This is a genomic window from Ornithinimicrobium sp. F0845 (genome assembly GCF_023015765.1).
GTDB lineage: Bacteria > Actinomycetota > Actinomycetes > Actinomycetales > Dermatophilaceae > Ornithinicoccus.
This window is the reverse complement of the sequence record NZ_JALKAL010000004.1, coordinates 56386-170092: the sequence shown is the minus strand read 5'-3', so window position 1 is coordinate 170092 and position 113707 is coordinate 56386. Positions and strand designations below refer to the sequence as shown.

At 70.8% G+C, this 113707-nt stretch carries 109 protein-coding genes (2 of these 109 running past the window's edge); 74 read left to right on the top strand and 35 right to left on the bottom strand.

The window, feature by feature from the left end; all coding sequences use genetic code 11:
- From fdhA to MWU75_RS08205, 3 genes are all read left to right on the top strand, one after another.
- Window positions 1–448, top strand: partial view of a formaldehyde dehydrogenase, glutathione-independent gene (gene fdhA / locus MWU75_RS08215; RefSeq protein ID WP_247089552.1) — the final stretch only. It extends 767 nt beyond the left edge of the window; 448 of the gene's 1215 nt are visible here — the last part of the coding sequence; its start codon lies beyond the left edge, outside the window; the stop codon is at window positions 446–448.
- Window positions 449–681: 233 nt separating this feature from the next.
- On the top strand, window positions 682–1479 hold the full coding sequence (locus MWU75_RS20250; RefSeq protein ID WP_247089551.1) for an NUDIX hydrolase: 798 nt from the start codon (window positions 682–684) through the stop codon (window positions 1477–1479).
- Between the two features lie 11 nt (window positions 1480–1490).
- Window positions 1491–3161, top strand: a complete 1671-nt coding sequence (locus MWU75_RS08205) for a substrate-binding domain-containing protein (RefSeq protein ID WP_247089550.1) — start codon at window positions 1491–1493, stop codon at window positions 3159–3161.
- 240 nt (window positions 3162–3401) lie between these two features.
- Here the strand turns inward: MWU75_RS08205 and MWU75_RS08200 are convergent, their stop codons facing one another.
- The 4 genes from MWU75_RS08200 to MWU75_RS08185 all read right to left on the bottom strand — a co-directional run bounded on the left by MWU75_RS08200 (window position 3402) and on the right by MWU75_RS08185 (window position 5163).
- Complete coding sequence (locus MWU75_RS08200) at window positions 3402–3647, bottom strand: DUF6458 family protein (protein ID WP_247089548.1); 246 nt, start codon at window positions 3645–3647, stop codon at window positions 3402–3404.
- A 138-nt stretch (window positions 3648–3785) separates the two neighbouring features.
- Entirely contained in the window at window positions 3786–4058 is a 273-nt protein-coding gene (locus tag MWU75_RS08195) for a hypothetical protein (protein ID WP_247089546.1), read from the bottom strand.
- Window positions 4055–4774, bottom strand: a complete 720-nt coding sequence (locus tag MWU75_RS08190) for a dienelactone hydrolase family protein (RefSeq protein WP_247089544.1) — start codon at window positions 4772–4774, stop codon at window positions 4055–4057. Before MWU75_RS08190 ends, MWU75_RS08195 begins: the two co-directional genes overlap by 4 nt.
- Before the next feature lie 5 nt (window positions 4775–4779).
- The gene (locus tag MWU75_RS08185; protein ID WP_247089542.1) at window positions 4780–5163 is read right to left on the bottom strand and encodes a phage holin family protein; all 384 of its coding nucleotides are present in this window, start codon (window positions 5161–5163) and stop codon (window positions 4780–4782) included.
- Window positions 5164–5251: 88 nt separating this feature from the next.
- On the opposite strand from MWU75_RS08185, the gene hisC reads away from it, so the two are divergent.
- Entirely contained in the window at window positions 5252–6328 is a 1077-nt protein-coding gene (gene hisC, locus MWU75_RS08180) for a histidinol-phosphate transaminase (RefSeq protein WP_247089540.1), read from the top strand.
- 126 nt (window positions 6329–6454) lie between these two features.
- Here hisC and MWU75_RS08175 read toward each other — a convergent pair whose 3' ends face one another.
- The gene (locus tag MWU75_RS08175) at window positions 6455–8053 is read right to left on the bottom strand and encodes a gluconokinase (protein WP_247089538.1); all 1599 of its coding nucleotides are present in this window, start codon (window positions 8051–8053) and stop codon (window positions 6455–6457) included.
- 158 nt (window positions 8054–8211) lie between these two features.
- On the opposite strand from MWU75_RS08175, the gene MWU75_RS08170 reads away from it, so the two are divergent.
- The 6 genes from MWU75_RS08170 to MWU75_RS08145 all read left to right on the top strand — a co-directional run bounded on the left by MWU75_RS08170 (window position 8212) and on the right by MWU75_RS08145 (window position 14280).
- Window positions 8212–9114, top strand: a complete 903-nt coding sequence (locus MWU75_RS08170) for a carboxypeptidase-like regulatory domain-containing protein (RefSeq protein ID WP_247089536.1) — start codon at window positions 8212–8214, stop codon at window positions 9112–9114.
- 245 nt (window positions 9115–9359) lie between these two features.
- Window positions 9360–10547: a pyruvate dehydrogenase (acetyl-transferring) E1 component subunit alpha gene (gene pdhA, locus MWU75_RS08165; protein ID WP_247089534.1), complete on the top strand. Its 1188-nt coding sequence runs from the start codon at window positions 9360–9362 to the stop codon at window positions 10545–10547.
- Between the two features lie 76 nt (window positions 10548–10623).
- A complete protein-coding gene (locus MWU75_RS08160; RefSeq protein WP_247089532.1) occupies window positions 10624–11613 on the top strand; it encodes an alpha-ketoacid dehydrogenase subunit beta in 990 nt (329 codons plus the stop codon).
- Between the two features lie 16 nt (window positions 11614–11629).
- A complete protein-coding gene (locus tag MWU75_RS08155) occupies window positions 11630–13168 on the top strand; it encodes a dihydrolipoamide acetyltransferase family protein (RefSeq protein ID WP_247089530.1) in 1539 nt (512 codons plus the stop codon).
- Between the two features lie 3 nt (window positions 13169–13171).
- Entirely contained in the window at window positions 13172–13642 is a 471-nt protein-coding gene (locus MWU75_RS08150) for a hypothetical protein (RefSeq protein ID WP_247089529.1), read from the top strand.
- Between the two features lie 119 nt (window positions 13643–13761).
- Window positions 13762–14280, top strand: a complete 519-nt coding sequence (locus MWU75_RS08145; protein ID WP_247089527.1) for a VOC family protein — start codon at window positions 13762–13764, stop codon at window positions 14278–14280.
- 217 nt (window positions 14281–14497) lie between these two features.
- Here MWU75_RS08145 and MWU75_RS08140 read toward each other — a convergent pair whose 3' ends face one another.
- Window positions 14498–16051 (bottom strand): HNH endonuclease signature motif containing protein, encoded by a 1554-nt coding sequence (locus tag MWU75_RS08140; RefSeq protein WP_247089525.1) that lies wholly within the window; start codon window positions 16049–16051, stop codon window positions 14498–14500.
- Between the two features lie 301 nt (window positions 16052–16352).
- Between MWU75_RS08140 and MWU75_RS08135 the strand changes: the two genes are divergently transcribed.
- From MWU75_RS08135 to MWU75_RS08110, 6 genes are all read left to right on the top strand, one after another.
- Entirely contained in the window at window positions 16353–16886 is a 534-nt protein-coding gene (locus MWU75_RS08135; protein ID WP_247089523.1) for an SgcJ/EcaC family oxidoreductase, read from the top strand.
- Between the two features lie 147 nt (window positions 16887–17033).
- A complete protein-coding gene (locus MWU75_RS08130) occupies window positions 17034–18656 on the top strand; it encodes a phenylacetate--CoA ligase family protein (protein WP_247089521.1) in 1623 nt (540 codons plus the stop codon).
- Window positions 18653–19099: a hypothetical protein gene (locus MWU75_RS08125; RefSeq protein ID WP_247089519.1), complete on the top strand. Its 447-nt coding sequence runs from the start codon at window positions 18653–18655 to the stop codon at window positions 19097–19099. The genes MWU75_RS08130 and MWU75_RS08125 overlap by 4 nt, the downstream gene beginning before the upstream one ends.
- The gene (locus MWU75_RS08120) at window positions 19096–19593 is read left to right on the top strand and encodes a DUF4188 domain-containing protein (RefSeq protein ID WP_247089517.1); all 498 of its coding nucleotides are present in this window, start codon (window positions 19096–19098) and stop codon (window positions 19591–19593) included. Before MWU75_RS08125 ends, MWU75_RS08120 begins: the two co-directional genes overlap by 4 nt.
- Window positions 19590–20738 (top strand): hypothetical protein, encoded by a 1149-nt coding sequence (locus tag MWU75_RS08115; protein WP_247089515.1) that lies wholly within the window; start codon window positions 19590–19592, stop codon window positions 20736–20738. The genes MWU75_RS08120 and MWU75_RS08115 overlap by 4 nt, the downstream gene beginning before the upstream one ends.
- Window positions 20735–21904 carry a hypothetical protein gene (locus tag MWU75_RS08110; RefSeq protein WP_247089513.1) on the top strand — a complete coding sequence of 390 codons (1170 nt, stop codon included), beginning with the start codon at window positions 20735–20737 and terminating at the stop codon, window positions 21902–21904. The genes MWU75_RS08115 and MWU75_RS08110 overlap by 4 nt, the downstream gene beginning before the upstream one ends.
- 92 nt (window positions 21905–21996) lie before the next feature.
- Here the strand turns inward: MWU75_RS08110 and MWU75_RS08105 are convergent, their stop codons facing one another.
- Window positions 21997–22368 (bottom strand): DUF5655 domain-containing protein, encoded by a 372-nt coding sequence (locus MWU75_RS08105; protein WP_247089511.1) that lies wholly within the window; start codon window positions 22366–22368, stop codon window positions 21997–21999.
- Window positions 22369–22469: 101 nt separating this feature from the next.
- On the opposite strand from MWU75_RS08105, the gene MWU75_RS08100 reads away from it, so the two are divergent.
- On the top strand, window positions 22470–23825 hold the full coding sequence (locus MWU75_RS08100) for a hypothetical protein (protein WP_247089509.1): 1356 nt from the start codon (window positions 22470–22472) through the stop codon (window positions 23823–23825).
- Here MWU75_RS08100 and MWU75_RS08095 read toward each other — a convergent pair.
- From MWU75_RS08095 to MWU75_RS08075, 5 genes are all read right to left on the bottom strand, one after another.
- Window positions 23782–24336: a hypothetical protein gene (locus MWU75_RS08095; RefSeq protein WP_247089507.1), complete on the bottom strand. Its 555-nt coding sequence runs from the start codon at window positions 24334–24336 to the stop codon at window positions 23782–23784. The genes MWU75_RS08100 and MWU75_RS08095 overlap by 44 nt on opposite strands.
- Entirely contained in the window at window positions 24333–25043 is a 711-nt protein-coding gene (locus MWU75_RS08090) for a hypothetical protein (RefSeq protein WP_247089505.1), read from the bottom strand. The genes MWU75_RS08095 and MWU75_RS08090 overlap by 4 nt, the downstream gene beginning before the upstream one ends.
- A complete protein-coding gene (locus tag MWU75_RS08085) occupies window positions 25040–25675 on the bottom strand; it encodes a hypothetical protein (RefSeq protein ID WP_247089503.1) in 636 nt (211 codons plus the stop codon). Before MWU75_RS08085 ends, MWU75_RS08090 begins: the two co-directional genes overlap by 4 nt.
- Before the next feature lie 169 nt (window positions 25676–25844).
- A complete protein-coding gene (locus MWU75_RS08080; protein WP_247089501.1) occupies window positions 25845–26405 on the bottom strand; it encodes a hypothetical protein in 561 nt (186 codons plus the stop codon).
- 230 nt (window positions 26406–26635) lie between these two features.
- A complete protein-coding gene (locus MWU75_RS08075) occupies window positions 26636–27508 on the bottom strand; it encodes a maleylpyruvate isomerase family mycothiol-dependent enzyme (protein ID WP_247089499.1) in 873 nt (290 codons plus the stop codon).
- 26 nt (window positions 27509–27534) lie between these two features.
- On the opposite strand from MWU75_RS08075, the gene MWU75_RS08070 reads away from it, so the two are divergent.
- Window positions 27535–29544 (top strand): cytochrome c oxidase assembly protein, encoded by a 2010-nt coding sequence (locus MWU75_RS08070; RefSeq protein WP_247089498.1) that lies wholly within the window; start codon window positions 27535–27537, stop codon window positions 29542–29544.
- A gap of 40 nt (window positions 29545–29584) precedes the next feature.
- Window positions 29585–30388, top strand: coding sequence for a carbon-nitrogen family hydrolase (locus MWU75_RS08065; protein ID WP_247089497.1), 804 nt, complete (start codon window positions 29585–29587; stop codon window positions 30386–30388).
- 107 nt (window positions 30389–30495) lie between these two features.
- Here MWU75_RS08065 and MWU75_RS08060 read toward each other — a convergent pair whose 3' ends face one another.
- Window positions 30496–31341, bottom strand: a complete 846-nt coding sequence (locus MWU75_RS08060; RefSeq protein WP_247089496.1) for a helical backbone metal receptor — start codon at window positions 31339–31341, stop codon at window positions 30496–30498.
- A 170-nt stretch (window positions 31342–31511) separates the two neighbouring features.
- On the opposite strand from MWU75_RS08060, the gene MWU75_RS08055 reads away from it, so the two are divergent.
- From MWU75_RS08055 to MWU75_RS08045, 4 genes are all read left to right on the top strand, one after another.
- Entirely contained in the window at window positions 31512–32291 is a 780-nt protein-coding gene (locus MWU75_RS08055; RefSeq protein WP_247089495.1) for an NAD-dependent deacylase, read from the top strand.
- A 467-nt stretch (window positions 32292–32758) separates the two neighbouring features.
- Window positions 32759–32887: a hypothetical protein gene (locus tag MWU75_RS19895; RefSeq protein ID WP_281496989.1), complete on the top strand. Its 129-nt coding sequence runs from the start codon at window positions 32759–32761 to the stop codon at window positions 32885–32887.
- A 101-nt stretch (window positions 32888–32988) separates the two neighbouring features.
- Window positions 32989–33549 carry a winged helix-turn-helix domain-containing protein gene (locus MWU75_RS08050; RefSeq protein WP_247089494.1) on the top strand — a complete coding sequence of 187 codons (561 nt, stop codon included), beginning with the start codon at window positions 32989–32991 and terminating at the stop codon, window positions 33547–33549.
- Window positions 33550–33684: 135 nt separating this feature from the next.
- A complete protein-coding gene (locus MWU75_RS08045; protein ID WP_247089493.1) occupies window positions 33685–34530 on the top strand; it encodes an alpha/beta hydrolase in 846 nt (281 codons plus the stop codon).
- Between the two features lie 43 nt (window positions 34531–34573).
- On the opposite strand, the gene MWU75_RS08040 is transcribed toward MWU75_RS08045, so the two are convergent.
- From MWU75_RS08040 to MWU75_RS08030, 3 genes are all read right to left on the bottom strand, one after another.
- The gene (locus MWU75_RS08040) at window positions 34574–36424 is read right to left on the bottom strand and encodes an acyl-CoA dehydrogenase (RefSeq protein WP_247089492.1); all 1851 of its coding nucleotides are present in this window, start codon (window positions 36422–36424) and stop codon (window positions 34574–34576) included.
- Between the two features lie 188 nt (window positions 36425–36612).
- Complete coding sequence (locus MWU75_RS08035; RefSeq protein WP_247089491.1) at window positions 36613–37323, bottom strand: response regulator transcription factor; 711 nt, start codon at window positions 37321–37323, stop codon at window positions 36613–36615.
- A gap of 428 nt (window positions 37324–37751) precedes the next feature.
- Entirely contained in the window at window positions 37752–38945 is a 1194-nt protein-coding gene (locus MWU75_RS08030) for a histidine kinase (protein WP_247089490.1), read from the bottom strand.
- A gap of 143 nt (window positions 38946–39088) precedes the next feature.
- Between MWU75_RS08030 and MWU75_RS08025 the strand changes: the two genes are divergently transcribed.
- The 11 genes from MWU75_RS08025 (at window position 39089) to MWU75_RS07975 (ending at window position 52510) form a co-directional block, all read left to right on the top strand.
- The gene (locus tag MWU75_RS08025; RefSeq protein ID WP_247089488.1) at window positions 39089–39988 is read left to right on the top strand and encodes an ATP-binding cassette domain-containing protein; all 900 of its coding nucleotides are present in this window, start codon (window positions 39089–39091) and stop codon (window positions 39986–39988) included.
- Complete coding sequence (locus MWU75_RS08020) at window positions 39985–40806, top strand: ABC transporter permease (RefSeq protein WP_247089486.1); 822 nt, start codon at window positions 39985–39987, stop codon at window positions 40804–40806. Before MWU75_RS08025 ends, MWU75_RS08020 begins: the two co-directional genes overlap by 4 nt.
- 304 nt (window positions 40807–41110) lie before the next feature.
- Complete coding sequence (locus MWU75_RS08015; protein ID WP_247089484.1) at window positions 41111–42655, top strand: ABC transporter substrate-binding protein; 1545 nt, start codon at window positions 41111–41113, stop codon at window positions 42653–42655.
- 16 nt (window positions 42656–42671) lie between these two features.
- Window positions 42672–43622, top strand: a complete 951-nt coding sequence (locus tag MWU75_RS08010; protein WP_247089483.1) for an ABC transporter permease — start codon at window positions 42672–42674, stop codon at window positions 43620–43622.
- Between the two features lie 70 nt (window positions 43623–43692).
- Complete coding sequence (locus MWU75_RS08005; RefSeq protein WP_247089482.1) at window positions 43693–44511, top strand: ABC transporter permease; 819 nt, start codon at window positions 43693–43695, stop codon at window positions 44509–44511.
- A complete protein-coding gene (locus tag MWU75_RS08000; protein ID WP_247089481.1) occupies window positions 44508–45566 on the top strand; it encodes an ABC transporter ATP-binding protein in 1059 nt (352 codons plus the stop codon). The genes MWU75_RS08005 and MWU75_RS08000 overlap by 4 nt, the downstream gene beginning before the upstream one ends.
- Window positions 45559–46623 carry an ATP-binding cassette domain-containing protein gene (locus MWU75_RS07995; protein ID WP_247089480.1) on the top strand — a complete coding sequence of 355 codons (1065 nt, stop codon included), beginning with the start codon at window positions 45559–45561 and terminating at the stop codon, window positions 46621–46623. The genes MWU75_RS08000 and MWU75_RS07995 overlap by 8 nt, the downstream gene beginning before the upstream one ends.
- Window positions 46604–47794: a M20 family metallopeptidase gene (locus MWU75_RS07990; protein WP_247089479.1), complete on the top strand. Its 1191-nt coding sequence runs from the start codon at window positions 46604–46606 to the stop codon at window positions 47792–47794. Before MWU75_RS07995 ends, MWU75_RS07990 begins: the two co-directional genes overlap by 20 nt.
- 166 nt (window positions 47795–47960) lie before the next feature.
- Window positions 47961–48941 carry a thioredoxin domain-containing protein gene (locus MWU75_RS07985; RefSeq protein ID WP_247089478.1) on the top strand — a complete coding sequence of 327 codons (981 nt, stop codon included), beginning with the start codon at window positions 47961–47963 and terminating at the stop codon, window positions 48939–48941.
- A 5-nt stretch (window positions 48942–48946) separates the two neighbouring features.
- Entirely contained in the window at window positions 48947–50074 is a 1128-nt protein-coding gene (locus MWU75_RS07980; protein ID WP_247089477.1) for a P1 family peptidase, read from the top strand.
- 234 nt (window positions 50075–50308) lie between these two features.
- Window positions 50309–52510 (top strand): YcaO-like family protein, encoded by a 2202-nt coding sequence (locus MWU75_RS07975; protein ID WP_247089476.1) that lies wholly within the window; start codon window positions 50309–50311, stop codon window positions 52508–52510.
- A 15-nt stretch (window positions 52511–52525) separates the two neighbouring features.
- Here the strand turns inward: MWU75_RS07975 and MWU75_RS07970 are convergent, their stop codons facing one another.
- Complete coding sequence (locus tag MWU75_RS07970; RefSeq protein WP_247089475.1) at window positions 52526–52669, bottom strand: hypothetical protein; 144 nt, start codon at window positions 52667–52669, stop codon at window positions 52526–52528.
- 180 nt (window positions 52670–52849) lie between these two features.
- Here MWU75_RS07970 and MWU75_RS19890 point away from each other — a divergent pair, with 180 nt between their 5' ends.
- From MWU75_RS19890 to MWU75_RS07920, 11 genes are all read left to right on the top strand, one after another.
- Entirely contained in the window at window positions 52850–52975 is a 126-nt protein-coding gene (locus tag MWU75_RS19890) for a hypothetical protein (protein ID WP_281496988.1), read from the top strand.
- A 46-nt stretch (window positions 52976–53021) separates the two neighbouring features.
- Window positions 53022–53231, top strand: coding sequence for a thiazolylpeptide-type bacteriocin (locus MWU75_RS07965; protein WP_143781999.1), 210 nt, complete (start codon window positions 53022–53024; stop codon window positions 53229–53231).
- Between the two features lie 409 nt (window positions 53232–53640).
- On the top strand, window positions 53641–55557 hold the full coding sequence (locus MWU75_RS07960) for a TOMM precursor leader peptide-binding protein (protein WP_247089474.1): 1917 nt from the start codon (window positions 53641–53643) through the stop codon (window positions 55555–55557).
- A gap of 50 nt (window positions 55558–55607) precedes the next feature.
- Window positions 55608–57224, top strand: a complete 1617-nt coding sequence (locus tag MWU75_RS07955) for a SagB family peptide dehydrogenase (protein WP_247089472.1) — start codon at window positions 55608–55610, stop codon at window positions 57222–57224.
- Window positions 57221–60052, top strand: coding sequence for a lantibiotic dehydratase (locus MWU75_RS07950; RefSeq protein WP_247089470.1), 2832 nt, complete (start codon window positions 57221–57223; stop codon window positions 60050–60052). Before MWU75_RS07955 ends, MWU75_RS07950 begins: the two co-directional genes overlap by 4 nt.
- Complete coding sequence (locus MWU75_RS07945) at window positions 60049–61128, top strand: thiopeptide-type bacteriocin biosynthesis protein (RefSeq protein WP_247089469.1); 1080 nt, start codon at window positions 60049–60051, stop codon at window positions 61126–61128. The genes MWU75_RS07950 and MWU75_RS07945 overlap by 4 nt, the downstream gene beginning before the upstream one ends.
- Window positions 61128–62276 (top strand): hypothetical protein, encoded by a 1149-nt coding sequence (locus MWU75_RS07940; protein ID WP_247089467.1) that lies wholly within the window; start codon window positions 61128–61130, stop codon window positions 62274–62276. Before MWU75_RS07945 ends, MWU75_RS07940 begins: the two co-directional genes overlap by 1 nt.
- Window positions 62273–63649, top strand: coding sequence for an acyl-CoA thioester hydrolase/BAAT C-terminal domain-containing protein (locus MWU75_RS07935; protein ID WP_247089465.1), 1377 nt, complete (start codon window positions 62273–62275; stop codon window positions 63647–63649). The genes MWU75_RS07940 and MWU75_RS07935 overlap by 4 nt, the downstream gene beginning before the upstream one ends.
- Window positions 63646–64587, top strand: coding sequence for an ABC transporter ATP-binding protein (locus tag MWU75_RS07930; protein ID WP_247089463.1), 942 nt, complete (start codon window positions 63646–63648; stop codon window positions 64585–64587). The genes MWU75_RS07935 and MWU75_RS07930 overlap by 4 nt, the downstream gene beginning before the upstream one ends.
- Window positions 64584–65471 carry an ABC transporter permease subunit gene (locus MWU75_RS07925; RefSeq protein WP_247089462.1) on the top strand — a complete coding sequence of 296 codons (888 nt, stop codon included), beginning with the start codon at window positions 64584–64586 and terminating at the stop codon, window positions 65469–65471. Before MWU75_RS07930 ends, MWU75_RS07925 begins: the two co-directional genes overlap by 4 nt.
- Window positions 65472–65497: 26 nt before the next feature.
- A complete protein-coding gene (locus tag MWU75_RS07920) occupies window positions 65498–65686 on the top strand; it encodes a DUF1707 domain-containing protein (protein ID WP_247089460.1) in 189 nt (62 codons plus the stop codon).
- Between the two features lie 41 nt (window positions 65687–65727).
- Here the strand turns inward: MWU75_RS07920 and MWU75_RS07915 are convergent, their stop codons facing one another.
- Window positions 65728–66786: a LuxR C-terminal-related transcriptional regulator gene (locus MWU75_RS07915; RefSeq protein ID WP_247089459.1), complete on the bottom strand. Its 1059-nt coding sequence runs from the start codon at window positions 66784–66786 to the stop codon at window positions 65728–65730.
- 148 nt (window positions 66787–66934) lie between these two features.
- Between MWU75_RS07915 and MWU75_RS19885 the strand changes: the two genes are divergently transcribed.
- Window positions 66935–67057, top strand: coding sequence for a hypothetical protein (locus MWU75_RS19885; protein WP_281496986.1), 123 nt, complete (start codon window positions 66935–66937; stop codon window positions 67055–67057).
- A 37-nt stretch (window positions 67058–67094) separates the two neighbouring features.
- Window positions 67095–67979, top strand: coding sequence for a formyltetrahydrofolate deformylase (gene purU, locus MWU75_RS07910; protein WP_247089458.1), 885 nt, complete (start codon window positions 67095–67097; stop codon window positions 67977–67979).
- A 152-nt stretch (window positions 67980–68131) separates the two neighbouring features.
- On the opposite strand, the gene MWU75_RS07905 is transcribed toward purU, so the two are convergent.
- A complete protein-coding gene (locus tag MWU75_RS07905; RefSeq protein ID WP_247089457.1) occupies window positions 68132–69175 on the bottom strand; it encodes an alcohol dehydrogenase catalytic domain-containing protein in 1044 nt (347 codons plus the stop codon).
- A 133-nt stretch (window positions 69176–69308) separates the two neighbouring features.
- Between MWU75_RS07905 and MWU75_RS07900 the strand changes: the two genes are divergently transcribed.
- Window positions 69309–70082, top strand: coding sequence for an SDR family oxidoreductase (locus tag MWU75_RS07900; RefSeq protein ID WP_247089456.1), 774 nt, complete (start codon window positions 69309–69311; stop codon window positions 70080–70082).
- A gap of 230 nt (window positions 70083–70312) precedes the next feature.
- A complete protein-coding gene (locus MWU75_RS07895; RefSeq protein ID WP_247089455.1) occupies window positions 70313–71284 on the top strand; it encodes a ThuA domain-containing protein in 972 nt (323 codons plus the stop codon).
- 445 nt (window positions 71285–71729) lie between these two features.
- Here MWU75_RS07895 and MWU75_RS07890 read toward each other — a convergent pair whose 3' ends face one another.
- The 4 genes from MWU75_RS07890 to MWU75_RS07875 all read right to left on the bottom strand — a co-directional run bounded on the left by MWU75_RS07890 (window position 71730) and on the right by MWU75_RS07875 (window position 77638).
- Window positions 71730–74261, bottom strand: coding sequence for a PQQ-binding-like beta-propeller repeat protein (locus MWU75_RS07890; RefSeq protein WP_247089454.1), 2532 nt, complete (start codon window positions 74259–74261; stop codon window positions 71730–71732).
- A 430-nt stretch (window positions 74262–74691) separates the two neighbouring features.
- Window positions 74692–75504, bottom strand: coding sequence for a citryl-CoA lyase (locus tag MWU75_RS07885; protein ID WP_247089453.1), 813 nt, complete (start codon window positions 75502–75504; stop codon window positions 74692–74694).
- A complete protein-coding gene (locus tag MWU75_RS07880; RefSeq protein ID WP_247089451.1) occupies window positions 75501–76724 on the bottom strand; it encodes a CoA transferase in 1224 nt (407 codons plus the stop codon). The genes MWU75_RS07885 and MWU75_RS07880 overlap by 4 nt, the downstream gene beginning before the upstream one ends.
- Window positions 76725–76804: 80 nt before the next feature.
- On the bottom strand, window positions 76805–77638 hold the full coding sequence (locus MWU75_RS07875; RefSeq protein WP_247089449.1) for an IclR family transcriptional regulator: 834 nt from the start codon (window positions 77636–77638) through the stop codon (window positions 76805–76807).
- 129 nt (window positions 77639–77767) lie between these two features.
- Here MWU75_RS07875 and MWU75_RS07870 point away from each other — a divergent pair, with 129 nt between their 5' ends.
- From MWU75_RS07870 to MWU75_RS07850, 5 genes are all read left to right on the top strand, one after another.
- A complete protein-coding gene (locus tag MWU75_RS07870) occupies window positions 77768–79264 on the top strand; it encodes an aldehyde dehydrogenase family protein (protein ID WP_247089447.1) in 1497 nt (498 codons plus the stop codon).
- Window positions 79261–81051, top strand: a complete 1791-nt coding sequence (locus MWU75_RS07865) for a thiamine pyrophosphate-binding protein (protein ID WP_247089445.1) — start codon at window positions 79261–79263, stop codon at window positions 81049–81051. Before MWU75_RS07870 ends, MWU75_RS07865 begins: the two co-directional genes overlap by 4 nt.
- A 65-nt stretch (window positions 81052–81116) precedes the next feature.
- Entirely contained in the window at window positions 81117–82145 is a 1029-nt protein-coding gene (locus MWU75_RS07860) for a DctP family TRAP transporter solute-binding subunit (protein WP_247089443.1), read from the top strand.
- Between the two features lie 85 nt (window positions 82146–82230).
- Entirely contained in the window at window positions 82231–82782 is a 552-nt protein-coding gene (locus tag MWU75_RS07855) for a TRAP transporter small permease (protein ID WP_247089441.1), read from the top strand.
- Between the two features lies 1 nt (window position 82783).
- Window positions 82784–84046, top strand: coding sequence for a TRAP transporter large permease (locus MWU75_RS07850; protein ID WP_247089439.1), 1263 nt, complete (start codon window positions 82784–82786; stop codon window positions 84044–84046).
- An 18-nt stretch (window positions 84047–84064) separates the two neighbouring features.
- Here MWU75_RS07850 and MWU75_RS07845 read toward each other — a convergent pair whose 3' ends face one another.
- Window positions 84065–84709, bottom strand: a complete 645-nt coding sequence (locus MWU75_RS07845; RefSeq protein WP_247089437.1) for a GPP34 family phosphoprotein — start codon at window positions 84707–84709, stop codon at window positions 84065–84067.
- A gap of 89 nt (window positions 84710–84798) precedes the next feature.
- On the opposite strand from MWU75_RS07845, the gene MWU75_RS07840 reads away from it, so the two are divergent.
- Genes MWU75_RS07840 through MWU75_RS07830 form a run of 3 tightly spaced genes read left to right on the top strand, consistent with a single transcriptional unit; the run spans window position 84799 to window position 87446 of the window.
- Window positions 84799–85821 (top strand): S66 peptidase family protein, encoded by a 1023-nt coding sequence (locus tag MWU75_RS07840; RefSeq protein ID WP_247089435.1) that lies wholly within the window; start codon window positions 84799–84801, stop codon window positions 85819–85821.
- 36 nt (window positions 85822–85857) lie between these two features.
- Window positions 85858–86334, top strand: a complete 477-nt coding sequence (locus MWU75_RS07835) for a thioesterase family protein (protein WP_247089433.1) — start codon at window positions 85858–85860, stop codon at window positions 86332–86334.
- Window positions 86331–87446, top strand: coding sequence for an alcohol dehydrogenase catalytic domain-containing protein (locus MWU75_RS07830; RefSeq protein ID WP_247089431.1), 1116 nt, complete (start codon window positions 86331–86333; stop codon window positions 87444–87446). Before MWU75_RS07835 ends, MWU75_RS07830 begins: the two co-directional genes overlap by 4 nt.
- On the opposite strand, the gene fabG (MWU75_RS07825) is transcribed toward MWU75_RS07830, so the two are convergent.
- From fabG (MWU75_RS07825) to MWU75_RS07815, 3 genes are read right to left on the bottom strand one after another with little or no spacing between them, the layout of a single operon-like run.
- Window positions 87447–88205 carry a 3-oxoacyl-ACP reductase FabG gene (gene fabG, locus MWU75_RS07825; protein ID WP_247089429.1) on the bottom strand — a complete coding sequence of 253 codons (759 nt, stop codon included), beginning with the start codon at window positions 88203–88205 and terminating at the stop codon, window positions 87447–87449.
- A 39-nt stretch (window positions 88206–88244) separates the two neighbouring features.
- Window positions 88245–89012: an SDR family oxidoreductase gene (locus tag MWU75_RS07820; RefSeq protein WP_247089427.1), complete on the bottom strand. Its 768-nt coding sequence runs from the start codon at window positions 89010–89012 to the stop codon at window positions 88245–88247.
- Between the two features lie 39 nt (window positions 89013–89051).
- Complete coding sequence (locus tag MWU75_RS07815; protein ID WP_247089425.1) at window positions 89052–89915, bottom strand: acyl-CoA thioesterase domain-containing protein; 864 nt, start codon at window positions 89913–89915, stop codon at window positions 89052–89054.
- Between the two features lie 87 nt (window positions 89916–90002).
- Between MWU75_RS07815 and MWU75_RS07810 the strand changes: the two genes are divergently transcribed.
- Window positions 90003–90455, top strand: coding sequence for a MaoC family dehydratase (locus MWU75_RS07810; protein WP_247089423.1), 453 nt, complete (start codon window positions 90003–90005; stop codon window positions 90453–90455).
- On the top strand, window positions 90455–91720 hold the full coding sequence (locus tag MWU75_RS07805) for an MFS transporter (RefSeq protein WP_247089422.1): 1266 nt from the start codon (window positions 90455–90457) through the stop codon (window positions 91718–91720). Before MWU75_RS07810 ends, MWU75_RS07805 begins: the two co-directional genes overlap by 1 nt.
- Here the strand turns inward: MWU75_RS07805 and MWU75_RS07800 are convergent.
- Window positions 91706–92377, bottom strand: coding sequence for a GntR family transcriptional regulator (locus MWU75_RS07800; RefSeq protein ID WP_247089421.1), 672 nt, complete (start codon window positions 92375–92377; stop codon window positions 91706–91708). The two genes, MWU75_RS07805 and MWU75_RS07800, sit on opposite strands and share 15 nt — an antisense overlap.
- A 139-nt stretch (window positions 92378–92516) precedes the next feature.
- On the opposite strand from MWU75_RS07800, the gene MWU75_RS07795 reads away from it, so the two are divergent.
- The 9 genes from MWU75_RS07795 (at window position 92517) to MWU75_RS07755 (ending at window position 102752) form a co-directional block, all read left to right on the top strand.
- A complete protein-coding gene (locus tag MWU75_RS07795) occupies window positions 92517–94739 on the top strand; it encodes an acetate--CoA ligase family protein (RefSeq protein WP_247089420.1) in 2223 nt (740 codons plus the stop codon).
- A gap of 15 nt (window positions 94740–94754) precedes the next feature.
- Entirely contained in the window at window positions 94755–95741 is a 987-nt protein-coding gene (locus MWU75_RS07790; RefSeq protein WP_247089419.1) for a tripartite tricarboxylate transporter substrate binding protein, read from the top strand.
- A 63-nt stretch (window positions 95742–95804) separates the two neighbouring features.
- Window positions 95805–96302, top strand: coding sequence for a tripartite tricarboxylate transporter TctB family protein (locus MWU75_RS07785; protein WP_247089418.1), 498 nt, complete (start codon window positions 95805–95807; stop codon window positions 96300–96302).
- A 2-nt stretch (window positions 96303–96304) separates the two neighbouring features.
- Window positions 96305–97831, top strand: coding sequence for a tripartite tricarboxylate transporter permease (locus MWU75_RS07780; protein WP_247089417.1), 1527 nt, complete (start codon window positions 96305–96307; stop codon window positions 97829–97831).
- The gene (locus MWU75_RS07775) at window positions 97831–98991 is read left to right on the top strand and encodes an acyl-CoA dehydrogenase family protein (protein WP_247089415.1); all 1161 of its coding nucleotides are present in this window, start codon (window positions 97831–97833) and stop codon (window positions 98989–98991) included. Before MWU75_RS07780 ends, MWU75_RS07775 begins: the two co-directional genes overlap by 1 nt.
- Window positions 98988–100028 carry an acyl-CoA dehydrogenase family protein gene (locus MWU75_RS07770; RefSeq protein ID WP_247089413.1) on the top strand — a complete coding sequence of 347 codons (1041 nt, stop codon included), beginning with the start codon at window positions 98988–98990 and terminating at the stop codon, window positions 100026–100028. Before MWU75_RS07775 ends, MWU75_RS07770 begins: the two co-directional genes overlap by 4 nt.
- Window positions 100029–100832, top strand: coding sequence for an enoyl-CoA hydratase-related protein (locus tag MWU75_RS07765; RefSeq protein WP_247089411.1), 804 nt, complete (start codon window positions 100029–100031; stop codon window positions 100830–100832).
- On the top strand, window positions 100829–101740 hold the full coding sequence (locus tag MWU75_RS07760) for an enoyl-CoA hydratase-related protein (protein WP_247089410.1): 912 nt from the start codon (window positions 100829–100831) through the stop codon (window positions 101738–101740). Before MWU75_RS07765 ends, MWU75_RS07760 begins: the two co-directional genes overlap by 4 nt.
- A gap of 19 nt (window positions 101741–101759) precedes the next feature.
- Window positions 101760–102752 carry a nitronate monooxygenase family protein gene (locus MWU75_RS07755; protein WP_247089408.1) on the top strand — a complete coding sequence of 331 codons (993 nt, stop codon included), beginning with the start codon at window positions 101760–101762 and terminating at the stop codon, window positions 102750–102752.
- A 28-nt stretch (window positions 102753–102780) separates the two neighbouring features.
- Here the strand turns inward: MWU75_RS07755 and MWU75_RS07750 are convergent, their stop codons facing one another.
- Genes MWU75_RS07750 through MWU75_RS07735 form a run of 4 tightly spaced genes read right to left on the bottom strand, consistent with a single transcriptional unit; the run spans window position 102781 to window position 106935 of the window.
- The gene (locus tag MWU75_RS07750; RefSeq protein WP_247089406.1) at window positions 102781–103545 is read right to left on the bottom strand and encodes an enoyl-CoA hydratase/isomerase family protein; all 765 of its coding nucleotides are present in this window, start codon (window positions 103543–103545) and stop codon (window positions 102781–102783) included.
- A complete protein-coding gene (locus MWU75_RS07745) occupies window positions 103542–104597 on the bottom strand; it encodes an acyl-CoA dehydrogenase family protein (protein ID WP_247089404.1) in 1056 nt (351 codons plus the stop codon). Before MWU75_RS07745 ends, MWU75_RS07750 begins: the two co-directional genes overlap by 4 nt.
- Window positions 104594–105724 carry an acyl-CoA dehydrogenase family protein gene (locus MWU75_RS07740; protein WP_247089402.1) on the bottom strand — a complete coding sequence of 377 codons (1131 nt, stop codon included), beginning with the start codon at window positions 105722–105724 and terminating at the stop codon, window positions 104594–104596. The genes MWU75_RS07745 and MWU75_RS07740 overlap by 4 nt, the downstream gene beginning before the upstream one ends.
- Window positions 105725–105726: 2 nt before the next feature.
- Window positions 105727–106935 (bottom strand): CoA transferase, encoded by a 1209-nt coding sequence (locus MWU75_RS07735; protein ID WP_247089400.1) that lies wholly within the window; start codon window positions 106933–106935, stop codon window positions 105727–105729.
- A gap of 112 nt (window positions 106936–107047) precedes the next feature.
- Here MWU75_RS07735 and MWU75_RS07730 point away from each other — a divergent pair, with 112 nt between their 5' ends.
- From MWU75_RS07730 to MWU75_RS07715, 4 genes are read left to right on the top strand one after another with little or no spacing between them, the layout of a single operon-like run.
- Complete coding sequence (locus MWU75_RS07730) at window positions 107048–107458, top strand: OB-fold domain-containing protein (protein ID WP_247089399.1); 411 nt, start codon at window positions 107048–107050, stop codon at window positions 107456–107458.
- On the top strand, window positions 107455–108624 hold the full coding sequence (locus MWU75_RS07725) for a thiolase (protein ID WP_247089397.1): 1170 nt from the start codon (window positions 107455–107457) through the stop codon (window positions 108622–108624). The genes MWU75_RS07730 and MWU75_RS07725 overlap by 4 nt, the downstream gene beginning before the upstream one ends.
- Window positions 108625–108662: 38 nt before the next feature.
- Window positions 108663–109421, top strand: coding sequence for a 3-oxoacyl-ACP reductase FabG (fabG, locus tag MWU75_RS07720; protein ID WP_247089395.1), 759 nt, complete (start codon window positions 108663–108665; stop codon window positions 109419–109421).
- The gene (locus MWU75_RS07715) at window positions 109418–111514 is read left to right on the top strand and encodes an acetate--CoA ligase family protein (protein WP_247089393.1); all 2097 of its coding nucleotides are present in this window, start codon (window positions 109418–109420) and stop codon (window positions 111512–111514) included. Before fabG (MWU75_RS07720) ends, MWU75_RS07715 begins: the two co-directional genes overlap by 4 nt.
- A gap of 21 nt (window positions 111515–111535) precedes the next feature.
- On the opposite strand, the gene MWU75_RS07710 is transcribed toward MWU75_RS07715, so the two are convergent.
- Window positions 111536–111934, bottom strand: coding sequence for a nitroreductase family deazaflavin-dependent oxidoreductase (locus MWU75_RS07710; RefSeq protein ID WP_247089391.1), 399 nt, complete (start codon window positions 111932–111934; stop codon window positions 111536–111538).
- A 91-nt stretch (window positions 111935–112025) separates the two neighbouring features.
- Between MWU75_RS07710 and MWU75_RS07705 the strand changes: the two genes are divergently transcribed.
- The gene (locus MWU75_RS07705) at window positions 112026–112292 is read left to right on the top strand and encodes a type II toxin-antitoxin system VapB family antitoxin (protein WP_247089389.1); all 267 of its coding nucleotides are present in this window, start codon (window positions 112026–112028) and stop codon (window positions 112290–112292) included.
- A gap of 153 nt (window positions 112293–112445) precedes the next feature.
- Window positions 112446–112676, top strand: coding sequence for a type II toxin-antitoxin system VapC family toxin (locus MWU75_RS07700; protein ID WP_281496984.1), 231 nt, complete (start codon window positions 112446–112448; stop codon window positions 112674–112676).
- Between the two features lie 5 nt (window positions 112677–112681).
- Here MWU75_RS07700 and MWU75_RS07695 read toward each other — a convergent pair whose 3' ends face one another.
- Entirely contained in the window at window positions 112682–113530 is an 849-nt protein-coding gene (locus MWU75_RS07695; RefSeq protein WP_247089387.1) for a biotin-dependent carboxyltransferase family protein, read from the bottom strand.
- Window positions 113527–113707, bottom strand: partial view of an allophanate hydrolase subunit 1 gene (locus MWU75_RS07690; RefSeq protein WP_247089386.1) — the final stretch only. Its footprint extends 428 nt past the window's final position; only the last 181 of its 609 coding nucleotides appear in the window; the start codon falls outside the window, past its right edge; its stop codon occupies window positions 113527–113529. The genes MWU75_RS07695 and MWU75_RS07690 overlap by 4 nt, the downstream gene beginning before the upstream one ends.

Here is a 113707-nt window from a genome sequence, read left to right as displayed (position 1 = left end):
GCAGATCCTCGGGGTGCCGGAGGTCGACTGCGGCGTGGACGCCGTGGGCTTCGAGGCCCGGGGCCACGGGGAGCACGCCGACACCGAGCAGCCCGCGGCGGTCCTGAACTCCCTCATGGACATCACCCGCGCCGGTGGCGGCCTGGGCATCCCGGGCCTCTATGTCACCGGCGATCCCGGCGGCGTGGACGAGGCCGCCCAGGAGGGGTCGCTGTCCGTGCGGCTGGGGCTCGGGTGGGCCAAGTCCCACTACTTCGTGACCGGACAGTGCCCGGTGATGAAGTACCACCGCGGCCTGATGATGGCGATCCTGCACGACCGGGTCGACATCGCCAAGGCCGTCAACGCGACGAAGGTGTCCCTGGACGAGGCCCCGCAGGCCTACCAGGACTTCGACTCCGGCGTCGCCAAGAAGTACGTCATCGACCCGCACGGCATGGTCGGCTGACGTCATCACCGGTCGACCCGGCCGGTTCGTGGGGAGGTCGGCTCAACCTGTCTGGCCGACCTCCCCGCCCGGGGTCGCCCCGCGCCGCCTCCCGGCCGCGCTCCGTGCGCCCGCCCGCGCGGCTCTTTGTGCATGCCCGGCGTCGCCCCGCCCGCTCGCCCCCGCGCGCTCGCCCGGCGTCCTCCCGCGCGCCCGCCCAGCCTCGCCTCGCGCGTCGTGCATAGGGTGAGGGGGTGAGCACGGACGGGTCGGGCCTGGGGCTGCGGGAGGTCGGCCCGGGCGTCCTGGAGCTCACCTGGCCCGAGGGGGCCGTCCTGTCCACCGCGGAGGTCGTCCCGGTCCTGGATCGCGCCTTTGCCGACGGGGCGCGCCGCGTGGAGGCGGAGGTGCCGGTCGGTGACCGGGAGACCCGGGTGGCGCTCCAGCGCGCCGGTCTCCGTCCGGAGGGCCGCGCGAGAGGACGCAGTATGTCGTCCGCCGGGCTGCCCGTCGACGTCACCCGGCTGGCCCGGCTGGCGCAGGACCCGGAGCCGGGCACGCGGGAGTCCTTCCTGGCCATGCTGAACGCGACGCTGCCCCGCACGCGGGTGATCGCGCAGGGTCTGATCCGGGACGACCGGGACCGGGTGCTGCTGTGCGAGCTCACCTACAAGTCCGACTGGGACCTGCCCGGCGGGGTCGTCGACCCGCACGAGGCCCCCTGGGTCGCGCTGCGGCGGGAGGTCCGCGAGGAGCTCGGCGTAGACCTGCCCCCGGGGCCGCTCCTGGCGGTCAACTGGATGCCGCCCTACCGTCAGTGGGACGACGCCGTGCACTTCGTCTTCGACCTCGGCACGGTGCCTGACCTGGCCGAACGAGCGGTGCTGGACCCCCGGGAACTGGCCGCGGTGCACTGGGTCGAGCCCGCGGAGTTCGCCGAGCGGATGGCACCCTACGCGGTGCGCCATCTCACCGCGATCCTCGCTGCGGACCGCGCGTGCGGGCCGCTGGTGCTGGAGGACGGCACTGTTCCGGAGGCCGATGTCACCTAGCATGACATCTTGTGCCCCGCCACCGCAGTGAAGAACAGACATCCCTCAAGCGCCCGCTAGCCATCCTGCTCGCGCTCGCCGTCGCCGTGCTCGCCGTCTTCGGGGTCGTCCAGGCCCTCGGGGGGGACGACACCGGCACGGAGGAGCCGGGCGTCGCGGGCGAAGACAGTGCCACGGACGGTGAGCCGGACTCCGACACCCCACCCGACACCGACGCGGCGACCGCCACCGCGCCACCAGCTGCCGTCGAGTGCGAGGACACCCAGGAGATCACCGTCCTGGCCGCGCCGGACATCGCGCCCGTGGTGACCGAGGTCGCGGAGACCGCCGACCCGTGCACGACATACTCCGTCGTCGCGCAGGCCCCGCTGGAGGTCGTGACGGCCTTCGCGGGCGGCCAGGCACCCGAGGCGCAGGTGTGGATCCCCAGCTCGCCGGCGTTCGCCGCCGCGCTCTCCGAGGCCGGGGCCAGTGTGGAGACGGGGCCGGTCGTGGCCACGTCACCGGTCGTGCTGGCCGCCGAGCACGGCTTCTTCGCCGAGACCACCGAGGGCATGGCCGAGGAGCCCACCTGGGCAGACCTGGTCACCGTCGGTGTGCCGCTGGTCGTGGGCAACCCCGAGACGGACCCGGCGACGACGGCGACCCTGCTGGCGGCGCAGTCCGGGCTGGGCGACTCCGACGCGGCCCGCGCGCTGACCGAGAGCCTGATGGTGACCCTTGCGCAGAACGCCACCGCCGACCCGCTCGGCGCGGTGGCCTCGGGCCTGCCGGTCTTCGTTCCGACCACTGCGGGGCAGGTCGCCGCCTCCGTCGGCACCGACACCGAGCTGTCCGGCCTGACTCCCCGCGGCGGTGCCGGGTCGCTCTCCTTCCCGTATGTCGTGCTGCCGGGTGCCGCGGACACCCCCGGTGTCGCGGAGCTCCAGGAGGCACTGCTGGCCCCGGAGGCCGCGGCCGCGTTCGAGGCGGGCGGCTTCTCGGTCGGAGACGCTGACGCGACCCCGGTCGACCAGGAGGCTGTGGCCGCGCTCAACGAACAGTGGGGCGCGCTGAACCCGCCCTCGCGCCTGCTGGCCGTCATCGACGTCTCCGGCTCGATGGACGAGGTCGCGGGGGAGCTGTCCCGCATCCAGATCACCAGTCAGGCCGCCGAGCGCGGGCTGGGCCTGTTCCCGGACGAGAGCGCCGTGGGCCTGTGGGCGTTCTCCACCAACCGCGGCCCCGACGGCGAGGACTGGGAGCAGCTGATCCCCGTGCGGGTGCTCTCCCAGGACGTCGAGGGCCAGACCCAGCGCGCGGTGCTGGAGGAGGCTGTCGCCGGGCTGGACGAGGACTTCACCACGGGTGACACCGGGCTGCACGACACGATCCTCGCGGCCTACCTGCACATGCAGGAGGAGTGGGAGGAGGGCTTCGTCAGCTCCATCGTGCTGCTCACCGACGGCGTGAACGACGACTCGACCGGTGGGCTCAGCGAGGAGCAGCTGATCGCCGAGCTCGAGGAGGTGGCCGACCCCGAGCGGGAGGTGCGCCTGATCCTGATCGGTATGGGCCCGGACGTCGACTCCGCCGCACTGGACCGCGTCGCACGGGCGGCCGGTGGCCAGTCGTTCGTCGCGGAGGACCCGCGCGACATCGGGCAGGTGTTTATCCAGGCGATCGCCGCGCGCCACGGCTGAGCGGGCCCGCCTCAGCCCGCGGGTCGGCACGGCTGAGCAGACCCGCCTCGGCTCGCGGGCCGGCACGGCTGAGGGTCCGCCTCAGCCCGCGGGCCGGCTGAGCCCTGCGGCCTCCCCTCCTAGCACGAAGCCCGACCAGCACCCGCTGGTCGGGCTCCGTCCTTGCTGGTGGAGACCCCGGACAGGTCTCGGTGTCGTGCAGTTCGTGCTCCGGGACGTGGTGGGGTCGGTGCCGCCCGGTCAGACCCCGCGGTCGTCGCGACGCTCGATCACGTCCGGTCCGCCACGGCGCTCCTCGATCACGGTGTGGCTGCTGTTGGAGCGCTGTGCGTTCTGGATCAGACCCATGATGAGCGCCAGCGCGCCGCCGGCCATCAGGATCCAGCCCACCACCTGCAGGTCGGTGTTGACAAGGCTCTCGTCGAGGTCGGTGAACGAGATGATGGCTCCGACGACCAGCAGCGTGATGCCGATTCCGATGCCCATGGAGTCTCCTTTGCTCGTGCACGCCCTGCGGCGCGCTCCCTCCAGCATGACCCGAGGGCGGGACCGTCGCCGGTCGAATCGGTAACCCCTCCCGGCGATCACAGCCGCGTCACGGAGGCCGCTCACCCGCAGAGCCTGTCACGTGCGGGGATTCTGCCCGCTCGTGCGGTCGACCGCGTCACGATAACGGCGCTCCGTGACATCCGGTCCGCGTCGCTCCACCACCGGACCGGGGTGGTCCCGGTAGTCCAGGCCGCCGCGCACGACGGGCGGCGCGCTGTCTCCGTCGACGGACGGACCGGACGTGGGCCGTTGACGCAGCCGGTCGACGACGAGCCAGAGCGTGCCGAGGGCACCGGCCAGGACCAGGGCCACCGTCCCCGCGAGGAACAGCTCGAGCCACAGGCTCACGCCACGGGCAGCTGCTCGCCGAGGAAATCCACCGTGACGTCCCAGGCGGCCAGGGATGCCTGCGGGTGGGAGAACATAGGGTGCGGGTTGTCGAAGGCGTGCCCCGCGCCGTCGTAGAGCTCGAACCGCACCAGGTTGTCGCCGCGTGTCACCCACGTGCGGATGTCCTCGACCGCATCACGTGGGATGTAGGCATCGGCGGTGCCGAAGTGGTGCAGGCTCGCCACCTCCACCTCGACCTCGGCATCGACCAATTGGGGCAGGGCGGAGCCGTAGTAGGAGACCAGCGCCTCCGGAGGGTTCGACGCCTGGGCGGCGACGGCATACGCGAGTCCGCCGCCGAAGCAGAAACCGACGAAGCCCACGCTGCTCACGTGCGGCAGCGAGGCAACGTGCGCTGCGGCAGAGACACCGTCGCGCACGGCGGTCTCCCAGTCCAGCTGCCCCGCAAGGGCCAGGCCCTGCTCCAGCACGTCCTCCGCCCCCTCGTCGACCGTCCGCTGGGGCAGTCGCCAGTAGAACTCCGGTGCCAGCACGGCATACCCCAGCTCGGCGAGGTCATCGCAGCGGCTGCGGACATAGCTGCTCACGCCGAAGATCTCCTGGAAGACCAGGATGGCTGGCCGGTCGCGGCCGTCCACGGAGTCCGGGAACCACAGGTGGGCGGGCATCGCCCCGTCAGCGGTCGGGATCGAGACCTCGCTCGACTCGGCCAATGCGATCAGTCCCTGCCGTCAGGCAGCACGGCGTTGAGGATCATCGAGACGACGGTGATCACGAGAGCGCCCCACACGGCGTCCCACCAGAAGTCCGTCACGTCGAAGCCCAGGTTGACCCAGCCGGAGACCACCCCGGTCAACCACAGCATGAACGCGTTCAGGATGAACGTGAACAGACCCAGGGTGAGCAGGAGGACCGGCAGGGACAGGACGAACAGGATCGGCTTGATGATGGCGTTGAGCACGCCGAAGATCAGGCCGACCGCCAGGATCGTGATGACCTTCGTGGTCGTGCTGCTGGTCTCTTCGAACACGATTCCGTCGAAGAGCAGCGAGGCGATCCAGACGGCGAGACCGTTGACGATTACCTTGATGAGGAAACTCATGGGCCCATCGTTGCACTAGGTGGCCGCCGGCGGGCACCTTTGCGGCGTCGAGTCTGGTGACATGGGCGACAGCGTTACCCTCGGTCGCATGAACGATGGTGTCCGCCTCCGCAAGACCCTCGAGGGTGTCCCCGCCTACAAGCCGGGCAAGCCGGCCGCGCCGGTCGAGGGTCTGACGGCATACAAGATCTCCTCGAACGAGAACCCGTACCCGCCGCTGCCCTCCGTCCTCGACGTGGTGACCGAGGCCGCGGGCCGCATGAACCGCTACCCGGACATGGCCGTCGCCGCGCTCACCGAGTCGCTGGCCGAGCGCTGGGCGGTGCCGGCGACGCACATCGCGACCGGGACCGGCAGCGTGGGGGTGCTCACCCAGTTGGTCAACATCACCTGCGAGCCGGGTGACGAGGTCGTCTACGCCTGGCGGTCGTTCGAGGCCTACCCGATCGTGGTCGCCCTCGCGGGGGCCGAGTCGGTGCAGGTGCCGGTGACCGAAACCGCCGAGCACGACCTGCCCGCGATGGCCGCAGCCGTCACCGACCGCACCCGACTGGTGCTGGTCTGCACGCCGAACAACCCGACCGGGCCGCACGTCACCGACGCGGCGCTGCGGGAGTTCCTCGCCGCGGTGCCCCGGGACGTGCTGGTCGTCATCGATGAGGCCTACCTGGAGTTCAACACGGCCGACGACGCCCCGGACGCGCTCGCGCTCTACCGTGAGTTCCCCAACGTCGCGGTGCTGCGCACCTTCTCGAAGGCCTACGGCCTGGCCGGGCTGCGCGTGGGGTATGCCATCGCCCAGGAGGACGTCGCGACGGCACTGCGCAAGGCGGCGACGCCGTTCGGTGTCTCCGACCTGGCCGAGCGGGCTGCGATCGCCAGCCTGGCGGCCTATGACGAGCTTGAGGTGCGGGTCAAGGCGCTGGTCGGAGAGCGGGAGCGGGTGCTCGAGGGGCTACGGGAGCAGGGCTGGCCGGTGCCGGACACGGAGGCCAACTTCGTGTGGATGCCGCTCGGCGAGGACACCCTCGACTTCGCGGCCGCGTGCCAGAAGCGGGGCCTCACGGTCCGGCCGTTCCCCGGCGAGGGCGCGCGCTGCACGATCGGTGAGACCGAGGCCAACGACCGGCTGCTCGAGGTGGCCGCCGCGTTCCGCAACCGCTGACCTGCGCCGGCCTCCTGACTGATGCGGTCCGACTCCTGCCCGATGGGGGAGGCCGACCCCCTGACTGATGGGGGAGTATGCCGTGGGCTGGGGGCCGCACGCGCGGCCCGGCATCCCGTTGCCCCGTCAGCCGAACAGCGCGTCGTAGAGGCGCTCGTAACCCTGCGACCGGCCGGCGTAGTAGGCCACCCGGGTCTGAGTGGGGCTCAACGTCGGCCCGCGGTCCGGGTCCGCGCGCTGCACGCCGGGCGCCAGCGTCTCCAGCGCGAGCAGCGCGGTGCCGTGCAGTGTGGAGCGCTTGATGGTGACCGGGGTGACGGGGGTGCCCATGGCGTCGGCCATGACCTGGAGCAGCTCTGGGCGGTCTGTGGTGACCCGGCCGCCGCAGTAGAGCTTATTGGGCTCGGGCGCCACCTCCCGCAGTTGGGCCGCGATCCGGGCGTAGGACAACGCGATGCCCTCGACGACGCCGCGATACAGCTCGAGCGGCGACGAGCCGGCCCCCACGCCGGTGAAGGCTGCGCGGGCGTCCGCGGCCCACCCGGTGCTGCGCTCGCCGGTGAAGAACGGCAGCACGAGTGGGGTCGCGTCGTGCGGCTCCGCCGTCAGGGCACGGGAGAGCGCGTCGCCGGTGTCGGCCGCGTCGCCCGTGTCGGCAGCCCCGCCCGTGCCGGCAGTGTCGCCCGTGTCGCCCGTGTCGGCAGCGTCGCCCGTGTCGCCCGTGTCGGCAGCGTCGCCGGCGGACCGTAGGGTCGCGTCCGCCCAGGTGAGGGCGCGGCCGACGTCGTTGAGCGCGCCACCGAGCAGCGCCCGGTCGTGCGAGACCCGGTAGCACCACAGGCCCGGCGGCAGCGCATCAGGCATCTGCCGGATCACCACGCGCAGGGCTCCCGAGGTCGCGCACGAGGCACCGATCGTCGTCTCGTCGTGGGCACCGAGGCCGACGTTGGCGGCGAAGCCGTCGGCGACCGTGGCGAACCACCTGGCGTCCGCGAGCGCCGGCCACCGTCGTGCCAGCGCGGCGGCGCGGTCCGGCCCGATCTCCAGGGGCTGGTCCAGGTGGTGGATCGGCGGGAGCTGGTCCAACCGGATGCCGGCCACCGCGACGTCCTGCGGTGACCAGTCGGCGGTGCGCCGGTCGACGAGTCCGGTCCACGAAGCCGTCGAGGTGCCGGTGGCCAGCACTCCGGTCAGGGCGCGCAGGACGTAGTCGCCCAGCGACAGGTAGTGCGCGGTGCGGGCCACGACACCGGGCTGGTCCTCGGCGAGCCAGCGCAGCCGCGCGGGCCAGTAGCTGGAGTGGATCCGCGCCCCGGTGCGCTGCTGGATCTCTGCCTCGGAGAGCTCCGCCCGGAGGCTCTCGACCTGGCGACTGCACCGCCCGTCCGCGTAGGTGAAGCACGGCGTGAGCGGGTGGCCCTCGACGTCGACGGCGACCAGTGAGGAGGCGAAGGTGTCCAGACCGACGCCAGCGATCTGCTCGCCCGCAAGGCGCTCGGTGAGCACGTCGATGATGGAAGTGAGCTCCGCGACGACCTGATCAGGGTCGATCACGGAGGTGCCGTCCGGCGCCACCGTGAGGCCGTGCGCGACCTTCGCGCGCTTGCCGACGGGTCGGCCGTGGGCGTCGTAGACCATGCCCCGACACGCGGTGGACCCGACGTCCAGGGCCAGCACCAGCGGCGGGACCGCGTCCTGCCAGTCGATCTCGAATTCGGAGGCCATGCCCCACCATAGGGCGGATCACGCACGGTGCCGGGAGACCTGGCGCACGGCATACGTCCCGGGAAGGACGATCCCGTGGGACGGGTCCTCCCCGCGGTCCCCGGGCTTCATCCTTCGGGAGGTATCCACGGGCGGGGCCAGAAGTTAACGTCACCGCCATGATCCCGAGAACCTGGCGATCCGGCGCTGCACTCCTGCTCGCAGCGACCTTGCTCACGGCCTGCACGGGCGAGGTCCCGGCCGTCACCGATCCGACGGCCCCGCCCGCACCGGTGGACGGCGCCGCGAGCGCGCCCGCCGCCGGTGAGGGCGCTGCAGGTGAGGGCGCTGCCGGTCAGGGCGCCGACGGCGAGGCGGGAGGGCCGCTCGGCGACCCGGTCGCGGCCGAGGGATCCGACGGCGAGGTCGAGCCGTACATCGTCAAGGGCCGGGTCCTCGACAGCCAGGGCAGACCGGTGCCGGGGGTCTCGGTGCTGGCGAACAACACAATGCTCTACGGCAGCACCGCGGAGGCGGTGACCGACGCCGACGGCAGCTACCGCATCGACCTGTCGCTGCTGGAGACGACCTGGCGGATGTGGGGCACCCACGAGGTTGCCTTCGACGGCCAGCGGTACTCGTTCCAGCTGGACGTGGACGAGACCCCCTTCGCCAGCCACGATGGTGCGGTCCGGGACTTCGTCTGGCGGATCGGGGGTCCCATGGAGTCCCACCCGGACCTGTTCCACGGAGGCGCTGGTCACGTCTACCAGGACTACGGCTCCGGTGGGCTGGAGGACATCACGCTGGTGACGCTGCACTTCACGCCGTCCGGACCGCTCGCCGACGGGACGGCCGGGGAGCCGCTCGACGTGCCGGTGGACGGGCTGGGAGCGTTCGGCGGGATCCCGCTCGGCCGCTACACGATCACCGCGACTTACGGTCCGCCCGGCGCCGAGCACAACCTGCTGATCCAGGACGCCGCCTCGGACGACGAGGCGTCGTATGCCGAGTCTGTCGAGTCCGGTTTCGAGCCCGACCTGTGGGGAGGCACGCTCGCCGTGCGGGTGCGGCTGCCATAGGCGCCGAGCCGGCGCGTGGGGCGAGCCGGCCCAGAGGCGCCCCTACGGGCCGATGCCGAGGGCCGCTGAGGCTAGGGGTCCATGCCCGGCCCCCTATGGGCCCATGCCCAGGCCCCCGCGTTCCGTGCACGGGCCCTCCTGCGGTCCCGCGCGTCATACAGCACCCCACGCTGCGGTAGCGTGGCCCTGACCCCGCACACGGGCGCCGACGCTCGCGCGCCGGCCCTATGAAGGAGCAAGAACCAGTGAGCGACGACGTCGTCGCGCCGGTGGAAACCGCCGCGCCCGCGACCCACGAACCCCCCGCGAGAGACATCACCGACGGTGGACCTGAGATGGTCCAGTTCCTCGACGCCGAGGGGCGCCGGATCCCGCAGACCGAGGTCAACGGCCCGTACGCCGATTACCTCCAGGACGTCGACGGCGAGATGCTGCGCAGCCTCTACCGTGACCTTGTGCTGGTGCGCCGGGTCGACTCCGAGGGTCACGCGCTGCAGCGGCAGGGCGAGCTCGGTCTGTGGCCCTCGCTGCTGGGTCAGGAGGCGGCCCAGGTGGGTGCCGGGCGGGCGATGCGCACCCAGGACTACGCGTTCCCGGGCTACCGCGAGCACGGCGTCGCCTGGTGCAAGGGTGTCGACCCGGTCAACCTGCTGGGCATGTTCCGCGGGGTCAACCACGGGGGCTGGGACTCCAACGAGAACAACTTCCACCTCTACACGATCGTCATCGGCAACCAGATGCTGCACGCCACCGGTTATGCCATGGGAGTGCAGAAGGACGGGTTGGTCGGCACCGGCGATGCCGACCGGGACACCGCGGTCATGGCGTTCACCGGTGACGGGGGCACGGCCCAGGGTGACTACAACGAGGCGCTGGTCTTCGCCTCCGTCGCGCACTCCCCGGTCGTCTTCTTCGTCCAGAACAACCACTGGGCGATCTCCGAGCCGAACGACCGGCAGTTCATCATCCCGCCCTACCAGCGGGCTCGCGGCTTCGGCATCCCCGGCGTCCGGGTCGACGGCAACGACGTGCTCGCCACCCTGGCCGTGACGCGCGCCGCGCTGGAACGGGCCCGCGGCGGGCAGGGACCGACGCTCATCGAGGCGTTCACCTACCGGATGGGCGCGCACACCACCTCCGACGACCCCACCAAGTACCGCATCGCGGCCGAGGTCGACATCTGGAAGAAGAAGGACCCGATCGACCGGTTGCGCAAGCACCTGGAGGCCGAGGGCCTGGTGGAGGACGGCTGGTTCGAGTCGATCGACGCCGAGGCGGACGAGCTAGCCCAGCGCATCCGCACCGCCTGCCAGCAGATGCCGAACCCACCCCACGAGGACATGTTCGAGAAGGTCTATGTCGACCCCCACCCGCTGATCGAGCGGGAACGGGCCGAGTTCGTGGCCTACCAGGCCAGCTTTGAGGAGGACTGATGAGCGACAGGACCCGCGAGGACACGAGCTTGCGAGGCCCGCAGCGGTCCGCGGAGCTGATCGAGGAGGAAAACTGATGAGCTCCGCACTGCAGAAGATGACGATCGCCAAGGCGCTCAACGCCGGCATGCGGGCCGCCATGGAGACCGACCCGAAGGTCGTCCTGCTGGGTGAGGACATCGGCAAGCTCGGCGGTGTCTTCCGGATCACCGAGGGCCTCCAGAAGGACTTCGGGGAGGACCGGGTCCTGGACACGCCGCTCGCGGAGTCGGGGATCATGGGCACCGCGGTGGGCCTGGCCCTGCGCGGCTACCGTCCGGTCGTCGAGATCCAGTTCGACGGCTTCGTGTACCCGGCATTCGACCAGATCATCAGCCAGGTCGCCAAGATGCACTACCGGTCGCTGGGCCACCTGCGCCTGCCGATGGTCATCCGCATCCCCTACGGCGGCGGGATCGGCGCCGTGGAGCACCACAGCGAGTCCAACGAGGCCTACTTCGCGCACACCGCTGGCCTGCGCGTGGTCACCTGCTCCAGCGCCGAGGACGCCTACTGGATGATCCAGCAGGCGATCGCCAGCGACGACCCGGTCGTCTTCTATGAGCCCAAGCGTCGCTACCACGAGCGCGGCGAGATCGAGCTGGGTGAGGACGCGCCCCACGGTCTCCACGACGCGGTGGTGCGCACCCCCGGCACCGACGTGACGCTGCTGGCCTACGGCCCCATGGTCAAGACCGCCATGATCGCTGCGCAGGCCGCCGACACCGAGGGACGCTCGATCGAGGTCGTCGACCTGCGCTCGCTGTCCCCGCTGGACGTCCCGACCATCCTGGAGTCGGCGAGGAAGACCGGCCGCGTGGTGGTCGCGCACGAGGCGCAGACCTTCCTCGGCATGGGCGCCGAGCTCGCGGCGCTCGTCCAGCACGAGGCGTTCTATCACCTCGAGGCCCCGGTCATCCGCGTCGGCGGCTACAACATCCCCTACCCGCCCAGCCGCCACGAAGAGGTCTTCCTGCCCGACCTGGACCGCATCCTGGACGCGGTGGACCGCTCGCTCGCCTACTGACCGCAAGGAGTATGCCGTGCCCCAGTTCAACCTGCCCGACCCCGGTGAGGGCCTGGTCGAGGCCGAGATCGTCACCTGGAAGGTCAAGGTCGGCGACGAGGTCAAGGTCAACGACATCGTCGTGGAGATCGAGACGGCCAAGTCGCTGGTCGAGCTGCCGATCCCGTGGGCCGGCACCGTGTCCGAGATCCTGGTCGAGGAGGGCACCACGGTCGAGGTGGGCTCACCGATCATCGTGATCGACACCGGCGACGGCGGAGGGAAGCCGACCACCGGCGCCGACGGCGCGCAGGCCGGCGCCAACGGCGAAGAGGCCGGCGCCAACGGCGAGGAGGCCGCTGCCGGTGGCGAGACGGCCGGCACGGCCGCTCCCGGCACCCAGGCAGCACCGGGTGAGAGCACTCCGGAGGCGCCCGGGCGCGAGGCCAACCTGGTCGGCTACGGGCCGTCCGCCGGCGCCACGCAACGCCGTGCCCGGAAGTCCGCGGCCAGTGGGGACGCAGCAGCCGGCGAGGCAGCCAGCGAGGAGGCTCCGGCCGAGCCCGAGCAGCCGAAGGGTCCGGCGCTGGCCAAGCCCCCGGTCCGCAAGTACGCCAAGGACAAGGGCGTCGACCTCAAGGCCGTCACCCCGACCCGTGAGGACGGCGTGATCACCCGCGCCGACGTCGACGCACACCTGGCTGGCGGGACGGCACCGGCTGCCGCGGTCGGCGCAGCCGCACCGCACACCGGGGCGGCGGCCGCCGCACCAGCGGCGGAGGCCCCGCAGACGCCCCGGACCGCAGACGACGCAGCCGGCACCTCGGCATACTCCCCGCCGGTGTTCGACCGCTCCGGCGAGCGGGAGACGCGCACCCCGGTCAAGGGCGTCCGCAAGATGACGGCACAGGCGATGACCGGCTCGGCGTTCACCGCGCCGCACGTCACAGAGTTCATCACCGTCGACGTCACCGCCACGATGGAGCTGGTCGAGCGCCTCAAGAGCGACCGCGAGTTCCGTGGCGTGAAGATCTCGCCGCTGCTCATCCTGGCCAAGGCGCTGTGCCTGGCGGTCAAGCGCAACCCCGGCATGGTCGCGGTGTGGGACGAGGACGCGCAGGAGATCGTCCAGAAGAACTACGTGAACCTCGGCATCGCCGCCGCGACCCCGCGTGGCCTGATCGTCCCGAACATCAAGGACGCGGACCTGATGGACCTGCGGCAGCTGGCCGACGCCATGGCCAACCTGATCGAGACCGCCCGGTCGGGCCGCACCCAGCCTGCCGAGATGTCCGGCGGGTCGATCACGATCACCAACGTCGGCGTCTTCGGCGTCGACACCGGCACCCCGATCATCAACCCGGGCGAGTCGGCGATCGTGGCCTTCGGCGCCGTGCGCCGACAGCCGTGGGTGGTCACCTCCGCCGACGGGACCGAGGAGATCGTGCCGCGCTGGATCACCCAGCTCGCGGTCTCCTTCGACCACCGGCTCATCGACGGCGAGCTCGGCTCGAGGTTCCTGGCCGACCTGGCCGCGCTGATGGAGGACCCGAGCCGCGCCCTGGTCTGGGGCTGATCCGTGGCCCGGTCCGACGGTGGGAGGTCGCTTCCCGCGCTGCGCAGTCGGAGCGAGGGCGACGGTGGTGGCTCGCCCCGTGCGCGGCGCCGCCTGAGGCTGCGCGACCGGCTCTTCACCGGACTGTGCGTGCTCGCTGCGTTGGCGGTGGTGCTGTTCGCTCTCTCCCGCGGCAACCCTCGGGCCGCTGCCATCGGCGGCGGGCTGTTCCTCGGGTACGCCGTGCTGCACGCAGTCGTGCGACGGCTTGAGCCGGCCGCCCGCCTGGTCACCGGACACGAGGCGGATGACGCGGAACGGCTGGTCCAGTTCCGCGCGACCCGCACGGCCGGGCAGGTCGCCCTCCTGGTCGCCGTCGTCGGCGTGGCGCTGACCCTCTTCGCGGACTGGGACACCGGGCTCTGGGTGGCCGGCACCGCCGTCGTCGTGGTGGCCTCGTTCGTCGGTGCGCTCTGGTGGTTCGGACGGAATTGACGGCCGCGCCATGACCGACGCACGCGACGACGTAGCCATGACCCACGCATGCGACGACATCGCCATGACCGACGGGGAGCACTGGCCGGGCCATGACTGACGGAGGAGACGGCATCGCCATGACACAGCCGAGGATCCAGGCCACGTCGGTCTCGATCAGCACGCCGGACCCGCGGGCGCTCGCCGCGTTCTATGCGCGCCTGCTGGGGGTGGAGGTCAGGGTCTCCGAGGGGCCACGCGAGGGCGAGCCCGCCACAGCCGGGTGGGCGCAGATCGGCCCGGCCGAGGGGCACCTGATGATGACCCTCAACTTCGAGTGGGACGAGCACTACGTGCCGCCGGTCTGGCCCAGCCGACCCCCCAGCCGGCTCGGCTGGCCGTCGGTGGGCGACGGCATCGGCGCAGCGCCGCTCTCATCAGATCCGGTCACCTCCATCCCCACCGCGCAGTCCGCGGTCACCGTGGGTGCGGCGCCACAGCAGGCCATGACCCACCTCGACCTCTGGGTGGACGACATCGAGGCCTCCGTGGCGTGGGCGCTCGAGTGCGGTGCCACCGAGCACCAGCACCAGCCGCAGGAGCACGTACGCGTGATGATCGATCCGCACGGCCACCCGTTCTGCCTCTTCGCCGGCTGACGGCACTCGCACCTCGACTGGTTGAGCCACTCGCAGCATCCACTGGCTGAGCCACGCGCACCATGCAGCGGCCGAGCCACTCGCACCGTGCACTGGCTGAGCCAGCGCACCACGCAGCGGCCGAGCCGCGCGCATCATGCACCGGCCGAGTCACTCGCGCTCGGCAGCACCTATTCGCTGGCGCCAGCCACCGCCCACCTGTCGGGCGGACGAAGGCCTATGGGACGGCGCCGAGCTGTGGGAGGAGGTCGGTGGAGGCTCGGAACCGATGGTTGCGTTGCCACCGGCCACCGGTGTGCTCGGGGTGCGCGAACTCGGGGATGCCGTCGCCTGGGTGCAGGCGCACGCTCCACCCCTGGTCGTGGACGGCGTGGTGGTGGAAGAAGCAGAGGAGGACGCCGTTGCCCAGGTCGGTACGTCCGCCCTTCGACCAGCTCCTCAGGTGATGCCCGTCGCACCACTGCGGGGGCCGGTCGCAGCCTGGAAATGCGCATCCGAGGTCCCGTTGGGCCAGGATCCGTCGCTGCTCCTTGGTGAAGAGCCGTTTGGCGGTCCCCTGGTCGAGCGGCACGGAGCGTCCGTTGAAGACCTGCGGGATGAGTTGCTGCGTGCAGGCCAGACGACGAATCTGCCCGCCGGACACTCGGAGGCCGTCGGTCAGGGTGCCGGCCACTTTCGCGGACTGGTTCGCGAGGTGCTCGTAGGCAAACGTGATGGCGAGCGACACCGGTGATCCACCGGCCTGAGCGAAGCCGTCCGTCGGGAAGTGCTCGATGAGACCGCAGAGGGCCCGGCCCAACTGGTTCGGGTAGGGCGTCATCTCCTCCGGTGTGGTGGGAGGCGGCGCATCCCCAGTCTGGCTGCCGGCACTCCGGTCCTGCTCGTTGTCGGCACCCCAGTCTTGCTCGTCGTTGGCACCACTGTCTTGCTCGTTGTCGGCACCACTGTCTTGCTCGTCGGCCAGGTGGTTGCGGCGTGGGGACACGACCGCATCGAGCAGCGCTCGGAGTTGGTGAGCCTGGAGGTCGGGGACGATCCCGTTGAAGCCGTGGGTGCCGTCCTTGCGGTCCCACATCGAGAAGCAGGTCTTCTCCCACGCGGACTTCTCCTGGCGTGAGGTCTCCTTGTCCTCCCCCTCGTCAGCCTCCGGGTCGGGACGGACGTCCTCGAGGGCGCGCTTGCCACGGCGCCGAAGGTCGGTCAGGGACAACCGGCTCGCCGCGCCCAGCAGCTTCTGCTCGACCTCGCGACGCTCCTGATCGGTGAGGTACTTGGGGAGTGCGGCGACCGTCCGGCCGATGATCTTGGCCTGCTCCTGGCTGATGTCACCGGCTGCCAGGGCGTCCTGGGTCGCGGAGGCACCAGACTCCTCGAGTGCGCCAGCAGTCCTCACGAGGTCCTCTGAGCCGCGACGGTCTCCGCCGAAGTCGTTCGCCATCATCTGACCGGTGGACGTCGCGCCGGCACGTCGCGCGGTGCCGGCCTTCTCCATCACCTGCGCCGCCGCCATCTGATGGGCGGACAGGCGTGCCGTCAACCGGGCGATCCGTCGGGTGAGGTCGCGGACCTGGGGCTCCGGGACGTCCTGCCACTGGGCCGTGCCCACCCCGTCCAGCGACTCCTCGATCGCCGTCAACGCCTCCCCGATGGCGTGCCTCTGCGGCGCAGCGGACTCGGGTGGATCCGAGTGGGAGGAGGTCGTCCTGGCGCCGTCTTCGACTGCCCACTCCGGCGGTCGTCCGCTGGGCTGTGCCCAACTCTGGTTCGCCATCAGTTCCTCCTCCCACTCGGTTGCCCCCGACATTAGGAACAGCGCGCTCGGCCACCAACGAGGCGACACCAACCTGTGGATAGGTGTGGTGGCCGGCCGGAGGCTGTGGATGGCTGGCGCGCCTCAGCTCAGGCCGCGATGTGCAGAGAGCCGTGGCGGGACGGTGTGGCAGGACGGCGTACCAGGACTGGCTTGGCAGGAAGGAACTGCACGCGTGGCCGCGCCATCGGGGTGCCATCATCGTTGGCATGGCCACCCCGACCGTCACCCCGGTGAACCTGCGGCGAGGGCTGGCCTGCGGATGCTGAGCAACCCCGAGGACGTCGCCAACCGCTTTGCCGACGCCTGGAACCGTGGCGACGCGGATGCCATCGCCGCGCTCTTCACCGACGACGCCGACTTCGTCAACGTCGTCGGCTTCTGGTGGACCAGGCGCGAGCAAATCCGGCATAACCACGCCTACGGCTTCGCCCACATCTTCCCCGGCAGCACGATGAGCATCGAGCGGCTGCGGGTGCGGGACCTGGGGGACACGGCCGTGGTCCACGCCCGGTGGCGGATCGAGGGTCAGAGTATGCCGTCCGGCGGCGACGGTGGGGCGGGCGAGGCCGACGACGGTGCGCCGGGCTACGCCGACGACGGTGGGCCGGGCTACGCCGGGGACCGCCGGGGCATCTTCGTCTTCGTCACCCGGCGCCAGAAGGACGGCACCTTGCGGGCCGTCGCCGCGCAGAACACCGACATCGTGCCGGGTGCCCAGACCCTGGTCGCCGACGGGTCCGGTCCACGAACGGACGGGTCCGGCCTGCGGCCGGCGCGCTACGACGACCCGTAGCGGTCGGTGGCAACCGGGCCACAGCCGCAACCCAGCCGCAAGACCCTCAGCAGACCGACGGAACCAGGACAGACGGAATCCAGAACTGACGGAACCCAGGACCGACGGGTCCGCGTCGGAGGAGGCATGGCACGGCATACTCACGGCATGGCGATGCGAGGGGCGAGGCAACGGGCGGGGCAGACGATCTACGGCCTGGGCGAGCGGGTGTGGACGAGCAGACCCCTGAAGGTCACCCGTCGCGCTGCGCTCCGGGCAGGCACCGGGGCCCTCACCCAGAGCTACAGCCTCTACAAGGTGCACCCGGCGATGTGGCGCCTGACCGCGACCCACTACCGGCCGTGGATGGGCGACTTCGCGCGCTGGCACGCGTGGATGACCTGTCAGCTCGGGTCGCTGCACGTGCCGGCCTACCAGCAGTTCCTCCGGGAGCGGGACTGGACCTTCCGGTGGTGGGACCTGGAGAACTACCCGCCGACCAGCAAGGACACCTACGTGACCCGCTTCGGCGAGGAGGCCCGCTGCTGGCACGGCGAGATGGACCTGCGCGGCACCCTCGTGGATGAGTCCTCCGGCTCCTCGGGTCGCCCGTTCAACTGGGTCCGCGGCAGGGAGGAGCTCCAGGACATCCACCGGAACGTCGCCGGCTTCACCTCACTGATGATGAGGGACGAGCCGCGGCTGTTCGTCATCAACGCCTACTCGATGGGGGCGTGGGCGACCGGCACCAACACCGGCATCGCGATGGCCAAGATCGCCATGGTCAAGAACACCGGCCCCGACCTGGACAAGATCGTGGACACCATCACCCACTTCGGGACCGGCTTCACCTACCTGATCACCGCCTACCCGCCCTTCCTGAAGGACCTGCGGGACCGGCTCGACGACGAGGGTTTCGACTGGGACCGGCACCGCATGCACGGACTGGTCGGTGGCGAGGGGATGACCGAGGCGCTGCGCGACTACTGCGAGGAGCGTTTCCTGACGGTGCGCTCCGGCTACGGCGCCTCCGACCTGACCATCGGCATCGGCGGCGAGACCGAGCTGACCGTGTGGCTGCGTCGCCAGCTGCTGCGCGACCACGACCTGCGCGAGGCCGTGCTCGGCCCGGACGAGACGCGCACGCCGATGATCTTCCAGTACAACCCGCTCGAGACCTACCTCGAGGTCACCGACGACGGCGAGATCCTCTGCACCCTCACGTCGACGTCGGTGCTCAGCCCTAAGCTGCGCTACAACATCGGCGACGAGGGGGTGATCCTGGACTGGCACGACCTGGCCGCGATCCTGCGCACCCGCCCCGAGTGGCAGTCCGCCGCGCGCCGGGCCTGGCAGGCGCAGGGCATGAAGCTCCCGCTGCTCCTTCTCTACGGCCGCAAGGACGCCACGATCTCGTTCATGGGCGCCAACATCTATCCCCAGGACGTCGAGAACGGGCTGTACGCCGACTCCGCCCGCGCGGCCCGCCTCGCCTCCTTCACCCTCACCCTGGAGGAGCTCGACGGCGGCCGGGACAGTCAGCCCGTGATCCACCTCGAGCTGCGCGAGGACGAGTCGCTCACCGCGGACGAGCGCTCCGAGCTGGCCCGCGACGCCCAGGAAGGGGTCGTGGGCTACCTCGCCAGGGTCAGCCGCGACTTCGCCCAGTCGCTGGAGGAGTCCGCCCGCACCGGCGACATCGAGGTCCGCGTGCACGACTTCGGCACCGGCCCGTTCGCGGTGGAGAACACCAAGCTCAAGCGGGTCTACCTGCAGAAGGGCACGCCGTGAGCACGGGGGTGGCAGGCGCAGGCAGTATGCCGAGGGCCGACCTGGCCGCGCGCCTGCGGGACCGTGCGAGGTTGGCCGACCCATCGGCCGCCCGGCACGCCGGCGCGGTCTTCGTCGGAGCGACCCGCTACACCGGGCCGCTGGCCTGGCTCCGACTGGCGCCGCAGTGGGGCCGGCTGGTCCGGCAGATGCGGCGGATGCCCGGCTACCTCTACCACCGCGTCTACTACGAGCCTCCGTTCAGCCTGGGCACCCTCGGCTTCTTCGAGACCCAGGACGACCTGATGCGCTTCGCCCGCACCGGTGAGCACCGGGAGCTCATGGGCTGGGTGCTGAGTGAGCGCAACGCCAGCGGCGGCTACATCCGCATCTTCTACAACGTGCCCGCAGCACCCGAGGCTTCGGACCGGGACGAGGGACCGTCAGGGGAGGGGGACCGATGAGGACCCAGGACTTCAGCAGGGCACCGGACATCGCCCAAGCGGGGGTGATGTTCGTCGGCGGGACGCGCTACACCAGCCCCGCGGCCTGGCTGCGGCATGCCGGCCGCTACCGCACGATGATCACGGAGATGAAGCGGATGCGCGGCTACCGCGGGCACCGCACCTACTGGCAGCCGCCGTTCACCCTCGGCACGATCGCCTGGTTCGACACGATGGACGACCTCATGCTCTTCGCGCGCACGGGCACCCACCGCGAGCTGATGGCCTGGGTCACCGACGGCACCCGCAACGCGACCGGCGGCTGGATCCGCGTTTACACGGCAGACCCGCACGGCTACACCAACGGGGTGTGGCGCGCCGAGGGCAATGTCATGCGCAACATCGACACCTTCACCCCGATCGCGAAAGAGCAGGTCGGGCCACCCGTCGTGCGCCACAAGCGGGCGACGAAGGAGCCGATGACGGGCCCGCCCGTTGACGGGCAGCTCCGGTGACGGCACCGGCACCGTCGTTCGACGCCGGTGGCGGCCTGTCCGTGGGGCCGGCGCGCACGAAGGCCGACCTTCGCGAGTTCCTCGAGCTGCCGCTACGGCTGCACCCCCGGGACCGCTACGTCCCCCTGTGGGAGGACACCGTCCGCTCCTGGTGGCAGGGGCTGGGCCCGCACACCGCACACGGCAGCGTCATCGTCGCGCTCGCCCGCGACGCCCACGGCACGGTCGTCGGCAGGACCACGGTCCACTTCGACAGCCGGATGGACGAGAAGCTGGGCACCCGCGCCCAGCTCATGGGGGCCACCGAGTTCACCGCACCCGAGGTGCTCGCCGGACTCACGGCATACTCCGAGATGGTCGCCCGGGAGGCGGGCCGCACCACCCTGCTCGGCCCGGTCTCGCTGCTGCCCAACCAGACCGGCGGCGTCATCACCTCCGGCTTCGCCGAGCGCGGCTTCGTCGACTCGCCGTGGAACCCGGAGCACTACCCCGCGGCGTGGGAGGCCGCCGGCTTCATGCCCGTCTGGCCCGCCGCGACGTGGATCTGCGAGGACCTGGCGGCCCACGACCCCGACGAGGTGTTCCCCCGCGGCGCCGATCCGCTGCCCGACGGTGTGGAGCTGCACCACGGGCGACGGCGGGGACTGACCCGGCAGCTCGGCATACTCCGCTCGATGCTCAACCCGAGCTTCGCGCAGCTGCCGTACTACACGCCGATCACCGCCGAGGAGCTCGCCGCCGCGACCGACGGGCTGGCCTGGCTGCTGGACGAGCAGCTGCTGCTGTGGCTGACGGTGGACGGGGAGCCGTCGGCGTTCGTGCTCGTGGTGCCCGACCTCACCGCGTTCGTGCAGTCGACCGGCGGGCGGATGGCGCTGCGTGACCAGGTGCGGTTGCTGCTGACGCGGCGGCGCTATCGACGGGACGCGGAGCTCATCATCAAGGGGACCGTCCCGGACGCGCAGGGTCGGGGACTGATGTCGATCCTGTCGCACCGGCTGCTGGCCAACCTGCGGGCCGGGGGCTACGAGTCGCTGCGCGTGACCTTTATCGGTGAGGACAACCAGGCCTCGGCGGCGCAGTTCGCCGCGATGGGCGGGCGGCCGCTGCACGGCGTGACGTTCTACCGCAAGGAGCTGACGTGAGTCCTGCGGATCCGCCCGCCGCCCCCGGCACGTCCCCCGACCCGGGGACAGCCCCCGTCCCCGGGACGTCCCCCGCCGAGCGACTGCTCGCGCGCGCGGCCGACTGGGGTCGGGCGCCGAGCGCGCACAACACCCAGCCGTGGGAGGTTCGCGCCGACGGACCCGACGCCCTCGTGCTGGGGTGGGACGCCGACCGGGTGCTCGAGGTCGGCGATCCGACGCGCCGCGACCTGCTGCTCTCCCTGGGATGCGTCGCGGAGGCCATCTCGATCGTCGCCGCCGACGAGCAGTATGCCGTGCGTCCCACCTGGCAGGTCGACCGCGGGCGGCGCGTGGCCGGGAGGGTGGAGCTGACCGCGCTCGGTGACGAGCCGGGAGGAGGTGGGGCGGGTGACGATGCGCGCTTCAGCGTCGACGAGCTGCTCAGTCGTCGCACCGCGCGGGCGGCGTATGTGGAGCCGTTCGTCACGGCGGAGCAGGTGGCGGAGGTGGCCGAGGCAGCAGGACTGGTCCGTGGTGCGGGGACCGTGAGTGGTGCGGGGACGGTGAGTGGTGTGAGGCTGGTGAGTGGTGCCGGGCCGGTCGATGGTGCGGGGCTGGTCGGTGGTGCCGGGCCGGCGAGTGGCGGGCGACTCGCGGTCCTGCCACACGACCTCGTCGAGACGCACCTCCGGGCTGCGGACCGGTGGACCTTCGACGGCCCGGCCACGGCGGAGCTGCGGCAGTGGCTGCGGTTGGACCCGCGCGACCCTGCCTATGGGCGCGACGGGCTGTCCGACGCCGGTCTTGGTCTGGCCGGTTGGGAGCGTGCGGGACTCCGGCTTGCGCTGCGGCCGGGCGTCCTGGGTCTGCTGCGGCGCACCCGGCTGACCGCGCTGCTCGCCCGGACCGCCACTGCGCGACCGCTCGGCACGGTCGTCGCCCTCACCGCGCCGACCGACCTGCCCGACGAGGCCATGATCGACCTGGGCCGATCACTCCTGCGGGTCTGGTTGGCCGCTGCCCGTGCGGGGCTGGCCGCCCACCCGCTCAGCCAGCTTCTCGACTGCCCCATGAGCGCTGCGGGGGTGACGGCGCAGCTGGGAGGGGAGAGCACGGCATACTGCGTCTTCCGACTCGGCCGGCCACGCAGCGCACCGGCACGGTCCCACCGACTGACCGACTGACCGGTCCCACGACCGACGGACCGCCCCCACGACCGACGGACGGAGCCGTTCCCCCGCGGGCGCACGAGGTCGGCGATGACGGTGGGGCGGGCTCAGCCCAGGTGCTCGCCGGCGCCCACGGCATACGCCTCCCGGATCCACCCCGCCAGCTCCGCGTCGAACTGGTCCAGCGAGGTCAGGCGCAGGTGGTGGACGAAGAGGCGGCTCGTGTAGGGACTGACGCTGCCAACGCGCGGATCGTCGGCGAGCTCACGCTGCAGGTCGAGGTAGACCGTCAGCCCGGCGGCCGTGGGCCGGGCACCGGCGAACCCGCGACGCACCCCCTTGAAGGTCACAGTGCTCTTGCTCGGGGAGAACTCGAACGGCCCGCAGTCGCCCACGAGCTCAACGAAGCGGTGGAACATCACCACGTTCGCGGCGGGTTTGTCCCTGAGGTGATCATCGACCGTCCAGGAGGTGCTCATCAGGGCAGGATGACAGCCACGACCGACAGTCGCCGTCGCGCAGCGTGCGACACCGTTGGTGATGCGACCTCGGCGCGGCCCGGTCGCTACAGTGACGCGCGATGGTTGGCGACGAGACTCGGCAGGCGGGATCCCCGCCCGATCCCGCGTCCGCGCCGGCAGGGTCGGCGAACGACACACCTGACCCGGCCGGTGAGCCGTGGCTGCGCGAGTCGGGCCAGCTGGTGCGGGGCGCTGCAGCCCTGCTGGCGCAGCACTGGCTGCCGTTGCTCGCAATCGGCGCCGCCAGCCTGCTGGCCCACGAGCTGCTCTCCCGGCTCGCGGTGGCCGCGGGACTCGTCGGTGCCGTGCCTGGCTTCCTCGCGCTCGCGCTGGTCCCGCTCGCGAGCCTGGCCGCGCTGGTCGGGATGCTCCTGGTGGTGCGCAGCCGGGAGGCCCGGCGCTCCAACTTCTGGGGCGTGATCGCCGCTGCGGGGAGCGTCCTCGTGCCCTTCCTCGTGGTGTATGAGAGCCGCGGTGACCTGCGTGCCGACCTCATCAACTACGTGCGGGGCACGCTCTATGAACAGCTCGGGGCCGAGACGATCGTCAGTGGTCTGCCGCAGATCGCGTCCTGGCTCGTGCTGGGCATCGTCGCCACCGCCCTGGTGGTCCGGGCCGTGGGTGCCCGCCTCGCGAGCAACGAGCGCTGGGGCCTGGTCGAAGGTCCTCGCCGCGGGGTCCTGCACATCGTCGTCGGGTATGCCGAGGTGGTCTGGATGACGCTCGGTGCCTGGGTGCTGACCGGCGTGCTGAGCGGGCTGAGCGGCTGGTGGTCGACGCGCTCGGTGGCCCAGGGACTCTCCGACGTGTGGGCGCGCGTGCGCGAGAACCTGCCCAGCCTGGGGGCGTTCGGCGACTGGATGTTCGGTGCCGTGCCCGTGCTGACCGACGCCGTGGTCACCGGTCTGGTGGTCCCGATCTCGGTGCTCACCATCGCGGTGATCGTCTACGGCCTGCAGGTCGCCGACACGGTGCGCCCGGACGACGTGGTTGCGGTCGTCCGGAGGGGGCGCTGGCGTGCGCTCACCGGCCGGGTGGGGGACGCGCCGCTGCGACAGGCCTGGAGCCGACTCTCCGACACCGAGGGTCACTTCGGTGCGCTCGTGGGTGGTCTCGCACTCGTGATGCGGTCGGCGTTCGCCCCGGTCCTGGCCTACTGCGTGCTGTTCACCCTGCTGGCCCAGCTGGACGTGGTCGTCTGGTGGGTAGCGCGGCTCGTGCTCGGTTGGCGCAGGGAGATCTTCTGGGAGGCGGTGTACGCCCCGATCGAGGGGGTCGCGCAGCTGCTCACCCTCGTGCTGACCGTCGCGCTGACCGCGGTCTTCGCCGACCGGTTGCTCACGCGGTTCGGCGCGGCGGGACAGCTGGGTTTCAGGGGCCCGCGTCCTCGTCGGGAGGCAGCGGCAGCTCGATGAACGTCGCCGGAGGGAACTCGCGTGCGTCCACCCGCACCGAGACCAGCCCGGTGTCGTCCGGCACGAGCACCAGCATCGACTGATGCGACGGCACCGGGTCCTCCGTGTGGTCGGCGGACCCGCAGGTCAGCCACGGGAGGTAGGGGTCGGCGTAGGGGACCTCCTGGCCGGCCTGGAACAGTCGGCCCCGGTCGTCGCGCACCTGGACGTCGCAGGTGCTGGCCTCCGTGGAGTCCTCCGCCGAGACCTCGAAGTCCAGCACCAGGTAGCTGAACCCTGCGGGGGCCGGCTCCTCCTCCACCTCCGAGACCGTCGCGGCCCCTGTGAGCCGCACGCTCAGCGAGTCGACCACTGCTCGACCCTGGTCGTCGGGTGTGATCGCGACGTGCTGCCCGAGGCTCCACCAGCCCTCGCGCCCCTGCTCACTGACGAACCATCCCCAGCCGGCGAACGAGACCACGAGCCCGGTGGCCGCGACGATCGTCGCGACCCGGCCGCGCCGGCGGCTCACCGGTCACCCTCCGCCAGGACGCTCGGCCGCTCCAGCGTCAGCGGCTCTGAGTTGGTGCGGACGGTCAGCGGGACCCGCAGGACCCTGCTCGGCAGCCGGGCGTCGGGGGTCTGCGGTCGGAGCTCCAGGGCCAGGTCGCCGACGTCGGCGGGCACCTCGAAGAGCAGGCTCCCCCGGGACCAGATGTCCGGGCCTGCCGGCCACACCCTGCCGGCCGATCCGAAGCCGCTGGGCTCGGAGAACTCGCGGCCAGCCTCGTCGATGAGCACGACCTCCTCCGGGGTGTCCCACGCGTCGGTGGTGGCATAGGACAGGTCGACCACCACGAACGCGCCGGGGCTGGTCACCACCTCCAGGTCCTCCAGCTGGGTGGAGGTCGCTGCACCGTGCACGTGGACCTGGAAGTTGTCCACCGTGATGTCCGAGGCCTCCTCGCCGCGCTGCACCGTGTGCCACCCGCTCGCCAGGAAGTTGGCGTCGATCGCGTTGGCGGCCGCGCCCGCCGCGACGGCCGCCGCCAGCATCGCGGCCGCCGCCCACCGGCCCCGGCGCACGTGCACTCCCTCGCCCGCCCGGCGGCCTTGGCTCTGCTCACTCGTGCTACTGCTGCGGTCCTGACTTCCCTCGCTCGTGCCGGTGCGGTCCTGCGCTCCCTCACTCGTGCTGCCGGTGCGGTCCTGCGCTCCCTCACTCGTGCTGCCGCTCACTCGTCCTCCTCCTCGAGGATGGAGGCCGGGGCCTCACCGCGGGGCAGGTGGACGTAGAAGGCGTCTGCGGTGGCGCGCCAGGTGTGGTAGCCCGCCTCGATGTTCCACTCCGTCCAGGCGGACTGGTTCATGGTCAGAGTCAGCTCGGCCGGCGGGTCCTGGAGCCCGGTGGTGCGCCAGAGCAGCGCGACCTCGTAGGTCACCCCAGGCTGCGCCGAGCCGAGTCGCGCGCCGGTGTCGACGCGCAGCACCTCGTAGGGGTTGGGCGAGCCGTCGTTCGGCACGTCAGCCGGGAGCTCGAACGTCGGGTCGTCGAAGGTGACGCTGATCGGTTGCGTCCCCTGGTTGGTGATCTGCACGCGGGCACCCACCCAGCGCTCTCCCTCCTCGAGGCTGCCCGCGTCGACCGTCTCGGAGACGAAGAACGACCGCGGCACCACGCGGTAGGCCCCGGTGTCTGTCACGGTCCCGGGCTCGACCTCGCGCGGCGGTGGGTCAGCGGGTCCGAAGCCGCCGACGGCCGCGACCACCACCGGGACCAGCAGCACCAGCGAGAGCACGACGCGCCGGGGCCACGTGGCGAGCAGGAACGCCAGCATCGCGCGTGCGGTGATCGCCCCGGGTTCGGTCACGACGGACAGGCTAACGTGACGGGAGCTCGTGGCGGCACCGTCGCCGGTGACGCTCGGACCCGGCCCCCACCCGGGAGCAGTTCGAGGCAGGCATCGCGGACAGCAGAACGGCGCCGACCCCCGGAGGGGATCGGCGCCGCATGTGGTCCGGGGGACCGTCAGCTGAGGGTCAGGCCGCGCACGCGGTCTCCAGCTCGGCCTGGGCGTCGGCCGAGCCCTGGGTGTCGATCTCCGGCAGGGTGATCGCACCGGACTCGGGGTCGATGACGTCCTCGCTCGCCTCGTTGACCGCGGCCTGGGCCTCGGCGAACGGGGCGTTGACCTCGAGCAGCAGCGCGGAGATGTCCTCCGGGGCCTCCTCGGCGGTGGCGTCGATGCGGCTCTTGAGCAGGGTCACCTCGCTCATGGTGATGGTGTCGACGATCTCACCGTTGTCGATCGCGGCGCGGGCCGCCTCGGCGCGGTCGGCCAGCGGGCCGCCCTCGGTGAAGAACTCCTGGCAGGCCGGGTCGCTGAAGCTGCCAGCTTCCTCGGTCTCGCCCGCGGCGTCGCCGGTCTCCTCGGCCATGTCGCCGGTCTCCTCGGCCATGTCCTCGGTGGTCTCGGCCGCCGTGTCCTCGGTGGTCTGCTCCACCGGCGTGGTCTCGTCGGTGGGCTCGTCCTCGCCACCACAGGCGCTCAGGGCGAGGGTGGCGGTCGTCGCCACGGCAATCAGGCTGAACTTCTTCACGTCATACTCCTCATGTAGTCCCTCTGAACCGGGCGGCCGTGAGCATGACGGGAGACAGGGGTCACTCCATCACGCTCGGTGGCTTCGTTGACCCGGGTATGCACTCCCAGGCGTCCCTCGCCGGAGTGGCAACCCACCCATTGTGCGCAGATTGTTTAGCCGAAGCAACTTGATATCGCGGGCTTCGCCCAGGGCTGATTTCGGTGGCCAGGAGGGGTGGGGTGCGAGGCTCAGGGCGTGAAGGTGATGGCGTCCAAAACCCGGACGGCCAGGTCCTCGTCACCGACCACGGAGTATGTCGTGTCGCCGGTCGTGCGGCGCCCCGCCGCACGCCGGGTGAGAGCCTCGGTCGACAGGCTGATCGTGGTGGAGGGGTCCTCGCCCGAGTGGACCGCCTCGCCCATGCCGCTCTCGCTCTCGCCGGTGAACAGGGAGTGGTAGGTCACCTCCCCCGTCTCGTCGTGGCTGACCCGCACGCCCATCCGGGCCGTCACCGGGCCGGTGCTCTCCAGGATCACGGTCTGTCCGTCGGCCATCGGCACAGCGTGCATCAGCTGACCGAAGGACCGCACCAAGGCATTGACGAAGGTCGCCGCGGCCGGGGTGTCCAGGTCGCCGATACGGCCGAGCGCCTCGCGGATGTCCTGCTCGTGGGTCCAGATGTCGGTGAGCCGCAACCTCAGCAGCGAGCTGAGCCTCATCGTCGAGTCCATCGGGGCACGGACCTCGGTGTCCAGGGTCAGGTCCGGGTCGGCCAGCGTCGCCAGCCGGTTGTGCAGCAGCGTCTCCAGCTCGGCCACCACCTCCGGCCCGGACGTGCCCCGGCGGGCCTGGACCCCCTGCTCCATCCACGCGGCGAACTCGTGCCGGACGTGCTCCAGCCCGCTGACCTCCACATCCGGGTGGTCACCGCCGTCGAGGTAGTGCTCCACCGCGGCGATGTGCGAGACGTGGTCGAGCACGCTCCAGCCCGGGCACGACGTCGGCTCGGCGAACTGCTCGGGGGTGCACCCGTGGCCGAGGTCGATCACGGCCTGCACGGTCTGCCGGAAGCCCTCGACGAGCTCGTCCAGGTCGCGCGGGGGAGTGGGATGTAGGGGCATGCAGGCAGCGTACCTAGCATGGGAGCGTGACCACCGATCTGAGCCGACCCTCATCGACCACCCGGCCGGGGCTCTCCCGGGTGCTGGTGGCGCCGGTCGGCATGGTGGTGGCCTCCGGTGTTGTCGTGGCCGTGCTCATCGGCACCATCTCCGGCGCGGTGGAACCGCTGGTCCTGGGCGACACCGGACCGGTGGTGCGCTACGGCCTGGTTGTCAACCGGGTCCTGCACGACCTTTCTGCCGCCCTGGCCATCGGGCTGCTGCTGGTGGCGGCCTTCCTCACCCCGGAGGCACGCCAGACCGCGCGCCGGTCCACGGCAGCCGTCGCCGCGGCATACTGCGCCGGCGCGTGGGCACTGACCTGCGTGGCGGGGCTCGTCTTCACCTTCTCCGCGTCCTCCGGCCTGCAGCTCTCCGACCCGGGCTTCTGGGGCGAGCTGACCCGCAGCGCCTGGGACCTGGAGATCACCCGGCTCATCCTGATCGAGCTCGTGATGGTCGCCCTGCTGTGCGCCTTCGCCGCCGTGGCACGCACCCGCGGCCAGCTGGCGTGGGCCTTCACCCTGGCGGTCGCGACGATGTGGCCCGTCAGCTTCGCCGGGCACGGCAGCAGCCTGGTCGGTCACGAGCAGGGCATGACGGGCCTGCTCATCCACCTCATCGGCGTCTCCCTCTGGGTCGGCGGTCTGCTGGCGATCGTCATCCTCCGGCCCGTGCTCGGCACGGCGATGCCGGTCACCCTGAGGCGCTACTCCACGATCGCCCTGGCCTGCTACGTGGCCGTCGGTGGTTCCGGCGTGCTCTTCGCGCTGCTCCAGGCCGACGACCTGGGTGACCTCTTGTCGCCATACTGGCTGGTGCTGTGGCTCAAGGTGGTCGCCCTGCTGGTGCTCGGGATGTTCGGCTACAACCAGCGCCGGCTGCTGCTCGAGCGGGACACGACCCGGCCCGGGGTCTTCGCGCGTCTGGCCCTCACCGAGCTCGGCGTGATGGGGGCCGCGGTCGGACTGGGCGTGGCGCTCTCGCGCACGCCTCCGCCGGTGGTCGAGGACATCACCGGCGGCGACCCGGCGCTGCCGCTGACCGGCTTCCCCACGCCGGAGCCGTTCACGATGGGCAAGCTGCTCACGGCCTGGGAGCCGATGTGGCTCTTCCTGATCCCCGCCCTGCTCGCGGTGGGTCTCTACCTCGCCGCGGTCCGCCGACTGCGCCGCCGCGGGGACGCGTGGCCGGTCGGCCGCACCGTGCTCTGGGTGATCGGCTGGGCCATCTTCATCTACGCCACCTGCGGCGCCCCGGGGCAGTACGGCAAGGTCATGTTCAGCCTGCACATGGTGATGCACATGGCGCTGATGATGGCGGTGCCGATCTTCCTGGTGCCCGCCGCGCCGGTCACGCTCGCGCTGCGCGCGCTCAAGGCCCGCACGGACAAGACGCTTGGCCCCCGCGAGGTCATCCTGGCGATCGTGCACAGCCGCTGGGCCGCGTTCTTCGTCAACCCGCTCGTGGCCGCGGTGATGTTCTTCGGCTCGCTCATCGCGTTCTACTACACGGCCTGGTTCGAGTGGTCCCTGTCGACGCACTCCGGCCACGTCGTGATGGTGGTCCACTTCTTCCTCACCGGCTACACCTTCGTGTGGGCGCTGGTGGGCAAGGACCCGGGGCCGCCGAAGTGGCCGGCACCGCTGCGCCTCATGGTGCTGATCGGCACCCTCGCCGCGCACGCCTTCTTCGGGCTGGCCCTGATGAGCGGCACCTGGCTGCTCGCGCCGACCTTCTTCAAGACCGTCGACCTGCCGTGGGTGCCCGACCTGCTGGCCGACCAGCAGCTCGCCGGCATGATCGCCTGGGGCATCGGTGAGCTGCCCACCGTGGTGCTGGCGATGATGGTCACCCTGGACTGGCTGCGCTCGGACGAGCGCGACGCCACGCGGCACGACCGCCGGGCCGACCGCGACGGCGATGCCGAGCTCACGGCATACAACGAGCAGCTGGCCGAGCTGGCCCGGCGGGGCAGCGACCCCCGCGCCCGCTAGCGCGACCCAGGACCCGAGTTCCCCAACCGAGGAGAGAGACGTGCGCATCGCCCTGATCCAGCTGGAGTATGCCGACGGCGAGCCGATCGCCGACCGCACCGACCGCGTGGTCGAGCTGGTGCGGGCCCAGGCCGGGCACGATCTCGTGGTGCTGCCGGAGATGTGGAGCGCCGGGGCGTTCGACTACCGCGGCTGGCCGGACCGGACCCAGACGGTCGACGGGCAGGTCGTCGCCCGGGTCGCCGAGGCCGCGCGGGAGATCGGGGCGGTGGTGCACGCCGGCTCCATCGCCGAGGCACCGGTGGACGAGGCGGGGCCGCAGGGGCGCGGGCTGTGGAACACCTCGGTGCTGCTCGACGCCACGGGGGAGCGGATCGCGCGCTACCGCAAGATGCACCGGTTCGGCTTCGGCAACGGCGAGCCGCGGCTGATGGAGGCCGGCGAGGAGGTCGTCGTGCTCGACCTCCCGGCGCCGGCCGAGGGGCTGCGGGCGGGGCTGTCCACGTGCTACGACCTGCGCTTCCCCGAGCTCTACCGGGCCCAGGTCGACGAGGGGGCCGAGCTGTTCGTGGTGCCTGCGGCGTGGCCCTCGGCGCGGGTCGAGGCCTGGCGGCTGCTGCTGCGCGCACGGGCGATCGAGAACCAGTGCTTCGTGCTGGGCTGCAACACCGCGGGCACGCACGCGCGCACGGAGATGGGCGGCTACAGCGCGGTCGTCGACCCGCGCGGCGAGGTGCTGGCCGAGGCGGGCACGGGTCAGGAGGTGCTCTCCCTGGAGATCGACCCGGGCGAGGTCGCACGGTTCCGCGAGGAGTTCCCGGTGCTGGCGGACCGACGGCTCTAACCCATTCTTGGGGAGGTCGTGTACGCCTCCCACGCATTCTAGGGGAGGTTCTGTACGCGTCGCGCCCAACCTGGGGGAGGTTTTGTACACGTCCCGACTGGACGCGATCAGGTGCGGAACGCGCGCCCGCTGCGGGGGCGAATCAGAGCCTGTCCTGGTTCAGGGCCCGACGGTGTTGAGGGCGTTGAGGGGCCAATGGTGCTCAGGGCCTCCCACGCCTGCACCATGGACGGGCCGTACCACGTGAGCAGTCGCCCGCTGACCAGCTGCGTCGGGGTGCGAGCGAACGCCTCGGGGCCGTCGCCGGCGCTGAACTCATAGGGCTCGTCCGGCAGCAGCACGACGTCCGCCCCCGCTGCATCCAGCGCCGCGAGCTCGACGTGCGGATAGCGCTCCTCGTGGTCGGCATAGACGTTGCGCAGCCCGGCCCGCGTCAGCAGGTCGGTCGTGAAGGTCCTGGCGCCGACCACCATCCACGGGTCCCGCCAGATCGGCACGGCCACGGAGGCCCGCACCGGCGGCAGCTCCGGAGACCCCCACAGACCCTCGACCTGCTCCAGCCAGCCGGGAGCACCCCAGCCGAGCACCTCGGTGAACAGGTGGCGCATCGCCGTCAGCGCCTGCGGCACCGACTCGATCACAGAGACCCAGACCTTGATCCCCGCCGCACGCAGCCTGCGCACGTCCAGCTCGCGGTTCTCCTCCTGCACCGCCACGACCAGTTCGGGAGCCAGGGCAGCGATCGCCGCGCGGTCGGGGTTCTTCGTGCCGCGCACCCGGGGCACGTCCAGGTCCGCGGGGTGGGTGCACCAGTCCGTCGCGCCCACGAGGGCCTCGACCCGGGCGGCAGCGATCGCCTCCGTCAGCGAGGGCACCAGTGACACGACGCGCCGGACGGGGGCGTCGGGCAGCTCGACGGGCTGTCCGAGGTCGTCGGTGAGGGTGCGCGGCATACTCGCACCGTAGCGAGGCCGGGCCCGGACCGGAGGCGCCTGCCGGAGAGGCGGGCCGGAGGCGATACGGCCGGACGCGCCGGCCGGCGGCGATACGGCCCACCGGACGCGCCGTGCGTGACCCGACCTCACGGCATACTGGCGTCGGCGCCTGGTGAGAGGAGCGGAACGTGACGCAGACTGCCGACCTGCCCCGGGCCGTCGCCGCCGCAGTGCGGGACGCCCGGCGCATCCTGGTGCTGACCGGCGCGGGGATGAGCGCGGAGTCCGGCGTGCCGACCTTCCGCGACGCCCAGACCGGGCTGTGGGAGGCCTTCGACCCCAGCCAGCTCGCGACGCCGCAGGCCTGGCGCGACGACCCGCCCTTCGTCTGGGCCTGGTACGCCTGGCGCATCAAGCTCGTCCGCGACGTCGAGCCCAACGCCGGCCACCGGGCGCTCGCCGACCTGGCCGCACTGCGCGAGGTGACGGTCGTGACGCAGAACGTCGATGACCTGCACGAACGCGCCGGGTCCGAGGTCGCCGCCCACCTGCACGGCGCGCTGACCGAGCTCCGCTGCGCGGACTGCCACACGCAGTATGACGATGCGCCGGCTCTCCCCGACGAGCCGGTCGAGCGCCTCGCCCCGGAGACCTGCGCCGCCTGCGGCGGCGACGTCCGACCGGGTGTCGTGTGGTTCGGCGAGATGCTGCCGGAGGAGGCGGTCCGCACCACCGAGGACGCCATCGAGGCGCTCGCGCCGGGCGACGTCTGCCTGGTCGTCGGGACCTCCGGCATCGTCTTCCCGGCCGCGGGCTACCCGGCCATGGCGCTGGCCAAGGGAGCGACGGTCATCGAGGTCAATCCGGTGGAGACCGACATCAGCGACATGTGTCACCACGTCGTCCGCGGGACGGCCGCTAACGTGCTCCCGGAGCTTGTGGGCGCGGTGGCCGACGACCCCGGCTGACACCACGGGCGCGAGCTGCCGCTGGCACGCGAGGAGCTGGAGCCCGGCGCCACGGTGCTGGTGTGCGGGGCGGGCCTGACCGGCATCGACGCGGCGCTGGCGCTCACGACCGGCCGCGGGCAGACCGCCACGGAGTCCGACGTGCACATCGTGCTGGTTTCCCGCAGCGGTCGGATGATGACGCCGAAGTCGCCCGCCGACCTGGTGCGAGCCACCCACGCGCGCGCCGGTGACACCGGCCGGTTCGTGGACCGTGCCCTCGCCGTGGTCCGCGCCGCGCGGGGGGACGAGCTGCCGCAGGTGCTGGGTGACCTGGCCGCGCACCTGCTCGCCGGCGCGGCGGGGATCTCCCCGGCGCAGGCAGCCGTCAGGAGGATGCCGTCAGGCAGGACTTCCTCCCCGCCAGGGAGCACCGCGGGGCCCGCGTCGGCCCCGGCGCCGAGGTGCTGGACGCCGCAGGGGCCCCGGTGCCCGGTCTCTCGCTGCTCGGACGCGCCGCCGAGGGCGCGGTGCTCGCCACCGACACGCTCCTGCGGGACCTGCACCCGGCGGTCGACGCCTGGGCGCGACGTGTTCTCACCCCTGCCGCGAACTGACCCGGCCCTCGCCCGACTGCAGCGACCGACAGACCGGCGCTCACGACATACTCCCAAAGAAACGTTTGACAATGGACAGGTGTCAAAGATATCTTTGACGTATGGAGATCACCGATCCCCGCGCGATCCGCGCGATGGCCCACCCCCTGCGACTGGAGCTGATCGAGCTCCTCGGCACCGTGGGCCCGTCGACGGCGGCCGAGTGCGCCCGTCGGCTGGGATCCACGCAGGCCAGCTGCTCCTACCACCTGCGGCTGCTCGCGAAGTACGGCTTCGTCGAGCAGGCCGCCCCGCGCGGCGACGGGCGGGAGCGCCCCTGGCAGCTGACCGACATCGAGCAGAGCTGGTCCGGGCACGGTCCGGCCGCCGAGCAGCTCGAGCGGGTGTTCGTCCAGCGCGAGGCCGACCGCATCATGGCCTGGCAGGCTGCCGCCGGGCAGCAACCGGAGGAGTGGCGCGACGTCGGCTTCGTCGGCGGCGCCACCCTCCCCCTGACCGCCGCGGAGGCGGTCGCCGTGCGCGACGAACTGACCGCCGTGATTGAGCCGTATGTCGCGCGCCTCACCGAGCGCACCGGCTGGCCCGAGGGCTACCGCTTCGTGCGCATCCTGCTGGCCGGCACCCCGGTCGGCGCCGAGACCGAGGAGAACACCGATGAGTGAGCAGACCACAGCCCCACCAGCCAGTATGCCGACCGCCCCCGACCTCCCGCCGACCGAGAGCGAGACGGTGGTCCCGGCCGCCGTGGGTGACCTGGGTGCGATCGTCCGGGTCCCGGCCACGGGGCCACGGGGCCGGTGCCCGGCCTCGTCCTCGTCGACGGGTCGGGCGACGGCGACCGGCTCGACTGGGGCGGCTGGCCGGAGTGGCTGGCCGAGGCCGGGTCGGTCGTGCTGCGCCACGACAAGCCCGGCTGCGGCGGCTCGCCGGGCCACTGGACCCAGCAGACGCTGGAGAACCGGGCGCACGAGACCCTCGCCGCGCTCCGGGTGCTGCGCGACCACCCTCGCACCGCCGGTCAGCCGGTCGGCCTCTACGGCATCAGCCAGGGCGGGTGGGTCGCGCTGCTCGCCGCGGCGCTCGAGCCCGACGCGGTGGACTTCGTCGTCTGTCACTCCGGCCCCGGCACGACGCCGGCCGAGCAGGAGCGGGACCGGATCGCGACGTGGCTCCGCGCCGAGGGCCACGACGACGAGGCGCTCGCGGAGGCGATGGCCTGGGTTGACGCCCGCTTCGAGCTGATGCGCGACGGCACCCCGCCCGAGGCGATCCTCGCCGAGCAGCAGCGGCACGCCGACAAGCCGTGGTTCGAGACCACGCTGGTGCCCTACGACTCGGCCGAGGCGATCCGGTTCGTCAGCGGCATGATCGACTTCGACCCCCGGCAGGTGATGCCGGAAGTCCGCTGCCCGGTGCTGGTGCTGTTCGGCGCCGACGACACTCTCGTCCCGGCGCAGACCAGCCTGCGGGAGTATGCCGTGCACCTTCCGTCCGACGTGCGGCACGGCTACGCCGTGTTCCCCCACGCCAACCACGGGTTGTTCGTCGCGGACCCGGTGGACGGCGTGGACCGCCGCGACCAACTGGCGCCGGCCTACCTGCCGACCGTCACCGCATTCCTCGCCGACCGACGCACGGGCTGAGGGAGCGGCGCACGGGGCGTACCGAACTTCCCCAAGAATTGGGTCAGAAGGCCGACTCCGGCAGGCTCATGATCGAGTCGTCGGTGTGCGTGATGATCCCGCGGTCGGAGTGGACCCGGGGCAGGACGTCGCGCGCGAAGAACCTCGCGGCGGCCACCTTGCCGAGGTAGAAGTCCCGGTCCGCGCCGGTGGCGCCTGCGTCGAGCGCCGCCTTGGCGACCTCGGCCTGGCGCAGCAGCAGCCAGGCGATGACGACGTCACCGGCGGCCAGCAGGAACCGGGTGGTCGACAGGCCCACGGCGTAGATCGCCTCGGGTGACCCGCCGGTGCGCGGGTCGGCGGCCATGGCGCGACCGACGAGGTACTCGACCATGCCCTGGACGTCCTCCAGCGCCCGGCCCAGCAGGCCCCGCTCGGTGGCTAGGAAGTCCTCCGCGCCGCCGCCCTTGACCAGCTCCAGCATCTGCGCGGACAGGTGCATCAGCGCCTCGCCCTGGTCACGGACGATCTTGCGGAAGAAGAAGTCCTGGCCCTGGATGGCCGTGGTGCCCTCGTAGAGGGAGTCGATCTTGGCGTCACGGATGTACTGCTCGAGCGGGTAGTCCTGCAGGAAGCCCGAGCCGCCAAAGGTCTGCAGCGACTCGGTGCCCAGCAGCACCCAGGCGCGCTCGGAGCCGCAGCCCTTGACCAGCGGGAGAAGGAGGTCGTTGACCTTCTCGGCCATCCGGGACTCCTCGGTCGGGTGGTCCCCGGCGATCATCACGGTGTCCTGCTGGGTCGCCGTGAACAGCATCAGCGCCCGCAACCCCTCGGCATACGACTTCTGCAGCATCAGGCTGCGGCGCACGTCGGGGTGGTGGGTGATGGTCACCCGTGGGGCGGCCTTGTCGGCCATCTGGGCCAGGTCGGCGCCCTGGACGCGCTCCTTGGCGTACTCCAGCGCGTTGAGGTAGCCGGTGGACAGGGTCGCGATGGCCTTGGTGCCGACGAGCATCCGGGCGTACTCGATGATGTGGAACATCTGCGCGATGCCGTTGTGCTCGTCGCCGAGCAGTGTGCCGACGGCAGGGTTGTCCTCGTCCTCGCCGAAGCGCAGCTCGCAGGTGGTGGAGACCTTCAGGCCCATCTTGTGCTCGATGTTGGCGACCTGGACACCGTTCCGCTCGCCGAGCTCGCCCTCCTCACCGATGTGGAACTTCGGCACGATGAAGAGCGAGAGTCCCTTGGTGCCGGGGCCGGCGCCCTCGGGGCGGGCCAGCACGAAGTGGATCACGTTGTCGTAGAAGGGGGCTTCACCGGAGGTGATGAAACGCTTGACGCCGGAGATGTGCCAGGTGCCGTCGTCGGCCTGGACCGCCTTGGCGCGCCCGGCGCCGACGTCGGAGCCGGCGTCCGGTTCGGTGAGCACCATGGTGGCGCCCCAGTGGTTGTCGATCATCTGCTGGGCGAGCTTCTTCTGCTCGGGCGTGCCCAGGTTGAGCAGGACCTCGGCGAAGGTGTAGCCCGCGGAGAACATCTTCACCGCCGGGTTGGCGCCGAGCGCCATCTCGGCGACGGACCAGGTGAGCGAGGCCGGGGCGCGCGTACCGCCCAGCTCCTCGCTGATCTCCAGGCGCCACCATTCCGCGTCGCGCCAGGCCAGGAAGGACTTGGTGAACGCCTCCGGCATGGTCACCTCGCCGGTGGCGGGGTCGAAGGTCGGCGGCGTGCGGTCGGACTCCAGCAGGCTCTCGCCGATCTCGTTCTCGGTCAGCGTGGCGACCTGGCGCAGGATGTCGCGCACGGTCTCCTCGTCGAAGTCGCCGAAGGCGCCCTGGCCCAGGACGTCCTGCCGGTTCAGGACCTCGAACAGGTTGAACTCCAGGTCGCGGAGGTTGCTCTTGTAGTGGCTCATGTTCCTCAGTCCTCATGCCCGCGCGGGATCGGCGGTGATCCTCAGGTTCGGGGATTTACCCGATACCGACAGTACCTACTTGTCAGTAACAGTGTGCCTCGCGGGACTCGGAAAAGCAAGAAGTGACCGGGCGCGTGGTGTTGCGACCCCAGAGGCGACCGAGCGCGTCGCGTGGCGCTCCCAGGGGGTCAGGACGTCTCGGTCAGGCCGGCATCGTGGACGATGAGCGCGACCTGGGTGCGGTTCGCGGCCCCCAGCTTGTCGAGCACGCGGGAGACGTGGGCCTTCACCGTGGGCAGACCCATGTAGAGGGTGCTGGCGATCTGGGCGTTCGGCCAGCCCTGCCCGATCGCTATCGCCACCTCGCGCTCGCGGTCGGTGAGGTCCTCCAGCAGTGCCAGGGCCCGCTCGCGCCGGGCCTCGCCGGTGGCCGCGGCCGCCTGTCGCACGCCGCCGGCGACCTGGGCGATGAGCTGCTGGGTCACCGAGGGCGACAGGCTCGGCTCGCCGGCGACGACCGCCCGGATCGCCTCGACCAGGCGCTCGGGCCGGGTGCTCTTGAGCAGGAAGCCGTGGGCGCCGATGCGCAGCGCCTCCATCACCATGTCGTCGGTGTCGAAGGTGGTGAGCACGATGATCTTCGGCGGGTCGTCGGACGCCAGGAGCTCGGCCGTCGCCGCCAGGCCGTCCATCACCGGCATCCGGATGTCCATCAGCACCACATCGGGAGCGACCTGGCGGATCAGCTCGATGCCGGCCCGGCCGTCGCCGGCCTCGCCGACGACCTCCAGGTCGGGGGCGCCGCCCAGGATCAGCCCGAGGCCGGTGCGGACGAGGGCGTCGTCGTCGACGAGCACAACCGAGATCGTGCCGCCGGCTCCCGAGGGTTCACTGGTCACGGGGTCCACGGTAACCAGCCCACGATGAGGAAGACCCGACCGAGCGCGCCGCGTCGCGCTCCACGACCCCACGGAGCGCGCCGCGTCGCGCTGCCCACCCCGACCGGGCGCAGGACCGGGTGCGCCGCTATGCACAGTGGTTTACGTCGCGCGGTTCTCGTCGTATGCGACGGAATTCCCGTGACCAAATCTGCAGGTCACAGTGATCTCGCGCGCGGCACCTGCCTCCGTCCCGACTGAGCGCATCCTGTTGCACCCCGTGGGAGCGCAACGCGGCGCACTCGGTCGGGTCTGGAAGCGCAACGCGACGCGGCCGGCGCCAGGGGGCGAGCACAGCGCGACGCGGCCGGTGGCCTGGGAGAGCACAGCGCGACGCGCCCGGTCGTGGTGGGGGGCGTGGCGAGGTGTGTGGTGGTGGATGAATGGTGTCAGGAGGTCCACGGGAGCCAGGCGCGCACGACGAAGCGGCCCGACCGGTCGGTGCCGTAGCTCAGCTGTCCGCCGCTGAGGACGGCCCGCTCGGCCAGACCGAGCAGGCCCATGCCGGACCCGCTGTCCCGGACTGCGTCGCCCTGGGGCGTCACGCCATACGACTTGGGTTGGTTGACCACGGTGAGGTCGAGGCCGACGCCGGCGGAGCCGGACAGCGAGACGGTGACCGGCTGACCCGGAGCGTGCTTGCGGGCGTTGGTCAGCCCCTCCTGGATGATCCGGTAGGCGTGCCGGCTGACCTGCTCCGGCACCGTGGCTGGATCGACCCGCAGCGTGGTTACGACCGGCGTGCCGCCCGCGCGCGCGTCGTCAAGCAGGGCGCCGAGCTGGGCGAGGTCCGGCTGGGGCCCCCGGGGCTGGTCGGGCTCGTCGTTGCCACGGAGCACACCGAGCACCGCCCGCAGCTCCTGCACCGCCTGGTCGGCGTTGTCCCGGACCGTGCCCGCGATCTCCCGCAGCTGCTCCGGAGGGAGGTCCTCGCGATAGGTCATGGCCCCGGCGTTCATCGCGATCAGGCTGATCCGGTGCGCCAGCACGTCGTGCATCTCGCGCGCGATCCGGGCCCGCTCGGTCGCCCGCGCCTGTTCGACCCGGTGACCCTGCTCCCGCTCGGCGACCTCGGCGCGCTCCCGCAGCGCCGCGATGTTGTCGCGGCGCACCCCGATCGAGTAGCCGATGGCGAACGCTGCGATCAGGACCAGCACCTGGATCGTCACGTTGGTCAGCGTCGTCGTCAGCGTCGCCGAGGTCGGTGAGGTGAACATGCGGTCCCACACGAACGAGGTCGCCAGGTACGGCGGCGTGATGATCGCCAGCTCCCGCCAGCGCCGCCGGGTGGCCACCGAGATGATGACGATCAGGCAGGCGCCCGCTGCGAGGGTCGACACGGAGGAGAGGACGATGATGGCCAGCGCGATCGGCACCGGCCAGCGGCGCCGCAGCAGCATCAGCCCGAGCGAGATCACGCCGAGCAGCAGGTCCCCGCTCATCAGCCACCACTCGGGGCCGACCCGGTTCTCCAGGTCGATCGTGGCCCAGGACGAGAGCCACACGACCGCACCGACAGCCAGGGCGACCAGCAGACGCCACGTCTCCCCCCAACGGGTGGTCGGTGGCTGGCCGGGTCTCACACCCCGACCCTAGGACCTCCTGCAGGACCACAGGGAGCGGCGAAAGTCTGTGACCAGCCGGCCCGACGGCATACCAAGGTATGACGCAGGTCCAGACTGCGGACTGATGTGGGGCCGGGCGGTGGTCCCGCAGACTGGTAGGCATGATTCAGGTACAGAACCTCGTGACGAAGTACGGGGACTTCACCGCCGTGGACGACGTGTCGTTCACTGCCGAGGCTGGACGGGTGACCGGGTTCCTCGGTCCCAACGGGGCGGGCAAGTCCACGACCATGCGCGTGATGACCGGGCTCACCCCGGCGACCTCGGGCACCGCGACGGTGCTCGGCACGCCCTACGCACAGCTCACCAACCCGGGGCGGCACGTGGGGGTCCTCCTCGACGCCTCGGCCCAGCACGCCGGCCGCACCGGCCGTGAGGTGCTGGCCCTGGGCGCCATGACCCTGGGCATCGACAACCGCCGCGTCGACCAGATGCTGGAGGTCGTCGGGCTCACGCAGAAGGAGTCCAAGCGGCGGGTCCGCAACTACTCCCTGGGCATGCGGCAGCGCCTCGGCCTGGCCAGCGCGCTGCTCGGCGACCCGAAGGTCCTGATCCTCGACGAGCCGGCCAACGGGCTGGACCCCGCCGGGATCCGCTGGATGCGGGACCTGCTGGGTACGTTCGCCGCCGAGGGCGGCACGGTGCTGCTCTCCTCGCACCTGCTGCACGAGATCGAGCGGATCGCCGACGACATCGTGGTGATCGGCCGCGGCCGCATCGTGGCCTCCGGCACAAAGGAGGAGCTGCTGCGCCCCTCCGGGTCCCTCGTCAGGAGCATCGACGACCAGCGGCTGGAGGCCGCACTCGTGGCCGAGGGCATCGCGGTCAGCGCGCTCCCGGGCGGCGGTCTCAGCGTGGAGGCGGAGACCCCCCGCGTGGGCTCCATCGCCTTCTCCGCGGGCCTGATGCTCACCGAGCTGCGTGGCGCCGACAGCCAGGGCCTGGAGGAGATGTTCCTCACCCTCACCTCCGACGACGCACGACAGGAGACGGCAGCATGAGCACCACCACCGAACTGCAGGCCACGCCGCAGGCCGCTCCGGCCCGCGCCGGCTTCCACCTCCCGACCATCCAGGACAACCCGATCACGGCGGTCCCGTTCAGCCGGCTGGTCCGGGTCGAGACCCGCAAGCAGGTCGACACCCTGGCCGGGCGCTGGTTCCTCATCATCCTGGGCCTCGTCATCGTCGTCGCGATGACGATCATGCTCTTCGTCGACCAGGGCGACCACAGCTACGGCAACTACCTCGCGGCCGCGGGGATCCCGCTCGGGATCTTCCTGCCGGTGCTCGGCATCCTCTCCGCGACCCAGGAGTGGAGCCAGCGGACCGCGATGACCACCTTCGCGCTGGAGCCGCGCCGCGGCCGGGTCGTGGCGGCCAAGATCGCGAGCACGGTCCTGCTCGGGCTGGGCGCGGTCGTCGTGACCCTCGCGCTGGGGGCCGTCGGCCGGCTGCTGGGCGACCTGCGCGGGGCGGAGACGCCCTGGGGCGTGGACGGCTGGATGATCGCCGGGCTGACGCTGATGATGACCCTCTACGTGCTGCAGGGTCTGGCCTTCGGCCTGGCCTTCCTCAGCACGCCGGCCGCGATCGTCGCCTACTTCGCCCTGCCGACCCTGCTGCCCCTGATGAGCCTGGTCAGCTGGCTGGCGACGCCCTACGAGTGGATCGACCTGACGATGACGACCGCTCCCCTGACCACGGGGGAAGCGTTGACGGGCGAGCAGTGGGGACAGCTCGCCGTATCGGTGGCCCTGTGGATTGGAGTCCCACTGGTCATCGGGGTGTGGCGCGTGCTGCGCCGCGAGGTCAAGTGACCCGCGCGTAGTCCCGCACCCGGCAGGGGAAAGGCGTCAGCGGAGCCTGGGGCAGGCTCCGCTGACGCTTTCCTGTGCCCGGAGGTCGAGCACCCGGGTCGCGACCCCATGATCCCGGTGCCGGACAGGGAGACCCGACCCGTCGGCATACTCGCGGATCGTGGGTGACCATCGGATAACGACTCCGTATCGGTTGCGCACCCGGATGGTCGTGCGCGGGCGGCATGCGGCAGAGTTGGCCGGGACCAGTGCTTGAGCTGCGCCCGAGGACCCGGGCGCAGGCATCCCAGGAAGGCCTCCTCGTATGACGTCACGCACCAGGGCGTTCGCAGCCGCCCTCTCGCTCACCTTCCTGCTGACGGCCTGCAATGCGGGCTCCACCAGCGACGACCCGGACCCGACCGACGGGGGCGACAGCACGGCGGACGGCACCGCGGCCCCCGCCGGCGAGGACACCGTGCGCATCGGCCTGGTCGCCGAGCCCGCCAGCCTCGACTTCACCACCACCGACGGTGCGGCGATCCCCCAGGCCCTGCTCTACAACGTCTACGAGACGCTGGTCAAGATCGACCAGAACGGTGAGATGGTGCCGGCGCTCGCCTCGGAATACACGGTGAGCGACGACGGCCTGACCTACACCTTCACCCTCCAGGAGGGCGTGACCTTCAGCAACGGCGAGACGTTCACCGCCGAGGACGTCGTCTCATCCTTCGAGGCGGTCACGAACGACTGGACGGTGAGCCTGAAGAGCCAGTTCGACATCATCGACACGGTCGAGGCCTCCAGCGACACCGAGGTGGTCGTCACGCTGACCGCGCCGAGCAACACCTTCCTCTACAGCCTGACCACCCGCGTGGGGGCGATCTTCGACTCCAACAGCGTCGACGAGCTCGCCACGCGGCCGATCGGCACCGGCCCCTACACCTTCGGCGAGTGGAACCGCGGCACCTCGATCTCGCTGCAGCGCAACAGCGACTACTGGGGCGAGGAGCCCTACTTCGACCAGGTCGTGCTGTCCTACTTCACCGACGCGACCGCGCTGAACAACGCGATGCTCACCGATGGCATCGACGTGGTCGGCACGGTGCAGGCCCCCGAGGCGCTGAGCGAGTTCGAGGACGGCGACTTCCAGATCATCGAGGGCACGACCAACGGCGAGGTGGTCCTGAGCTTCAACAACGAGACGGAGCCGTTTAACGACCTCAAGGTGCGCCAGGCCGCGCGCCACGCGATAGACCACCAGGCCCTGCTGGACACCTGCTGGGACGGCCGCGGCACCCTGATCGGCTCGATGGTCCCGCCCACCGACCCGTGGTACGAGGACCGCACCGGCGACTACCCCTATGACGTCGAGGCCGCCAAGGCGCTGATGGCCGAGGCGGAGGCCGAGGGCGTGCAGGTCCGGCTGCGGATCCCGACGCTGCCCTACGCCACCGCGTGCGCGCCGGTCGTGGAGACCATGCTGGAGGAGGTCGGCTTCGACGTCACCATCGACGACCTGGAGTTCCCGGCCGCGTGGGTCGAGGACGTCTTCACCAACGCCGACTACGAGATGTCGATCGTGGCCCACGTGGAGCCCCGCGACCTCGGCAACGTCTTCGGCAACCCCGACTACTACATCCGCTACGGCACCCCCGAGCTGCGCGCGCTGCTGGAGGAGGCCGACACGGGCAGCGAGGAGGTCCAGGTCGAGAAGATGAAGGAGGCAGCCGCGTTGATCTCGCAGGACGCCGCCTCCGACTTCCTCTTCCTGCTGCCCAACCTGATCGTGGCCGACCCGGACATCACCGGCCTCCCGCAGAACGCCATCACCGAGTCCTTCGACCTGGCCAACCTCGCGCGCGGCTGACGGGAGCCTGACCCCGGTGCTCCTCCGTCTGGCGCAACGCTTCCTGGTGCTGCTGGCCAGCCTCGTGGTGGCCTCGGTGCTGGTCTTCGCGTTCATGCAGGTGCTGCCGGGCGACCCGGCCCGGGTCGCCCTGGGCATGAACTCCTCCGCCGAGTCCGTGGAGGCGATGCGCGAACAGTTCGGCCTCAACCGGCCCCTGCTCGTGCAGTATGCCGACTGGGCCAGCGGGATGGTCACGCTCGACCTGGGCGTGGAGTGGGTCAGCAAGGCCCCGATCGCGCCGCAGCTCGTCGACCGCGTGGCGGTCACCGCCTGGCTGGTGGTGACCTCGATGGTGCTGGCCCTGCTCATCGCGCTGCCGGTGGGCACCTGGATGGCGGTCCGGCACCGCCACGCCGACGGGGTCGTGCTCTCGGGGATCTCGCAGATCGGCGTCGCCATCCCGGCGTTCCTGGCCGGCATCATCCTCATCACCTACTTCTCCAAGAGGTTCGGGTGGTTCCCCTCCGGCGGCTGGACCCCGCCGGCGGAGGACCCTGTGGACTTCCTCAGCAAGCTGGTGCTGCCGGCGCTGTCGCTGGCCCTCGTGCAGGCCTCGGTGCTGTCCCGCTATGTCCGCTCCGCGGTGCTCGACGTGCTGCGCGAGGACTACCTGCGCACCGCCCGGGCCAAGGGCCTGCGGCCGATGCAGGCGCTGACCCGGCACGGGCTGCGCAACGCCTCGGTGCCGATCGTGACCGTCCTCGGTCTGCAGCTGGCGACGCTGCTCATCGGCGCGGTAGTCGTCGAACGGGTCTTCGTCATCCCCGGCCTCGGCACCTTCCTGCTCGACTCGGTCTCCGCGCGCGAACTGGTCACCGTGCAGACCGTGGTGATGGTCCTGGTCGCCGCCGTGCTCATCATCAACTTCCTGGTCGACGTGCTCTACCTGCTGATCGACCCGCGGCTGCGGACGGGTGCACGATGAGCGACAGGACCGGCGAGGACACGAGCTTGCGAGGCCCGGAGCGGTCCGCGGAGCTCATCGAGGATTCGCTGTGAGCGGCCGTCGCCTCAACGCGCCGCTGCTCATCGGCGGCGCCCTCGTCCTGCTCGTGGTCGCGATGGCGCTGATCTCCTACGTCTGGACGCCGTACGAGTTCAAGTACCTCCCCGTCCCCAAGGAGCAGACCCCCAACGCCGAGCACTGGCTGGGGACGGACCGCTCCTCCCGCGACGTGCTCACGCAGATCCTGCTCGGCGCCCGGACCACCCTGTTCGTCGGCCTCGTCGCCGTGGCGGTGGCCGCGGTGATCGGGGTGCCGATCGGCATACTGGCCGCGATGTCCCCCGGCTGGTTCGGCCAGCTCATCATGCGTGGCAACGACATCCTGCTCGCGTTCCCGGCGCTGCTGCTGGCGATCATGTTCTCCGCGCTCTACGGCGGCGGCACGTTCGTGGCGATGGTCGCGATCGGCATCGCCACCATCCCCGCCTTCGCGCGGATCGTCCGGTCCGGGGCCCTGCAGGTGGTCAACACCGAGTATGTCGCGGCCGCCCGGGTCGCCGGTCGCGGCCCGTTCGCGATCGCCTGGCAGCACGTCCTGCCGAACGTGGTCGGGCTGGTCATCGTGCAGGCGTCGGTCTCCTTCGCCATCGCGATCCTGGCCGAGGCGGCCCTGTCGTACCTGGGACTGGGCACCCCCACCGGCGAGCCGTCCTGGGGCCGGATGCTGCTGGAGTCCCAGAACGTCCTGCACCGCGCGCCCCACCTGGCGATCATCCCCGGCGCGGCCATCGCGCTCGCGGTGCTCGGCTTCAACCTGTTCGGCGACGGCCTGCGCGACTACCTCGACCCGAAGCTGGAGGGCCGATGAGCACGCACTCAGGGGCGGGCGGCGCCCCCCAACCCGGGCCGAGCGCGTCGGGCAGCGCCGAGACCGTCCTGACCGTGGCCGGGCTCGACGTGCACGCGGGGTCGACCCAGCTGCTGCACGACGTCACCTTCTCGATCCAGCGGGGCGAACGGGTCGGCCTGATCGGCGAGTCCGGCTCCGGCAAGTCGCTCACCGCGCTGGCGGTCATGGGTCTGCTCGCGGAGGGGTTGACCGCGACCGGCCAGGTGCACCTGGCGGGCCAGGAGAAGGAGCTGCTCGGTGCCTCCGAGCGCCGGATGAGCCACCTGCGCGGAGACCGGATGGCGATGGTCTTCCAGGAGCCGATGACCGCGCTCAACCCCACGATGAAGGTCGGCAAGCAGGTCGCCGAGGTCATGACCCTGCACGGCACGGCCTCGCGCACCGCGGCGGCACGCCGGGCCGTCGAGCTGCTTGCCCAGGTCGGGCTGCCCGACGCCGACGCGGTGGCCAGGTCCTATCCGCACCAGCTCTCGGGCGGGCAGCGTCAGCGCGTGGTCGCGGCGATCGCGCTGGCCAACGACCCGCTTCTGCTGGTCTGCGACGAGCCGACGACCGCCCTGGACGTCACGGTGCAGGCCCTCGTGCTCGACCTCATCGTCACCGGCGTCGAGGAGCGTGACGCCGCGATGCTGTTCATCACCCACGACCTCGCGGTCGTCGCCACGGTCTGTGAGCGGGTGCTCGTGATGTATGGCGGGCGCATCGTCGAGGCGGGTCCGGTCACCCAGGTGCTGGGTGACCCGCAGCACCGCTACACCCAGGGGCTGGTCGCGGCCAGCGACCTGGACCGTGCCAGGGCTCGGGGCCAGCGCGAGCCGCTCGACACGATCCGCGGCAACGTCCCCGCCGCCGGCCGCTTCCCCGACGGGTGCGTCTTCCGCAACCGGTGCGACTTCGCCACCTCGGTCTGCGAGACGCTGCCGCCCTGGACGCCGCGCGGCGACCATTCGGCGGGCGAGCGCGCGGCGGGCTACGCCTGCTTCCACCCGGTCGGGGGTGAGAGCGATGAGTGACGACGGCACGCCACAGGACGCGCTGGACGGAGGTCGAACCGCGCCGCACGACGCGCCCGGTCGGGAGGTGGCCATCAGCCTGCGCGCGGTGAACCGGGAGTTCCGCCGGCCCCGCACCTCGCTCACCCGGCCACCGGCCGTGGTGCACGCGGTGCGGGACGTGAGCCTCGACATACTGGCTGGTGAGCGGTTCGGTCTGGTCGGGGAGTCCGGGTCGGGCAAGTCAACGCTGCTGCGGATGATCAGCGGCCTGGACCGGCCGACCTCCGGTGAGGTCCTCATCGAGGGGCAGCCGATCCACGACCGGTCGCCGCGGCAGCTGGGGTGGCTGCGGAGGCGGTTGCAGCTGGTCTTCCAGGACCCGATGAGCTCCCTCGACCCGCGCATGCGAATTCGCGAGATCATCGCCGAGCCTCTTGTCGCACAGGGCATCCCACGAGGAAGCAGGGTGGACGAGTTGCTGGAGCGGGTGGGTCTGTCGACCGACGCCGCCCGGCGCTTCCCGCACCAGTTCAGCGGCGGTCAACGGCAACGGATCTCGGTCGCGAGGGCCCTCGCGCCGGACCCGCACATCCTGGTCGCCGACGAGCCGGTCAGCGCCCTGGACGTCTCGGTCCGCGCCCAGGTGCTCAACCTGATCGACGAGGTGGTCGAGGGCTTCGACCTGACGCTCGTGTTCGTCTCGCACGACCTGTCGGTGGTGCGGCACGTGTGCGACCGGATCGCCGTGATGCGCGCCGGGGAGATCGTCGAGGTGGGGCCGACCGAGCAGGTCTACACCGACCCGCAGCATCCCTACACCCGGCAGCTGCTGGCGTCCGTCCCGCGGTTGAGCGAGGCGCTCGCCGGACGGTCCGCCGCCGAGCTGGCCGCCCGCACCCGGGCTGCGCTGGTCGCCGAGGGGGCCACGGACGAGGACTCGGCGCAACGGCTCGCCGAGGAGGGGGCGCGGGCCGACGGCGGCCACGCGGCGACCGAGGACCATGCCCGCGACCAGCACAGACACCAGCCAGGGGAACCCGACACAGGAGGAACGAGTGACCGAGCTGACCGTTGACGAGGCCGGTGTGGTGGCCTTCACCCAGGAGCTGGTCCGGATCCGGTCGGTCAACGACCCCGAGGCCGGGACGGCCGAGCTGCCCGCGGCGCTGCTCGTGGAGGAGCGGATGCGGCAGTTCGGCTGGGACCCGGTGGTGACCGAGGTGGCGCCGGGTCGTCCCAACGTCGTGGCGGTCATCGAGGGGGGCGGAGGTCCGGGGCCGACCCTGATGCTCGAGGGGCACACCGACGTGGTCACCGAGGGCGACCTCACGGCGTGGAGCTTCGACCCCTATGCCGGCGACATCGTGGACGGCCGGCTCCGGGGGCGGGGCAGCGCCGACATGAAGGCGGGCGTCGCCGCGATGATCTACGCGGCCAGGGCGCTGTGCGACGCCGGTCCGTTCCCGGGCCGCCTGGTGCTCGGCGCCCTGGTCGACGAGGAGGGCCTGATGCTGGGCGCGAAGGCCTTCGCGCGGACCCCGCTGGCCGCGGAGGTCGACGCCGCGATCTGCTGCGAGCCCGAGGCCGGGGAGATCTGTGCCGTCTCCAAGGGAGCGGTGCGGCTGCTCGTGCGCTTCGAGGGCGCGATGGCGCACGGCGCGATGCCGCAGCACGCGCGCAACCCGCTGCCCGTGGCCGCCGACCTCATCCGCGCCGTGGCCGACCTGCAGGACGAGCTCCTGCAACGCCACGGCGAGCACGAGCACCTGGGACAGAACTACCTCACCCCGACCGTCGTCCTCGGCGGCGACACCGACCAGATCAACGTCATCCCGGCGCGTGCCGTGGTGTGCCTGGACATCCGGACGATCCCGGGCGTCGACCACGTGGAGCTCATCGGCGCGATCACCGCGCTGGCCGGGACCTGCGGCGAGCCGACCGGTGTCGTCGCCAGCGTGGAGGTCGTCGACGATCGGCCGGCGGTCGACACTCCGGTCGACCACCCGGCCATCGTGGCGCTCGCCGCCGCGCATGAGGCGGTGACCGGTCAGCCGGCGGTCTACGGCGGGGTGCCGGGCGCGACGGACGGCACGATCCTGACCCGGGACGCGGGCATCCCGACGGTGGTCTACGGACCCGGCGGCAAGTGGATCGCCCACCAGGCCGATGAGTATGTCGAGGTGCAGGAGATCATCCAGGCCGCCCGGGTCTATGCCGAGACGGCGCGGCGGTTCCTGACGAGCTGAAGGGCCCCGGCCGGCCGGGTGCCGTAGCGGCGTGGGGAAGCTGAGGGTCGCTCTGGTGCACCAGGATGACCCACGAGCGCGAGAGGTCAGACCCCGCTCCGCTGAGGAGGTGCGGGATACCGGGCCGGGTGACAGCACGGCATACTGCCCTGGCTATGGTGGCCGGGTGAGCACACCCTCGGGGCAGGGGCCGGAGGGGAACCCGTCCAGCGCCCCCATCGCACCCATCCCGCAGCAGTCCGGGCAGTCGGCCCGGCCCAGGAGCAGCACCGCCAGCATCATGTGGGCGGTCGCCACGATCGTCGTCGCGCTGGTCGGCGGCTTCCTCATCTACACCGCGATGACGCAGGACGACGGCCCCGCCGACGCTGCGCCCGTGGCCACGCAGGACTCCGAGGACGAGGCCGGGCAGGACGAGACAGGGCAGGACGAGGCCGGGCAGGGGGAGAGCGAGCAGGGGGAGCCGGCTGAGCCGGCGACCGAGGCCGCCGACCCGACCGAGGCCACGAGCGATGCCGCGGCCCCGGACGAGACGGCCCCGGCCGAGCAGGAGGCCGCGGAGCCCACGATCTCCGACGAGCAGCGCCAGTTCCTGCTCGACCTGCCGCGCCGGGAGGCCGATGACCCCCTCGCCAAGGGTGACGTGGACGCACCGGTGGTGATCATCGAGTACGCCGACTACCGCTGCCCGTTCTGCGCGTCGTGGGGCCGGGACGTCCAGCCGGCCCTGCAGGACCTGATCGACGACGGCACGGTGCGCCTGGAGTTCCGCGACCGCATCCTGTTCGGCGAGGACTCCGAGGCGACGGCGCTCGCGGCCCGGGCGGCGGGGGAGCAGGGGCTGTACTGGGAGTACCACGACGCGGTCTTCGCCGCGGCGCCCGCCAGCGGCCACCCGGACATGCCGCGCGAGAAGCTGCTCGGCCTCGCCGAGGAGATCGGCGTACCCGACCTGGCGCAGTTCGAGGCCGACCTGGACTCCGCGGAGCTGCGTGCGGCCATGGAGGCCGACATGGCCGAGGGGGACTCCCTCGGCGTGCGGTCCACGCCGACCTTCCTGGTCAACACGGTCGCGCTGGTGGGGGCGCAGCCGGAGCAGGTCTTCCGCCAGGCTGTGGCCCAGGAGCTGGCCGTGGTGCAGGAGTGAATGGGATGGCTGGCGACGGCACGACGGACCCCGACCCGGTGTGGGCGCTGGACCCCCAGGTCCGGCCGGGGCCGACCAACTCGATCGTGGACGTCCCCGGCATCCGCGTGGGACAGCACGATCGCCGCGGTGACGGCTGGCTGACCGGCACGACGGTGGTGCTGGCGCCGCCGGAGGGTGCGGTCGGCGGCGTCGATGTGCGCGGCGGTGGACCGGGCACGCGTGAGACCGACCTGCTCGACCCGCTCAACCAGGTGGATCGCGTCCATGCCGTGGTGCTCAGCGGGGGGAGCGCCTTCGGCCTGGCCGCCGCGGACGGCGTCATGCGTCATCTGTATGACGAGGGGACCGGTTTCCCCGCCGGCCCCGAGCCCGGGCAGGTGGTCCCGATCGTGCCCGCGGCGGTGATCTTCGACCTGGGGAGGGGTGGTGACTTCGCCGCGACCCCGGACGCCTCGTTCGGGGCGGCGGCTGCCGCTGCCGCCTCGGGCGACGCCCCCGAGCTGGGCTGCGTCGGTGCGGGGACCGGCGCGGAGTGCGGTGGACTCAAGGGCGGCGTCGGCTCGGCCAGCGCGGTCCTGCCCGACGGCACGACGGTCGCCGCCCTGGTCGTCGCCAATCCCGGTGGTCACGTGCTGGACCTGCGCACCGGCGAGCTGGTCGGAGCCCGGGCCCTGCTCGAGGGTGACCTCGACGTCCTGGGCGAGCGCACGGCATACGGACTCCGCCGACCGGACCCCGCGGAGCTGGAGGCCGCCCGCGCGCGGGCGGCCCGGATCGAACCGGCCGGGTTGGTGCCCAAGGTGCTGGCCACCACGATCGGGGTGATCGCGACCGACGCGACGCTGACCAAGGCGCAGGCCACCAAGGTCGCTGGCATCGGGCACGACGGGATGGCCCGGGCGATCGACCCGGTGCACACGATGTTCGACGGCGACACCCTGTTCACCGTCGCGACCGGCACGCGGCCGGCGCCGGACCCGATCGCCTTCCACGGCCTGCTCACCGTGGCGGCGCGGACCGTGACCCGGGCCATCGTCCGGGCGGTCCTCGCCGCCGAGGGCTGTCAGACGCAGGCTGGCACGTGGCGGTCCTACACCGAGGCGTTCCCGAGCGCGGTCACGACTGACTGAGCCGGAGGCGGCGCGACCGCCTACATCCGGAGGCGGCGTCACCGCCTACATCCGGAGGCGGCACGACCAACTGAGCTCTCCACGGCCGCCGCGGCGGCACCCTGTCCCAACAGTGACACGGCACGTTGTGGACCCCGGAATCCGTTGCCCGGGGCCACGCGCCGTTCCTACTGTCGATCCCACGGGCCGACCAATCAGGTGGGTCCCACGGGATCGGCTCTTGGGAAGGACGCCATGTCGACGCACACGTCGCAGACCATCCAGGACGAGGACACCACGGGCGTGCTGGACGACGTCCGGCCGCTGCTGCGCCGGGACGTCCTGTATGCCGACACCGGCCAGGGCGTCTTCATCCGGCACGCGGACGACGCCTTCGTCATGCGGGGCAGCAGCATCTACCGGTGGCTGTCCGTCCTGGCCCCGCACCTGGACGGCTCGCTCACCGTCGGAGACCTCCGCAGCTCGCTGCCGGAGGCGCAGCAGCAGATGCTGACCTCGCTGGTCAAGGTGCTGCTGGAGCGAGACTTCGCCCGGGACAGCGTCCCCGAGGAGCTGGGCGAGGCCGTGCTGGAGCACCCGTTCGCCCACCAGATCGAGTTCATCCGGCACTACGTCGACGCCCCCGTGCGGCGCTTCGAGCAGTTCCGTGCCGCCACGGTGCTGATCCTGGGGTCCGGGCCGCTCGCCGAGTCGACCGCGCGCATCCTGGCCGACAACGGGCTGGAGTCCGCGACGCTCACCGACCACCTGCCGACGCAGGCCGGGGACCTCTCCGCAGACGTGGTCGTCGCCCTCGGCGATGCCATCGGCCTGGACGGGGTGCGGAGCCTGGCGCGGGTGGCGGCGGAGGCGGGCGTCCCCGTCATCCCCGCAGTCACCGTCGGGGGCCGCGTCTTCGTCGGTCCCCTCCTGGACACCGGGGGCGCTGCCGGCGTGGACTCCCTCATCGCCCGCCTCGCGGCCGGCCTGGACGCAGACGAGAGCGCCGACTTCTGGCGCCGCCTCGCCGGAGCGCCCTCGGCCGCCCGCCCCGTTCCGGTCGCCCAGCACGCCTCGATGCTGGGCACGCTGATCGGCTTCGAGGTCTTCCGCCTGCTGACCGGGTGCCTCGACCCCGAGACCCGGGACGCCGTCGTCGTGCAGAACGTCGAGACCCTCGACATCGTGAAGGAGCCGTTGCTGGGACACCCCAGCGACCCGCGGGCCGCCGGCCGCGTCGAGTCGGCGCCCGGCGAGGAGCTACGCGCGGAGCTGGACGTCTTCCTGGACCCGGAGGCCGAGGTGGAGTCGCAGGCGCTGCACGAGCAGGCTGACGGCTACCTCGACCTGGTGCGCCACCACACCGGGGTCTTCCGCCAGTTCACGGACCTCGAGATCGACCAGTCCCCGCTCAAGGTGGGGCGCGTCGAGGTCGGTGGCCTCGCCGGCCGGGACGGCTCGGCCCCCGCCCGGCGGACCATCACCGGCTATCACACGCGCACCCCGCTCCAGGCCCGCTTCCGTGCGCTCTGCGAGGCCGCTCTGCAGTATGTCGACACCTGGGGTCCCGAGACGGCTCGCGACCTCCTCGAGCAGGTGGATGTCCCCGCCAGCGCGCTCGACGTGTGGAGCGGGGTGGTGCCCGGCCGTGGGAAGGACGCGGCCGGCACGGGCGCGGCGAACGACGCGGGCGGTGGGAAGGACGCTGGCGGCGCGGGCGTGTGGGCGACCAGCCTGGTGTCGGGGGACCGGCGCCGGATCCCGGTCGCCGCCGCCTACCCGTTCTCCGCGGCCAACGACGACCAGTGGGTGCTGCGCAGCACGGTGGGCGCCGGCGCCGGAGCCAGCCCCGCGGACGCAGCCATCGCCGGCCTCTTCTCGGCCATCACCTTCCGGGCGGTCCTCACGGCCCTGCGCGACGGCTCTCCGCTGGACACCCTTGAGGTGCAGGAGGCCGAGCCGGGCACGGTGCTGCGCTTCCTCGTCGACACCTGCGGCACGCTCGGTCTGGAACCCGTCCTGGTCGACGTGTCCCTGCCCGGCTGTGGCGGCACGGTCATCGCCTTCGCCGAGCGCGACGGTGAGCCGGTCGTCGCCCTGGCCACCGGGGCGTCGCTCGAACTGGCCGTGATCGACGCGCTCGTGTCGCTGGTGGGCCGGGTCCAGACCGACGGTCCGGCGACCACGGAGGTGGGTCCGTTGGCCGACCTCGACCCACGGGGGCTGCCGCTGTCGGGCCGCAGTCGCCCCGCCACGGCCGACCGCCAGCCGGTGACGTCGATGATGGCCGCGCTCGGCGCTGGCACCGACGTCCTGGTGGTGGACACCGGCCTTCCCGATCTTGCACAGGGCGGCATCCGGACCGCTCGGGTCCTCTTGACCACAGCCTCCGGACCCTCTGGTGAGGACGCTCCTCTGGCGTCTGACGACGGACCGACCCACCCCGGGAGGAGGTGAACACACCATGGACCCCTATCTGACTACCGAGATCGCGTCGTTGGAGGCCGAGACCTTCGAGGTCCTCGAACTCACGGAGGTTGCCGAGGACATGGCGGCCTGGAGCTCCTGCTCCACCTCGAGCTGCTGCTCCACGTCCAGTTCCAGCTGCGGCAGCACGTCCAGCTGCTCCTGCAGCTGTGCCTCGACCAGCAGCTGCGCCTAAACCGTCCGCACGAAGAGAAACGGAGACAGCATGACCACGCGTTTCCCGAGTGAGGAGCTGGCGCGGCTGGAGGCCGAGACCTTCGAGGTCCTCGAGCTCGCCGAGGTTGCCGAAGACATGGCGGCCTGGAGCTCGTGCAGCACCTCGAGCTGCTGTTCCACGTCCAGCTCCAGCTGCAGCAGCACCTGCTCCTGCAGCTGCGCGAGCTGCGCCTGATGTCACGGATCCGGGTCCCCGACCCGGGTCCGTTCTGCGCTTGACCCCGGCGTGGACCACGCCGGGCCACATATGTGAAGGAGAACCAGTATGTCCATCAACAGCCTGGGGCGTGAGCTCAAGGAGCTCGAGGTCGAGACCTTCGAGGTCATCGACATCGCCGACGCCTCGCAGGACATGGACGGTGCCACCAGCACCTCGTCCTGTGCCTGCTCCACGACGTCCTGCTGCAGCTGCTCCACGTCGAGCTGCTGCGGGTGCACGAGCTGCTCCTGCGGCTCCACGAGCAGCTGCGCGTGAGCAGCCCTGTTCACCGACCGTCCCGAGAGGAGGAGTACCGATGAACACCCAGCTGACCACCGAGATCGCGGCCCTGGAGTGCGAGACCTTCGAGGTCCTTGAGCTCACCGAGGTCGCGGAGGACATGGCGGTGTGGAGTTCGTGCAGCACCTCCAGCTGCTGCTCCACGTCCAGCTCCAGCTGCGGCAGCACGACGAGCACGTCGTGCAGCTGCGGCTCGACCAGCAGCTGCGCTTGAGCCGCACCGGTTGATCGCTCCCCGGCGGTGTCCGGGAACACCGCCGGGGAGTCGCACCACCACAGCTCCCACCACCGCACTCCCCATCACCTCTCCACCACCGCAGCTCCCACCAGCGCACCGCACCCACAGAGCACCTCACCACCCGTTCAGACCAGCGAAGGGAACCACATGTCCGCCATAGCCACCTCCGAGGCCGCACCCGCGGAGGCGACCGGCGCCCTGATCGGCGGCCGACGCGTCAGTTTCGACACGCTGGGCACCGTCAACGTGCTCCCACCCGACGTGGGACGGGAGCGGGGCGCGCGCCTTGGGGCACAGACCCCCGACGTCGTGGCGCTCGTCCGGGCCAGCTCGGTGCTCCTGGTCCCCTTCACCGCACCGGTGCCCGGCACCGGCGGGTGCTTCCACTGCCTGGAACGGCGCTGGCAGCTGCTGCGCGGCGAGGACGAGCGCAATGCCCTGGAGCTCGGTGACCCCATGGAGGCGGCCGGTGCGGCCCCGTTCCTGGCCGGGTTCGGCCGGTCGCTGGTGGAGTCGACCCTGGAGAGCCTGGCGGGTGCCGAGTGGCCCACCACTGAGGCCGGCCTCACCCAGGTCTTCCACGTGCGGCTCGACGTCGGGGCGGTGACGCGCTACCCGCTGACCGCCGACGCGGACTGTCCGCTGTGCGACCTGCGGGAGGACGACACCGCCCAGGCCGCGGCCCTGGTGCTGACCCCCCAGCCCAAGCCGACCCCGGACGCGACCCGCGTGCGGAGGATCCACGACTACCCCCTCGACCCCGACACCTACGCCAACCCGATCTGCGGGATGCTCGGCACGGTCGCCGGCCGGGCCTACGACTCGACCACCACCGCGCCCGTCACCGGCTACACGCGGATCCGCGGCGACTACCATCTGCACGAGTTCTTCTGGAGCGGGCACGCCGACAACTTCGCCGACAGCCAGATCCTCGGCATACTCGAGGGGCTGGAGCGCCACTCGGGGCTCCGGGAGAGGCGGATCCGCCCGGCCGTCGTGGACACCTACGACAACGTCCGGGACCACGCCCTCGACCCGCGCGCCGTGGAGCTCTACCCCGACGTCTTCTACGAGCTCATCGGGCCCCGGTTCACCCGGTTCCGCGACGACCTGCCGATCCCGTGGGTCTGGGCGCACAGCCTGCGCGACGACCGCCAGGTGCTGGTGCCGCACGCCTTCGTCTACTACCTGATCAACGACCCGGCGACCAACTTCATCCAGGAGTGCTCCAACGGGTGCGCCACCGGCGGCAGCCGCGAGGAGGCCACCCTCTACGGGCTGCTGGAGCTGCTCGAGCGCGACGCCTTCCTCAACGCCTGGTACGGCAAGGCCCCGTTGCCGGAGATCGACACCTCGACCTGCCGGTCACCGCAGATCCGGATGATGATCGACCGCCTCTCCCTCATGGGCTACGACGTGCGGATGTTCGACAACCGGATAGACCTGCCGGTGCCCTGCGTGACGGGGGTCGCCGTCCGCCGCGACGGCGGACTCGGCACCCTCTCCTTCGCCGCCGGTGCAGGGCTGGACCCCGAGGACGCCGTCCGCGCGGCCCTGTGTGAGATCGCCTCCTACGTCCCCAGCTTCCCCGAGCGGGTCGCCGAGCACATCGACCTGGTCCGGGAGATGCAGGAGGACTACCTCGTCGTCCAGGAGCTCAAGCACCACGCCCTGCTCTACGGCGTCCCGGAGATGGCCCGGCACGCGGACTTCCTGCTGAAGCAGGACCGCGCGCCCCAACCCCTCGAGGACCTGTATGCCGGGTGGGAGCGTGAGCGTCCCCGCACCGGTGACCTCACCGACGACCTGCAGGCTGTCGTCGACGCCATCACCGCTCGCGGGCACGACGTGCTGGTGGCTGACCAGACCTCACCCGAGCAGCGCGCGGTCGGCCTGACGACCGTCTCCACCATCGTGCCCGGGCTCATCCCGATCGACTTCGGCTGGACCATGCAGCGGGCCCTGTCGATGCGCCGCCTGCGGGTCGCCCCGGTGGCCGCGGGCTGGCGGGACACCGAGCTCACCGCCGACGACCTCAACATGCACCCCCACCCGTTCCCGTGATGCACCCGCCAGCACCGCAGCGCACCGCGACCCTGGAGAAGGAGTCCACGATGACCGCAACCGCCACCTACATGCACGACATCCTGCGCCGTGGCCGCGTCCCGATGGCCCCGTTGGAGTATGACGTGCCCTGGGACGACCAACCGCGCCGCTACAAGGTGTATCCCGGCACCCAGTCGATCGCGCTGCCGCGGCACGCCCCGGCCGTGGACCGCACACTCGGCTATGCGCTCGGCTGCCCGGGACGGGAGCGGAGCGGCGACTTCGACCTGGCCTCGCTCGGCAGCATGCTCTGGCACTCCTACGGCCTGTCGGGCCGCCGTGCGGCGGTCCACCGCAACGACGACGTGCCCGCGATGCCGTGGTACGACCGGGCGGTCTGGTCGCGGGGGACGGCCTCCGGCGGCGGCCTCTATCCGCTCGAAATCTACCTGGTGACCAGCGGCGAGCAGGGACTGGTCCCGGGCATCTACAACTGGAACAGCGCCCGGCACTCGCTCAGCCGACTGGCCACCGGCAACTACGTCGGGCGGATCCAGGACTCGCTGGGACCGCACGCCACGGGCGCCGGCAGCTACCTGCTGCTGTCCATCAAGTTCTGGCAGAACGCGTTCAAGTACAACAGCTTCTCCCCGCACGTGACCGCGATGGACATCGGCACCGTCCTGGCGACCTGGGAGCTGTGGTGCCGCAACCAGGGTCTGCCGCTGCGTGCGAACCTGTGGTTCGACGAGCACGAGCTGAACGACCTGCTGGGCCTGGACGGCTACGCCGAGAGCACGGTCAGCGTCGTGCCGGTGCCGATGGGCGGCACCACGGGGGGCAGCGGACGCCACAGCCGGACCACGCGGCACGAGGCGCACGAGAAGTCACGGGCGCCACGCAGCTTCGAGGTGATCGACGACATCCAGTCCGAGATCCTGGCCGCCGCCGCTGCCGACAACCCCTGGCAGGTGCCACCACCACCTCCTAAGGACCCGGGTCGCGGGGTCGCTGACTCCGCTCCGCGGGTGGTGCTGCCCGCACAGCCCCTGGGCGAGATGCCGCTGCGCGAGGCCCTGCTGCGGCGGCGCAGCAGCTTCGGGCGCTTCACCGCGGACCCGCCGATCAGCCAGGGGGACCTGCGCAACGTCCTGGACGCGGTCAACGCGGCCAACGACGGTTTCGGCGTCACCGGTGAGCTGCCCGACGGCCTGGTCCGCACCTGGGTCTGCGCGACCAACGTCGCCGACGTCGCCCAGGGGATCTACCGCTACGACCGCTCCACCGGGGAGCTGGCGCAGACCCTCGAGGCGGGCCTGGAGCTCTTCCTGCAGGGCAACTACTTCCTGCGCAACTACGACATGGCGCGGATCGCCGCGGTCATCGTGCTGACAGCCCGGCCCGGCCAGATCATCGACCACTACGGGCCCCGGGGCCTGCGGCTGCAGAACGCCGCGATCGGCGCCGCGACGCAGTACGGCTACCTGGCCGCCGCCGCCCGCGGCCTCGGCTGTGGGGCCGCCCTCGGCTTTGACAACACCTCCTACGGGGAGGCGTTCGGCACCGCCTCCTTGGAGGCCGACGACGCCACGGCGGAGTGGCCGATGCTCATCCTGATGGTCGGTCACGAAGACACCGTGGGTGCCGAGCTGCACCTGCGCCTGGCAGAGGAGAACGCCCGATGACCGAGCTGGATGTCCGACCAGAGACCCGGCCCGCGCAGCGCCGCGGTGACCCGTCCGCCCCCGCCCGAGACTGCACCTTCAACCCGCACTTCGTCTCCCGGTCCGGTGGGCTGCCGTATGACGTGGTGTCCGGGCTCGCCAGCCCGCGCGCCCAGGCCTGGGCCCGGGAGGTCCTGGCCACCGAGTCCCGGCTCGCCGCCGCCGGGGAGCGGATCGGGTTGCTGCTGGAGGCGGCCATCGGGGGCAACCCCGACCACACGAACCGCCAGGCGCTGCTGAAGCTGCGTCGCGACGTGCACAACCAGCGGCTCCCGCGCGACCCGGAGGCCGCCCTCGAGGCGGTGGCGGTGCACGGCGCCGAGCTGCAGGCGGCCGTGGGACGGTGGCTCACCGACTGCGCCGACCTGCACGAGGCCGTGTCTCGCGGTGACGCCCAGCTGGCCGAGGACGTCACGGAGGCCCGTCAGCACCTGCTCGACCTGGCCGAGACCGAGGTGTTCCGGCAGGGCCTCACGCTGGCCTCGCCGCTGCTGGACGCGCGGCTGGGGGACTACGCCCACAGCGTCTCCTCCGGACGGGAGACCAAGAGGTCCCGCAAGCAGGCACGCTCCCTGCTGCACTACGTCTACCGCACCGCCTGCAAGACCAGCCCGTTCAGCACCCTGACGACCGTGGCCCACGGCCGGCTGTCGGAGGAGACCCAGGAGCTCATCGCCGGCTCCGGTGACCTGAGCCGCGTCGTGGGCAGCACCCGGCTCAACGTGGCGGTCGTCCCGCGGGTGGTGGAGGCCCTGCGGGCGCACCCGGACCACAGCCAGGACCTGCCGCTGGAGCTGGTGACCGGGTGGGAGGTCCGCTCAGAGCGGCTGCGCTACCTGCGCCGCCGCCGGGTCACCAGCCGGGCGGACGCCGGTGCCGTCAACCTGGACTCGATGCAGGAGAACGTGTTCTACCTGGCGGCCGGCCAGCTGCTGGCCCAGCTGATCGAGGTGCTCACCGCCGCACCGGGCACCACGCTGGGCCAGGTGGCGGAGGCGATGCACGAGCGGCTCGAGGGCGCCTCCCGGGAGGACATCGACCGGTTCCTCACCTCCGTGGTCCGCCTGGACCTGGTCACGACACCACAGCTGCAGGTCGACCTGCACGCCGACGACCCGATCCGTGCCTTCACGACCGGACTGCGGGGGATCGGCCGCCCGTGGGCCGACGACGTCGCCGGACGACTCGACCGGGTCAGCGGACTCGTGGAGCGGTTTGCCGGCGCCTGCGCGCACGATCGCCGCGACCTGCTCCGGGACACCCGCGCCGAGCTCGAGGAGCTGATGACCTCGCTGGGCGCCCCGGACGGTTCGGTGCCGCAGACCCTCATCTACGAGGACGCCACCCCCGAGGGCCACGAGGTCCTGGCCGCCCGCTCCCGGTGGGAGCAGGACCTGGCCCCGGCGCTCGGCCGGGTCGCGAGCATCCTGCCGGTGTTCGACGCGCTCGCGCCGCAGCGCTACCTGCTCAACGGGTTCTTCACGGTGCGGTTCGGTCGTGGCGGGGTCTGTTACGACCTGGTCAAGCTGGTCCAGGACTTCCACCTCGACATCTTCGACGAGTTCATGAAGACCACGAGCGGACCGCCCCTCACCGACGACGACGGTCTCCCCGCGCCGCCGCCCAACTGGCTGGACCTGGAGGAGGTCGACGCCCTGCACCGTGCGCGGCTGGCGCTGATCCGGGGCATGCGGCGGGCCTTCTCCGCCCTCGAGGACGTGCACCAGGAGCTGGTGCTGACCGACGAGTTCTTCGACGACATCGTCGCCGAGCTGCCCGTCGGGTCCGGTGACCCCGACCCACGCAGCTTCTTCGCCCAGTTCAGCGGCGGGGAGCGGCCCGGCGTCGTCCTGAACAAGTCCTACACCGGTCTGTCCCTGATGTTCTCCCGCTTCCTGCACGCCCTGGCGCAGGACGAGCAGCCGGGCTCGGGTCTGGTCGAGGACCTGCGGGCGCACCTGCTGGAGCAGCAGCCCGACGGCGCGGTGTTCGCCGAGATCACCGGTGGGGTGGACACCACGAACCTCAACCTGCACCCGGCCGTGACGCCCTATGAGATCGTCTGCCCCGGCGAGGTGACGAGCCGGTCGGAGGCACACCGGATCTACGTCTCCGACCTGGAGGTGCGCCACGACCCGGACACCGAGGAGCTGGTGCTGTTCTGTCCGCGGCTCGGACAGCGCGTCATCCCGGTCTACCTCGGTTTCCTGCTGCCGTTCGCGCTGTCCGACATCCAGCGCGTGCTGCTCCTCTTCTCGCTCAACAAGATGGCCCAGCTCGACCTGTGGAGCGGGACCGACGCCCCGCTGGGCGAGCAGGTGATCAGCTCACATCCCCGGGTGCGCTACGGCGACGTCGTCCTGGTCCGCGAGACCTGGAAGGCCAACCCCGCCAAGCTGCCGCACCGCCGGGACTTCGACTCGGCCGCCCGGTGGTACCTGGAGTGGCAGCGCTTCCGCGCCGAGCACGGGCTGCCGCGCTACGTCTTCGCCACCCTGTCGGCCGGCGCCGCCGAGGAGCCGGACGACCAGCCGGACAGCCCCGAACAGACCAGGCCCGGCACCGACGGTGCCACGATGAGCGCCAGCCGCGGCAAGCCTCAGTATGTCGACTTCACCAGTGAGTCCTGCCTGCAGCTGCTCGACGACATGCTGCGCCAGGACACCGCCCGGATCGTGTTCAACGAGATGCTCCCGGGGCCGGACGCCCTGTGGCTGACCACCGAGCACGGCTCCTACGTCTCAGAACAGACCTTCGAGCTGATCATCACGGAAGGGTCCCGCTCATGACCACGTCAACCGCCCCCCTGCCCCCGGCGACACTCCCGGAGCCACCCGTGGCGCAGGACTGGGTCGCGCTGCACATCTTCTACAGCAGCAACTCCAACCCGCTGCTGGAGGAGTGCGTCCAGCCACTGGTCGACACCCTGCGCGAGGAGGGCCTGATCGACGGCTGGTTCTTCATCCGCTACTGGATGGAGGGGCCGCACATCCGGCTCCGCCTGCACCCCCGCGACCCCGACGACCGCGCGGTCGTCCTGGCCCGCGCACAGCACGCCGCGGAGACCTTCATCAAGACCCGGCCGTCGCTCTACAAGAGCGACCCGACGGTGCTCGGCACGCTGTACAAGGACATGTTCCTCATGGAGTACTCCGAGGCCGACTGGGAGGAGAAGTACGGCGCCGACGGCGCGATGCCGATGCAGGAGAGCAACACCGTCGCCGAGTACCCCTACGAGCCGGAGTACGTCAAGTACGGCGGTCCCCACGGGGTGCGGCTCGCCGAGCAGCACTTCGAGCAGTCCAGCGACACCGTGCTGCGGCTGGTGGCCACCACCAACCTGCACGTGCGCAACGTGATGTTCGGGCTGGCCCTGCAGCTGATGGCGGTCAGCACCCTGACCTTCCTCCCGCGGCCCGAGGACGGGACCCGCTTCCACGAGGGTTACCAGACGATGTGGGAGACCACCATGCTGGCCAAGGACTCACCCACCCGGGACGGGTTCGAGACCAACTACCAGGAGATGGCCGGCCCGCTGGCGGAGCGGCTCACGGCCGTGCGTGGCGCGATCGAGGCGGGCCGGCCCGAGAGCCTGCCCGGGTTCCTCGGCGACTGGGCCGTGCACATGGCGCGGGTGCGGGACCAGGTCCTGGCGGCGACACGGGCCGGGGACCTGATCTTCCCCGAGCGCGTGCTGGAGGGCGACCGGGTGGTCACGACCGACCCGGAGGTCACCCTCCGCACGATGCTGGTGCCGTTCATCCACATGACGAACAACCGGCTCGGGGTCAGCATCGTCGAGGAGGTCTACCTCTCCCACCTGCTGGCCCGCTACCTGGAGAGCCTCCGCTCGGACGTGGCCTGATGACCTCCACCCTGGCTCCGCACCCCACGCCGGTCCTCGGCGCGGAGGTCACCGTCGGGCCGCCGGTCCGCAGGCTGGGCCAGACGGTGCACGTCGTGCGCGACGTGCGCTCGGACGGCTACTTCCAGGTCTCGCCCCGGGAGGCCTTCGTGCTGACCCGGCTGGACGGCACCCGCACCTTCGGCGACGTCGAGCGGGACTACCGGGGCGCGTTCGGCAAGGACCTCGGCGACGCCTCCTGGCAGCAGCTGATGGGACTGCTCTACGCCCGCCGGCTCCTCGTGCCACCGGGGGAGGACGCGGAAGCCGGCCGCACGGCATACGAGCAGCTGCGCCAGCAGAACCAGGCCGGCCGGGTCACGCCTCCCAGGGTGACGCGCGTTCGTGTGCCGCTGATCGACCCCGGTCCGGTGATCGGCTGGCTGCAGGGCCGGGCGGCGTGGCTGCTGCACCCGGTGACCGCGGCCGTCGCGACGGCACTCGTGCTGCTCATGCTGCTCACCGTCGGCCTGCGCTTGCCGCTGCTGTGGGAGGGGTATGTCGCGAGCTGGGCCAGCGCTCCGGTCACCGTCGCCGTGGGGGTCGTGGTCGTGCTGCTCTCCCTGCTCGTGCACGAGTTCACCCACGCGCTGACCTGCGTCCGGTACGGCGGCCGCTGCCGCGAGATGGGCATCTCCTGGCGGTTCCCGCTGATCACGATCTACACCAAGGTCGAGGACATCTATCTGGTGCCGCACCGGTGGCAGCGGGTCGTGGTGTCCCTCTCCGGGGTCCTGGGCGGGCTGGTCGTGCTGCTGCCGGTCTTCGTGACCTGGCTCCTGGTGCCGGCCGGCCACCCGGTCGCGGAGACGTGCGTGGTGGTGCTCGTCCTGGGCGGGATGGCGCAGCTGGTCAACCTGGCCCCGGTCCTGGGGCTGGACGGGCAGAAGGCGCTGAGTCATGCGCTGGGCGTCTGGGACGTCGCGGACGAGAGCCGGGCCTACTGGACGGCCGTGCTGCGGCGTCGCCCGGCCCCGGTCGCCGACGGCGCAGCCCGTTGGGTCGTGCCGGTCTACGGCGTCGTCGTGGTGCTCCTGCTGAGCGTGGTGACGCTGTGGACCGTGTGGGTCGGCGTCACCTTGCTGGTCACCGGGGAGGTACCGTGGTGAGCGACGTCGTCCTGCAGGTGGCGCCGCGCCGGACCAGGGTCGACGACAACCTCTCGGTGCGGATCGACGGGCTACCGCCCCGCTCCCGGGCGGATCTGGTCGTGACGACGACCGACGGCGGGCTGCAGGAGTGGTCCTCCCGCTCGAGGTTCCGCGCCGACGAGCGGGGGATCGTCGACCTGGCACGGGATGCCCCGCTGCCGGGGAGCTCCTACGCCGGTGTCGACCCCACGGGGCCGCTGTGGTCGGTGACCGCGGACGGGACCGCGCTGTTCCGCAAGCGGCGTCCGACCCCGTTGCACTACCGGTTCGCCGTCGAGCTCGCAGCGACCGGAGAGGTAGCCGTGGTGGACCGGGTCGAGCGGCACTTCGGTCGCGAGGTCGTGGAGGAGCCGGTGGCCGGTCCCGGACTCGTCGGGTTGGTGCACCGGCCACGTGACGAACGGGCGTATCCCGGCGTGCTGCTGCTGGGCGGGTCCGACGGCGGCAGCCTCGACCACGCGGCCTCGTTGCTGGCTGACGAGGGCTACGTGGTCCTCGCCCTGGCCTACTTCGGGGTCGAGGACCGCCCGCCGACGCTGGTCGGGATCGACCTCGACGACATCGACGGCGCCGTCGCGTGGCTGCTCGCCCGGCCCGACGTGAGCGGGTGGGAGGTCGCCGTGGTGGGGATCTCACGGGGGGCCGAGCTGGCGCTGCAGCTGGCCAGCGACAACCCCAGGGTCGGTGCGGTCATCGCGGTGGCCCCCTCGGCACTGCGGCAACCGGGGCTGACCGCCAACTTCTCCGACTTCACCCAGGCCGCCTGGGTGCGCGGCGCCGACCCGCTGCCGTTCAACGCCTCGACCCTCGGCGTGCGCGACTGGATCGGCACCGCCTGGGGGATGCTGCGCCGTCGGCCGATGCGGCAGGTTGCCTCCTTCCGCGAGGACCTGCGGCACCCGGACCGGGTGCGCCGGGCCGGGATCCCGGTGGAGCGCTGCACCGGACCCATCCTGCTGGTCAGCGGCGAGGCGGACCAGCTCTGGCCGTCCGCGGAGTTCGCCGACCTGATTCTGGCGCGCCTGCACGAGCACGGTCGCGCCGAGATCGCCGAGGACGTGCGCTATGCCGGGGTCGGGCACTTCGTGGCCTTCCCGATGGGGATCCCCGGGCTGCCGCCGTCCACAGGGATGCGTCCGACGTCCTTCTTCGCCATCGACTTCGGCGGGGAGCCCGCTCAGCACGCCGCTGCCGCACTCGACGCCTGGGTGCGGCAGCTGGACTTCCTGGACCGCTGGCGGACGCGCTTCGGCGACCCAACCGATCCATCCGAACACCTCGACCCAGCACCCGCCGGCGTCTCCGGCGGTGCAGGAAGGAGGACCCGATGACTGTCGCGGTCCAGTGCACCGACGTGTCCAAGGCCTACCCGGGCGGTGTCACCGCCCTGCGGGACGTCGACCTGACCATCGACGCGGGGCAGGTCTACGGCCTGGTGGGTCGCAACGGGGCCGGCAAGACCACCCTGATGCGCATCCTCGTGGGGCTGGTCGCCCCGAGCGGGGGCCACGCGACCGTGTTGGGGCGTCCCGCGGGCGGGACCGCCACCGGCCGGCTGGTCGGGTCGCTCATCGAGGCGCCCGCCTACTATCCGCACCTGAGCGGCCGCGACAACCTGCTGCTGCTGGCCCGGTATCTCGGTCATCCGCGCTCCGACGTCGAGCGGGTCCTGGAGACGGTCGGGTTGAGCGAGCGCGCGGACAGCCGCTTCTCCGGCTACTCCCTGGGCATGAAGCAGCGTCTCGGCATCGCCGGGGCCCTGCTGGGTGACCCACCCCTGCTCATCCTCGACGAACCCGTCAACGGGTTGGACCCGCAGGCCATGGTGCACGTGCGTGAGCTGCTCGCCCGGGTGCGCGACGAGGGGCGCACCGTGCTCCTGTCCAGCCACCTGCTCGCCGAGCTCGAGCAGGTCTGCGACCGGGTCGCCATCCTCCACGAGGGCGTGGTCGTGTCGGAGGGGACCCCGGCCGAGCTACGCCGCGGGAGGGGTGGTGGCACCACCCTGGTGATCGAGGTCGCCGACGTGGACAGTGCCGTGCGGGTGCTGGAGCTGGCCGAGGGCGTCACCGACGTCAACGCCGGTGGCGGGGCGGTGCACGCGCGGTCGGTCGAAGGCAGCACCACCCCCGTCGTCCGGGCGCTGGTCGAGGCCGGGATCGAGGTCGGCTCGATCTCCCGGGGGGAGTCCCTGGAGGCGGCCTACCTGTCCCTGACCGGTGAGCCGGACGCCGGGCCCGAGCACGTCGTGAGAGGAGCCGTCCGATGAGTGCCGTCACCGCACCCCCGCTGGTCGCCGAGAGATCACCCGCAGCGCGCTATCTCCGCGCAGAGCTGTCCGCCCTCGGCCGGCGGCCCGGGGTGCGCATCGCGGTCGGCGTGTGGCTCCTGCAGATCCTGGTGTTCGCCTACGTCGTGCAGTTCACCGTCTACCGCGCGATGGGCGCCGAGCTGGACCCCACCCAGGCGGCCAACATGGTCACCTCGCTCACGCCGGAACTGGCCGGGACGTATGTCGCAGCGTCGGTCCCCGGCTACGGCATCCCGGTCTTCGTGGTGCTGGGGGCGCTCGTGGCCGCCGCCGACTATCGCTCCGGCACCCTGGGCACGTTGCTGGCCAGGTGCCCGCACCGGGTGAGCTTCCTGCTCTCCCGCTACGCGGCGCTGCTGGTCATCCTCGCGGTGACGGCCGTGCTGACCGTGCTGCTGGGCCTGGTCAGCGGCGCCGCGCTGACCATGCTCGAGGGTGGCCCGCTGGCGATCGCGCCGGAGAATCTGGTAGCGGGTGCGGGCGGGGTGTGGCTGATGTCCACGGGCTACGCCACGCTCGGCTTCGCCCTCGGCATACTGCTGCGCAACCTGATGACCGCCTCGGTGGTGGGCATCGCGTGGCTGGTGGCTGTGGAGATGCTGCTCATCGGTGGGCTGGCCGGGGCTCTCCCGGCGGTCGATGCCGTCCGCTCGGTGCTGCTGACGCCTAATGTGGGATCGCTGGCCGCGGCACTTGACTCCAGTGGTGTGACGAGTGGCCAGGGGTTGCCCGGGGTCGGCGCGGTGACGCAGGGATGGGTCGCGGTCCTGGTCATCCTGCTGTGGACGGTGGTGGCGCTGACCCTCGCCGTGCGAGCCTTCCGCCGGCGTGATGTGCTGTGAGTGGGACGACGAGAGGGGCAGGACGGATGACCGAGCTGAGGATCGGCACGCGGGAGCGCGAGCAGGTGGTGCGCTCGCTGATGCGGCACCAGGGCATGGGGCGGCTCACCGCGCAGGAGTATCAGGAGCGCGTCGCCCGCGCCCGCGCCGCGGTGGTGCCCAGCGACCTGGAGGGTCTGCTCGACGACCTCGAGGCGCCGCCGGACCGGGACTGAGCCGGTGACGCGGGCGTCGAGCTGGCGCCACGGCATACTGCTCAGTCGGTGTCAGTGACCATCGGCGTCGGGGGCAGCGTGATCCAGCCCATCTCGGCGGCGCGGGCGCCCAGCTCGAAGCGGCTGGAGACGCCCAGGCGCTCGCTGAGCTGGGTCACGGTGCGGCGGATGGTGCGCACGGAGACGTCCATTCGGCGGGCGATGGCGGCGTCCTTGCGCCCCTGGGCGAAGTGGCGCAGCAGCTCGAGCTCGACCGCGGACGGACCGTCGGTGGGGGTGGCGGGCGCACCGAGGGTCTCGGCCTGCTGCCAGCGGAACTCGAAGAGCCACGTGAGGGCCATGACCAGCCCCGGGCTGCGCACCACCACGGCGCCCGCCGACCGGTCCTCGGGGTCGCGGGCGACCAGAGCCGTGCGGTTGTCGAAGACGAGGGTGCGGACCGGCACCACAGGGGCCAGGGCCACCTGGGCGCCGTGCTCCTCCAGCCAGCGCAGGTAGGCCATCAGCTCGGGCTGGCCGCGCGCTGAGCTCAGATAGATGCTGCGGACCCGGACGCCCTTCTCCAGGAGGGCGAGGTCCTGGTCGCGGGACTGGCGCAGCGCAGTCGGCGACGGGTTGTGGTCGATGAGCGCCAGCACCTCCGTGGTGCACTCGGCGTTCATCTGGTGCAGGAAGGTGACGACCTCGCTGGCGCTGTCCAGGGTCTGGGACTCCGGCTCCTGGTTGCTCAGGGTCTGGACCTGGCGCAGCAACCGGGCGGCCTCGGAGGAGGACGCGCGCATGCGGGCGACCCGATCGATCGAGGTGGCGGCGCTGGCCTCGGCGGCGGCGACGATCCGGTTGACCGGGGCGTCGAGCGAGACGGCGACGAGCAGCTCCTCCCGGACGTGGTCGCAGCGCACCAGTCCGAGCTCGATGAGCCGGGAGGTGACGGGCGCGAGCGCCTCCGGGGTGGTGCCGAGCGCGGCCGCGATGTCCGCGGCCTCACGAGGACCCTGGGTGAGGAGCACGGCATACACCCCGGCCCCCGTTGGGTCCTCGCCCGCATCGGTGAGCACCTCTGCCAGCGCGTGCGTCAGCTCGGAACACTCTGCGTCCATGGTGCCCTCCCACCTCCTGAGGAACGCGGTCGGAGACGGCAATTGCTGTCATGACCCGTTCCGGACAACTCGGACTTCCCCACGCGGCCCGTGGCGCGGCTAGCGTCCGAACTATGAGCACTGTATCGACCACGATAGGAGCACTCCCATGAAGGTTCTCACTGTGATGGCAGTCGCGGCACTCGCACTCCTCGGCTCCGCCGCGGCCAGCGCCGCTGACGAGGTCGAGGAGCCAGCCTGTATCACCTGCTGGGGTATAGACCCCGAGTAGGCGTCACGGGCGGGGCAGCGGCATAGACTCCCTGCTCGTGACCGAGGTGCACCAGCCGGCGCTCGAGCCGGGCCGCGAGTTCGTGCTGACCGTGTCCTGCGAGGACCGGCGCGGCATCGTCCATGCGGTGGCCGGCGCGATGCTGGAGCAGCACCTCACCGTGCTGGACAGCCAGCAGTTCGGCGACCCGAGCACGGGTGAGTTCCACCTGCGGATGCACCTGCGGCGCGAGGGCGAGCCCCTTCCCGTCCAGGAGCTGGAGGCAGGCTTCGAGCCGGTCGCACTGCGGTTCGGCATGCAGTGGCGGTTCCTCGACCTGTCCCGTCGGCACCGGATCCTGGTGATGGTGAGCCGCCAGGGCCACGTTCTCAACGACCTGCTGTTCCGCACCCGGACCGGGCTGATGAACGTCGAGATCCCGGTGATCGTCTCCAACCACGAGGACTTCCGGGCCCTGGCCGAGTGGCACGGCATCCCGTTCCACCACGTGCCGGTCACGCCCGACACCAAGCCGGAGGCCGAGGGGCGGCTGCGCGAGCTCATCGAGGAGCACGAGGTCGACACGGTGGTCCTGGCGCGCTACATGCAGGTGCTGTCCTCGCAGTTGTGCGCGGAGCTGCCCGGCCGGATCATCAACATCCACCACTCCCTGCTGCCGAGCTTCAAGGGCGCCAAGCCCTACACCCAGGCCCACGACCGCGGGGTCAAGGTGATCGGGGCGACCGCGCACTACGTGACGGCCGACCTGGACGAGGGTCCGATCATCGAGCAGGACTTCCGGCGGGTCGACCACCGGATGAGCCCCGGCGAACTGGCGTCCGTCGGCCAGGAGCTCGAGGCGATGGCGATGGCGCGTGCGGTGCGCTGGCACGCCGAGCAGCGTGTCGTCCTGCGGGGCCGGCGGACGGTCGTCTTCGACTGACGCACGGGAGAAGTGCTCACTCAGCCTCGTCAGATCGTTGAAACACGTTAACTTTCTGCACAAAATTCACCATGTTGTGTGGATCTGTCAATTGACTTGCCACGACTCGCCGCCCGCGGGTCATGCGTCTGCCCAGCGGTGCTTGACCTCGGTCACGGCTCGATGATCGTGACGCCCGGAGCCGTCGCGTCGCCCATGGCGACCAGTGCCGCCGATGCGTCGGACAGTCCGATCCTCCGGCCGAGGAGCTTCTCGGGCGCCAGCCGGCGTGCGGCGATGTCGTCCAGCATCCGAGGGTAGTCCCGCGCCGGCATCCCGTGGCTGCCCAGCACCTGCAGCTCCCGGGCGATCACGGTGTGCATCGGCACCGTGGCCCGACCGTCGACCACGGCGGGCGGCAGCAGCCCGACCTGCACGTGGCGACCGCGAATCCTCAGGCTCTCGGTAGCCGCCCGTGCGGTCGCGAGGCTGCCGAGCGCGTCGACAGCGACGTCCGCGCCGCCGTCGGTCGCGTCCCGGACCTGCTCGACCACGTCTCCGTCGGCGGGATCCACGACCGTGCCGGCGCCCACCTCAGCGGCCAGGTCGAGAGCGTCGCGGTTCACGTCGACGGCGATGACCCGGGCGCCCCGCGACCGGGCGACCATCACCGCGGCCAGCCCCACGCCGCCGCACCCGAACACCGCCACCGTCTCCCGGGCCTGGACCCGCCCCACGTCGACCAGCGCCCGATAGGCCGTCGCGAACCGGCACCCCAGCCCCGCCGCCACGGCGAAGCTGATCGCGTCCGGCAGCGGCACCACGTTGAAGTCGGCCACGGGCAGGGCGACGAACTCGGCGAACGACCCCGGCCCGTTGACCCCCGGCTGCCACTGCCGAGGGCAGACGTGGGAGGCGCCCGCACGGCATACTGCACACTCCCCGCAGCCCAGGGCGAAGGGGAAGGTGACCCGCTGCCCGACCCGGACCCGATCCACCCCGGCACCCACCGCGTGGACCACTCCCGCGAACTCGTGGCCGGGAGTGTGGGGCAACACGGTGATGTCGCTGTCGTGCCCCGCCCAGCCGTGCCAGTCCGAGCGGCACAGTCCGGTGGCCTCCACCCGGACCACGACCCCGCCGGTGGGCGCCTCAGGTACGGGGACCTCGGCAAGGTAGGGCCGCTCTCCGAAGTCGTCGAACCGCACAGCTCGCACCGTGACCTCCTCCGCTCCGCAGTCCCGGCACAGTATGGCTGGCGCTCGGTGCGAGCAACACGCCTGCGGTGTCAGGTCTCCGACCTCGCACCGCCGGCGATCCGCTCGCACCGATGCGCACTATGGTCCCCCTATGGACTACAGCACGATGTTCCGGCTCGACGGCAAGCATGCGGTGGTGATCGGCTGCGGCGGCATCGGGGCCGAGCTCGTGGAGGGCCTGGCGGCCCAGGGTGCTCGGGTGACCTGCCTGGACGCGAACGAGGAGGTGGCAGCCGCTGCTGCGGCCCGCGCCTCGACATACTCCCCGGCCGCCTCGGGCCGCGCGGACGTGTTGGACCCCGACGACCTGACCCGGGCGGCGGCCGACCTGGGTGACGTGGACGTGCTGGTGCTGACGGCGGCGACCAACGTGCGGAAGCCGGTGCTGGACTACTCGGCCGAGGAGTTCGACCGGGTCGTGGGGCTGAACCTGCGCGGCACCTTCAACGCGGTCCGGGCGATCGCGCCCGGGATGGCCGCGCGGGGGAGCGGGTCGATCATCGCGCTGAGCTCGATCCGGGCGCTCGCGGTCGAGCCCGGGCAAGGGGTGTATGCCGCGACGAAGGCCGGCATGGTGCAGCTCCTCCGCGCGCTGGCGGCCGAGCTGGGACCGCAGGGGGTGCGGGTCAACGCTGTCGCGCCGGGTGTGGTGGAGACCCCGCTGACCGAGCAGATCCGGGCCGACGAGGCGTGGGGCCGGGCGTATGCCGAGAAGTCGGCTCTCGGTCGGTGGGCACGGCCCGAGGAGCTGGTCGGGGCGGTGGCCTACCTGGCCAGCGACGCCGCTAGCTTCGTGACCGGCAGTCAGCTCCTGGTCGACGGTGGCTGGACCGCGATCGACGGGCGGTTCACCCCGCCGTTCTAGGCATCCGCCCTGCCGTTCTAGGCACCCGTCCCCTCCACGGGACCTCACGTGCGGGCCGACTCATCGGCACGTGCTGGTGGCCGCCTGCGCCCTCGTTGTCGAAACCCGTGGCGTCAAACCGGTGAGCACACATCTCGCAGATTGACCCTTGCCAGGTGTCTGCACCGCTGCTAGCGTCCGGACTGACAAGTGGACTAAATGGTCCACCTGGTGGATTCGAGGAGTGACCAATGAAGTTCAGAGGACTCAAGATCCCGGCCGTCCTTGCTGCCCTGGCCCTGGGCGCAACCGGCGGCACGGTGCTGGCTGCGGGTGGTCTCGGCAAGCCCGGCGATGGCTCGCCCAACGGAGTCACGAAGGCCATCTACACGGACGGCATCACGGACTACGGCGTCGATCGAGGAACCGATCCCAAGCTCTACAACGACTGGGGCAACGGGTGGGAAGAGGGTGAGACGGCACGCGTCCTCATCTACAGCTACACGCCGGGTCCGCGGCACGCTCATCTGGGTGACCGTCTCGACCCGGGGATGAACCCGCCGCTGAACGACACCAACGTTGCCCAGTCGAGTCTCAAGGAGTGGCTTGAGGCCGAGGGCGTGCAGGTCGACTGGACGGAAGACCCCACCGCGATCACGCGGCTCAACAGCTACAACGGCTTCATCGCTCTGAGTGCGAACCGGGACGCCTACGACGACACCGCACAGACCTCGCTCAAGCAGTTCGTGCGGCGCGGCGGTGGCTTCGTCGGCATCCACAACGCGTTCGGTGCCGAGTACCACTGGCCGTGGTACGAGGGCCTGCTCGGTGGTGCGAACTTCTACGACCACGGCCCGAACCGCGAGGGCACGGTCGAGGTTCTCAACAAGAAGGACGTCTCCACCAAGGGCCTCCCGAAGGAGTGGGAGTACAAGGACGAGTGGTACAACCTCGTGCCCTTCCCCAGCTACGTCAACTTCCTCGCGAAGGTCGACGCCGAGACCAGCGACACGGGCCGTGACACCGGCCACCCGGGTCATGGAGACAGCCACCCGGTCAGCTGGTGCCACTACTACGACGGCGGACGGTCCTGGCTGACCACCCTCGGCCACGACCCGGCCACGTGGACCGATGCCGACTTCGTGGGCCAGGAGCACTTCCAGGAGCACGTCGTGAACGGTGTGCTCAGCGCCATCGGCATGAAGCAGTTCTGCAAGTCCTGACCGTTCTCCCAGCCACAAGGGCGGGACGCTGCGTGATGCGGCGTCCCGCCCTTGTTGTGTCCGCGCCCCCCGAACTTCCTGGCGGTTCGCGCTCCGGCGTTGACCCTCATGGAGCACCCCGACCCCTCAGTCGGCCCGTCAGGGAGGTCGTGGCTGAGCCTGGGTCGGCACAGGCCTTGGGACACGGTGCAGCGCTTTGGTGTCGGTGCCGGTGCGTGGGTGTCGCCGGCGTGCACGTCAGTATGCCGGTGGGCGCCGTCGATCACTACCCGTGCCGGTCCGCTGTCGGCGGGTGGCGAGGACGCAGGTGGTGATGCGAGACCGTGCGATCAGGGATGCGACAACGCGATGAGGGCGCCCACCCCTTGCGGGGTGGACGCCCTCACCACTTCTACGCACTCCGCCTCACATGCCTGTCTGGAGACGTGAGGCCCGGTCCCTCCTGCTACTTGATGACCGTCACCTCGGTCGTCGCAGTCAGTTGCTTCTGCTCACCGTCATGCAAGAAGTTGGCGGTGAGGGTGAGCTCCACGTCGTCGCCCTCCGGGATGTTGTTGTCCAACGCCGCCTTGTCGAACTGGACGAGGAGCCGCTTGCCGGCCAGGTGCGCCTTCGTCGGGGTGACCGGCGTCTGCGACAGCGGGGTCAGCAACTGGGCCTCTCCGTCGTAGGTGTAGCCCGCCGGGACATCCATGAAGGCGGTCACCTTCCCGTGGACTCCGGTGAACTGGCCCGTGCCAGACCCGAGGCGCAGGGTCGAGGACGGGAAGCTCAGGGACCCCGGGCTGTCCTCAGGCGTCAGGTACACCTCGATCTTGCCGACCGGACGAGGGTCGGTGCAGTCGTTGAAGAAGTAGTCCCCAGCCCGGTCGAACGTGTGCTGGTAGGACTCCCCCGGCTGCAGCCGGACGTTGAACTCGCCCTCGAAGAACTGCGTCGCGCAGTGCTCGAGCTCGTTCGGGAAGTTCGGGAAGGTCTCCGCTCCCGGGTTCAGGAAGGTCACGGTGCTGCCGACCTCCACCCGCAGATGCGTGGGGTCCATCCCGCGCTGTGAGGTGCTGTCCTGCGAGGCGGCCGAGTCCAGCCGGTTGGAGCGTGCGAGGAGGACTGTGTTGTCAACCTCAGAACCCTCGACCGCCGAACCCTGCACCGGCCGTCGAATGCTCAGCGGAGCGGTGTTGGGGCCTTCCTGGCTGCCCGACTCGGTCGTGTAGTCCCCGCCGAGCTTGAACGCCCACAGGGAGTCTCCCTGAGTGACCGTGCCGCCGTAGGGGTTGGTGGATCCCGCAGCCAGCACCGCGACATACTGCTCGCCGTCGATCTCGTAGGTGATCGGCGCCGCCGAGATGCCCGATCCAGTCTGGAACTCCCACAGGACCTCACCGTTGGTGGCGTCCATCGCGAGCAGCCGGCCGTCGATCTGACCGACGAACAGCAGGTCACTGGCCGTGGTCATCGGACCCTGGCCGTGGGACATGTCGGTGCCCAGGTGGTTGGTCCAGGTCTTCTCGCCCGTGGACGCGTCATAGGCGAGGATGCCACCCGTCTGGTACTGACCGATCGCGCGCTGACCGTTGGCCGACGCACCGTTCCAGTGCGCGACGGGGTTGGTCCCGTAGGGGAAGTAGACCATGTTCGTGCTGTGGCTGTAGGACTGGTTCGACCAGTCGCCTCCACCGTTCTGGCTTGTGGTGGAGAGGATCGGCAGATCCCACTGGGGGTCGTACATGCAGCCCTGACGGTGGTCCTGGCCGTCGGGGTAGGTAAGGAACGGCTCGTCCGCCTGGACGTAGCTGTCGGGGTTGAAGACCAGGTTGCCCTCTGCGTCGGGCTGGTAGCCGTTGTAGTTCGGGACGGCCCGCCAGGGGTCGCCCGGGATGTTGTCGGGGTCGAGCTTCTCCCACACGAGGCACTCAGGCAGCAGCCTGTTCTCGGGGAACGGCTGGGTCTCGGCATGGTGCTGCCGCGAGTCGGTGATCATCTCCTTCTGGATCACCGGGAGGACTGACTCGCCGTTCGTGCGGTCGATCACGAACTGGTGGCCGGACTTGGTGCCGTAGAAGATGACCTGGCGTGTCTGGCCATCGACCTCGATGTCAGCCAGTGTCGGCGGGTGGACGTTGTCCATGTCCCAGACGTCATGGCGGATGGACTGGTAGTGCCACTTGTAGTCGCCGGTGGTCATGTCGACGGCGACCAGGGTGCTGGACCACAGGTTGTCACCCGGTCGCTGTGAACCGTCCTGCGAGGTGTTGCAGCTCCGGGCGTTGCCGAAAGTCATGTAGTACATGCCGAGGTCGGGATCCACCGCCCCGTGCATCCACGGTGTGGCACCGCCCTCGAGGGCGCAGTCCGTGCCGTCCGGCAGCACCGGGCCCCAGGTCGCGCCCGCGTCGACGGAGTTGCCGTTGACGTCGGTGAAGATGGTGCCCCGGTTCGGGCCGCCGAAGAAGTGCCAGAGGTGGGAGCCGTCGGTGGAGTCGAGCGCGACAACAGCAGCGCGACTGCCGTTGGCCGCGTGGACGTAGACGATCCCGTCGTGGTAGACCGTGGCGACGCGGTCGACGCGACCGAGGTCCTCTCCGTTCGGGCCCTCAACCGTGACGACCCACACCTCCTCGCCGGTGTCCTGGTCGAGGGCGACGGCACGGTTGCCGCTGGCGAGGGTGTAGACCAGCCCCTCGCCCGCGGAGACGCCACGACGCGTGCCGGAGGTGCCGAAGTTCTCGGGCTCCCACTTCCACTCGGCCTCCCCGGTCTTGCCGTCCACGGCGATGACGCCACCGCTGGGCGTGTCGGTGTAGATGATCCCGTCGATCACGATGGGGGTGGTCTGCTGCCCGGTGTCGTCGGTGGCCGGCTCAACGGCCGAGAGGTGTGTCCGCCAGGCAGGGCCCAGCTTCTTGAGGTTCTGCTTCTTGATCTGGGTCAGGCCCGAGTAGTGCTGGTTGCCCAGATTGCCACCGACGGTGGGCATGTCAGCCCAGGTCGGGTCCACCGCGGTCAGTCCGTCCGGTGGGGTCTCCGTGGGTGGTGGGGCGGCTACCCCAGTCCCTGGAAGAGCTGCGAGCGACGCTGCCAGCACTGTCCCCAGTGCAGCAGCGGCCACTCTCTTGGTGAGAGGTGCGAGCATGCCGGTGTCTCCTTCGGTTGCAACGACGGGCGGGTGTCCGTCTTTCGTGTCCCTGGCCGATCGACTGGACCACCTAGCGGACCACTAGGACCGACTGGTGACTCGACCATAACGACAGAGCGCACAGGCGGCAAGACCTCAGGACGAATTGGCCAGGAGCGATCCGGCAACCTCATCGCGGTCCCGTGGCAGCCGTTGCCCGACGATGACTGGCGTCGGCGCAGGGGTAACCCGCGGATGGGAACCGGGAGGGGGAAGAGCTAGGCGCGCGGGCTCAGGCCCTGGCGCCGGTGTAGGTCGGCAGGATGCTCGGCGGCACCGGACCCTTGATGCGACCACCCTGCTGGGTCTGCTCCCAGGCGTGCGCCAGGATGCCGACGGAGCGGCCGAGCACGAACAGTCCCCTGGCCAGCTCCGGCGGGACGCCCAGCTCGCCGTAGATCATCGCGGTCACCCCGTCGACGTTGATCGGCACCGGCCGGGAGCGGCCCTCGTTGAGAACGGCCTCGACCGCCAGGCCCGCGTCCACGTGCCGACCGGCGATGTCCCCTGCCGCCCGGGCCTCGTGCAACAGGTCCAGGATGGGCTCCCGGCGCGGGTCGACCGGGTGGAAACGGTGACCGAAGCCGGGAAGGAACCGGGAGCGCTCCTGCTGCCACTGCGTGACCACACGACGTGTCACCGCACGCAGTGCCTCCTCGCTGTCGGCGCCCTCGGCGACGATCGCGTTGAGCAGCTCGACGCACTGCTGGCCGGCACCGCCGTGGACGTCCCCGAGGACGTTCACGCCGTTCGCGATGGCGTTGTTGAGGCCGACGCCACAGGTGGCCGCCATCCGGGCGGAGGCGATCGACGGCGCCTGGGGTCCGTGGTCGACCGATGCGACGAGCGCCGCCTCGAGGAGTCGGCGCTGGCCGGGTGTTGGGAAGCCGCCGGAGGTCAGCAACCAGATGACCTCGGTGAACCCCCGCTCACGCAGCAGCTCGGCGATCGCGTTGCCGCGCAGCTCGATCACCCCGGGCGCGATGTTGCTGATGTCCGTGGCCCACCAGTCCGCGACCTGCCCGGTCGGGTCGATGGCGGTCATCGGGTCGCATCCCCTGAGGAGACCGCCTCGACCACGGGCGCCGGGTTGACGCCCTCGGCGCCGGCCCACGCCAGCAGGCTCTCGTTGTGTTCGCCGAGCAGTGGGGGGCGCGACCGCGGACCCAGGCTCTCGCCGTCGAAGAGGACGCCGTTGCCCATCACCTTGAGCGCCCGGTCGGGGTCGCCCGGGAACTCGAGCTCGTGCAGGAAGCCGCGCTCCGCCAGTTGTGGCAGGGCCAGGGCGGAGGGCACGCTCAGGATGCGTGCCGCCGGGACTCCCAACCCGTTGAGGAGCTCCTCCCACTCCAGCGCCGTCCTCTTCGCCAGACCGGCGTTCACCTCGGCGTTCAGCTCATCGCGGTGTGCCTTGCGCGCCTCGCGCTGACTGAAGCGTGGGTCCTGGACCAGTTCCGGGCGGCCGATCGCCTCGCACAGGGACAGGAACTGCTGCTCCTGGTTCGCCGCGATGTTGAGCGGGCCGTCCGCCGCCTCGAAGGTGCCTGAGGGTGCTGCGGTGAAGTTCTGGTTGCCGATCGGTCCGGGCTCGACCCCCGCGCCGAGGTAGTTGCTGACCGCCCACCCCATGGCCGACAGCGAGGTCTCGAGCATCGAGACGTCGAGCGTGGCGCCGACTCGCTTCCCGTCCGCGTCGCGCGCCACCAGCGACCCGCAGATCGCCAGCGCGGCCATGAGTCCGCCCACCGAGTCCGCGATCGGGAAACCCACCCGAAGGGGTGCCGTCTCTGGGGTGCCGGTGATGCTCATGATCCCCGAGAGCCCCTGGATGATCTGGTCGTAGGCCGGCCGCTGGCTGAGCGGCCCGTCCTGGCCGAACCCGGAGACGGAGCAGTAGACCAGGCTCGGGTTCACCTCCCTGAGCTGGTCGGCCCCCAACCCAAGTCGCTTCATCACCCCCGGACGGAAGTTCTCGACCACGACGTCGGCGCGGGCGGCCAGGTCCTGGAAGAGTTTCTTGTCGGCCGGGTCCTTGAGGTCCAGCTCCACCGACTTCTTGCCGGCGTTCTGCGCGAGGAAGGAGGCGCCGAGTCCTTGGCTGTTCAGGTCGGCGTCGGCGCCCAGGGCCCGGGCCAGGTCACCACGATGCGGCTGCTCGACCTTCACCACCTCCGCGCCCAGCAGGCTCAGGTGGTAGGTGCAGTACGGTCCGGCGAGGACGTTGGTCAGGTCGAGGACGCGTATGCCGTCCAGCGGGCGAGCCATGAGCGATGGACCTCCGGGATGGTTGCGGGTGGGCGTGGCCGGGGGCGGCCGCTGGCCGCCCCCGGACGTGGGGCAGGTGGCTAGTTGATCGACCGCAGCGGATGGTCGATGCCGAGCGTGCTGAGGGTGGCCGCCGCGGCCATGAGGGCGTTGGCGAGCCCCGGGATGCGCTCCTCGGGGAAGCGCAGCGTCGGGCCGCTGTAGGTCAGCGCGGCCACGACCTCGCCCGATTCGGCACGGACCGGAGCCCCGACCGCGGAGATTCCTTCCTCACGCTCGCCGTGGCTGACGGCGAAACCCTGCGCCCGCACCATCTCCAGGTCGGCCACCAGGACGTCCAGCGGCGGTGCGCTGGCGTGCGCCCCGACATACACGTGCTGCACGTTGTCTGCGCTGACCTGGCTCAGGAGCACCTTGGAGGATGCGCCGGAGACAAGGGGGAGCTGGTCACCGATGTGCACGACGTGGCGCAGCGGCAACGGACTCTCCTCCTGCGCGACGCAGATCCGGGTGCGGCCACGACGAATGAAGAGGTTGACGGTCTCCTTCTCGCGCTCGACGAGCTGCTTCATCACTGCCCGGGCCTGCGGCGGCAGCTCCCACGCCTGGTTGGCGGCACGGGCCCAGCGCCACAGGCTGGGGCCGGGGATGTAGCCGCGGCTCGTGGAGGCCAGGAGTCCCTCCGACTCCAACGTGTAGAGCAGCCGGATCACGGTGGTCTTGGCTAGCCCACTGGCCTCCACGATGTCGGCGATGCTGCGCGCCCGGGTCGAGCCGTCGGTGAACTGTCCCATGATGTCAAGCGCCCTGGTGACGCTGCGCACCGTCTGGTGAGTGGCACGTTCGTCGACCTCGAGATCGACGACGCTCTCATTGACGGACTCTGCATTGACCGACTCTGGGTTCTCGCTCATCGGATCAGATTCACCCCTTGCGTATTCGGCTGGCAATGGTTACGTTAGCATCGGTCCGCACAATGGTCCAGAGATACCGCGCAGTGGATTGAGAGGATGCACATGGCTGTTTCCCACCAGGCTGGGGTCGTGTCCCGTGACACGCCCTTCACGGTGCCCTGCTTCATCGAGGGTGCCTGGCAGGAGACCGCGGAGGCCGCCGAGCGGCAGGGCCCCTACCACCGCCACGTCGTGAGTATCGCTTCCCAGGCGGACGCCGCTCTCGTCGAGGTGGCGGTGAAAGCGGCGATCGCAGGCCGGGGCTCGGTGGCGACCCTGTCGCCGTCAGACCGCGCCGACATCCTGGAGCGCGCCGCGGACCTCACCGATCAGCGGTCGGACGAGATCGCCGAGCGCCTCGCGCTCGAACTGGGCAAGCCGGTGCGGGACGGGCGTGGTGAGGCTCTGCGGGTGGCGGCGACCTTCCGGATCGCGGCTGCCGAGACCCGTCGCCTCGGGGGCAGCGTGCTCCCGGCCGAGGGGTGGCCGCTCGGTCGCGGGAGCACGGTCCTGACGCGCAGCACGCCGGTGGGCGTGGTCCTGGCGATCACGCCGTTCAACGCACCGGCCAACCTGCTCGCGCACAAGCTCGCCGCGTCCTTCGCCGGCGGCAACTCAACGATCATCAAGTCGCCGCCGCAGGCGCCTGCCTCGACCGCAATCGTGGTCGAGATCGCCTTGGAGGCCGGTGTGCCGGCGGAGGCGATCCAGCTGCTGCACGGCGGTGCTGACATCGGGGCCCAGCTGTGTGCGGCACCGGGCATCGGCGCGGTCGCCTTCACCGGGTCAGCAGCCGCGGGTGCCGCCGTGGCGCGCGCCGCCGGACCGAAGCGGACCGTGCTCGAGCTGGGCGGCAACGCGGCCACGATCGTTCATGCGGACGCCGACGTCGCCAAGGCTGCGGCGGCGTGCGCCCGCACCGGCTACAGCAACTCGGGTCAGTCATGCATTTCGGTGCAGCGGGTCTATGTGCACAGCTCCCGCTTCGACGAGTTCGTGACGGCCTTCACGGGTCACGTCAACAACCTGGTGGTCGGGGATCCGCTGGATCCCGCCACCGAGGTCGGCTCCATGGTGGACGACCAGGCCGCGAGTCGGGTCGCCAGCTGGGTCGAGGAGGCGGTGGCAGAGGGAGGCACCGTCCCCACCGGGGGAGTCCGGTCCAACGCGACGGTCACCCCGGCCGTGGTCCTGAAGCCGCCGGCGAGTGCCAAGGTGGTGCGGGAGGAGATCTTCGGCCCGGCAGTCGTCGTCCTCGGCTACGACGACCTCGACCAGGTCGTCGAGGAGTGCAACGCCAGCCGCTACGGGTTGCAGGCCGGCCTGTTCACCCACGACGTGGGCACCATCTTCGACCTGTGGCGCCGCCTGGAGGTCGGCGCGCTCGTGATCAACGGCCCGTCCAATCACCGCCTCGATCACATCCCCTTCGGCGGGGTCAAGGACTCCGGTATCGGCCGTGAGTCGCCCGCCTTCATGATCGAGGACTTCATGACCACCTCCACCCTCCACCTTCGTGGCATCAGCCTGTGGAGCGAGTCGGAGATCAGCAGCGCACCGAATCGGACCGAGCGGGAGACCCCATGACCGTTGACCTCAGCCAGAACGCGTCCCAGTCCGTGACCGACGACTCCGCCCACTCCGGTGGGACGACCGCGGCCCACCAGCTCGTGCGCCAGCTCGAGGGCTACGGGGTGGAGTACATCTTCGGGCTGTGCGGCCACACCAATATCGCCTTCCTGGACGCGCTCGCCGACAGCTCCATCGAGTTCATCACCTTCCGCCACGAGCAGACGGCGGCGCACGCCGCCGACGGCTACGCCCGGGAGTCCGGCAAGCCTGGTGTGGTGCTGACCCACGTCGGCCCCGGGATGATGAACGCGGTGACCGGCGTGGCCAGCGCCGCGATGGACTCGGTGCCGCTGGTCGTGATCAGTGGTGACATCCCCTCCTACTACCGGGGGCGACACCCGCACCAGGAGGTCAACCTCCACAACGACGGGGACCAGGCCGCCATCTACCGCCCGTTCGTCAAGCGGGCGTGGACCGTCCACCGCGTCGAGGATCTGGGCCGCTTTGTCGAGCGGGCCTTCTGGACCGCCACCACCGGCCGGCCGGGCGCGACGCTGGTGAGCGTCCCGATGGACATGTTCTCCCGTGAGGGCAGCGGCGAGCAGCCGGTGCTGCCGCCGAGACCGCCCGCACAGGGCCTTGCCGAAGGGGTCGGCCGCCGGATCGCCGAGGCGCTCGCCGAGGCCGAGTCCCCGGTGCTCTATATCGGTGGCGGCGTGGGCTCACCCGAGGGCCGGGCGGCGGCTGTCGCGGTGGCAGAGCACCTCGACATCCCCATCGTCCATTCCCTCATGGCCAAGGGCGCCATCGCCGACAACCATCCGTTGGTGGCAGGGATGCCGGGCTTCTGGGGTGCGGAGCTGACCAACCGGCTCACTCGGGAGGCGGACCTGGTCCTCGCGGTGGGCACCCGGTTCGCCGAGACCGACGCCAGCTCCTGGGACGGCGAGTCGACCTGGGCCTTCCCGCCGAGCCGGCTCATCCAGATCGACCTCGACCCGGCGGAGATCGGCCGCAACTATCCCGTGGAGTTCGGGGTCGTGGGCGACGCGACGGAGGCGCTCCAGGCCGTGGCCGCAGCCCTGACCGACGTGGCGCCCGAGGGGCGGGACCGCCCGGAGCTACGTGAGCAGATCGCCACCAGCCGGGCCGAGGTGTTCTCCCGGATCAGCAGTGCGGCCGACTCGGACCAGATGCCGCTGCGGCCCCAGCGCATCCTGGCCGACCTACGCGCGACGGTCCCCGCCAATACCGTGCTCGTGACGGACGTGGGCTGGAACAAGAACGGCATCGCCCAGTGCTATGAGCTGCCCGCCGAGGGCCGTTTCATCACCCCCGGCGGCTCGTCCACGATGGGCTTCGGGCCTGCCGCCGCCCTCGGGGTGCAGGTCGCCTCGCCGGACCGTCCGGTGGTCGCGCTGATCGGTGACGGCGGGCTGAGTGCGCAGCTCGCGGCCCTGCCGACGGCGGCCGAGCAGGCGTTGCCGGTGATCTTCGTAGTGATGAACAACGCCTCCCACGGCACCATCTCCGACCTGCAGTCATCCAGCTACGGCCGCAGCTACGGCTGTGACTTCACGGGTCGTGATGGCCAGCCCTACTCGCCGGACTTCGCCGCACTGGGAGCCGCGTGCGGCCTGGACGGCTACCGCGTCGAGCACCCGGACGACCTGCAGAAACACCTCCAGAAGGCACTGGAGAACCGCCGACCGGCGGTCATCGACGTGCCGATGGTCAACGAGCCGGTGCCCACCCCGGGCCACTGGAACATCAAGGACATCTACCGAGGCGACTTCGCCTGAACCGCAGGGGCGTGGCTGACTCCCAGCCCCGCCACCACCGCCCACCGAAAGAGGAGTGCACCACAATGAAGTGTTCCACGCACCTGCGCGGCATCGCCGGGCTCAGCATCCTGGCGCTGACCCTGACAGCCTGCTCCGGCGACGGCGACGACAACTCACAGACCGACGGCGGCGATGCCGGCGGAGAGACCGTGAGCCTCTCCTTCGCGCACAGCTACGCCACCAACCACCCGCACCAGACCTGTGGTGCCGAGCTGGTCAAGGAGCAGGTCGAGTCGGCCGATGTCGGGCTCGAGATCGAGATCTTCCCCGACTCCAGCCTCGGTGGGCACGCCGAGCGCTTCGCCTCGGTCGTGTCCGGGGACATCGACATCGACATCCAGGGACCGTCCGAGATCTCCCAGACGTTCGAGCCCGTCGGCATCCTCGACGCCGCCTACGCGTTCGACGATGCCGACCACCTATTCGGGTTCTTCGAGTCCGAGGCCGGCGCGGAGCTGGGCGAGCAGATCATCGAGGGAAGCGGAGCCCGGATCCTCACGCCGTGGTACTTCGGGATGCGCCACTTCACCTCGAACACGCCGCTCACGACGCCGAGTGACTTCGAGGGTCTGCGGATGCGCTTCCCGGACACCCCGCAATTCCTGCAGAACGCGGAGGCCCTGGGCGCCTCCCCGACGTCGGTCGCCTTCGAGGAGGTCTACATCTCGCTGCAGCAGGGCGTCGTGGACGGCCAGGAGAACCCGATCCCGACCATCGACTCACTGGCGCTCCCCGAGGTCCAGTCCCACCTGAACCTCACCGGCCACATGGTCGGCATCCACATGATCGTGGTCAACGAGGAGAAGTGGCAGTCCCTCAACGAGGACCAGCAGGAGGTGCTGCAGTCAACCTTCGAGGAGGTCCGCGACACCAACCGCGGCTGCATCGAGGATGCGGAGAACGAGCTGGTCCAGCAGTGGGGTGACGAGGGCACCATGGAGATCGTCGAGCCGGACGTCGACGCATTCCGCGCCAAGGCCGAGGAGTTCTTCACCACCGAGCTCGAGGGTGACAAGCTCGAGCTCTACCAGACGATCCGCGACCAGGCCTGACAGCATCCCGCCGCGGGAGGGTCACACGAGGCCTCCCGCGGCGGAGTCACGCCACCGCCCGACATACTGCCGTGAGGAGTCACGCATGACCGCGCCCGTCCAGGGACCCGGCACCAGGAGTATCCCGCGCAGACTCGTGCGCATCCTCGACCTCGCCGAGCAGGCGGTGGGTGCCGTGTGTCTCGGCGTGATCCTGGTGCTCGTCATGATCCAGGTCGTCCAGCGGATCGCCGGGGGCGCGAGCTGGGTGTGGACCGGGGAGATCGCGAAGTACGCCATGGTGTGGCTCACGTTCGTCCTGGCCGCACACCTGCTGCGGACCAACGGACACCTCGGGATGGACGTCATCGAGCAGTGGTTGACCCCCCGCGGTGAACGCATCATGACCCGCATCACCGACATTCTCATCGCGGTGTCCTGCTGGGGTCTGGTCTGGGCCGGCTGGGGTCTGCTCAACGCCCCCTTCCTCGGCTCGTCGCCCGCCGCCGGTGTGCCACTGGTTCTCGTGTATGCCGGGCCGGTCGCCGGGCTGATCCTCGTCGCGCTGACCGCCACGTGGTTCGCGGCCTTTGGCCGTGGGGTCGAGGCCGACGTCGAGAGCCAGCTAGAGGGGCAGTACCCGGAAGGAGTTCTCTGAGATGGCCATGATCCTGCTCGGCGTCACCGTGCTGGCCCTGCTGCTGCTCCGGGTGCCCGTCGCCTTCGCGATCCTCGGACCGTCAGTGGTGTATCTGGTCGCCACCGGATCCTCACTGGAGCTGGGGCTGCGCACGGCCATCAACGGCGTGGACAGCTGGCCGCTGCTGGCCGTCCCTCTCTTCGTCCTGCTGGGTGTGATCGCCAACCACGCCGGCATCGCCGACCGACTCTTCGACTTCGCCCTGGCCCTGTTCGGGCGGGTCCGGGGTGGTCTGGCCTACGTCAATATCGGCTCCAGCGTCGGCTTCTCCTGGATGAGCGGATCCGCCCTGGCCGACGCAGCCGGCCTCGGGACGGTCCAGGTCCCCGCGATGCAGCGAGAGGGCTACCCAACTCGGTTCGCCGTCGGCCTCACCGGCGCGTCCAGCCTGATCTCGCCGGTGATGCCGCCGAGCATCCCTGCGGTGGTCTTCGCCTCGGTCGCGGGTGTCTCGACCGGTGCGCTGTTCGCGGCCTCGGTTCTGCCCGCCTTCCTGATCGCCTTCGGCCTGGTGGTCTGTGTGTGGTTGTGGAGTCGGCGACAGACCTTCCTGAAGACACGGGCCTTCCGCTGGCAGGCGGTGCTGGAGACCGGCAAACGGGCCATCGCCGGGCTGCTGACTCCCGTCGTGGTGATCGGCGGCATCCTGACCGGCGCGTTCACCCCGACCGAGGCCGCAGCCGTGGGCTGCGTCTACATGCTGATCCTCGGGTTTGCCTACCGCACCCTGACGATCCGTGACCTGGCGCCCGTGCTGCGCAACGCGGCCGTGACGTCGGCGGCGATCATGATCATCATCGGCGCGACCTCGCTGCTCGGGTGGATCCTGGCCAAGGAGCGGGTCCCGGGCACCATCGCGCAGTGGATGACGGACCTCACGGACAGTCCGACGGTCTTCCTGTTCCTGGCCGTCGCACTGCTGATCGTCCTGGGGGCGATCATGGAGCCGACGTCGGCGCTGGTCCTCAGCGTGCCGATCCTGCTCCCCGTGGCCAAGTCCTTCGGCATCGACCCGATCCACTTCGGTGTGATCGTGGTCCTCACCCTCATGATCGGTCTGCTGACACCTCCGGTGGGGCCGGTGGCGTTCGTGCTGAGCTCAGTCACCAAGATCCCGGTGCGGGAGGTCTTCCGAGGACTGATGCCCTTCATGATCCCGCTGATCACCGTGGTGATCCTGCTCGTGCTCTTCCCCAGCCTGATCTGGCTCCCCGGCCTGTGAGGGTGGCGGGCCACCCGTTCAGTTGAAGATGTTGAGCCCCTGGACCACGAGGTCCAGCAGGTCCATCCCGTTCCACCAGGACTTTCGGGACTGCGCCCCGTCCTGGTAACTCCTCATCGGACGGGACCGGGACGCGACCTCGGCTGCGCGGGCGGCCGTGACGTCGGTGGGCTCCTCGGACACGGCCATCCCGACGATGTCCAGGTGGTGGAGCAGCGCGACGAGCGCAGCGTCATGATCGGTGGCGTCCCGCCCCTCGACCAGCACCTCGCGCAGCCGCTGCCGCACGGCGGCCTCCGGGTGCGGGTCCTTGGGCAGGTGCACGCCAGGCGCCCACACCTCGGCGTCCCTGAGCACACCTCGGGCGACCAGGCGGGTCAGGATCGCCTCGAGTAGGTCCTCGGCGGCCAGCTTCTCCACGGCGGCCACCGGCGTCAGGGCGGTCGCGCCCTGCGCGGCAAGATCCAGCAGCTGGTCGCCCGTGCCGGTGGTGCGCTGCAGAGCAAACTTCTCGCCCTCGACCGCGAGTGCCCCGCTCAGCGTCAGCTCGAAGACGAGCGCGAGGGCCACCCCGCGGGCCATGTCGTCCGAGGCCACCTCGCAGTGGCCGGCCTCGTCATCCATGCAGAGCAGCACCAGCTCCTCGGCCAGCAGCAGCGTCATCGTGTCCTCCCCGTGTCAGGTCCTCGTGCGACGGCCCGGTCGAGGCAGCGGTTCCGCAGGAGAATATGCCGGTGCGCTTGAATGCTGGCATGCTCCGCTTCCCCGCACCCCTGCAGCCCGGCGACCGTATCGGCGTGACCAGCCCGTCCAGCGGCGTGCCCGCCGCCCTGCGACCGCGCCTGGAATTCGCCGTCGGGTGGCTGCGGGACCGCGGCTACGACGTGGTCGTCGGCGAGTGCATGGACGGCGACGACTCGCACGTGAGCGCCCCCGCGGTGGAGCGGGCGGATGAGCTGCAGCGGATGCTGACCGATCCGGGGATCCGGGCGGTCGTGCCGCCGTGGGGCGGAGAGACCGGCATCGACCTGGTCGACCTCCTCGACTGGGACCTGATCGCGGAGGCCGAGCCGACCTGGCTGGTCGGCTTCAGCGACCTGAGCACGCTGCTGGTGCCGCTGACCGTCCGCGCCGGCTGGGCAAGCCTGCACGGTGCCAACCTGATGGACACCCCGTATGCCGCGGCGCCGGGCCTCGCGCACTGGACCGACCTGGCCTCGGCCACGGGCCCGGTCCGGCAGGAGCAGAGCGGTGTCTACCGGACCGGCGCCTTTGACGACTGGGAGGCGGACCCCGGCCCCACGACATACTCCCTGGAGGGGCGGGGCGCCTGGGAGGTGGCGGACGACGACGAGGTGGAGGTGTCAGGACGGCTGATCGGTGGCTGCCTGGAGACGGTGGCCAACCTCGCCGGGACGCCGTGCGGTGACGTGCCGGGGTTCGGTCGGCAGTATGCCGAGGAGGGGCTGATCGTGTATCTCGAGGCGGCCGAGGCGCCGGCGTGGGAGGTGTGCCGCCGCTTGCACGGGCTGCGGCTGGCGGGGTGGTTCGGGCACGCGAACGCGATCCTCATCGGGCGCACGGAGGCGCCTGCCTCCGGTGAGTTCACCCAGCGTGAGGCGGTGCTCGACGCGCTCGGCGACCTCGATGTGCCGATCGTCTTCGACGTGGAGTGCGGGCACGTCCCGCCCTACCTGCCGCTGGTGAACGGGGCTCTCGCGCACCTGACAGCGACCGACAACGAGCGGTCGATCGTGCAGGAGCTGGGGAAGTAGGCACCCGCAGAGAACTGCCTCGCTAGGGTTTCGGTCGTGACAGCTGACGGCACGTCCGACAACCGACTCGACAGCTTCCCTGTGCGCGCTCAGGTGCCGACCAGGTGGGCGGACAACGACATGTACGGACACCTCAACAACGCGGTGTACTACCAGCTCTTCGACACGGTGATCAACGGCTGGCTCGCCGAGCGCGTCGGCGGTTCGCCGGCGGATGCGCAGATCCAGGGCGTCGTGGCCGAGTCGTCGTGCCGGTTCCTGGCCGAGGTGGGATTCCCGGATCCCGTGATCGTGGGCCTGCGCGTGGAGCGGCTGGGGACGAGCAGCGTCACCTATGCCTTGGGGCTGTTCCGGGACGAGACCGAGCCGGTGCTCGCAGCGCTGGGGCGGTGGGTGCATGTCTACGTCGATGCGAAGGCCAGGCGGAGCGTGCCGATCCCGCCCCAGATCCGTGCAGCGCTGACCACCTTGCTCGCGACGGACGGCACGTCCCAGAGCACGGAGCAGGCATGAGGATCAGAGGCGCGGTGCTCGAGGAGATCGGGCGCCCGCGACCGTATGCCGAGTCGCAACCGATGACGGTGTCGGACCTGGATCTCGCTCCCCCGCGTGACTCCGAGCTCCTGGTGCGGGTCCAGGCCGCTGGCGTGTGCCACTCCGACCTCTCGGTCGTGGACGGGAACCGGGTGCGACCGGTCCCGATGCTGCTCGGTCATGAGGCCTCGGGTGTCGTGGAGGCAGTCGGCGCGGACGTTTCGGACATCGGGCCAGGCCAGCGGGTCATCATGACCTTCCTACCCCGCTGCGGCGATTGTGCGCCCTGCCAGACCGGTGGGCGGGTCCCCTGCGTGGCGGGGAGCACCTCGAACAACGCCGGCGAGCTCCTGGCGGGCGGTGGCCGGCTCTCACGAGCGGGCGAGGAGATTAAGCATCACCTCGGTGTCTCCGGCTTCGCGACGCACTGTGTCGTCGACCGCCGGTCCGTGGTCCCGGTGGACGATGACGTGCCGCCGGAGGTGGCGGCGGTCCTTGGCTGCGCGGTCCTCACCGGCGGCGGGGCGCTCATCAACGCCGCACGCCCTGAGTCGGGCCAGACCGTCGCCGTGGTCGGGCTCGGCGGGGTCGGGATGGCGGCGCTGATCACCGCCGTCGGGCTCGAGGGATGCACGGTCATCGGGGTCGACGGGCTCCGCGACAAGCTCGACACCGCGACCCGGCTGGGAGCCGACCAGGTGTTCACCCCCGCCGAGTTCGCTGAGGCGGGCACGCGGGCCGACGTGGTGATCGAGGCCGCGGGCTCGGCCAGGGCCTTCGAGGCGGCCGTCGCGGCCACGGCTCCGGGTGGGGTGACCGTGACCGTGGGTCTGCCGTCGCCCGAGGCTCGCTCCTCGATCTCCCCGCTGGGCCTGGTGGCCGAGGGGCGGACCATCATCGGCAGCTATCTCGGCTCGGCGGTGCCCGAGCGAGACATCCCCGTCTTCATCGACCTGTGGCGGCGCGGCCGGTTGCCGGTGCAGGAACTGATCTCCTCGGTGATCGGGCTCGAGGACCTCAACAGCGCGATGGACGCGCTGGCCGACGGGAAGGCCGTGCGCCAGGTGATGCTCTTCCCGGCGGACGGCTAGTCAGTCCACCGGGCCACCGGCGACGTAGATGACCTGGCCGGAGATGAAACCGGCCTCCTCGCTGGCCAGGAAGGCGGCCAGGGCGGCCACGTCCTCGGGCTGGCCGACCCGGCCGACCGGGATCTGAGCCTGGGAGGCGGCGATGAACTCCTCGAACTCTAGGCCCAGCCGCTGGGCCGTGGCGCGCGTCATGTCGGTCTGGATGAAGCCAGGCGCGATCGCGTTGGCGGTGACGCCGAACTTGCCCAGCTCCAGCGCCAGGGTCTTGGTCAGACCCTGCAGCCCCGCCTTGGCGGTCGCGTAGTTCGACTGGCCGCGGTTGCCAAGGGCAGAGGTCGACGACAGCGAGATGACCCGTCCCCACGTCGCTGCCACCATGTGCTCCTGCACCGCGCGGGTCATCAGGAAGCTACCGCGGAGGTGGACCGCCATGACGGTCTCCCAGTCCTCGAGGCTCATCCGGAACAGCAGGTTGTCCCGCAGGACGCCGGCGTTGTTGACCAGGATCGTCGGGTTGCCCAACTCCTCGACGACCCGGGAGACGGCGCCCTGCACCGAGGTCTCGTCCGCGACGTCGACGTGGACGCCGAGGGCCGTGCCGCCCGCGGACGAAATCTCCGCGGCCACGGCGGCCGCGCCGTCGCCGTCGCGGTCCAGCGCGGCCACCGCGACGCCGTTCCGGGCCAGGCGCCCGGCCACGGCCGCGCCGATACCGCGTGCGGCTCCGGTCACGATCGCGACCCGCTCTGTCTGTACCATGTCCCTCTCCTTTGGGTGTGGTTCTGCTCGGTTCTCGGGTCAGACGCCGCCGTAGCCTGTCCAGCCCCCGTCGACATAGAGGGTGCTGCCGGTGACGAAGCTCGCGCGCTCGGAGCACACGAACGAGACGGCGTCGGCGACCTCGTCGACGTGGGCCAGGCGCCCCATCGGTGTCCGGCGGACCACCGCGGCCGCGTCGAAGCCACCGTCCTCCATGGCGACGCGGACGTGGTCGGTCTCGGTGTAGCCGGGGGCGACGGCCACCACGCGCACCCCGTCGGGGGCCCACTCGGTGGCGAGGGTCTTGGTCAGACCGATGAGGCCGTGCTTGCTGGTGACATAGGCCGCACGTCGACTTACGGACATCCCTGAGTAGACGGAGCCGATGTTGACGATGACGCCGCCCCCGTGGCGGGTCATCCGGGGATGGGCGCACTGGGCGGCCACGAACGGGGCGGTCAGGTTCAGGGTCAGCACTCGGTTCCAGTGCCGCAACGGCACCGAGGTCGAGTCGGCTATGGAGGCCATGCCGGCGTTGTTGACCAGTGCGTCGAGCCGCTCGAACCGCGCGTCGAACTGCGTGAACAGGTCCTCGATCTCCTCCGGCCTGGACAGATCGGCGGCGAAGCCGTGAGCGGTGCCACCGTTGTCCCGGATCCACCCGACCGTCGCGCTGGTGCGCTCCTCGGCCCGGGCGACGACCGCGACGGCGAAGCCCTCCCGGGACAGTCGTTTCGCGATCGCCGCTCCGATCCCCGTGCTCGATCCGGTGACCACGGCTACCCGTGCCATGTCGTCGCTGACCATCTCCACCTCTTTCTTCCGCGCGCCCGTGGGCCGGGAGCGCTATCGCAGGGCGCTGCTCCTGATGAGACCTTCCTGGGTCACGGTGCAGACGAGGCGGCCGTCCTGTCGGTAGACGTGCCCGCGGGCCAGACCGGTCCGCGCCGTCCCGGCCGAGGAGAACTGGTCGAAGAGCAGCCACTCCGAGACGTCGGGCTCGGCGTGGAACCACATGGAGTGATCCAGCGACGCCACGTTCTGGGCCCCCGGCATGACGGTGCCCCACCGCGCGGTCAGGACCGGGTCGAGGATCGTCTGGTCGCTGGCGTAGGCGAGCAGGCAGCGCTGCATCAGCGGGTCGTCCGGGACGTCACCGCGGGCCCGCACCCAGACCTGGCTACGGGGACCTGGGTCCTGCCCGCCGTCGGCGGCCAGGCGCGGGGGGATGCCGGGGTAGTGCAGGTCGAAAGGACGGGGGCGCACGAACCAGCCTTCCCACTCGTCGGCGTACGGGGCGAGCTGCTCCTGGACGGGGGAGAGTCCCTCCGGCCCGGGGGCCTGCGGCATCGGATCGTGACTGGTGGTCTCCGGCCAACCGGGCCCGCCGGTCATCATGAGCTCGAGGATCGTCTCGCCCTCCTGGGACACCACGACGCTGCGCGCTGACAGGGCACCGCCGTCCCGGTGCCGGACGACCGAGAAGTCAAGCGGCCGGGTGAAGTCGCCCGGTCGAATGAAGTAGGCGTGCAGGCTCTGCGGCAGTCGTCCTTCAGGAAGGGTCCGGCCCGCTGCCAGCAGCGCCTGCGCCAGGACCTGGCCGCCGAACACCCGGGTGCTCACCGGGTGCGGCCGGGGCGCGTGGCCCCGGAAGGCGTCGGGGCCGGCCTGGTCGAGCCGGAGGTCCTGGACCACCGTCGAGACGTCCATCCCACTCCTTCCTCACTGTCGTGGGCCATGAGCATACGTTAATGTATACACATAATCAGCGACAGCCTACTCAGAGCGGATGACAGCATGAAGACTTTCGACAGCGCGCAGTCCCTGCTCGATGCCGTGGGGGAGGAGCTCGGCACGAGCTCCTGGCTCACCGTCGACCAGGACCGGGTGAACGAGTTCGCCAGTGCCACCGGTGACCACCAGTGGATCCACGTCGACGTCGAGCGGGCGAAGGAAGGGCCGTTCAGCGGGACCATCATCCACGGCTACCTGACCCTCTCCCTGCTGGTCCCCCTCATGAAGGAGACCTTCCAGGTCAGCGGTCACCGGATGGCCCTGAACTACGGGCTCGACAAGGTGCGCTTCCCGGCCCCCGCCCCGGTGGGCAGCCGCCTGCGTGTCACCACCTCGGTCCACGAGGCACGGGAGGTGTCCGGCGGCGTGCAGGTCACGTGGCGCGCGACGGTGGTCGCGGAGGGCGTGGACAAGCCGGTCTGCGTCGCAGAACCGGTGACGCGCTACTACTTCTGATGCCCGTGGGTGCTGCGGGCGCGCCGGTGCCCCGCAGCCTGCTCCAGATCGCCGTGGACCGGGTCTTCGGTCCATTCTTCGTGGGCAAGCTGCTGGCGAACGTCGGCATCTGGATCTTCAACATCGCCACAGTGATCCTGATCTTCGACAGCACCGGCTCCCCGCTGCTGGTCGGCCTGGTGAGCGTCATGCTGTTCGCCCCGCAGGTGCTCCTGGTCGCGGTCAGCGGCGCCGTCGCGGACCGGGCGAACCGCAAACTCCAACTGCTCACCGGTCGGCTGCTCTGCATCGCCGGCACCCTCACCATCTGGCTCCTGCTGTGGGTGGGTGGTGAGTCGCCGCCGACCTGGGCGGTCATGGCGGCCGTTGCCACGGTGGGCGTGGGTTTCACAGTCGGCGGCCCCGCCATGCAGGCGATGTTGCCCTCCTTGGTGCGCGCCGGGGAGACGCCGAAGGCGGTCGCGCTGGACAACTTCTCGTTCGCGATCGGCCGCGCCTTCGGTCCGGCCGTCGGGGGAGTCATGGCGGTGACCGTCGGGCTGACCTGGGCCTTCGCTGTGAGCACAGTGCTCCACGTCGTCTTCGGTGTCGTGGTCGCGACCCTACCCTCCGGCGACCACCCGCGCGGCGCGGCTAACGACACCTCGATCCGCGCCGGTCTCGCCTACGTCGCCAGGCGGCCGGCGATCGCCGCCGTGCTCCTGGGAGTCACGGCGATCGGCATAGGTGCCGACCCGGCGATCACCCTGGCGCCGAGCCTGGCGGGCCAGGTCGGTGGGGGTGCCGACCTGGTGGGCACGTTCGCCTCGGCGTTCGGGCTGGGTGCCTTCGTGGCCTTCTTCCCGCAGTCGCTCCTCACCCGCCGTCTGGGGAGCGAGCGACTGGCCAGCCTCGGGCTGCTGTGTCTGGCGGCGGGCGCGCTCGTCCTGATCTTCGCCACCGCGACCTGGCTGGCGGTGCTCGCCTTCGGGCTGGCTGGGATGGGCATGACCCTCGCGCTCACGGCGCTGGGAACCGAACTGTACGCGCGCGTCCCGAGCGCCTTCCGCGGCAGGGTTATGGCGCTGTGGCTCCTGGGATTCATGGGGTCCAGGCCGCTCGCCGCCGGCCTGAACGGCGTGCTCGCTGACGTCCTGTCCGTCGGGGCTGCGCTCGCGGTCACCGCAGTGCTCGTGCTCGGCGCGGCCTGGGCGTGCCGGCCGGCAGTCCTGCGCGAACCGTCCGATGGGGTCGAGCCTGGTGCCGCCGACTCAGCGGCGGCGTGATCGGCCGAGACGTTCGATCGCGAGGCGCTCGGTGCCCTTGCGGTGCTCGTCGGTCACCCGGATCAGCTCCTCGACGTCCTCGTCACGCACGGCGTCGATGATGAGACCGTGCTCGTGCAGGACCTGCAGGGCGGTCGGTGCCTCGTGCAGGTAGAGCGACCGGTAGAAGCCAGAGCGGTACCAGAGGCGGTCCACCTCCTCGCGGACCAGGCGCAGTGGGGAGGCGTCGAAGAGGTGGAAGTGGAAGTCGTGGTTGATGGCCTGGTAGGTCTCGGGCTCTGTCGCAGCGTCCACTTTGCGCAGCCGCTCGTTGATCTCGTGCAGGTGATCGGCCTGCTGCGGCCCGAGCGGGGCGCTCCGCAGGAGCTCGGTCTCGAGGAGGCGGCGCATCAGGTAGAGCTCGGTCAGATCCTCGCTGCTGAAGCGGGAGACCTGGTAGCCAGAGTTCGGTCGGTGGGTCAGCACCCCCTCGGCCTGGAGTCGGGACAGCGCCTCGCGCAGCGGGATGCGGCTGACTGAGAGCTGGGCCGCCAGGTCCGCCTGGTGCACCTTCTCGCCGGGCAGGAGCTCGCCGGTCAAGATCATGTTGCGCACCTCGACCAGGCACCGCTCCACGCTGGAGGTGCCAGTCTGCTCTGTGGCTTCGCCGACGGTCATCGCACTTCCTCGTCTCCTGTTGTCAGGCAACAGCAACGTACCCGACGGGCCGAACTGGGCTGTTGACATCCGAGATCTTTAGTATACATTTGTGCATGACCTTCAGTATGCACAACGCCCGACAGCTGGAGCAGTGAGCATGAGCAATGACGCTACACAGGACGCGTACCCCGTGGCGGGGACGCCTCGCCTGCACGGCTTCGAGGCTGTCTTCGCGCCGCGTTCCGTGGCGGTCATCGGGGCGTCGTCCCACCAGTTGAAGATCGGCGGCCGGCCGATCCACCACATGAAGAGCCACGGGTTCGACGGTGCGATCTACCCGATCAACCCGAACTTCGACGAGGTGCAGGGCGTGCGGGCCTACCCGTCGCTCGAGGCGCTCCCGGAGGTTCCCGACCTCGCCGTCGTCGCGGTCCCCGGGCCGGCCGTGATGGAGGCGGTGCGCGGGTGCGCGGACGCGGGCGTCAAGGCCGTCGTCCTGTTCAGCGCCGGTTTCGCCGAGGCTGGCGAGGAGGGTGAGCGGCAGCAGGTTGAGCTCACCCGGATCGCCGCGACGAGCGGTATGCGCATCATCGGACCGAACTGCATCGGCGCCGCGAACATGGTCACCGGGGCTCTCCCGACCTTCGCCGCGGCCGTCATGATCCCCCGTGACCATGTCATCGCTGACGTGCCGCGCATCGCGCTGGTGAGCCAGAGCGGCGCCCTGGGCGGGCACTGTGTCGCACTGGCCGCGAACCGGGGCTTCGAGTTCACCCCGTGGATCACGACCGGCAACGAGTGCGACGTCGACGTCGCCGACTCGATCGCCTACTTCGCCGAGCAGGACGACGTGTCAGCCATCGCCGTCTACATGGAGGGATGCAAGGACGGTCGCCGGCTCCAGGCGGCCCTGGCCTCGGCGCGTCAGCGACGCAAGCCGGTCATCATGCTCAAGGCCGGGGTCTCCGACGTCGGCGCCGCTGCGGCGAGCTCGCACACGGCGTCCCTCGTCGGCTCGGACGACGCCTACGACGCTCTGTTCCGGCAGTATGACGTGTGCCGGGTCACCTCGGTCTCCGAGCTGATGGACCTCAGCCACGCCCTCGCGCTGGGCGGGCTGCCGCGGGGCGGTCAGGTCGCGGTATTCACGGGCTCCGGCGGCGCCGGCATCTTGATGGCCGACGCCGCTGAGGAGGCCGGTCTGCAGGTCCCTCCGTTGCCGGTCGAGGTGCAGCAGGAGCTCAAGAGGATCTGGCCGCCGGCGGGGGTCACCAACCCGATCGACACGACGGCTCAGGTCACCAACGACCCGGCACTGTTCCCCGCCTTCCTCAACACGGTTATCGACGGCACGGACTACGACACGGTGCTCGTCTTCCTCACCTACCTGGGCCTGATGGAGCCGTGGGCCACCACCGTCGTCAACTCGTTGCGGACGGTGCGCGAGGCCCACCCGAAGGCGCACATCATGGTGTCCTCGCTCACCAGTCCCGAGACCGCCCGCGCGCTCAACACGCTGGGCATGCCCCACTACGAGGACCTGCGCAACATGGTGGAGACGGCTGGGCGGCTGGCCAGGCTGGGTGCGGCCATGAGCGCGCCGATGCCTGAGGAGTTCCACCCCCTGCCCGCCTCGTCGGCCCCGCTGACCGGGGAGCTGACGGAGGACCGGGCCAAGGCGATCCTCAGTGACGCCGGCGTCCCGACCGTGCCCGATCGTGTCGTGCAGTCGGCGACGGACGCGGTGTCCGCGGCCGAGGAGCTGGGCTACCCGGTGGTGCTGAAGATCGTCTCGCCCGACATCGCGCACAAGAGTGAGGTGGGCGGTGTCCGGCTCGGTCTCGCGGACGCCGCGCAGGTCGAGGCTGCCTACGGGCAGATCATCGCCTCGGCGCAGGCTGCGGTGCCGCAGGCGCGCCTGTCCGGGGTCCTGGTGACCCCGATGGTCAGTGGCGGGGTCGAGACCATCCTGGGGGTGAAGAACGACCCGTCGCTGGGGATGACCGTGGCCTTCGGCCTCGGCGGCGTCTTCGTCGAGGTGCTCCAGGACGTCACGCTGCGTCTGGCACCCTTCGATGTCTCGACGGCCGCGGAGATGATCCGCGAGGTGCGCGGCTTCGAACTCCTCGACGGGGCCCGCGGGACCGAGCCGGCGGACACCGAGGCCCTGGCCCGCGCCCTCAGCAACCTCTCGGTTTTCGCCGCCGCGCACGCCGACACGATCGAGAGCATCGACGTGAACCCCTTCGTCGTCTTGCCCCGCGGACAGGGCGCCTACGCACTCGATGCCCTGATCAGCACCCACACACCAGGTCCGGAGCCAACTCCGGAGCCGGGGCCGCCGCTTCGCGCCGTGGTCACCTCCCCTCAAAGAAGTTGAGAGATTGGAAATCGCATGACCAAGAGCAGAGTTCTTGCTGCATTTGCTGCCGGCGCGTCGCTTCTCGTCGTGACCGCCTGCGGTGACTCCGGGGGCGCGTCGTCGTCCGACGAGTTCCCGTCAGATGACGTCAACATGATCATCAGTTATGCCGCGGGAGGTCCCACCGACGTCGGCGGCCGCGCGATCGCGGCGTTTATGGAGAAGGACCTCGGTACAACCTTCGTGGTGGAGAACAAGGAGGGCGCCTCCGGCTCCGTCGGGACGGCCGACGTTGTCCGGTCCGAGCCGGACGGTTACACCATCGGGATGACCACCGCCTCCGCTGCGGGCCGGGTGCCGCTCATCGAGGACGTCGGCTACGACCTCGAGGACGTCCAGGCTATCGGCGTGGGCACCTTCGGTCCCGGCCTCATCGTCGTGCCGTCCGACTCCGGTTACAGCACCATCGACCACCTGATCGAGGCGGCCAAGGCCACCCCGGGCGGGATCAAGGTGGGTACGGCGGGTGCGAGTTCACCGCAGCACGTCGAGCTCATCCGGATGGCCGACGAGTACGACGTCGAGTTCACTCCCGTGCCCTTCCAGGGCGAGGCTCCAGCCGTGACGGCGCTGCTCGGTGACAATGTCGACGCCTGCTTCTGTTCCAACGCACAGACCACCATGGCTCAGGTGGACGCTGGCGAATTCGCGGTTCTGGCAACAGGTGCGCCCAACCGACTCGGCTGGGCGCCCGATGTCCCCACGCTGGCTGAGTCGGGCTTCGAGAGCCTGATCTACGGCAACTCCTACTTCATCCTCGTGGCCCCTGCCGAGGTCCCGGACGACGTCCTCGCGACGCTGGAAGGATCGCTGGAGAAGGCCCTCCAGGACCCGGCAACAATCGAGGTGATCGGTGAGGTCCGCCTCCTCGACGAGTTCATGGGCGCCGAGGAGCTGCAGGCGATGATGGTCGACGAGCAGGAGACACTCGGCCCCATCCTGACGGAACTACTGGGCTGACAGGCAACCGGAGCTGGCCGCTGGTTCCCTTCAGCGGCCAGCTCTACCCCCCGAGGAGCACTCATGAACTCTGAGCAGACCGCCGTGGCGACCCACAGCGTTAAGGACAAGATCTTTCAACGAGTTCCTTACGTTGTTGGCGCTCTCATCGGCCTCTACTTCCTCCTGGGTGCGATCGATCTCGGCGTCGGCACGCTGTCGACCCCGGGACCCGGCCTCTGGCCGATTATCGTCGCGGTGATCCTGATCGGCTGCTGCGTGGTCGGGATGGTGATCGGCGGAGATGGGGAGGACATCGAGGAGTTTGCCGGCCGCCTACTGCGCCCCACCATCGGTGTGGCGACCCTGTCACTGTTCATCCTCATGTTCTCCAGGTTCGGGCTGGTGCTGAGTGGACTGGTGCTGCTCCTGATCTGGTTCCGGTTCCTGGCCCGCGAGACCTGGTTCATGTCGGCGGCCCTTGCGGTGGGCGCCACGGTGGTCACCTACCTGCTGTTCGTGCAGCTCCTGGGCGCGCGCTTCCCCGATGATGTGATTGCCCAGCTGTGGGGAGGTCGCTGACGATGGACAGCCTCACGAACCTGGTGGATGGCTTCGGCGTCATCCTGACACCCGCCAACCTGCTGTACGTCCTCCTGGGTGTCATGATCGGCACCGTCATCGGCGTGCTGCCCGGGCTCGGGCCCACCGCGACCATCGCGCTCCTCCTGCCGTTCACCTACAGCATGGAGCCGACCTCGGCGATCGTCATGTTGGCGGGCGTCTACTACGGGTCGATGTACGGGGGGACAATCACCTCGGTCCTCCTCCGGATCCCGGGAGAGGCGGCGAGCGCAGTCACCGCGATCGACGGCTATGAGATGACCAAGGCGGGCCGGGCCGGCCCCGCCCTGGCAATCTCGGCCGTGGGGTCATTCATCGGCGGGACTGTCGCCATCATCGGTCTCATCCTGATAGCTCCGAGCCTCGCGGGCTTCGCCGTGCGGTTCGGCCCGCCGGAGTACGTGACCCTCACCGTGCTGGGCATCGTGATGGTGACCTACCTCGGCACCAAGTCGACCCTCAAGAGCGTGATCGCCGCGGCGATCGGACTCCTCCTCGCCGTGGTGGGCACCGACCCCATCGCCGGCACGACCCGCTTCACCCTCGGCCTGCCGGGGCTGTTCTCCGGCATCGACCTGGTCGCCGTCGCGATGGGTCTGTTCGGCGTGAGCGAGATCCTCTACGTCCTGGAGCGGAGCGGCCAGTCGCACGGCAAGATCGGCGAGGTCGGTCGGCTGACCTTCTCCCGCGAGGACTGGAAGGCCTCCCGGGGACCGATCACCCGCGGGTCGCTCCTCGGCTTCCCGATCGGCGTGCTGCCCGGCGGAGGCGGTGTGCTGTCCTCTATCGCGTCCTACGGCATCGAGAAGCGCCGTTCCAAGCACCCGGAGGAGTTCGGCAAGGGAGCGATCGAGGGCGTCGCCGGACCCGAGACCGCCAACAACGCTTCCTCCATCTCGGCCTTCATCCCGCTGCTGACCCTCGGACTGCCCTCCAACGCCGTCCTCGCCCTGATCCTGGGGGCGCTGATGGCGCAGAACATCACGCCGGGGCCTCAGCTGATCACCGCGCACCCGGAACTCTTCTGGGGGGTGATCGCCTCGATGCTGATCGGCAACCTCATCCTGCTGATGCTTAACTGGCCGATGGTCGGCTTCTTCGTGCAGCTGCTGCGGGTCCGGATCGGCATCATCGGCGGCATCGCGATGCTCATCACCCTCGTGGGTGTGTACACGCTGAACAACAGCACCTTCGACATGTGGGTGATGCTGATCATGGGCGTGCTCGGCTACTTCATGCGCAAGTTCGGCTTCGAGCCGGCGCCACTCGTGCTGGCCTTCGTGTTGGGCGCGATCCTAGAGGAGTCCTTCCGCCAGTCGATGCTGCTCTCCGACGGGTCCATGGCGATCTTCGCGACCCGACCGATCTCCGCCGTGCTGTCCGTGTTCGTCCTGCTGTTCATCGCCTCCTCCATCTGGGGAGCGGTTCGCAAGGACAAGAAGCACTCCATCATCGACCAGGCCAAGGAATTGGCGGGAGAGGACTAATGGACCTCACGTTCAGCGACGACCTGCTCGCATTCCGGGCCGAGGTCCGTGCCTGGCTCGAGAGCAACCAGCCCACGGGTCGGTTCCAGCCCTATTACACCGAAGAGGGACTCGCGCAGCACCTCGAGTGGGAGGCCAGACTCTTCGCCGCTGGCTACTCCGCGCCCGGGTGGCCGAAGGAGTTCGGCGGGCTCGGGCTGGACCACTGGCACCAGCTCATCTATGACGAGGAGTATGCCCGGCTGAATCTGCCGGAGCGGGTCAACAAGATGGGTCTGCTCCACGGCGGGCCGACCGTCATGGCACACGGGACGCCGGCGCAGCAGGAAGCCTGGCTCCCCGGCATTCTCGACAACTCCGACATCTGGTGCCAGGGCTTCTCCGAGCCGGACGCCGGCAGCGACCTGGCCGGGCTCCGCACGACGGGCAGGATTGAGGGCGACCAACTCGTCCTCAATGGGCAGAAGACTTGGACGTCCTTCGGTGTGATCGCCACCAAGATGTTCGCGCTCGTCCGGACCGACCGCGACGCGCCCAAGCACCGCGGCATCAGCTTCGTCATCCTCGACCTGGACACCGAGGGTGTCGAGGTCCGCCCGCTGCGACAGCTCCACGGGCACGCGGGCTTCGCCGAGGTGTTCCTCACCGAGGCGGCCGTCCCCCTGGCCAATGTCGTCGGCCCGCTCAACGAGGGGTGGCGGATCGCCCAGACGTCGCTGAAGCTCGAGCGGGGCATGGGCCGGGGCACGCACACCAGGATGCTCCACACCGTCGACGAGATCGCCCGGCGCGTGGGGGCCGACCCGGACACCGGGTCCCTCGAGCGCCTCGGGTCCCACCGCGCCTGGGCCTTCGCCTACGAGCAGGCCACCTACGAGCTGACCGACATCATGTCCCGGGGCCGCGACGAGGGTGCCCTGCCCAGCATCTTGAAACTGCGGCTCTCGGAGATCCTCACCGGGATCGTGGAGGAGGAGCGCAACATCCTGGGCGCGCGGGCCGAGCAGATCCCCACCGGTCCCCCCGAGGCGCCGTTGCCCTCAACGCAGCGAGAGTACTGGCACGCCCGGGCCGGAGAGATCTACGCGGGGACCACCGAGATCCAGAAGAACATCATCAGCGAGACCGCGCTCGGACTGCCGAGGGAGCCCCGACCATGAGGTACGCCTTCTCCCCAGAGCAGCATGCCTTCGGCGAGTCGGCCGCGGACCTGTTCGCCAAGCGCTGCGCACCGGGTGCGCAGCGACTGTCGTGGACGGACGACTCGGGTCGCGACCCGGCGTTGTGGCGCGGGTTGGCCGATCTCGGAGCTCCCGCGATCCTGGTCCCGGACGAGTATGACGGGATCGGGGGGAGCGAGTGCGACCTACTGCCCGTGCTGGAGGAGGCGGGGCGGCAGGCCGTGCCCGACGCCCTCCTCGAGGCGGTCTTCGTGGGTCCGTTCGCGATCGGCGCCTGCGGCAGCGAGGATCAGCGGCGCCGCTGGCTCCCGGCCATCGCCTCCGGCGAGTCCCGGGTCACGGTCGCCCTGTCCGAGGGCGGACTGGTGCCCGACGCACACGTGAGCGACCTGATCGTGCTGGCCCGGGACGGTGAGCTCTGGGTCCACGAGGCCGGCGAGGTCGACCTCGAGAGGGTGCACGTCGAGGACCCGTCCCGACGGATGTTCCAGGTCACGCCCCGGACGCAGGGAGAGCTTCTCCCTGCATCCGCAGAATTGCGCGACCAGGTGGTCGCCCGGGAGCTGGTGGGCTCGGCGGTCGTGCTCAACGGCATCGCGAACCACCTGGTGAGCGCCACGGTCGCCTACGCCAAGGAACGCCAGCAGTTCGGCAGGCTCATCGGATCGTTCCAGGGCGTCAAGCACCTGCTGGCCGACGCGTACTCCAAGGTGGAGCTGGCCACCACGGCCGCCCGAGCCGCGACCTGGCGGGTCGCGGCCGCGGACCCGGAGTACCTCGCCTCCGCACGACTGGCCAGGATCTGCGCCGTGGAGGCGGAGTTCGTCGCCAACAAGGTGGCGTTGCAGGTCCACGGAGGCATCGGCTTCACCTTCGAGCACGACCTGCAGCTGTGGCTCAAGAGGGGCAAGGCGCTGGAGCAGGCTCACGGGGGCCGCTACCAGGTCGCCCGCGCAGCAGGTCTCGACGCCGTGGAGTCCGCCCAGCGGGCGGCATACAACGAGGAGGACGACTAGATGGGTGCCGACTATCAGACCTGGGGCGAGGGCAGCGTGCTCGCGCGGGAGTCGGGGCGGGTCCTGACGATCACCCTGAACCGGCCGGAGCGGAAGAACGCCATGGATCCGGCGTCCTGGGACGTGCTCTTCGACATCCTGCGCACCGCCGAGGTCGATCCCGCCGTGAGGGTCGTTGTCCTCACCGGGGCCGGAGATGCGTTCTGCGCCGGCGCGGACATCTCGTCCGCGCCGGTGGGCCACCCGGTCACCCGGGTCAGCAGAATCGCCAGGACGGCCGCGGCGCTGTTCGGCTTCCCCAAGCCTGTCATCGCCCGCGTTGACGGCGCGGCGGTCGGCGCAGGGTGGAACCTCGCGCTGTGCTGCGACTTCGTCGTCGCCTCGGACCGGTCCCGGTTCTCGGAGATCTTCGTGCGCCGCGGGTTGTCCGTGGACTTCGGCGGGTCGTGGCTGCTGCCGCACCTGGTCGGTCTGCAGCAGGCCAAGCGTCTCGCGCTGCTGGGCGACTTCGTCTCGGCGGAGGAGGCCAGGGAGCTGGGTCTGGTCACCACGGTCTGTGCGCCGCAGGAGCTTGACACCGCCGTCGCCGACCTCGCGGGCCGGCTCGCCGACGGGCCGCCCATCGCGCAGGCGCTCAACAAGGCGCTGCTCAACGAGGGGACGCTGTCCACCTTCGATGCCGCCCTCGCCGCCGAGGTGCGGGCGCAGGCCGTGAACTACGCCACCGCCGACGCGCGTACCGCCCGCGAGGCGTTCGCGGAGAAGACGACACCGGCGTTCACGGGGGAGTGGGTGCAGGGATGAGCTTCGCGCAGATCGACTACACCGTCGCCGACGCCATCGCGACGATCACCCTCAACCGCCCCGACCAGGGGAATGCGTTCACCCAGGTGATGCGTCGTGAGCTCGTGGACGCCCTGGACGTCGCCGACGCCGACGACGACGTCCGTGCGGTCATCCTCACCGGGAGTGGGAAGCACTTCTGCGTCGGCGCGGACCTGTCCGGCAACACGGGTGACCAGCCCTTCGCCTACCGCGGCGAGGGACAGTCCGACATCCGATCGGTGCCAGACACGATCAACGGCGTGCCCCGCGACGGGGGCGGCGTCGTGACGCTGCGGCTTGCAGCGATGCGTACCCCCACTATCGCGGCGATCAACGGCGCAGCGGTCGGGGTGGGCGCGACCATGACCCTGCCGATGGACATCCGGATCGCGGCGGACAGCAGCCGCTTCGGTCTCGTCTTCGCCCGGCGGGGGATCATGCCGGAGGCCGCGTCCAACTGGTTCCTCCCGCGCGTGGTCGGCATCGCACAGGCGATGGAGTGGGTGGTCACCGGCCGGATCTTCCCGGCTGAGGAGGCGCTTGCCGGCGGGCTGGTCTCCCGCGTCGTCCCGCGTGACGACCTGCTCGACGTGGCACATAGCCTCGCCGCCGAGATCCGCGACTCGACCTCGTCCGTGTCGATCGCGGTGGCCCGACAGATGCTGTGGTCCTCCCTGTCCGAACCCTCGCCGTGGTGGGCCCACGAGCGGGAGTCGCTCATCATGCGAGACCTCAAGCGCGGACCCGACGCTGCGGAGGGCGTGGCCTCGTTCATGGAGAAGCGGCCGCCGTCCTTCCCCGCCCGGGTCAGCACGGACTACCCGGAGCACGCCCCGACCTGGCCGGAGCAGCCCCACCATGTGCAGATCCAGTCCGCGACCACCTGAGCCATCCCTAGGAGAGACCATGTTGACGACCCGGTTCACCCAGCTCCTGGGGATCGACCACCCGATCGTCCAGGGCGGCATGCAGTGGGTCGGCCGCGCCGAGCTGGCGGCCGCGGTGTCCAACGCCGGGGCCCTGGGGATACTCACGGGTCTGACGCAGCCCACCCCCGAGGCGCTGTCCGCGGAGATCGCGCGGTGCCGGTCCCTGACCGACCGGCCCTTCGGCGTGAACCTGACCATCCTCCCCGCGATCAACCCCCCGCCCTATGCCGAGTACCGCCAGGCCATCATCGAGTCCGGCGTCAAGATCGTGGAGACCGCGGGGGCCAACCCCGTCGACCACCTGCCCGACCTCAAGGCCGCCGGCATCACCGTCGTGCACAAGTGCACCAGCGTTCGCCACGCGGTCAAGGCGGAGAAGATCGGGGTCGACGCCGTCAGTATCGACGGGTTCGAGTGCGCAGGGCACCCCGGGGAGGACGACATCCCCGGGCTGGTCCTCATCCCGCGGGCCGCCGAGCAGCTGACGATCCCGTTCATCGCTTCAGGTGGTTTCGCCGACGCCCGGGGCCTCGTCGCGGCGCTGGCGTTGGGCGCCGACGGGGTCAATATGGGCACTCGGTTCATGTGCACCCAGGAGGCCCCGATCCACGACACGGTGAAGCGGGCCATCGTCGCCGCCAGCGAGCTCGACACCGAGCTGATGTTCCGGCCGCTGCGCAACACCGCCCGCGTCGCGAGCAACACGGTCAGCCGCGATGTCGTGCGGATCCTGGACGACGGCGGGCAGTTCGAGGACGTCCGTGAGCTGGTCGCCGGCGTCCGTGGCCGCACGGTCTACGAGACCGGTGACACCGAGGCGGGCGTCTGGAGCGTCGGGATGGTGCAGGGCCTCATCCACGACGTGCCGACGGTGGGCGACCTGGTCGAGACGATCATCGGTGAGGCCCGCGAGATCGTGACCGGACGGCTTAGCGGCCTGCTCGCGCAGGAGCCGTCCGCGGTCCGCTGATCGAGACGGCGGAGGCGAGCTCCCGGCGTCAGCGCCCGTGGAAGGTCGGCTGCTCCCGGCGGAGGTTGGCCTCGATGGCCGCCTTGCTGTCCTCCGTCTGCCACAACCAGTCCTGCTCGCTCAGCTCTCGGTCCAGAACCGACTCGACCCGGTCGGCGAGCCCGCCGCGGAGGGTGGCCTTCATGGACCGCACCGCGAGGGGAGCCGCCCTGGCGATCTCGTGCGCGTAGTCCAGGGCGCCGGTCCGTTCCTGCCCGGGCTCGACAAGTCGGTCCGCCAGCCCGATGCGGTGCGCGGCGACCCCGTCGAGGCGGCGACTCGTGTAAAGCATGTCCAGGGCGTGCTGCTGACCCACGATCGCCGGGAGCGACTCGCTGAGAGCGAAGCCCTGGTGGAAGCCGAGCATCGAGAAGTTGGCGTGGAAGCGCGACGCCGAGGAGGCCACCCGGAAGTCCGCCGCGCACGCCAGCCCGAGGCCACCACCGACGGCGGACCCCTGCACGGCGGCGACTACTGGGACGGGGACGCGGAAGAGCTTGATCGCCTCCCGGTAGAGCTTCGCCGAGGTCGCGGAGCGGTCCTGTGTCATCTCACCCTGGGCGAAGTCCGCCCCGGCGCAGAAGTGCTTGCCCTCCGCGGCGAGCACGATCGCCCTGGCGCCGCCGTCGGCGAGCTCGGTAAAGGTCGCGGCCAGCTCGGCGATCAGCGGGAAGTTGAAGTAGTTGGCCGGCGGTCGGTTGATGCTGACGAGCGCGACGTGGTCGTGGTGCTCGACGAGGACGTCGTCACTCATGCCTGCTCCATCGTTCCGGCGCTGGAGGTGATCAATGGCGCGATCCCGCGCTCGGTGGCCACCGCCCCGATCTCGGAGGCGAGAGTGCTGCTCGTGCCGGCCTCGCCGAGCCAGCTGTTCAGACGGCGTGTGAGCAGCTGCAACCGGTACTCCTGGGTCATCCCGATGGCCCCGTGGGCCTGGTGCGCGGCCCGGACGGCGAGCCGCGCGCCCTCATTCGTGGCGAGCTTCATCAGCTTCACCTCGAGGGCCGAGGGGTTGACCTCGGCCGCGGCGGCTGCGCGGTTGACGGCCAGCAGCGCGAGCGTTGCCTGCTGCTCGAGGCGGACGACATGTTCTTGGACGGCCTGGAACCGCCCGACCGGGCGACCGAACTGGACGCGCTCGCTGACATACTGCCGCGTGAGGTCGGCGACCTCCTCGAGCGCACCGGCCATCAGCGCGCCCCGCAGCAGCGTGAGCCGGGCCGTCAGCTCGTTCGGTGTCCCAGGCCAGGGCGACACCGCCACCGGGACGGCGTCGATGCTGACCATGTCCTTCGGCTGCCGCGCGAGGTCATAGCCCGCGCGCACGGTGGCGGACGCCAGAGGGATCGCCACCAGCACCGGGCCTTGGCCGCTCGCGACCACTGTCACCGTGTGTGTCGCCACGCGGGCCCATGGCACGCCGTGCACGACACCGGTCGCGACCCCGTCGGTGACCGTGAGCGTGTCGCGTGGGTCGCCTGGCGCCACGGTGAGCAGATCCCCGGAGACGTGGGCACCCGTGTGCGCCAGCGCCCAGGACGCCGTGGCGGTCTCGGCGAGCGGGACCGGGGCGCTGGCGCGGCCCGCGGCCTCAAGGACGACGAGCAACTCGGCGAGGCTTCCGCCTGAGCCGCCGAGGGTCTCGTCGATACCGATCAGCGGCAGGCCCATCTCGGTCACCTGTGCCCACAGCGACTCGTCGAGGTCCTGCTGCTCAGCGGCGGAGACCCGCTCGGGCGGGGACTGCTCGCGGAAGAACTGCGCCATCAGCGGCGCGAAACTGGGGTCGACGTCCTGAGAAGTCATGCTCGGGCCAGTCCTTTGCTGACGATGTTGCGGAGGATCTCGACCGTCCCGCCCCGGATGGACCACGACGGGGAGACGAGGATGGCGCGGGCCAGGACCGACTCGTATGGGTCGTCGCTGGTCAGGTCTGGGGTTCGCCCGTAGTGACGCGTGACGATCTCCACGCAGTCCTGCTCGAACCGGGTCGCCATCTCCTTGGCCAGTGCGGCCTCGATGGACGGCGACTTGCCCGCGTCGACCATGCGAGCGATGGCAAGAGAAACCCCGCGGAAGGCCCAGCATCGCGCCGCGATCTCACCGGCGTCCGCCGTGGCGGCCGCCCCGAGCTGACCCCAGCCGCCGCGCGCCCAGTGGTCGAGCACCGGCATCATGGACATCCAGCGGTCCACTCCACCTCGTTCGAGCGCGAGCTCGGCCGTGTTCTGCCCCCACCCGGCGCCGACCTCGCCCAGCACCATTTCGTCCGGGATGAAGACGTCCTCGAACGCCAGCTCGCAGAACTCCCGCGTCCCGTCGATGAACGGGATAGGGGACACGGTCAGCCCTTCCAGGTCACGCTCGACGATGAACTGAGTAAGCCCGTGGTGCCGGTCGTCGGAGGTGCGGAACAGGGCGAGGATGTGCGTGGCCTGCGCGGCTCCCGTCGTCCAGATCTTGGTCCCGTTGACGCGCCATCCCCCGGGAACGCGCTCGGCACGGGTGCGCAGGCTGGCCAGGTCCGAGCCGGAATCGGGCTCGGACATGCCGATGGAGAAGGAGAGCTCCCCGCTGGCGATCCCCGGGAGCAGGGCCCGCTTCTGCTCCTCCGTGCCGTTGGCCGCGATGTTCGGCCCCGACTGTCGGTCACCGATCCAGTGGTAGGCCACCGGCGCGCCGACCGCGAGCAGCTCCTCGACGACCACCAGGCGCTCGACGGCGCTGCGCCCACCCCCGCCGTACTCCGGTGGAAGCGACATCCCCAGCCATCCGCGTGCCCCCAGATCCCGGGAGAACTCGGGGTCGGAGGCGCCGGTCATCCCCAGCCCCACGTCATACGACCCTGGTGGGAGCCGTTCGGCGAGGAACTCCCTGACCTCCTGCTGGAGCCGGAGTTCGGACTCGCTCAGGTCGGTGGCGTCGAGGTGCATGATCACTCCTGTCGCGTCGCTGGCTGAGAGGCTTGCGGCGAGGTGGAGACCTCGTCCAGCACCTCCTCGGTGTGTTCGCCGATCAAGGGTGCCGGCCGGCGGACAGTGGGCGGAGTCAAACTGAAGTTCGCCAAGTGCGGCGTGACCCGGTAGCGGCCGACGGCCGGGTGATGCTGGAGCGGGAGCTCGTCCACGAGGTCCTGGATGGTAGCGACCCGGGTGGCCGGGATCCCGGCGGTGCGGCAGTAATCCAGCCACTCCTCCGTCGTGCGCGAGGGGCAGATCGCCCGGATGTCCCGGTAGAGGGACTCAGAGTTGACGAGCGTCGCTCGCTGATCGATGTAGCGCGGATCGTCCGCCGCCCCTTCCACACCCGCCTCGGTGAACAGGTCGACGTAGTGCTTCGGCAAGTAGGGGAAAAGGTGGATCCAGCCGTCCTTCGTGCGGTGCGGCCGGCGCTCCTTGGACAGGATCCGTGGGTAGCCGCTGGCCGGTTGACCCGCCGCGGGGGTCGGTGGCTCGGCGATCGCCCCACTCCCGTGCTCGGCGAGCATGAAGGCGCTCATCGCCTGCACCATGGGAACCTCGATGTGCTGGCCCTCACCGGTCCGGGCGTGGTGGAAGAGCGCCGCAGTCACGGCCTCGGCCATCACCAACCCGCACACCTTGTCGGCGAAGATCGTGGGGATCAGGCCGGGCTGGCCGTAGATGCGCTCCATCACGTCCGACACGCCGCTTGCCGCCTGGATGATGTCGTCATACGCGGGCTCGGACGCGCGGTCACTGGCCAGCGGGAAGCCCTGCGCCTGGCAGTAGATGATGTCCGGCTTGAGTTGGCGCACGGTCTCGTAGTCGAGGCCGAGCTTGACCAGGGCCTGGGGGCGCATGGTGCTCACGACGACGTCGCAGGTCGGGATAAGGGCCCGGACGGCGGCTGCCCCGTCCGGCGACTTGAGATCCACGTCGATGGAGCGCTTGTTCCGCAGCAGGTTCAGGGCGATCCCGGACAGCTCGGGGTGCGGACCCGGCCCCATGACCCGGTTCGTGTCCCCGCCGGTGGCCTCCACGAGTATGACGTCGGCCCCCTGGTCGGCGAGGAGCTGGGTGCACAGTGGCCCCATCACCACGCGCGTCAGGTCCAGCACCCGCACCCCGGCCAGCGGTCCGACGCGGTGCGCCTGCTCGGCGACTTCGGCAGAGGGGTCGGGCATCCTGGCTCCTAGTGACGGGTAGTCACAGTGTTGACGACGACTGTATTTCTAAATGTATACTAAAGTGAATGCATCAGTCTAGCCCGGCTGGTCCAGCACCCGAGGAGGATGTGTGACCGACAACGTCCACACCGATGTGGAGTCACTGTCGCCGGAGACGGCGCCTGGCACCGTGTTCGATCGGTACGCCGCCGAGGGCGTACTCGCCTACCAGAGCTGCGCGAGCTGTCGGCAGGCGGTGTTCCCGCCCAGGGTGCTGTGTCCCTCCTGCGGGAGTGACGATCTGGACTGGCTGCCCTCGGGCGGTCGCGGGACCGTCTACTCCGCCACGGTCATCGCCCCTCGAGGGAAGGAGCCGTACACCGTGGCGCTCATCGACCTCGACGAGGGCTTCCGGATGATGAGCACCGTCACCACTGGTGACGACCGTCCGGTCGCCATCGATGACTCAGTGACAGTCTCGTTCCGGTCGTCGGAGGCCGAGCCGCCCCTACCCGTCTTCGCCGTGGAGGCCGGCCGATGAGCGCCGCGGAACGCTCGCTGCGGGGCCGCGCCGCCATCGTCGGGGTCGCCGAGTCGAGCCTGGGAGAGGTGGGTCCGGGGATCTCCTCGCTGGACCTCATCGGCCAGGCCACCGTGCGCGCCCTCGCCGACGCCGGCCTCAGCAAGAGCGACGTCGACGGGCTGTTCACCCACTCAGCCTTCTTCGCCCAGCCGGTTATCACGACCGCCGAGTACCTGGGCATCCGCCCTCGATTCGCCGACGGGACCGCCACCGGCGGGTCCTCCTTCGTGGGACACCTCTGGCACGCGGCCGCCGCGATCGAAGCCGGCCTGTGCGAGGTCGCGCTCATCGTCTACGGCTCCACTCAGCGCTCCCACGGCGGCGGGCTCGTGGCCTCCGGAGCTGCGCTCACCCGGTCCTGGGAGGCCCCCTACGGTCCGCGCATGCCGGCGTCATCCTACGCCCTGGCGGCCGCACGCCATATGCACGAGTTCGGCACCACCCGGGAGCAGTTGGCCGAGGTCGCCGTCGCGGCGCGCCAGTGGGCCAAGCTGAACCCGGTGGCGTTCGTGCAGGACGACCTGACCGTCGACGACGTCCTGTCGTCCCGGATGGTGTCCAGCCCACTCACGGTGCGTGACTGCTGCCTCGTCACGGACGGCGGTGGCGCAGTGATCGTCACCTCCGCGGAACGGGCTCGCGACCTGCCCAAGCCGCCCGCCTACATCCTCGGTGCGGGCGAGGCCACCTGGCACATGAACATTTCCCAGATGCCTGACCTCACCACCACGGCGGCGCAGGAGTCTGGCCGGCGCGCCTACGACATCGCCGGGGTCGGTCCGGAGGACATCGACCTCGTGGAGCTCTACGACGCGTTCACCATCAACCCGATCCTCTTCCTGGAGGACCTCGGCTTCTGCGCCAAGGGCGAGGGCGGGGCGTTCGTCTCCGACGGTGCCATCGCCCCCGGTGGGTCGCTCCCGGTGAACACCAATGGCGGCGGCCTGTCCTACTGCCACCCGGGGATGTACGGCATTCTCCTGGTGATCGAGGCGGTCCGGCAGCTGCGTGGCGAGGCGGGGGCGCGCCAGGTCGACCGCCACAGCCTCGCCCTCGCGCACGGCAACGGCGGGACCCTGTCCAGCCAGGTCACCGCCATCCTCGGTGACGAGAGCACCCTCTGACCACCGTCAACCCACCCGGAGAGCACAGGAGCACCACCATGAGTGAAGGCAAGCTGCAGGACCGCGTCGCCGTCGTCACTGGCGCAGGCCAGGGCATTGGCGAGGGCGTGGCCCGCCTCTATGCGGCCGAGGGCGCCAAGGTCGCCGTCGTCGACATCAACCAGGAGGCCGCCCAGGCCGTCGCGGACAGCATCGTCGCCGATGGTGGCCAGGCTGTCGCGGTGGTCTGCGACGTGGGCAGTCGCGCAAGTGTCGACGAGGCAGCCGCCGCCGTCGTCGAGCAGCTCGGCGTCATCGACATCCTGGTCAGCAACGCGGGCGTGACCCGCCCGGCCATGCTCTGGAAGATGACCGACGACGAGTGGAACATGGTCCTGGACACCCACCTCGGTGGCAGCTTCTACTGGTTGCAGGCCGTGGCCGGGGGGATGCGCGAGCAGAAGTACGGCCGCATCATCTTCACGACGTCGGCAGCCGGCATCATCGGCACCATCGGTCAGATCAACTACTCCGTCGCGAAGGCGGGCCTGCTGGGCATGACCCGGTCGGCCGCTCGCGAGCTGGCGGACTCGAAGGTCACGGTCAACGCGATCGCCCCGGCGGCCTCGACCCCGATGACCGAGGTGATCCGGACGGACGAGCGCTTCAAGGACACCTACCTGCAGTCGATCCCGCTCAAGCGCTGGGCCGAGCCTGACGAGGTGGCCGCCTCCTACCTCTTCCTGGCCACCGAGGAAGCCGGCTACCTCACCGGTCAGTGCCTGTCGGTCGACGGCGGCCGGGTCATGGTGCGATGACCGTGCCCGACCTCGACCCGCTGCTCCGCCCGCGGTCGGTCGCGGTCGTCGGCGCCTCCCTGACGAACCCCACCAACGTGGGGTCACGCACCCTCCACCAGTTGCGCCGCTTCTTCCCGGGCCGGACCTACCTGGTCCACCCACGGGCGACCGGTGATGGCACAGCGACCGACCTCGCCTCCCTCCCAGAGACCGTTGACCTGCTCGTCGTGGCCGTCCCGGCGCCCGCCGTGGTGCCGGTCGTCGCGGAGGGTGCCCGGGCCGGCATCCGCGCCGCCCTGATCTTCACCTCCGGCTTCGCCGAGGGCGGGGCCGACGGGGCCGCCGCGCAGGAGGAACTGCAGCGCATCTCGGCCGAGACCGGCATGCTGATCAACGGGCCCAACACGATCGGCTACATGAACCTGCACGACGGGATCCTCGCGACGTTCTTCCTGCCGCAGGACATCGAGCTCCCTGCGGCGGGGCCGGTGGCGGTCGTCTCCCAGAGCGGTGCCCTCGCCACCTACGTCGACGAGTTGGCCCGGGACCGGGGCATCACCCCCGGATGGCTCGTCACGACCGGCAACGAGGCCGGGGTCACCGTGACCGACTGCCTCGCCTACCTGATCGAGCGTCCTGAGGTCACCGTTCTGGCGGCCACGAGCGAGGGCATGCGGGATCCGCAAGCCTTCGTTCACGTGGCCTCGCGGGCCGCGCAGCTCGGCAAGCCGTTCGTTTTTGTCAAGGCCGGTCGGTCGGCGGCGGGGATGGCCGCGGCCCAGTCCCACACCGCCTCGATCTCGGGCGGGGACGACGTCTTCGACGCCGTGTGCCGACAGTATGGAGTGCTCCGTGCGGACAGCCTGGAGGAGGCACTCGACTGGTTGAGCGTCTTCCAGACCCAGCGGCGCCTGGCCGGCAACCGGATTGGGCTGCTCACCGGGTCGGGCGGAGGCGGCGTCATGATGGCCGACGTCGCCCATGACGTCGGTCTGGAGGTCGCCACGACCCCAGAGACCGACCAGGCGCTCATCGAGCAGTGGATCCCGAGTTTCGGCTCGGCCGTCAACCCGGTCGACGTGACCGCGCAGGCCATCGCCTCGGGGGTGGGCAACTACCAGCGGATCCTCAGGGCGCTCGTGGACTCGACCGGCTTCGACTGTGTGGCCGTGGGGTCGGGCCTGCGCGGGCCGCAGGCCGTCGAGGTGGCGGAGAAGATCGCGGCCACGTATGTGGAGGCCGACAAGCCGCTCGTCCTGACCTGGTACAGCACCAACCAGGACTCGCGTCGCCTCCTCGTCGACGTGGGCGTGCCGACCTACCAGGACTCGAGTCGGGCGATCGGGGCTCTCGGCGCGCTGCGCAGGTTCCAGGAGCAGCAGGCCAACATCACGGCGGAACCGGTGAGGACACCCGACCCGGACCGTGCCGCGAGGGCCAGGACGCTGCTCGGGGGTGAGCCCACGCTGACCGAGGCGGGGGCGAAGACCCTGCTCGGCCTCTATGGCCTGCAGGTGGTGCAGGAGTCGGCGGTGACCACCGTGGAGGCCGCGGTGCAGGCTGCCGAGACGATGGCTGCCTACCCGGTGGCAGTCAAGGTGCTGTCCCCGGACCTGCCCCACAAGTCGGACGTCGGCGGTGTGCACCTTGGTGTCGCCGACGGAGCTGGCGTCCGTGACGCCGGCGAAGCCATCCTCGCTGCCGTGGCCGAGCACCGTCCCAACGCCCGCATCGAGGGCCTCGTGGTCCAGCAGATGGCACCCAGCGGTGTCGAGCTGGTCTGCGGGGTGCATCGGGACCCGATCTTCGGGCCGGTGGTCACCGTCGGCCTGGGCGGAGTTCTGGTTGAGGTCGTCGCGGACGTGGCACTGTGCAAGGCACCGTTGACGATGGAGCAGGCTCGTGCCGCGCTCGCGGAGGTCGCAGACGGGCGGCTGGTGAGCCATTCCCGGGGGATCACCGGGGAGCAGGCGGACGCCATCGCCGAGATCATGGTGTCGCTCGGGGATCTTGCCGTGGAGCTGCCCGAGGTCGCGGAGATCGACGTCAACCCGTTGATCGTCTCCAGCTCTACGATCCTCGTCGCCGACGCACTCGTGGGTCTGGCCTGAGGCCAGCGGCCCGGCCGACGACTAACGGAACGGCCGCTCCGACACGATCGGCAGCTCCACAAACTCGGTGGCCAGTCCCGTGACGTCCAGGACCGACCGGACCGGCTGCGGCATGCGGGCGAGGCCGTCCTCGGTCGCCAGGTCCCGTGGCGCCCCGAGGTGGAGCATCCTGCCGCGCCAGTGCATCCGGCCGCCGCCGGTGGCCCGCAGGTTCTTCAGCCACTGCACGTCCGGACCGTAGGTCAGCGCGATCGTCATGACGTCACCGTGCCGGAAGGCCATCAGAGGCGTGCGGTGGGGCGTGCCGCTCTTGCGTCCCACGTGCTCGAGCTCCACGAACCACCCGTGCCCGGCCAGGTTGACCAGGAGCGGGTTGGCGAAGCGCTTGACGAGCGGGGTGACTCCGATCGGTGCAGGCATGAGTCCAGCATGCGGCACGAGCGCGAGGGGCGCAGGCGTTCCGTGCAACAAGGGGTAGAACGGGAGATAGTCGAGAGGGCAGACTCATCTGATGGGTCTCAACATCAAGAACCAGCGCGTGCACGACCTGGCACGCGAGGCGGCCAGGACGACCGGAAAGACGCAGACCGGCGCCATCGAGGAGGCGCTGGAGTTGCTGCTGCGGCACCGCGGTGTGGACCCGGACGAGCGATCCCGCGAGCAGACCATGGACCAGGTGAGGGCGATCGCCAGTGAGTACTCAACGGATCCCGGCCGGGAGGATCGGGTGATCCGGCGGGTCGAGGATCTCTTTGACGAGAGCGGGTTGCCCCGGTGATCGTCGACTCCTCCGCGCTGATCGCGATCCTCGAGAGCGAGCCAGCGGGTGAGGCCCTTGCCAGAGCGGCATCGTCATGCCCATGCCGCATGTCCACGGCGACCTGGCTGGGGGCCTCCATCGTGGCCGGAACCGCGGTCACGCGGGCGTCGGTTGGACCGCCTGATCGAGGTGCTGACGGTGGGGCTCGTCCCCGTGAGCCCCCAGCACGCCGCCGTCGCCCGCGAGGCCTACCAACGCTACGGCCGGGGCAGTCGGTCGGGTGCCGCCCTGAATTTCGGGGACTGCTTCAGTTACGCACTGGCCATCGTCACGGGCGAGCCGCTGCTCTTCACCGGTGACGACTTTCACCGCACGGACGTCAGGCCGGCGCTGCAGGGGTAGCGCCATCACCGCGCGTGCGTGGTGAACCGCAGCTCCTGCCCGGGCCGCAGCTGCGCGCACCGGTCGACGTCGAGGTCGTCGACATATGCGATCACCGGGTAGCCACCCGTCACGGGATGGTCCGCCAGGAACAGCACGGGCAGCCCGGAGGGCGGCAGCTGCACCGCGCCGCGCACCATCCCCTCGCTGACCAGCTCGCCCTCGCGCAGCCGGGGGAGCGGCTCCCCGGTCAGCCGGACACCGACCCGGTTGGACTGGCTGTCGACCGCGTAGGTCTGCGAGGTGAACAGGTCCCACGCCGCGTCGTCGAACCAGTCGCGGCGCGGGCCGGCCGACACGTGCACGGTCAGCCTGTCGTTGGTCGGCTCCGGCACCGGCGCCACGTCGACCCCAGGAACGGGTCGAGGGGTGGTCCCGATCGGCAGCACGTCCCCCTTCGCCAGCGGCGTGGGCCCCAGCCCGGACAGTATGTCGGTCGCCCGGCTTCCCAGGACCGGCGCCACGTCGATGCCGCCCCGGACCGCGAGGTAGGTGCGCAGCCCCGCCTGGGGAGCCCCGAGCGTGAGGCGCTCGCCCGCGGCGAGCCGGAACGGCGCCAGGTGCGGCACACCGGAGCAGCGCGCTCCCGCGGCAGCCACGACGAGGTCGGAGCCCGCCTCGAGCGCGAGCCCACCGAAGGTGGCCTCCAGCGTCGCCAGCGTCGGGTGGTTGCCGACGAGGGCGTTGGCCAGCCGGTGGGCGCCGCGGTCGCAGGCTCCGGATCGGCCGATGCCCAGCGCAGCCTGCCCGGGCCGGCCGAAGTCCTGCACCGTTGTCAGCGCACCGGGCTCGAGCACCCGCAGGATCCTGCTCATGGCGTCGACTCCACGAAGCGGACGGCGGCGCCGGGCACGAGCAGGGCCGCGGGGTCCCGGTCCAGGTCGAAGACGTCGACGAGCGCGTGGCCGATGAGCTGCCAGCCGCCCGGCGACTCGCGGGGATAGACGCCGGTGAACTCCCCGGCCAGGGCGAGCGACCCCGCGGGCACCTTG

Coding starts and splice junctions, on each gene's coding strand:
- MWU75_RS08200 (WP_247089548.1), bottom strand. CDS start 3,647: ATGGGCATCGGAATCGGCATCACGCTGCTGGTCGTCGGAGCCATCATC.
- MWU75_RS08185 (WP_247089542.1), bottom strand. CDS start 5,163: ATGAGTTTCCTCATCAAGGTAATCGTCAACGGTCTCGCCGTCTGGATC.
- hisC (WP_247089540.1), top strand. CDS start 5,252: ATGAACGATGGTGTCCGCCTCCGCAAGACCCTCGAGGGTGTCCCCGCC.
- MWU75_RS08175 (WP_247089538.1), bottom strand. CDS start 8,053: ATGGCCTCCGAATTCGAGATCGACTGGCAGGACGCGGTCCCGCCGCTG.
- MWU75_RS08170 (WP_247089536.1), top strand. CDS start 8,212: ATGATCCCGAGAACCTGGCGATCCGGCGCTGCACTCCTGCTCGCAGCG.
- MWU75_RS08160 (WP_247089532.1), top strand. CDS start 10,624: ATGAGCTCCGCACTGCAGAAGATGACGATCGCCAAGGCGCTCAACGCC.
- MWU75_RS08145 (WP_247089527.1), top strand. CDS start 13,762: ATGACACAGCCGAGGATCCAGGCCACGTCGGTCTCGATCAGCACGCCG.
- MWU75_RS08140 (WP_247089525.1), bottom strand. CDS start 16,051: ATGGCGAACCAGAGTTGGGCACAGCCCAGCGGACGACCGCCGGAGTGG.
- MWU75_RS08135 (WP_247089523.1), top strand. CDS start 16,353: ATGCTGAGCAACCCCGAGGACGTCGCCAACCGCTTTGCCGACGCCTGG.
- MWU75_RS08130 (WP_247089521.1), top strand. CDS start 17,034: ATGGCGATGCGAGGGGCGAGGCAACGGGCGGGGCAGACGATCTACGGC.
- MWU75_RS08120 (WP_247089517.1), top strand. CDS start 19,096: ATGAGGACCCAGGACTTCAGCAGGGCACCGGACATCGCCCAAGCGGGG.
- MWU75_RS08105 (WP_247089511.1), bottom strand. CDS start 22,368: ATGAGCACCTCCTGGACGGTCGATGATCACCTCAGGGACAAACCCGCC.
- MWU75_RS08100 (WP_247089509.1), top strand. CDS start 22,470: ATGGTTGGCGACGAGACTCGGCAGGCGGGATCCCCGCCCGATCCCGCG.
- MWU75_RS08075 (WP_247089499.1), bottom strand. CDS start 27,508: ATGCCCCTACATCCCACTCCCCCGCGCGACCTGGACGAGCTCGTCGAG.
- MWU75_RS08060 (WP_247089496.1), bottom strand. CDS start 31,341: ATGCCGCGCACCCTCACCGACGACCTCGGACAGCCCGTCGAGCTGCCC.
- MWU75_RS08050 (WP_247089494.1), top strand. CDS start 32,989: ATGGAGATCACCGATCCCCGCGCGATCCGCGCGATGGCCCACCCCCTG.
- MWU75_RS08040 (WP_247089492.1), bottom strand. CDS start 36,424: ATGAGCCACTACAAGAGCAACCTCCGCGACCTGGAGTTCAACCTGTTC.
- MWU75_RS08025 (WP_247089488.1), top strand. CDS start 39,089: ATGATTCAGGTACAGAACCTCGTGACGAAGTACGGGGACTTCACCGCC.
- MWU75_RS08020 (WP_247089486.1), top strand. CDS start 39,985: ATGAGCACCACCACCGAACTGCAGGCCACGCCGCAGGCCGCTCCGGCC.
- MWU75_RS08015 (WP_247089484.1), top strand. CDS start 41,111: ATGACGTCACGCACCAGGGCGTTCGCAGCCGCCCTCTCGCTCACCTTC.
- MWU75_RS08000 (WP_247089481.1), top strand. CDS start 44,508: ATGAGCACGCACTCAGGGGCGGGCGGCGCCCCCCAACCCGGGCCGAGC.
- MWU75_RS07995 (WP_247089480.1), top strand. CDS start 45,559: ATGAGTGACGACGGCACGCCACAGGACGCGCTGGACGGAGGTCGAACC.
- MWU75_RS07980 (WP_247089477.1), top strand. CDS start 48,947: ATGGCTGGCGACGGCACGACGGACCCCGACCCGGTGTGGGCGCTGGAC.
- MWU75_RS07975 (WP_247089476.1), top strand. CDS start 50,309: ATGTCGACGCACACGTCGCAGACCATCCAGGACGAGGACACCACGGGC.
- MWU75_RS07965 (WP_143781999.1), top strand. CDS start 53,022: ATGTCCATCAACAGCCTGGGGCGTGAGCTCAAGGAGCTCGAGGTCGAG.
- MWU75_RS07960 (WP_247089474.1), top strand. CDS start 53,641: ATGTCCGCCATAGCCACCTCCGAGGCCGCACCCGCGGAGGCGACCGGC.
- MWU75_RS07955 (WP_247089472.1), top strand. CDS start 55,608: ATGACCGCAACCGCCACCTACATGCACGACATCCTGCGCCGTGGCCGC.
- MWU75_RS07950 (WP_247089470.1), top strand. CDS start 57,221: ATGACCGAGCTGGATGTCCGACCAGAGACCCGGCCCGCGCAGCGCCGC.
- MWU75_RS07945 (WP_247089469.1), top strand. CDS start 60,049: ATGACCACGTCAACCGCCCCCCTGCCCCCGGCGACACTCCCGGAGCCA.
- MWU75_RS07940 (WP_247089467.1), top strand. CDS start 61,128: ATGACCTCCACCCTGGCTCCGCACCCCACGCCGGTCCTCGGCGCGGAG.
- MWU75_RS07930 (WP_247089463.1), top strand. CDS start 63,646: ATGACTGTCGCGGTCCAGTGCACCGACGTGTCCAAGGCCTACCCGGGC.
- MWU75_RS07925 (WP_247089462.1), top strand. CDS start 64,584: ATGAGTGCCGTCACCGCACCCCCGCTGGTCGCCGAGAGATCACCCGCA.
- MWU75_RS07920 (WP_247089460.1), top strand. CDS start 65,498: ATGACCGAGCTGAGGATCGGCACGCGGGAGCGCGAGCAGGTGGTGCGC.
- MWU75_RS07915 (WP_247089459.1), bottom strand. CDS start 66,786: ATGGACGCAGAGTGTTCCGAGCTGACGCACGCGCTGGCAGAGGTGCTC.
- MWU75_RS19885 (WP_281496986.1), top strand. CDS start 66,935: ATGAAGGTTCTCACTGTGATGGCAGTCGCGGCACTCGCACTCCTCGGC.
- MWU75_RS07900 (WP_247089456.1), top strand. CDS start 69,309: ATGGACTACAGCACGATGTTCCGGCTCGACGGCAAGCATGCGGTGGTG.
- MWU75_RS07895 (WP_247089455.1), top strand. CDS start 70,313: ATGAAGTTCAGAGGACTCAAGATCCCGGCCGTCCTTGCTGCCCTGGCC.
- MWU75_RS07890 (WP_247089454.1), bottom strand. CDS start 74,261: ATGCCCACCGTCGGTGGCAATCTGGGCAACCAGCACTACTCGGGCCTG.
- MWU75_RS07885 (WP_247089453.1), bottom strand. CDS start 75,504: ATGACCGCCATCGACCCGACCGGGCAGGTCGCGGACTGGTGGGCCACG.
- MWU75_RS07880 (WP_247089451.1), bottom strand. CDS start 76,724: ATGGCTCGCCCGCTGGACGGCATACGCGTCCTCGACCTGACCAACGTC.
- MWU75_RS07875 (WP_247089449.1), bottom strand. CDS start 77,638: ATGAGCGAGAACCCAGAGTCGGTCAATGCAGAGTCCGTCAATGAGAGC.
- MWU75_RS07865 (WP_247089445.1), top strand. CDS start 79,261: ATGACCGTTGACCTCAGCCAGAACGCGTCCCAGTCCGTGACCGACGAC.
- MWU75_RS07860 (WP_247089443.1), top strand. CDS start 81,117: ATGAAGTGTTCCACGCACCTGCGCGGCATCGCCGGGCTCAGCATCCTG.
- MWU75_RS07855 (WP_247089441.1), top strand. CDS start 82,231: ATGACCGCGCCCGTCCAGGGACCCGGCACCAGGAGTATCCCGCGCAGA.
- MWU75_RS07850 (WP_247089439.1), top strand. CDS start 82,784: ATGGCCATGATCCTGCTCGGCGTCACCGTGCTGGCCCTGCTGCTGCTC.
- MWU75_RS07845 (WP_247089437.1), bottom strand. CDS start 84,709: ATGACGCTGCTGCTGGCCGAGGAGCTGGTGCTGCTCTGCATGGATGAC.
- MWU75_RS07840 (WP_247089435.1), top strand. CDS start 84,799: ATGCTCCGCTTCCCCGCACCCCTGCAGCCCGGCGACCGTATCGGCGTG.
- MWU75_RS07830 (WP_247089431.1), top strand. CDS start 86,331: ATGAGGATCAGAGGCGCGGTGCTCGAGGAGATCGGGCGCCCGCGACCG.
- fabG (WP_247089429.1), bottom strand. CDS start 88,205: ATGGTACAGACAGAGCGGGTCGCGATCGTGACCGGAGCCGCACGCGGT.
- MWU75_RS07820 (WP_247089427.1), bottom strand. CDS start 89,012: ATGGTCAGCGACGACATGGCACGGGTAGCCGTGGTCACCGGATCGAGC.
- MWU75_RS07815 (WP_247089425.1), bottom strand. CDS start 89,915: ATGGACGTCTCGACGGTGGTCCAGGACCTCCGGCTCGACCAGGCCGGC.
- MWU75_RS07810 (WP_247089423.1), top strand. CDS start 90,003: ATGAAGACTTTCGACAGCGCGCAGTCCCTGCTCGATGCCGTGGGGGAG.
- MWU75_RS07805 (WP_247089422.1), top strand. CDS start 90,455: ATGCCCGTGGGTGCTGCGGGCGCGCCGGTGCCCCGCAGCCTGCTCCAG.
- MWU75_RS07800 (WP_247089421.1), bottom strand. CDS start 92,377: ATGACCGTCGGCGAAGCCACAGAGCAGACTGGCACCTCCAGCGTGGAG.
- MWU75_RS07795 (WP_247089420.1), top strand. CDS start 92,517: ATGAGCAATGACGCTACACAGGACGCGTACCCCGTGGCGGGGACGCCT.
- MWU75_RS07790 (WP_247089419.1), top strand. CDS start 94,755: ATGACCAAGAGCAGAGTTCTTGCTGCATTTGCTGCCGGCGCGTCGCTT.
- MWU75_RS07785 (WP_247089418.1), top strand. CDS start 95,805: ATGAACTCTGAGCAGACCGCCGTGGCGACCCACAGCGTTAAGGACAAG.
- MWU75_RS07780 (WP_247089417.1), top strand. CDS start 96,305: ATGGACAGCCTCACGAACCTGGTGGATGGCTTCGGCGTCATCCTGACA.
- MWU75_RS07775 (WP_247089415.1), top strand. CDS start 97,831: ATGGACCTCACGTTCAGCGACGACCTGCTCGCATTCCGGGCCGAGGTC.
- MWU75_RS07770 (WP_247089413.1), top strand. CDS start 98,988: ATGAGGTACGCCTTCTCCCCAGAGCAGCATGCCTTCGGCGAGTCGGCC.
- MWU75_RS07765 (WP_247089411.1), top strand. CDS start 100,029: ATGGGTGCCGACTATCAGACCTGGGGCGAGGGCAGCGTGCTCGCGCGG.
- MWU75_RS07760 (WP_247089410.1), top strand. CDS start 100,829: ATGAGCTTCGCGCAGATCGACTACACCGTCGCCGACGCCATCGCGACG.
- MWU75_RS07755 (WP_247089408.1), top strand. CDS start 101,760: ATGTTGACGACCCGGTTCACCCAGCTCCTGGGGATCGACCACCCGATC.
- MWU75_RS07750 (WP_247089406.1), bottom strand. CDS start 103,545: ATGAGTGACGACGTCCTCGTCGAGCACCACGACCACGTCGCGCTCGTC.
- MWU75_RS07745 (WP_247089404.1), bottom strand. CDS start 104,597: ATGACTTCTCAGGACGTCGACCCCAGTTTCGCGCCGCTGATGGCGCAG.
- MWU75_RS07740 (WP_247089402.1), bottom strand. CDS start 105,724: ATGCACCTCGACGCCACCGACCTGAGCGAGTCCGAACTCCGGCTCCAG.
- MWU75_RS07735 (WP_247089400.1), bottom strand. CDS start 106,935: ATGCCCGACCCCTCTGCCGAAGTCGCCGAGCAGGCGCACCGCGTCGGA.
- MWU75_RS07725 (WP_247089397.1), top strand. CDS start 107,455: ATGAGCGCCGCGGAACGCTCGCTGCGGGGCCGCGCCGCCATCGTCGGG.
- fabG (WP_247089395.1), top strand. CDS start 108,663: ATGAGTGAAGGCAAGCTGCAGGACCGCGTCGCCGTCGTCACTGGCGCA.
- MWU75_RS07715 (WP_247089393.1), top strand. CDS start 109,418: ATGACCGTGCCCGACCTCGACCCGCTGCTCCGCCCGCGGTCGGTCGCG.
- MWU75_RS07710 (WP_247089391.1), bottom strand. CDS start 111,934: ATGCCTGCACCGATCGGAGTCACCCCGCTCGTCAAGCGCTTCGCCAAC.
- MWU75_RS07705 (WP_247089389.1), top strand. CDS start 112,026: ATGGGTCTCAACATCAAGAACCAGCGCGTGCACGACCTGGCACGCGAG.
- MWU75_RS07695 (WP_247089387.1), bottom strand. CDS start 113,530: ATGAGCAGGATCCTGCGGGTGCTCGAGCCCGGTGCGCTGACAACGGTG.